This is a genomic window from Streptomyces sp. NBC_01433 (genome assembly GCF_026340105.1).
Taxonomy (GTDB): domain Bacteria; phylum Actinomycetota; class Actinomycetes; order Streptomycetales; family Streptomycetaceae; genus Streptomyces.
In genome coordinates this window covers 515845-613433 of record NZ_JAPEPM010000003.1, presented here as the reverse complement: position 1 = coordinate 613433, position 97589 = coordinate 515845, and the positions used below count along the sequence as shown (strand labels likewise).

Sequence of the window (97589 nt, the reverse complement as noted above, 5' to 3'; positions counted from 1 at the left end):
GACACGACGCGCCGTCGCTACGCGACGGAACCCAGCCGCGCTCCGCGCGGCTGGGTGGTCAACCCGTTGACCGGCGGTCAACTCCGTTGACCGCCAGCTCGGATCGCTCCGCGATCCGAGCTGACGGAATCCGCTTCGCGGATTCCTCAACGCGGCTGCTGGGTGGGGTGGTTGGGCTGCTGTCGGGTTTTGTTTTTCGGGGTGCTTATGTCGTCCGGGTGAAGGGGCTGTCTCCGGCCGCTGGGAGTCCGGGGTTTCTGCCCTGGCGGCTTCGGGTTGAACTGTGCACTCTATGGAAGCAAAAAACTATGGGATCTCCGGGACTTGGCCGGGCTCCTCTGTGGAGGGTTCATGGTCTGCCGTGATCCAATCGTCCTTGAGGATCTCCCTCATCAACTGGCTCTTCTCCTCGGACAGTTGGTGGAGATTTCGCCTGGTGCGCACCTTGCAGAGCCATGGGCCGATCATGACGCGCTCACCGTCGGCTTCCATCCACTCCCGGGCACGGGGCGGGCGTCCCCGGCGCTCCACGAACAGACGCAGGAGCTCGGCGGTCTGGTGGAAGGAACGGCGGGTCCGGGCCCTGGGCGTGGCGCTCGCGCTCTGCGCGGGAAACGGGACTTGACCGGAGGAATGCGTACGTCGGCAAAGCGTCCTCTCCTGCTTGTCGCGGGACAGCAGCGACGGCTTCCTGCGCACCAAACTCGCAGAATATCCCGAACTTCCCGCGGTCCTACTGGACTTCGACGCACCGACCAAAGACGATCTTCGCCCACGGGTACTGGCCGCTTCCACCGTGCCGGCCTGCTCCCCGAAGAGATCCGGCAGAAGGCGATCCCGCGCATGAGGGACCTGGCCATCACGGCACCCGACGCCTCATGGATCGAGGACGGGTGATGCTCGCAGGGTGTTTGAGGGGCTTGCCTGATGCTGGTTCCTGGCGGTTGTTCAGGTGATGACGTCGGCGAGTCTGGTGACCTCGTCGAGGTCGTCCGTGGCGGGAACGAAGATGATCTCGTCTATACCGAGTTCGGTGTACTCCGTGCTGGACTGTTCGATCGTCTCCCGGGTGGTACGGAGCACCGCGTTGAGGGCGATGTCCTTGGGGGCCAGCCGGTAGAAGTCCTGGATGTTCGCCCGTCCAGCCTCGGTGTCGCCCAGTGCGGAGTAGGCGAGTACGACGAGTTTCGGAGCGCCCTGGCGGCCGGCCTCCTGCCAGGCCCGTCTTGCCGCCTCGAATCTGGGCGCTGTCATGTCCGGCGGCAGCGAGCCACCGATGTAGCCCTCGCCCCAGCGCACCATGTGGTCCAGTGCACGAGCGGAGTATCCGCCGAAGAGCATGGGGACTTGTCGGGTTCCCGGCGGCACAGCCGGGTTCGGTCCGTTGCCGACCGGCTCCCCGTTCCAGATCTTGCGGTACGTCTCCAGGTCGGATTCCAATCGCGCGCCACGGCCGTGCAGTTCGTGCCCGGGTACGGTGAACTCGTCCTCGCGCGACCCGACGCCGACACCGAGCGTGAGACGGCCGTCGGCGATTCCGTCGATGCCTGCGATTTCCTTGGCCAGCAGGGCGCCGGGCCTGGCTCTCCGCACCACCGAAGGCCTCGACCCGGAAAGGCTCGACCTCGCACGCGAGACCCTCAGCGAACTGCAGCGCCGCCTTGAATCCGAACTGCCCTGACCCACCGGATGGCGCGACAGCACCTGGCTGACGGCTGAGAGCATCAGCTTCTGACAACCTGCCCGGCTCATGCCCTCAGTCGCTCCAGCGGTCGTGGATCTCACCCAGCGTCGCGAACCACACGTCGTCGTGCTGCCGTATGTGGCGGATGAACCGCTCCAGCATCATGATCGCGTGCGCCCGCCCGCTCACGCTATGCGAGCCGGGGCGGTTCACAATATCTTTCGCTGCCTTACGACAGTGCTTGGAGATCATTCCCCACCTGGCCTCGCCGTGCCGCTCGTTGAGCCCGCACTCAAGCCAGACGGAATTCAAAGCCAGACCACATTCAATCACCGCACCGTCGACGAGAAGCCACGCACGATACGCAAACCCGCCCACCAGTCAGTCGGAATGACGTCCTCGAACACCACAACACCGCGGCGATCCACTTGCCCGGTTCAGCGAGAGCACTTGAAAATCACACCTATCCGCCTGAAGGACCGGGCCAGGGATTCCCGCTCCCCGGATGCGCACAGGTGATCCCTGACGATTCACTGCAGGGAGGGATATTCATCAGCGCTCGACAGGAAAAGAAGGTTGGGTGATGGGGATTTCGCCACTGACGCTCACCCTGTCCTGTCGGTAAGGTCACAGAGATCGGTCGCCTGGGGCAACAGGCTCGGCTTCGGCGTCGCGGCCGACGTCGACTTCGGCCGCGACGCCGAAACCCATTTGCCGGTCGGTCTCAGAGGGTCAACCTCTGCGACGACCGTGGTAGATGAGCCGGTGGGGAGATAGCTCGTCGCCATAGCCTCGATCAATCCGCACTAGGTCGAAACCGGCCCGTTCCAGTGCGCCTTCCAGATCAAGCACGTGATGATAAACCCACCGCTCGCTCACCTGGGTGAGGATCTCGCTTCCGGAACGGAAAACCTTCTCGATCACCACGTGATCGAACATCAGGCAGTTGCGCTCCCACTCCTCCACCCTCACATCTCCGGTCTCCGCGCACAGCTCCGCGACGCAGAGGTGCCAGTCGCGCTCCGCCCGTGTCTCGAAGTTCTGACTGACATCGATATAGACGTGCCCACCCGGAGCAAGAACGCGGGCGGTCTCCTCAAGGGCCCGTTGGCGGTCCTCGGCCGACAGCAGCAGCTGTAGCGTCGAGTAGGGCATGACGGCGGCGTCGTGATGCCCGCGCAGGGGCAGACGACGCATGTCCCCGCAGACCGGGAAGAGCCCCGATGACCGGGGCATGCGTGCCAGTCGTTCCTCACTCAGGTCCACCGCGGTCACTTGACGTCGGGACCGGTTGGCAAGGGGCCCGGCCACCCGGCCGGTACCGGCGCCGAGGACCAGAACCCGCTCGTTCGGGCTGATGAGGTCGAGCCAGTACGAGACATCACGCCTCTGACGGTTCAGCCGGTGATCGTTGTGCCAGTCGTACAGCAGGGCTTCCCACTCGCCCGGTTTCACCGTGCAACCTCCCAGGGCCGGCAGAACCGAAATCGCAGACGGACAACCGGATCACCGGCCGCCGACGTCGGTGCGAAAGTCAATCCCATGTATGCGAGCGGGTCAACAACGGCACCAAGTGCCCCGTTCTCAACCGGCCATTCACCGGGCACCCGTTTACCCGGATGAAACGAGCGGTCGCGGCACTGGCTGACCGGTCCGCCAAGTACCGGCGTGAGACGTCGTCCCGTCAGCGTCAGTGCGGGTCGGTTCTCAGGGATGGCGTAAAAGTGTGCCTTCCGATCGCTGCTTGGCCCTGGGGCTCCGCACAGGCAGAACCACACCATCGCCGTAGCCTTTCTTCCGACGGCACAGGAAGGAGATGGATTACCCGGGGCTTAACTCCCGCCAGTAGGACAACTTTAAAACTCTATCCGCATACGCGCAGGCCCGATCCGTCGTTCGCTCCGAAGCACGTGGTGCCATCCACGCCCGGCCGACGTGCGGTCCGTGTGCCGTGGTCTGAACTCAGCCGTACATCACGTCACCGCAATTTTGTTGATACTGCCCGCCCCTTGAAGACGTTCTCGCATGTCGTCGCAGTTCGTCGAGCCGAAAGCCACGGTGGAACACCCGTCAAACCACCGTCCCCTCCCGCCCTCCCTTTCAGCCAAAGCCACGCGGTGGAGCATCCGCGTGACGCGACTGGAGATATGAAAGGGAGGGTGGCATCGGGATAGGGCGACGGAGGTGATGAGCGAATGGTCGAGACGTCCACGGACGTGCGTACACGATCCGAGATCTGGAAGGACTTCGAACCGTCAGAACGACGCGAGGTCACCACGGTCGTCGTGTCGACCTTGCAGAGCCAGAGCACCTCGGCACTGCTGCTCCTTCTGCTCTCCCTGCTCGCGCTCGACGTCACCGGGTCCCCTGCGAGCGTTCCGCTGGTCGTCGCGGCCGGCGCCCTGCCGGCACTGCTCCTCGTCCGGTGGGTTCGCAGCGTCAACCGGCTGCTGGACCACCGGTGGGTCATGCTGCTCGCGGACGTCGGCGCGTTCACGGTCGCGCTGGTGCTGTATCTGCTGGTGCGCGGCGGCGGACTCCAGGCTTGGCACATCTATGTGGGCATGTTCCTGTTTTCCTCGTTCGGAGCCTTCTACCTGCCGGCCATGCGGGGCTGGGTCGCCGACCAGGCGGTCGGGCTGGAACAACTGACCTGGCTCAACGCGATGCTCGCCGTCTCCTCCCAGGCGTCGGTCGTGGTCGGGTGGGCCCTCGGGGGCGCCTTGGCCTCGACGGTCGGAATCGCCGTGTCCCTCGCGATCTGTGCTCTTTCGTACGCATTCGGTATCGGGTTGCAGTTCTTGGTGTTCGTTCTGGTCAACCGGGCCCCCGTCCGCAAGGTCGCGAAGCACGGAGAGCCTTCCGGCGAGGCTGCGGAGACCGGCATCCGGGCCACCGCATCGCCGCAGGCGGTTTCCGGTGCCTGGCGCAACGTGTTCTCGCCGCGCCTCCTGGGTCTGTTCACCGCCTCACTGCTCCTGATGGAACTGACCCACACACTGGCGTTCAGTATGTTCGTTCCCCTCCTGACCGAAGGGTCACCGGACCGATCGTGGATCGCGGGCACGGCGAACGCCTGTTTCGCCCTCACGGCGATGGTCAGTGGTGTGCTGGTCTCCGGAGGAGCGGTCGGACGGTGGGCGCGTCGACGGGCACCGCACATCGTGCTCATGGGCTTCTGCGTCCAGGCGCTGTTCGGGCTCAGCGCCGGCCACGCGGTACTGACCATCGGCCTGTACGCGATGGTCGGTCTGCTCAGCGGCGGTGACGCCGCTCTGCAGAGCGAGGTCCAGGATCGTTGGCGACCGGTCGGCTCCGCCCAGGCGTTCGCCTTGTTCGGCGCGGTGCAGGGACCGGCTCAGCTGATCGGTTCACTCGTCGTGGCGTTTCTCCTGCTGCACCTGCCCGTCACGGCTGTCTACGTCGGCACGATCCTGACGCTCGGCGTGGGCGCGGGACTGCTTCTGCTCCTGGCCAGGGCGCGGGCTGCGAGCCCCGCTCCGGAAAGCTGACAACCCCTCGGACGACTGTACGAAACCGATGAAAGGAACGTCCCGTGTCGGACATAGCCTTGTACGGCCTCGGAGAAATGGGCGCGGACATCGCGCGGTGCCTGGTGGGGCGCGAAGCGGTACTCCACGCCTACGACCCGGTCGCCGAAGTGGATCTGAAGGCGCCGAACTTCCACCGGCACACGACGGCCGAGAAGGCCGCCCGCGCGGCGTCCGCGCATCTCGTGGTCGTGAAGCGGCTCCAGGACGTGGAGGCGCTGCTCTTCGCCGACAGCGGACTGTGCGCGTCCGCTCCCCCGCGCTCCCTCGTGGTGCTGCACACCACGCTCATCCCCGACACCGTGCGGGAGTTGCGCGAGCGCGTGAGCGGAACGTACGGCCACACTCTGCTCGACGCCGCGCTCAGTCGCCGCGGTGGCCCGGTCCGCGAGGGATCGCTGTCCCTGTTCGTCGGTGGCGAGGAGGCCGAGGTCGCAGCTGCGCGGCCGACTCTGGAGCTGTACGCCGACAACGTCGTGCACACCGGGCCGACCGGTGCCGGGATGACCGTGAAGCTCTGCAACAACTGGCTGCTCTACAGCAACCGGCATGCCGCGCTCCAGGCGATCAGAACCGCGCGGCAACTGGGCGTGGATCACGACGTACTGCTGCGGGCGCTGACGTCGTCGACCGGATCGAGCTGGGCACTGAACCACTACTCCGAGCTCGACGAGGCGATCGTCACCGGGCAGGGCGCACCGCCGGTAATGCGCGAGCGGACCACGTCCGAACTCCGGATGGCCCGGGACATGGCGTCGACGACGGGCAAGGTACCCACGAGCCTTCAGGAGGCGTTCGCGATGCTGGACGCGATGTAGACGACGCCATCGTCTCGGAGCCCATTGCCGGCCGGTGCCAACGCGTCAGCCGGTCCGCCCCGGAAAGGTGAAGATGCACAGCGATATCGTCTCTCGAGAAGAGCTGGCCGAGATCGTACGAACGCTCCCCGTCCATGTGTGGAACTCGCCTTCGGCGGCGGAGGTCTACGGACGCACGCTCAACATCGTGTGCCGCACCCGCCGCGGCAGCACGGCAGGCGTGTGGGTCTGCCCGCTGGACGAGGACGACGGCGGCCCCGCCGCGCGCCGGGCATATCGACTCCTGCCGTACGCCTCGCCGTGGACCGACCCTGCCCTGCACCCCGTCGACCGGCATCGCACGGTCGTCTCGATGGCCGCGGCAGTCATGGAGCGGGTGTACTCGATCGACCTGCCGATGGACCCGCGGTTCAGCGAGGTTGCCGCACTGGCCGAGCTGGGCGCCGAGGTGAGGTGCCGGCACACGCGCCTGCTTGCCCTGGACCGGGCCAAGGAGCCTCGGCAGTCGTACGTGCCCACGGCACGCAATCACGTACGCGCGGCGGCGCGGCGGCACAGCGTCGCCGGAGTGCCCCCGGAGGACTTCGACTTCTCCCGGGCCGTCGTCGGACAGTCGGACGCGGCCGTCGCCGAGCGGCGGCGGGCAGGCTTGAGGATCAGCCGCGACCATCCTTGTCTCTGCCTTGCGGCTCTCGATCAGGACGGTGTCTGCCGGGGTCAGGTGTTCGTCCTGGAGTGCGACGGCGCGGCGGTGCTGATGCACTCCTGGTTCGACCGCGAGGGAGCCCGCGGCGTGCCCAGCCTACTGGTGGACGCGGCCGTCGAAGCTGCGGTCAGGGATCCGGGGATCAGCACGTTCGACTTCGAAGGAAGCGTGATCCCCAGCATCGACCACTTCATGACCGGCTTCGGAGCCCGGGCCTGCGCTTATCCGCACCTGCGGTGGCGTCGGGCGGGCGGACGGCCCGACGTTGCGGAGGAGTTCGGATGACGACCGTCGGCCCGCCCCCCGAGCCCTTCCCCCGCATCGGCTCCTCGCAGCACCGAACCGTTCACGCGCGATCGTACGGGGAGGGTGGGCCGGGCACCTGGATCGGTGGGTGGGAGGAGCTGACCGACAACCAGCAGCTGCGCTGGGAGGAGAGGTACGAGCAGTTCGGCACCCGTATCCAGCAGTCTCCCGCTTACGCGCGGGCGCTGGCCGCCTCCGGCCGGAGCGTGATCGTGGTCCTGACGGACGGCGCGGTCGCGGCTTTCACCCGCGACGGAGCCGCGTGCACCGCCGTCTGCGACGACCAGCCGCTGCTGGCGGACACGGTCCGCCTGGACCTACTGGCCGACCTGGTGTCGGACGTCCACCGTTTCACAGGTCTCGCGGTGTACCTCCCGTTGGTGGACGCTTCCTGTGCCGGTGTCCGGGGCTACGACGGGTTCGCCGTTTGGGAACGCCCGCCGAACTCCCTGGTCGACTGGTCCCTCGACGGCGAGGACCTGTGGCAGCGCGCCCTGAGCCGTGGCACGTCTCAACTGACTCGCAAACGCCGCCTGGTCGAGCGCGACGGGCTGACCCTGTGCTTCGGGCGGTGGGGGGCACGGGCGGCCGAGGACGTTCTGGAGGTGGACGACCGCTCGTGGAAGGCCGAGCGGGGGCAGAGCATGCGCATGCGAGCGGGCCAGGACGAGCTCTACCGCCGGCTCGTCGAGACCGGCACGGTGACGGTGTCCTTCCTGAAGGATCATGACCGGCCGGTCGCTTTCCGGATGGACGCACGGGTCAAGGATCGGGTGATGTGCCTGAAGTGGTCCTACGACGAGTCCTACCGGCGCTACTCGCCCGGCCTGTACCTGCTGACCGAGGGATTGCGGAGAGAGTGGGCCGACCGCGGCATTTGCACGGTGGACCTGCACGGCAGCCCGGACGCGCTCAAGGACCTGCTCCACAGCGACCGTCCCGCGCGAGTGGACCTCTGGTACGGCGACCCGCAACTGGGCGCTCGCCGGGCCGAGGAGCGCTTGGCCTTCGACGCGGGCGTGACCCGGACGCATGACCAGGGTAGGGGGCTGAGACATGCTTTCGGCTGACCATGCCGCCGGTGCGGCAGTCGCGGAGCTGCTGCGTCGGCTCGGGCAACCAGCGGCCGAGTTCACCGCCTCCGGTTCGGCGGCACTCGAAGTCGCCCTCGGCGTGCTGGGAGCGGGCCCCGGCGACGAGGTGGTGGTACCCGACGTCGGTTGCCACTCGATCGCCGCCGCGGTCGTGCGTGTGGGTGCGGTGCCGGTGTTCGTGGGGGTGGGAGAGGAACTGACCCTCAGCTCCGGCGACGTGGCCGCGGCCTGCACGGACCGTACCCGCGCCGTCGTCGCAGCGCACCAGTACGGGCTGCCGTGCGACGTGCGGGGCATCGCGGACGCGGTGCCGCCGGACGTCACGGTGATCGAGGACGTGGCACAAACCTGGGGCTCTTCCGTGCGGGGGGTTCCGGCCGGCGCCACCGGGGCGTTCGCGGTCATCTCGTTCGGTCCGTCCAAACCCGTCTCGCTGGGCGCGGGTGGTGCTCTCCTGGGCCCGGCCGAGAGGGTGGGAGGCACGGTCTCGCGCGGCAACAACACCGACCGCCACCTGCCGCGTCCTCCGTCACCGGCGCGGTTCCCGGCCCCTCTGTTCGACCTGCTGCCGCAGGCCCTGGACCGTGCCGATCTGTGGCTGGCGCAGCGCATGGAGGCCGTCGCGCGCTTCACGAGCAGCTCTCTGTCCGCGCACTTCCGCCTGCCACCCCTGCCGGCCCACTCCACTGCGGGCTGGACCCGGATGCCGCTCTACCCGCGCCCCTCGGCCACGGGCGCCCACGTCGAACTGATCAAGGCGGCCTTCGGCCCCGTACAGCCGATGCACGCGCTGCCGCCGTCCTCGCTGCCCATGTTCCGGACGAGTGGCAAGCGCGTCGTGCGCGGCGGCCACAGGTCCACGGAACCCCTCCTGGTGAAGATTGGATGAGCCCGCTATGACGACTATCAACCCCCACCAGTTCTTCGACCTGTCGCGCGAGGATCCCGACTCCCTCACGCACTTCCGTTCCGTACTGAACGACGGTCAGCTCTTCCGCTACGTCGAGGGGGACCGCGAGTCGGCGAACACGCTCATCGAGCGCCATCTCGCCGCCTACCTGCACCAGGAAGCGGCGGTGGCGGTGGCCAACGGCACCGTGGGACTACGGTTGGCGCTCCGCGCGATCGGAGTCGAGCCGGGTGACCGGGTGCTGGTCAGCGCGTACTCCTTCATCGCCTGTGCCATGGCCATTGCCGCGGTCGGCGCCGTGCCCGTACCACTGGACATGGACACGGCCCTCACCGTTGACACAGCGGCCCTGGAGTCACCCGGCGGGCCCGTCGCAGCTGTGATGATCGTCCATGTGCAGGGTCACGCGGTGCCCGTGGGGCGGATACGCGCGCTCTGTGACCAACTGGGCGTGCCGTTGATCGAGGACGCCTGCCAGGGGCTGGGCGCCCGGTCCTCGGACGGCCTGGCGGGACAGCTCGCCGACGTCGCGGTGACCAGCTTCCAGCAGTCCAAGCAGATCGCGTCCGGTGAGGGCGGCCTGGTGGCCGGCAGCGCCGAGGTGGTCGAACGTGTCTATCGCATGGCCGATCTCGGTGCAGTACGGCACGGAGGCGGGCTCCCCGACTGGGACGACGAGCGCGCGATCGTCGGCGACAACCTGCGCATGACCGAGATGCAGGCGGCCCTCGTCATGGACCAGGCGGATGCGTTGGAGGACACCCTGGCGCGTCAACGCCGCCACCGTGTTCACCTGCGGGAGGCCATCGGCAGCGACGTACCCGTCCTCGACAGTGACATGCCGGAGGGGGACGCCGGTTCGCACATCCTGTTCGAGGCGTTGAGCGAGTCCGACGCCAAGGACTTCTGCGCCGCGCTCGCCTCCCGCAACGTGCTCGCACGGACCGTCTGGAAGAAGACGTACCTTGATTACGGTCTCTTCCGGCGTAACGAACCGAGTGGACTGTTCTCCGACGCCCGGCCCAAGAAGGCCATCGCGCTGGCGCCCAGGATCCTCAGCGTTCCCACCTCGAAGTACCTGACGGACTCCGCCGTCGCAGCGATGGCAGAGGCCATCGTGTTAAACCGTCACCACCTGGCAAGTGAAAGGTAATACGGCCATGAACCGCATCGCGCTGCTGCTGCGCGGTCTGCCCAACTCGGGCAAGACAACCACAGCCGCACTCCTGCGCAACCAGCTCACCCCCGCCGTCCGGATCTCCAACGACTCGGTCCGTTACATGGCGCAGCCCAGGGACTTCAGCGCCTTCACCATCGAGGCGTCCGAACTCGGCTGCCTGGACCTGGCGATCTCCTATCTCGACAGCGGGTTCACACCGGTGATCGACGGTGTGTTCGAGGACACCGACTTCCTGGACGCCCAGCACCTGCGCTTTCGCAGGAAGGGACTGCGCCTGGTGACGGTCACTCTGATGGGTGGTCTCGACGACCTCATGGACCGCAACTCCTCCCGTGACCCGCTGGCCCGCATGGACGAGGACAGGATGCGCGAGCTGCACGCGCAGTTCCGCCCGGGTGGCCTGCTGCTGGACATCGACGGCAAGCAGCCCGAAGAGGTGGCGGACGACGTTCTGGACCTCCTTGAACTGACGTCCCAGGGCGAGGAGGAGGAGGCCGCCGCCGCGATTGATGCGGATGTGCTGTTCCTGCGCCACGGTGCCCCGGACTACCCGCAGGACGTGTATCCCGATCCGTACGGAATGGGGCTGTCCGAGCGCGGACGGGACGAGGCCAGGGCGGCACGGCACGCCGTCGAACGGTTCGTGCCGCACGTGGTGTACACCTCGGACTTCCTGCGCGCCGAGGAGACCGCCACGCTCGCGGCCGGCCCGCTTGGTCTCGACATCCGCCGCGACGCAGCGCTGCGCGAGCGCGTTTTCCACACGCTCGCCGGAACCGGACTCGCCGAGGTACGGACCCTGCTCGGCGAGGAGGCGGAGCGGGTCTTGAACGGCAACAGCGATCTCTGCGAGCACGGGGACGAGGAAACCTACGAGCAGGCCCGGGAGCGTGTGCTCACCTTCTTCGGGAAGCTGGCCGCGCTGCACGCTGGGCAGCGGGTGCTCGTGGTGGGCCACGGCGGGCCCCACGCGTGGCTGGTGGAGAAGGCACTCGGCGCCCAGATGCGGGGAATCCGCCGTATGCGATGGGACACGGGCCACTTCTCCCGCTTCCGCGTCGGACCGGACACGGTCTCGGTGGACTTCATCAACCGCTCCCCGGAGGACATCGCTCGCAGCCCACGCCCCGTCAAGGAGGAGCCGTGACGTCACCGATCCGCCGTCGGCCCCCTTGCATAGCCGTCGTGGCGACGCCCTTCGGCTTCGGGCCGGCGTCGAAGGCGTACAGCATCGGTCAGGTCCTGGCCCAGGATCACGGCATGGACGTCCGGTACTACGGAGCGGACTCCGCGCTGGACTTCTTCCGCGCCCAGCGCGGCCTGTGCTCCGAGCACCTCGACTCCCGAACGCTGCGCGAGAACTCGTCGGTGCTGGAGGCGGCCGACGCCGTGGTCAACGTTCTCGCCCCGGAGCTGATCGCGTCACCCGCGCTGGCCGCCTCGACGTACTACGTGGACAGCCTCGGCTTCATGTGGCAGCGGGCCGACATTCCCGAGGACAGCCCGCTGCAGCGGGTGCGGGCCTACTTCGCGCAGGACCTCTTCGGCAGCGCGGCCAACCTCGCCGGGCTGGGCCTGCCCGGGGTCACTCCGGTCTCCGGAATCGTGGCGCCGACGGCCCCACCACCGTCCGCCGGTGCCCGGCCGGCGGGTCGGATGCGGGCCCTGGTCCAGCTCGGAGGCCTCAGCAACCCGGCCGGGCACGATTCGGCCCACGTGTACCTGGCGCTGGCGGAGCGTCTGCTCGCTGCGGTGCGGGACGACTCGTACGACGTCAGCGTCGCCATGAACAGCGCGAACGGTGCGTTCTCGCTGACCGCGGCCGGGCCGGTGCGGCACTTGTCCAGGGACGGGTTCCGGGCCGCTCTGGGCGTTTGCGACGTCGTGCTCAGCTCACCGGGCATGACCACCCTGATCGAGGTGTCCCAGGCGAACCTGCCCTACGTGCCGCTACCCCCGCAGAACTGGAGCCAGGTCCTCATCTCCCGGCACATGGCAGCGCGATCTGGACATGCCCTCTGGCCGTTCCTCACCGGCCCCTACGAAACGATCGACGCGCGGGCGCGCGAGGAGGAGAAGGCCGCGGCGGTACGGGAGGTGAACCGCCGACTCGCCGCCGACAGCGGATACATCGCGCACTTCGCACGACTGGCGCGACGCGCGGTGCATGACCCCGAGACGCCCGACGTGGGCGCCCCTTTCAAAGGTGCCTGGGAGGTGGCCGCCGCTGTGGCGGCCGATCTGGACCACAGAAGCGACACCTACGAGCTTTCCAGGAAAGAGAGCGAACGATGACCGAACACACCCAGGGCGCACTTCTCACCACGTTGCAGTCGATCGCACGTGAGGTGGAAGGCGCACGCACATGGAGCGAGACCTCGCGTGCGCTGGCGAAGGAGACGCGCGTAGCCACCGTGTTCGGCTCGGCACGGGCCGCACGTGGCCGGCCCGGCTACGAAATGGCCCGTGAGTTAGGTGTGGCGCTCACAGACCGCGGCTGGACGACGGTGACAGGCGGTGGTCCGGGGATCATGCAGGCAGTGCGTGACGGCAGTGGCGAGACCTCCTCGCGCGCGGTCCGCGTCGAGATCGCGGGCGAGGAGCCGGAAACTGTGCTCGACCCCGACCGGTCCATCACCGTCGGCACCTTCGCCCTGCGCAAACTGCTGATGACTCACGACATCGACGCGCTGTTCGTCTTCCCCGGAGGGGTCGGCACCTTCGACGAACTCTACGAGGTGCTGGTTCACCACGACACCGACCGGCTCAGCCGCTTCCCGATCGTCCTTATGCAGCCCCGGGACGACCGGTTGTGGGACGCCTGGCTGAACTTCATGGAGGAGCACCTGGTAAGTAGCGGTCTGGTCAGCCCCTCCGTCATGAAGGGACTGGTCGTGGCGCAGTCGGTCGAACAAGCTCTGGCGGCCGTGGAGGAGGGCCCGCCACCGGCGTCGGGCGAGCACGGACACGGCACGACACGTGCCGGCGCGGAACGGCGCTCCGCATGAGGCCCCTCACCGAGGCGCCGCGGCCCGGAGCGGACGCCGGGCGATCCGCGCGGATCAGCGTCCTCATTCCCGCCTACAACGCGCGTACCACGCTGCGTGCCTGCCTGCTGTCGCTGACCCACCAGACACAGCGAACGCCGTACACGTACGAGGTGATCGTCGTCGACGACGGCTCCTCGGACGGCACGAAGGACATGGTCGCGGGTTTCCCCGGCCGCCTTGACCTGCACTACGCCTACGAGCCGAGGTCCCCGGCCTCCGGGCGGGCCCGGGCACGCAACATCGCGCTGGCCACGGCGACCGGCGACCTCGTCGTCACGCTCGACGCGGACCAGGTAGTGGCGCCGGACTTCCTGGACGCGCATGTCCGGGCCCACGCCGCAGGTCCCGCTCTGCTGGTCGTCGGCAGCAGGCTCCAGCTGGACGAGGGCGAGATCGACCAAGAGGCTCTGGCAGAGAGGTTCGACCTCTCGTCGCTGCCCGAGGTGGTGCGCGGCGACGAGCGCGACCGAGTCTTCCGGGCCCTCGGTTGTGGGCTGGCGGACATGGAAACCGCATGGCACTACCCGTGGACCTGCAACGTCTCCGTGCGGCGCGACCGTCTGATCGCCGTGGGCGGCTTCGACGAGTCGTTCACGGGATGGGGCCTGGAGGACGCCGAGTTGGGCTACCGACTCGTGAAGGACGGCGTCCGGATGCACTACACGACAGGAGCCGCCGTCTACCACGAACACCGGCTTCCGGTCACCGCCGACCAGTACCGTCAATGGCGGCGGAACCTGGAATATTTCATCCGTAAACACCCGGATCCGGTCGTGCGGCTCCAGGAGATGTTCGCACCCGCCATCGACCCGGACACGCTCACCGAAGAGGACTGGGTCGACACCGCCGTTCGGTTCGAACACGCGGCCCGCGCGCTCACCGGTCCTGACCGGCCGCTGCCCGTCCACTGAGCCTGCCGCGGTTGCCACCCGCGGTGCGGATCCGCGGACCGGTCCGCGGATCCGCACCGCCCCCTGGTTGCTCCCGGCCGACTCGCTCCGAGAGGTTGCGACACACCACCATGCACACGCCTGCGAAACAGCCCGGCAACGGGTTCCTCGACACATGCGCCCCGCGACTCGTCTACATGCCCACCAACCGGCCCTTCGAGGAAGCCTTCCGCTCCCTGGCGGCCGAGGTGATCTCCCTGCCGGGCTGCGCCCACGAGAACGTCACGCTGCTGGTCGTGGACGACTGTCCGCCAGCGGTGTCCCGTGTGAACCGGCAGGTGACCGACGAGGTCGCCCGCGCCTCCGGCCTCCGGGTACACGTGCTGGACGCGGACGGCTGGAGGCGTCTGGCCGACGACATCGTGGCGACGTCCGGCCTGTCACCGAACGACAGCGCCGCCGCCCGGACCGCTCTGCTCCAACCGACCGGGTCGTACGGAGCGGGCCCCAACAAAGCCGCGCTCGTGGCCGCTCTGGTCGGCGCGGAGTCCCTGCATCGGCGCGACAGCGACCAGATCACCCCGGTGGACCCCGCCACCGGCTCCTCGCCTCTGCGCGTCGAGGCGGAGCTGCTGGACCGGGCGCGAACCGGAGGCGATGTCGATGCCTACTGCGTCGGCTCCTCGCTGACCGGCCGCCCCACCCGCGACCGCCGGGACCTGGAGCAGCACTCCGCGGAGTTCGTGCGGCGTGTCGACGCTCTGAGCCAACTCCCACGCGACATCTCTCGGGCTCCTCGCGCACCCCGGCCCGGGGCCGCGCCGCCCGGGCGGATCACCGTACACAACTCCGTATCGGCGCAACGGGACCACACCGGAGCCGTGGAGATGGGCGTCGCCGCCTTGCGCACGGTGCACACGTGGATCCCCGAGATGCCGGCCGTCGGCATTCTCGGCAGTGACTACTTCCAGAAGGGCCTCCTCTACCAGTTGGATCTGCCCGTCTACCACCACGACTTGAAGGCCCACCACGTCTACGAGCCGTGGCGGGCGGGGCAGAGCCGACCGGACCATCTCGGCTGGTACGCCCGTGCCGAGATGCGCTACGCCGTGCTCCGCCGGCACTGGAACCTCTTCAACGAGTCCCTGGTGGCCCAGCGAGACCGTCTCTTCACGTCAGAGGGCGAGTTCGACTCGGCGGCCTACGGTGAGCTGTTCCTGGACGCCCGGGAGCGGAGCGAGGAAGGCGCGGCAGGCATTCCTCCCGCCTTCCTCACGGCCTACCGCGAAGCGGCGGCCCTCGCCTCGGGTGAGACCGCACGACGGCTCGGCATCCGCATCGCGGCACTGGAGGCCGAGTCCCTCTCCGTAGCGGCATACGTCTCCCAGGCCATTGACGAGTTCGCCCGTCTCACCCGTGCCTGGCCCGACCTCGTGGCAGCGGCCGACCGGCTGGGGCGGAGCACGGACCTGAGTTCCTACACCTCGGCCCAGGTACCGGTTGCGGATCCGACCGCTTGCTCCACGAACCGCCACGAACCGAGCTGAAGAGCAGCACAGACGAGGAAGAGGTCATCACCATGTGCGGTATCGGCGGAATCCTGTTGAAGCGGCGCACATCGGCAGACCGCGACGGCATGATGCGGAGGCTGGCGCCGTCGCTGGCACACCGTGGAAGAAGCGAGGAGGGCTCGTACACCGACGAACGGGTCGCCCTGCACTGCTCCCGGCACGCCGTCATCGCGGTCGACGAGGCACGACAACCGCTGGTCGACTCGCGGGGCGAGTTGGTGATGGTGGGCAACGGCGAAGTGCTCAACCACCGGCAGCTCGCCCCCCGTCTTCCCTCCGACCGGCTGAGTCGACTACGGCCGGGGGACCTCCAGGTCGCCCTCGAACTGTACGCGGACCGCGGCGCCGCGGCCTTCGAGGACCTGCGGGGGCCATTCGCGCTGGCGGTGTGGAACTCCAGCGGCGGTGAACTGACGCTGGTACGCGACCGGCTCGGCGAGCGCCCGCTCTACTACTACGATTCACCGAACCTCTTCGTCTTCGCCTCGGAGATCCGCTGCATCACCGCGGCCCTGGCAACGCACCGCCTGCACCTCGACGAATCGAGCCTCCTGACGTTCCTCGGCCTGGGGCGCATCACGGACGACCGTACGCCGTACCGGGAGATCCGAGCCGTGACGGCGGGGGCCGTACTGCGTATCGGTGACGGCGACCCGGGATCCCGCAGGATTGCCTCGCTGACCCCCGTCTCGCAGCTGCGGACCGCTCCGGCGGACGAAGCGGAGGTGGATCACCTGCTCGACCAGGCGCAGCGGCGTGCGCTGGTGGCGGACCGCCCGGTGGCGGTCGGCTTCTCGGGGGGCATCGACTCTTCCGCAGTGCTCAAGGCCGCACTGGACGCCTCGGGAGCCGCCGCCGCCATCACCGTGTACTCCGACCGTGGACCGGAGCCCGACGAGAACCTGCGCCGGGCCCGCATGCTGGCTCGTGTCCTCGGCGTGGAACTGCTTGAAGTGCCCTTCCGCATTCCCTCGCTCGACGACACGGTGCACCTCCTCAACAGCACCCTCGACGGACCCGCCGCCGAACCCCTCGTCCTGCACAACGACGCCCTGCACTCCGTCGCACGAGATCACTCCGCCGTGCTCCTGGGCGGCCACGGTGCTGACGAGGTTTTCGGTGGGTACGCCCGGTACACCGCACTCCGCTCCGCCGCAGAGGGAACCACCACCCAGGAGTGGATGACCGCGTCGCTGTGGGAACGATGGAATCGGGCAGTCAACTGGCAGAACTTCGTCAGCGAACACGCCGGCCCGGAGCTCGCCCCGCACGCCGAGATCCACGGAGCACCGCTGGAACGCCCCTTCGCCTACTCGGACTTCGAGGACAGCGATCCGGTCCTCTTCGGCCAAGCCCTCGACCTCTTCCGGCTCATGACCTATGACAACTTCCGCGCCACGGACGAGAACGGCATCGCCCGGGGGGTGGAGGTGAGGTCCCCCTTCTTCGACCTCGACCTCATCGCGGGTGTCTTCAGCCTCCCTGTGGACCGGCGCCTGAGGCCGGGTTCCCCGAAGCATCTCCTTCGGCGGGTGTTCCGGGGAACAGCCCTCAAGGGCGCCTTCACCGAACGCAAAGTCGGGTTCGACGACCACTTCTCCTACGCGGACTGGATGACGGACAACTGGCCGGCATTCTCCGGAGCCATCACCGACGGCCCCCTGCCAGGAACGGGCGTACTACGCAACAGCGTCTTCGACGACCTGGAGAAACTGGATTGGCGGCAGCTGTGGCGCCTGTTCAGCCTGTCGACCTGGCTGGACCGCGCGGCACTCTGAGATGGCGGCTGCCGTCCATCCGGCACCGGACGGCAGGACCACGACGACCGCGCGGCTCTCCCTCCGTATCCGGAGCTTGGGCTGGCCAACGGCCCGGGATACGGGCGGAGAGCCGGCCACGGTGGGCGAGGACACGGCCGACGTGGCGCACAGCAGTCGGTTCCGGTTCGCAGACGAACACCCGCCCCCACGGCCCTTCCGTTCTAGGGGGGTGTCTTCAGGAGTGTCTTCAAAGGGTCATATCCACATCAGGAGTGATGCGATGGTGATGGCTGCTTCGTAGGATTCGCGGGTTTGTCGTAGCGGGTGGCGATGGCCCGGTACTGCTTCAGTGCGTTGAAGCAGCGCTCGACCACGTTGCGTTGCTTGTACCGGGCCTTGTCGAATGTGGGTGGCCTGCCGCCGTTGCTGCCGCGCCGGCGTCGGTCGGCCTGCTGGTCCGCGCGCTCGGGGATCGTGTGCGGGATACCACGTTTTCGCAGGTAGTTGCGTATGTGCCGGGAGCTGTATCCCTTGTCGCCCAGCAGGTGATCGGGCCGGCTGCGCGGCCGACCCGGACCCGGGCGGCGGACCTTTATCTGCGCGAGGACCTGCTCGAGCTGGGTGCAGTCGTTGACATTGCCGCCCGTGACGACGAAACCGAGCGGTCGGCCCAGGCCGTCACAGGCGAGGTGGACCTTGGTGGTCAGTCCGCCACGGGATCGTCCGAGGGCGTGAGCGTGTGCCGATTCTGCCGGAGCTGCCCCTTTTTACGGCCCCCGCCGCATGCTGATGAGCGCGTGTGATCGTGGAGTCCACGGACACGAGCCAGTCGATGTCCCCGGCCCCATCCCTGCGGGCCCGAACCGTCTCCAGCATTCGCCTGAACGTCCCGTCCAGCGCCCACCTGCGAAAACGCGTGTACAACGTCCGCCAGGACCCGTACCTCTCCGGCACATCACGCCAGGCCGAACCGGTCCGCAACTTCCACACGATCCCGTTCAGCACCACCCGATCGTCCCGCCGGGGCCGCCCCGCCACCGTCCTCGGAAGCAGCCCCGACAGCACGTCCCACTCTTCGTCTGAGAGCTCATGCCGCCGCACCATGCCAACCATGACGCCCCATCAACTCCCTTTTGAAGACAGGCCCTAGCCGACGAGTTCCTTGGATGCGGCCCACAGCCGTGCTGCGTTCTCCCTGTCCTGGGCGTACGGCGCCACACCGGCGACAGCGCCGGCTCGCGCGGTGACCGGCTTGGCCTGCGCACAGTCCTCGAAGTAGCGGCCGGTGACGCCCTCCACCGTCGGCGAGGCGGCCAGCAGCACCGAGGTTGCGGCGCCCTGCTGCACGGTCTTGCCCGGCGGCAGTGCGAGTTCTCCCGAGGCGATGAAGACGGCCACCTGCTCCATGTCCACGTGCCGGCTCAGGTTTGTCTCGCCGACATTGCCCGGCATTACGGCGTTGACGGTGATGCCCTCGTCGGCCCAGCGTTCGGCGGCGCCGACGGCGAACAGGGCATTGGCGGTCTTGGACTGCCCGTAGGAGGTCCAGGGGTCGTAGGGGCGGAAGCGGTAGTCCAGGTCGTCGAACACGACCGGTGAGAAGAGGTGGCCGATGGAGCTCAGCGAGACGACGCGTGCGCCGTTCGCCGACGCGAGCGCCGGGTGCAGGCCGGTGGCAAGGGCGAAGTGGCCCAGATGGTTGACGGCGAACTGCATTTCCCGGCCGTCCGGCGTGCGGGTGAGGGTCGGTGTGGCCATGACCCCGGCATTGTTGACCAGGATGTCCAGCGGGCCCTGCCAGGCGGCCACGAATGCCACGACCGTCGACCGGTCGGCCAGGTCGAGATGCCCCACGGTCAACTTCCCGGATCCGGAAGGAAGTTCCTCCTCCAGGAGAGCGGCCACGCGGGCGCCCGCGTCGATGTTCCGTACGGCCAGGGTGACGTCGGAGCCCGCCGCGGCGAGCGCCCGGGCCGTCTCCACTCCGATTCCGGAACTGGCTCCGGTCACCACGGCCCGGCGGCCGTGCAGGTCGACGCCGTCGATGGCCTCGGCGGCGGTGGTGCTTGCCCCGAACGTACGGGGCGCCTGAGGTGCGGACATGAGATGAGGCTCCTGACGCGAGTGAGGTGAGCGGGAGGGAAGAGGTCAGCCCTGTGCGACCCGGGAGACGTGCTCCCAGTCGGCCCAGGTCTGAAGGCGCTGGGCGTATACGGGCTCGATGATCTCGATGGGTTCCGTACCGAACAGCACCCGCAGGGGAGGGTTCTCGGCATCGACGATCTGCAGCAGGGCGCTGGCCGCGTCGGCGGGGTCCGCGCGGCGGGCGTCGCCGAAGCGGGCCGCGATGGCCTCGCGGACCTGGTCGTACGCGGGGTTCGGCTCGGTCAGTGCGGCGGAGGAGCCGGCCCAGTCCGTACTGAAGCCGCCCGGTTCCACGACAGTGACCATGATCCCCTGGCCGGCGACTTCCTGGGCAAGGGACTCGCTGAAGCCCTCGAGCGCCCACTTGGACGCGTGGTACGCACTCAGTGACGGGAACGCGGTGATACCGCCGACGGACGAGACCTGCACGATGTGGCCGCTGCCCTGCGCGCGAAGGATCGGCAGCACGGCCTGGGTGACCCAGAACGCGCCGAAGAGGTTCGTCTCCATCTGATCGCGCAACTGCTGCTCGGTGATCTCCTCGACCATGCCGAACAGCCCGTAGCCGGCGTTGTTGACCACGACGTCGAGACGGCCGAACTTCTCGTGCGCGGCGCCCACCGCAGCGGTGACGGCGGCCTTGTCAGTGACGTCCAGCGCCAGCGGCAGCACCGCGCCGTCGCCGTACCTGGTGACCAGATCGTCCACGGCGGACACGTTTCTGGCGGTCGCGGCGACCTTGTCGCCGCGCTCCAGCGCGGCCTCGGCGAACGCGCGGCCCAGGCCGCGGGACGTACCGGTGATGAACCAGACCTTGCTCATGATTTCTCCTCTGAGGTCGACTCCACCGTAACCCAGAAAGTTAGACGCGTCTAAAAATGTACCCGTCCAGGAATCTAAACGTATGATGGATCCCGAGGGAGGAACGATGAAACTGCGGGAGCGCAAGAAGCTGGCGACCTGGCGCGCCATCCGGTCCGCCGCGCTGCGACTCTTCGACGAGGAGGGCTACGAGGTCACCACCGTCGAGCAGATAGCGGCCGCGGCCAACATCTCGCGCGCCACCTTCTTCAACTACTTCGCCAGCAAAGAGGCCGTCGTCTTCGACCAGGACCCCGAGGAGCGGCACAACTGGCAGGCTCTGATGAACGACCGTCCCGCAGACGAGTCGCTCTGGGACTCGCTGAGCGCGATCCTGACGGGATTCTGCGAGAGCCTGCGCGAGCGCCTGCCGGTGCAGCGCATCCTGAAGGCACAGTCACCCGCGCTCGCCCAGTCCGGCCAGAGCTTCGGCGAGCAGTTCTTCACCGACCTGCGGAACTGGGTGGCTGAACGTACCGCCGGGTCCGACGAGTTGACTGCGACCCTGCGGCTGAACCTCGCCGTGGCCGCCACCCTCACCGCGTATCAGACCTGGCTCACGGACGAGTCCTTCGACGGGTTCCTACGACGCCTCGAACGCTGCCTCCGCCAGGCGGGCCCCGGCGCATCCACCGACTGACCCGCTGCCCCGGGGACACGGAAAAGCCCCCTCGCTCCCTTGAGTTCTAGTGGTCGCAGGAGCGCCGCCAGGGACTCGAACCCCGGATCCGCTGATCAGGAGGCGGCCTGGATTGAGAACGTGTTCTGTCCATGGAGGCTAGGGACGGTGGCCGGTCCGGGAGCAGAGTCGGTTCGCTACGCACTGAGGATGTCGGCGAGTTGGGCCAGTTTCTGTGCGGATGGGCTGCCGGGATCGGCGTGGAGTACGACGAGGAGTTGGCCATCGGTACCGGCGAGCAGGAGTCGTTCGTAGCGCAGCTCCAGCCGCCCTACCTGCGGGTGGTCCAGCTGTGAGGCACCGGCGCCCCGCGGGCTGACGTCGTGGCGGGCCCACAGCCGGCGGAAGGTCTCGCTGCCTGCAGATTCGTTCACCAGTTCGATGATGTGTGGATCACTGCCATCCGAGCCGATGAGGGCGCGCAGGCTGGCGACGGCGCGGATGGCCATCTCGTCCCAGTTGCGGTAGAGCTGGCGCATGCGCGGGTCGAGAAATGCGGACCTTACGGTATCGGCGACCGCGTCATTGAGGAGTTGGCTCATGCCACTTCATCAGCTGCCCGCCGAGCGTGTGACACCGAGGGGATGATTGCCCCTGCTCGCTCGGCACGGGCCCGGCGCAGTCCGGCAACCTCGGTTGACGCGGCCTGCCGGGGTCGACAGGCCCCGCTCCGTCATCGCGCACTCGTCCAGGGCGAACCACTCGGTGGGGCGCGCGAAGGCCTCGGTGCCGATCCGGACCCGGCGTGCGGTGCCCTCGCTGTCGAGACGGATGCGGTGGACGTACCAGCGGCAAATCAGCGTGTCCTGGTCCACCGGCACCGATACCCCGAGCACCGGTTCGTGGCCCTCCGCGTCCCAGACCGGCGCCGCCGCCTGGTCCAGGTGTACACGCAGCCCGCCGTGCTGGAACCGGATATCGACCACCGAGCCGATCGACGCACCGTCCGGCCGGGCAAAGTCGGAGTCGGCCCGGTCATCGCGGGCATGGAGCCAGGCTGTGGCCGCGGACATCACAAACAAGTGGTCGGCACTGTTCACCTCCCGGGCACGGCTGCCGCACATCTGCGGCAGCCCGTCCGGCCCCGGGTAGTGCGCGAGGTGGCAGACACGATCGGTGTAGAGCTTCGCCGTCAGCCGGCCACCGCAGCCACCGAGGAGCGACCCGCACCAGAACGTGTCGTGCTCGTGCTGGCAGCGGAAGGCGTCCAGCTCGATCGTCTCCAGCGGCAGCATCAACGGCTCCTCCGAGTCGTCACCGCCCAGGACCGCCGTCTGAATCCGCCGCCTGTCACCCCCGCACGAACCCCCGCTTTTCGACCCAACTCATCCTGTCATTTAGGCTGCTGGCCCCGAAGGTCAATCACAGATTCGTATTGGGGTCAGGGGTTCTTGGCAGGCGGCTGCCGGGGGATGCCCCGAGGAAGGTCGGCGATCGACGCCGGAGAAGGCATCTGGCCGGTCCTGGGCCTGCCACTCACCGACTTTGTCGCCGGAGCCGTGGCGAGCTGCGCACCGTCGAGGAGGCGCGGCCTCGCTGTCTTACGCTTCGCCTCGTCCTTGGCCCGCTGTTCTTCCGTGTGGCCTTGACCTGCTGGGCGTACCCAACCAGGCACTCGTCACTACGGCCTGCGTGAAGTAGGTGCGGGCGAAGGTCTCGATGTCCTCCAGCGGGAGCCGGGAGAGGACCAAGTCCCGGATCACCTTGTCGAACCCGGAGAGGCCCCACAGTACGAATCCCATCATGGCGAGGATGGGCAGTTTCCGCACGGGCCAGATGTCCCGCGTGATCACGTGCAGCGTAAGGAACGCGGTGACGGGCATCGCGACGACCGCCAGCACAGCGAAGCGGACGAGGCTGGGCCAGCCGCCGAGGGCCGATAACCCCGTCCTCCCGGCAACAGTGCGCCGCGCGTGCGGAGCGGCGGTGAGCCCATACACGAACGCCATCAGACGGTTCATGCCGGCACCCCCCGGGTGGCGCCGCAGACCTCGTCCCCATCTGTCCCCCGCCTGGTCGCATCTGGCCACCGGCGAACCCACCGTGCCCGGACACGCTTCGACACCCTCCTCCCGGCCCGCCTGCTCCAAGGCGCCTGCTACATCCTGATCACCTACCTGTCCGGGATGCGCGACAGCGAAATCAAGCACCTGCGCCCGGGCAGCACCCATACTCTGCTCGACAGCTCCGGCCGCCCCTACCGCTGGACGATCACCAGCCTCGCATTCAAGGGCGAAAACGACCCCGCCAGCACCGTCGCCACCTGGATCATCGGCGCCCCGGCCGCCCTCGCCGTCGCCGTCCTCGAACGCCTCCAGCCGCCCGGCTCAAGCCCGGCGCGATGACACTGCGCTCCAGCAACGAGCTGATCAACCTCGTGATCACCTGGATCAACGCCTACTGCCACCACCACGGCCTCGCCAACGCGATCCCCGACGTCAACGGCAAACCCTGGAACCTGACCGCCCGCCAGTTCCGCCGGACCCTGGCCTGGTACATCGCCCGCCGCCCCGGCGACGTCATCGCCGGAGCCGTCCAGTACCGCCACCTCGGCATCCAGATGCTCGAGGGCTACGCCGGCACCAGTGACTCCGGCTTCCGCGCCGAAGTCCAAGCCGAACAGGCCATGCAGCGCGGCGAGCACCTCCTCGCCCCGACCACCGACCACCCGCACGACCTGCGCGGCCCGGGCGCCGCCGAGGCCAACGCCCGCCTCACCGACTTCCACCAGCGCACGCGGCTTCACCGGCTCCGTCGTCACTGACCCGGCCCGCCTTCGCCGCGTCTTGGCCCGCCACGACTCCGAGGTCTACCCAGGCACCTACGTCACCTGCGTCTTCAACCCGGACAAGGCACTGTGCCGACCCCGCCCCGCCCGCGGAGGCCGCACGGTTCCCGTCCCGCACGACTGCCAGCCGCTGGAGTGCCGCAACGTCGCGCTCACCGCCGCCAACACCACCGCACTTGCCGCCGAGGCCGACCGCCTCGACCTCCTACTCCGCGCCCGCCCCCCATCCCGCCCCTTCCGCAGGCCGACCTGGAGCGGCGACGCGACGCGATCCACGCGTCCCCCCACCGCCAATGGGACTGCCCACCGCCGCCCCATGCCGAGCCGCACCGACGTCCTCGCCGCCATCGACATCCTGACTGCCGAGACCGGTCGGCGCCCGAGCGTGCCGGCACTCGCCGCCCGACCCGACCTCGCCAACACCACCTTCCGCCGCAACTACCCGGGCATCTGTGCTGAGCTCTCCGCCATCCCCCGCGCACCAGGCGATATGACCGCAGCCGACGCCCACGCCAAGGTCAAGACCGACAACGCTCAACTGCGACGGGACAACCGCGACCTCGCCCACCAGCTCGACCTTGCCGTCGCCGCCATCCAACGCCTGAGCATCGACAACGACCTCCTGCAAGCCGCCCTTCACGATGCCCGCGCCGTCACCGCACTACCCCGCCACCGCTGACCCGCGGCAGGTGCACCCAGCGGATGCCGTCGGCGTCGATGCGGTCGACGAGCGCCCGGTATTGGCGCTGCCACGTCGGCTCCGCCGGCGGCCGCGGCCCTGGCCGCCGGCGAGTCACTTGCGGTCTCACCCGGTCAACGGCTCAGAAGCTCCACTCCGGCGCCACACAGGTTGGCGCTGCTCCGGTAGGTCTTGATGGTGGGGGTGGTCCACCCGCCGAAGGGGGTGAAGTCGGAGAAGTCCTCTTCGCCGTAGTTGCTGTACCAGAGGGGGTATTCGCTCCCACCGGTGTACTTACCGGCCGATGGCGTCCCAGTCGAGGGAAGTGGTGGTGATACCGAAGGGTACGTCCCTCTCTCGAATCGTCGAAATGTAGTCGGCGATGAAGGCGGTATTGGCGTCGACTGACGAGCCCCAGTAGGTTCCTGGTCCCTCAACCGCGAGCCAGAGGCGGCCGTATTTGACCCCGTTGCTCTCCGAGTGGTCGATGAGCGTCCTGGCCTGCCCGGCACCGTTGCCGCAGGAGTAGCAGGGAAAGGCGTAGACGTCGACTTCTTCCATTCCGGCGGCCGAGGCGTTGGCGACGCTGCCCGCCAGATTCGGGTCGACCCTTCCCACGCTCTGGTAACCGCGCATGACAGCGAAGTTGTAACCGTTGCTGCGCAGGCATCCGAACGAGGACGTGCTGACGAGAGCGGAGACTGACACGCCTCGGCGGGAGGGGGACGTAGTCATGCGGACTTCCTTGGTCTGTGAGAGGCAAGCCCTTCCCCGGGCCGCAGGCCGGGGGATTCCGTAGACGCCCGAGCATGGACCGGGAGGCGAATCATCGGGCGTTCGACGGCCTGCCGGGATACCTGCACAGTGCAACTCCCCTATTGTCCTATGTAGTTGCCCTAGGTGCCCGCCAGAGCCGAGGTGGTCTGCGCGTTAGATCCCGGCCTCGGTCAGCGGAACCGTGGCCGCCTGCCCCAGCACTCTCCGCACCGCCGCACCTGGGCGGGCCCTCAGCCCGTTCCAGCAGGCTTCCGCGATGCTCGGCGCCCCCGCCGCCGCCCCCGCCGCCGTCTGACCGACGGGCAGGCGTAACCGCCACCAAGCAACAGCGAGGGTCTTCAGCGCACAGCGGTTCGGTCAGTGATCTGGTGCCCGGGGTGCCTGCTGATCTTGTTCCTAACGACCTGTGGGAGCGGGTGGCTCCGCTGTTGCCACCCGCTCCCGAGCAGCGTCGCCGCAACCCCGGACGGCTGCGTGAACCGGAGAAGAGGACGGGCAAGGGCGGATCGGAGGAAAAGTGCACGCCCTTCCCGATCACCCGGGGCGGGAGTCCGGCAGCGGTCGAGGCCGAACAGGGATTCCACAGCGAGCCGCTGGAGTGACCGGTCACCGACAGCCGCCCAGTGCCTCTCGTGCCCCGTGCGACGGGGCGGCCGGATCAGCAGGCGGAGGCATCGGTCGGGGTCTGCAGGTCGTATCGGACGATGCCCGCGTTCTCCTTGAACGAGATTCCCACGTTCCCGAAAGCGCCGCTCCCCTCGTACTGCGACCAGCTGATGCTCTTGATGTCGCCGGGCCCCACCTTCTTGCCGAGCGACATGACCATCAGACGCCCGGTGCACGAGGAGGCAGAACTGCCGCCGCCAGAGGGCGGGTTCGCCTCGGCCAGCGCTGAGCCGTCGACGGTGTACTGCTGCCGGTCGACCGTCTTCACCGTGTAGCCCTGCTTCGGCTTCGCCCCGTCCATGACGGTGGTGAAGGAGACGTCGAAATAGCCGACGTGGACGGTCACGGGCGCACAGAGCTTCGACGGCCCACCGAACTCGATGGGCAGGTAACCGGTCACGCTGCGCCCACGCAGATTACTGTCCAGCCAGTCCTTGTCACCCCGGACACAGGAAGGCGTGGGGGACGGAGGCACCGCGGGAGTGGACACGGCGGAGGACGGAGGACTCCCCGACGTGGCCGAGGAAGCGCCCGGGGCGGCGGCGTCGCCGCTGTCACCACTGCCGCAGCCGCAGCCGCAGAGGCCGAGTGTTCCCGCCAGGACGGCGAACAGGGCGATGACCCGTAACGCTGATGGTCCTGCCTGGTCTGCCACCGAGCCATGCAGACCGAACGGCACAGGCCAGTCAACAGGGCCCACGCCCCCGCAAGACGCATTTGGGCGATCGCGCGAACGGTCGGGAACAGTGGCGGCTGACCAACCTACGAGGTTGGGCGTCGCGCGAGGCGCAGCATCCATTTCGCGGAGGCGCCCGCGCTGGTCAGCCATGCCTACCTGGAGGGCACGTACAGCGAGATCTACCCGGACGTCAGCCAGGACGAGGTCCGCTCCTGGCGGCCCCCTCCGCGATATCCGCTGCTTCACCACACGTATCACGGCCCTAGTTGAGGCTGTCCTCGCTGGCTTCGCCCTTGAGACAGCAGTCGCGCAGGATCGCGCCTCGATAGACGGGGATGGACGAAGTTCGAGGGGACCGCGGCGGCCTGTGCCGGGGCGGGTGGGGTTTCGGGTTGCTTGGTACGCCGAAGCCCGTCGTTGGCACCTCGATGGCTGCTTGATAAGCGGGCCTGCGGCGTTCAGGCACTCATTGTGGGCGGGCACGATGCAGAACTCACCGCTGTCCGTCCAGTGGCGGACATGATCGGTTCCGCTTGGCTGTTGGCACTCCAGTGACACTCGTACGAGGAGAACGGGAGTAGACCGGTGAGCGGGCGGCCGAACGGCTCGTCTGCAGCGAGGCCAGGGTGCTTGACCAGGTGTTTCAGCTCAGTCGGCTCTGTGGCTCCAGGGTGCCAGGAGGGGCGGGGTACGGCCGGTTGCCGAACGGACACCGGCGGCAGCAGGTGTTCCTCTTCGTGTGAGAGCCGTTTCGGTTCCTGCCTCGGTGGCTCCGGGGGACCGGTTAATTCCCTGCCGGATCCCAGTGGGCCCACCCTTCTCTCCCGACAGGGGTTTCCTCCATGAAGCTTCACCACATCGCTGCCGCCTCCCTCGCCGCCGCTGCCCTCGTGGCCGGTGGCGTGGCACAGGCTGACACCGGCACTCCCGTTACGGCTTCCGGACCGGCGGGTCGTGCCCTATCTGATCCCGTGGCCTGCGCGGCCTCCACCACCGCTGCCGCGGCGGCCGTAGCCAACGCGGCAGCTGCCGCCGACGTCGCCAAATCCGACGCGGCGACCGCAGCGGCGGCGGCCAAGGCGGTCGAGGAGTCCATCGCCGCCGGAGACCCTGCCGATGCCCTCGCGAAGGCTGCCGCCACCGCCACAGCCGCCACGGCAGCGGCGGTCACTTCCGCCGACGCGACCGTCGCGGCGACCACCACGGCAGCAGCAGCCACCGAAGCCGCCGTCACCGCATGCGCCGCATCCTGATATGCGACGCCGCACTGTTCCGGCCCTCGCTGTGGCCCTTGTACTCACCGGGGCCACAGCCGCGCTCGCACCCGCCACGGCCCAGGCAGCGGTCGCGTGCACGGAGACCGCGCTCGTCTCCGCGATCAACGCCGCCAACACCGCCGGCGGAGGCAACGTGGTCCTCGCGGCCAATTGCACCTACACCATCACCACGTCCCACAGCAGCGACAGCGACGGACCGAACGCCCTGCCGGTCATCACCACCGCCATCACCCTGACCGGCGACACCGACACCATCACCCGCTCAACGGCCCCCGGCACAGCGGCCTTCCGCATCGCCAAGGTCGCCGCCACAGGCAGCCTCACGCTCAAAGGCAACACCACCCTGAACAACGGCAACGCCGCCACGAACGGCGGCGGCATCCTCAACTACGGTGCCGTCACTCTCACCGCCAGCGCCCTGACCGGAAACAGCGCCCAAGGCAGAGGTGGTGCCCTCGCGAACGCGGACATCACGGCCCCTGCCACAGGCGCGTCGGCGACCTTCACTAACAGCACCGTTTCCGGCAACTCCGCCATGAACCAGGGCGGAGGCATCTACAACGGAACGCTCAGCTCGCTGACCACCACCAGCAGCGCCGTCAAGAACAACACCTCCACTGCCGCGGGCGGCGGCATCGCAGCCGTCAACTCCACGGCGACCACTCTGACCAGCACCCCGGTCTCCGCCAACCACGCCCAAACAGCCGGAGGCGTCTACCGCCAGAACGGCACCATCACTCTCACTACCTCCCCCATCAGTGGCAACACCCCCAACAACTGTGTGGGCAGCGTCCCTTCGGTACCGGGCTGCACCGCCTGAGCCCCGGCCAGGACTGGGAACTGCGTGCACCATCAGTCCTGGCTCAGCGTGAACGTACGCAAGATGGTCCGCCACAACTTCAGGGCCGAGGCCGGCGCCAACGGCTGGAGTGTCGCCGGGATCTCTGCGGGCGCCCACTGCGCAGCCCAGCTTGCCATCGAACACCCCGACCGCTACCACGCCAGGGTCGGGGTGAAGCGGTGCGGCGGACCGCATCCGCCCCGGGGCCGGAGCGTTGAGAGGGCGGACCTGTTGTCCCAGTCTCGACAATCAGGAGCCCCTATGACTTTCCGTCTCCGGCCTGCGACCGTGCTGTTCGGCGCGGCGGCCGCCATCCCCCCGAGCGCGGGTGCCGCCTCCGCTGCCGATGAAGATGATCCTGCGCGCGCTTCGATCGTCGAGGCGCAGCCCGATGAGGCGTTGTAGAAGGTGACCGAATATGCAGGCGTCTCCCCGGAGGAGTCCGCCAAGCTGCTTGCCCAGCCGCTACCGACCGGTGCGGACAAGGCCAGCCCTGGAGGGGAGATGCCCACGGGCAGCCTGGAAGACCTCATCAAGCAGCAGAACTTCTAGAACCTTCCCGCCGCCCTGACGGGGCGGCACACACGGGACGGCCCGTCAGGGCGCGGCGACCGGCCCGCATCATGCTATGCCCCCGCTGCCGCCCGGCCGCGTACGACCGTCCGGCGCTGTACGTCACCGTGTTGGCTACAGCGGCGACGGCCGTGCTGCCGGGACCTGTCCCGGCAGCACGGCCGGGTGGGGCGCCGCGGCCCGTCGGCTCACCCGTCGGGTGAGGTGGGCTATATGGCCTCAGGGGATCCTGATGCTGCCTCCGGCCTCTACGTCTCCCGAGCTGAACGCGTAGATGGTCGATCCGGAGCTCCGGGTGCACGACGCATCGAGGAAGACTTCCAGGTCTGCGGCAGTCTGGTTGTCGATCTCGGCGCCGGTCCTGCCGGGGGCGTAGCAGCCGGCGGCGGATTTTTCGTAGGCCACACCGTTGATGACCAACAGCCTTCCACGCTAGACGCTCAGCTGGGAACCCCAGCCGAGCGTCTCGTCAAGCTCCTGGCCACAGCCAGAACGCGGACTGGTGGGCTTCGGGATCTCCGTGTCCGTCCACCCTGACCACGATGTGACCGGCGGACGACACGACGTTCGCGCTCGCGGAACCGGCACCTGCCAGACTGGCGGCAACGGCCACCGACAGCCCCACGAGCACGCGACTAGAACGCATCGAACTCCTCAGATTTGGGTAAGTAGCCGTCCCGTCCAAGCCAGACTGATGATCGCTACACTGCACGGCACGCCAGACTCTGCTCCTCACCCTTCTGGTGTGCGAGGAAGTCCTCCAGCGGGTCTCGCCCCGGCGGGCGTAGCGGGCGTTCACGTCGCAGGGCGAGACGATGGCGACGGCCGAGGCGGCAGGCCGCCGTCTTCTGCTTCGCGCCACTTCGGGCGGTCCCGGGATCGGTGCAGTAGTTCTGCACGAAGATCTGAAGCAGACCTTGGACCTGCTCGCCGTCGCGGAGGGCAGGCAGGCAGGCAGCGGTGGACGTAGCGCAGCAGCACGTGGACGTCCTCGCCGGTCTCCTTGATCCGTGTCCTCGCCGAGTCGGGCGGCGCGGCCGTAGCGCTTGCCCCAGCCCTCGGTCAGCAGGCCGATCAACTGGTGCGACGCCCGGCGGGCAAGCTCTTCGAGGGCGGCGCACAGGGCCTCGGTGACCAGCTCCAGGCGGGTGAGGTCGCGGACCGCGGTGGGCGGTGTCGGCGCACTGCCGACCGCGTTCCCGGACCAGGCCGACAGCCCGGATCTTCTCCAGCGCGAGGTCGAGCAGCTTGTCGGCCCGGCCCTCCACGGCCAGACGCCCGCGGAAGTCGGTGCGAACGCCGTGGTGGAAGCCGGGGTACGCCAAGGCCCGCGCCGACGGCGACCGCACGGTGCGCACCAAGGCGTTCGACGCGATGGCGGCGAGGGAGTGGGAGCTCGCGCCCGTGGTGTGGCGGGAGACGGATCTGCTGCTGTGGAAGCCGTTTCGCCGGGATGCTCGGCCGGTCGCACCTGCGGGTAATCATCCGTGACGTTCTGTACTGCGCTCGGAGCCGGCTCTGGCCAGCGTTGTCGTGTATGGCGTGCACCGATGAACAGGGAGCTCGACGATGCCCTTACCACCGCGTTCGGCGAGAGGCGACACCGGCCGGCGCGTTGCAGCGCGTCGCTTGCAGCTCGGCCTGTACAGGCAGGAAGTGGCGCTGCGGTCTGGTGCCGCACCCGGCTACATCGAGTACGTGGAGGAGCAGTCGGCGACGCCTGGCATCGGGTTCCTGCTCCGGCTCGCCGAAGCGCTGGAGACAACGGTCCAGAAACTGGCCGGCGGGGCGGTGGATTTTCCGGCCGGGTTGGCCGGAGCGGCTCGGCAAGCCCGGATGGTGGAACTCGACATAGCAGAGTCCTGAGCACTACTGGGCGACCACGGTGTGGGGAGGGTGGCGCTGGCAAGCGGAGACGGGCCGGTCCTGCTCCCGCTGAACTATCAGGTACTGGACGGCGAGGTCATGTTCAGCACTGCGGAGCCCTCCCCGCTGGCCAGGGCCGCCGGAACGGAGATCGCGTTCGAGGCCGATCACATCGACGACGCCTTCAGCAGGGGCTGGAGCGTGATGGTCGTCGGACCCGTTCGTGCCGTGACAGACGCGGATGACGCCGGACGCCTCAGGGACGCGGCGTACTCCTCACCAATGGGCGGAGGAAGGGCGCCAGAACGTCATGGTGCTTACGCCCCACCGCATCTCCGGGCGCAGGATTTTCGTACCGGTGCCCCGAGTGACATCGGCTGAGTCTTCTCGGATGCCGCCGGGAGAGCGGTCGCCTGGGCGGTGCCCGCAGCCTTGACTGCGATCGGCCGTGCGAGTCCTTCGAGGATGCTCCGTGCGCCCTGGCAGTGCGTCGGCGACGGATGTCGCGGAGCGGACGGTTTCGGCGTTGATGCTCATCGTGTCCATCAGGTCACCCCGGTCTCTGGATCGTCGATGTCCGGTCCTGCCTGTCCGGGGCTTGTGCCCGGCCCGCGGCCCGTTAACCCGGTTTGCTCCCGCCTTCCATCTTCGTTCGAGGTCGATTGCCTTACCGCTGCACACACTGAAATCTATGGTGGCTGGAGTAGACATTGGGTGGTGTTGTGGTTATGGTTTCTCTCGTAGCCGAGATCGAGCAGGGCCCGGCAGAGATGAACTGCCGGGCAGCAGTACCCGTAGTGGCAGTGTGCAGGGCGGTGCGGTGGTGGAGTTCCGGAGCCAGGGTGGTTGCAGGACGGTGACGGGACTGACGGCCGGACCGGGTGGCCCGCAGTAGTCAGGGGCCGCCGTGAGCAGTACCGCAGTTCAGCAAGCGCATTACCCGCAAGTGCGGTTCGCGGTACCCAGCAGTGAAGCAAGTGAGGGGTTCCTCGGTGAAGGCGTCGGCTGCGGGCGTACGCACCGGGAGGTTCGGCAGTGGGGTTCCAAGCCGGAGAAGACGCATCACGGGCGACGGGGCTGGCTGCCGAAGAGTGGCGCTACCGCAGGCCACCGAGCAGTACGCAGGACAGCATCACCAGCAGTACGCAACAGAGCAGTACCAGCAGTAGGTAAGTGATTGGTCCCAGAGGGAAGAACGGAGGAGTTGACCGCCATCAGGATCGCCCGGGCGGACGTCTTGAGCCCGGGTACCGCAGGACATCGACAGTGAGGTGGTCTCCGGTCAAGCAACCGCGATCCCCGCACACGCTCTCATCCCCCGTGAGCCGGTGCGGAACAAGAAGGCCGGCGCGACTGCGGGGCCGGCAGATGGTGTAGCAGTTCCTTCGGGGCCCGGGTGCCACATGGCACCCGGGCCCCTCCAGCGTGTTCCATGAGAGGTGCAAGTGACAGCAGACGACTCGTTCGGCCGTCTCGACGACGACGACTACCCCGCCTACACCATGGGCCGGGCCGCCGAAATACTCGGCACCACCCAGGGCTTCCTCCGCGCCATCGGCGAAGCCCGCCTCATCACCCCACTCCGCTCCGCGGGCGGCCACCGCCGCTACTCCCGCTACCAGCTGCGCATCGCCGCCCGCGCCCGGGAACTCGTCGACCAGGGCACCCCGATCGAATCCGCCTGCCGCATCGTCATCCTCGAGGACCAGCTCGAAGAAGCCCAGCGGATCAACGCCGAATACCGCCGCGGTACCTCGAAGCCGTAGCCACCGGCAGCGGCCCGCCCGCAGCCCCCGCAGCCCCCGCAGCCCCGGCTCCACCGGCACACCCGGGCGTACCCCGGGCATTTCCGCCCGGGCGGCCTTTGCGGCGGGGCTGCGGGCAGATTTTCCCATCGCGCCCGGAGGCCCCGCCCGGCGGGCAGAGAACCGCGTCGTGCCGCATCGCGCGGGGCGGCCTGTTCGACGAACGGGTGCGGGTGCCGGGACCCCCCGGGGCGGGCGGCATGACGGCCTCGTCCCGGGAGCCTCCCGGGCCGACGCCAAACAGGGACTGAAACCCGGACGCAGCCCACCCCTCCTCCTGGCCCCCGGCGCGGGGTCGGGCAGTGACGCGCGGAGGGACGGAAAGGGCTTCAGATGAGGGGCCGTGGGTGCTGCCTCGGCCAAGCCGTCCGAGCGGATGGCGGCTGTACACCGGCACGACGAGGGCCCGGTGTACAGGGGTGGCGGTCGCATGCTGTTGCCCCGCCACCGTTGTGGACCCGTGAACGTGCAGACGCGCCCCAGATGCGATGGAATGGGATGGTTCGTGCAAAGCGGGGCGGCCACCGGCTCTCCCCCGTAGGAGTGGCAGCCGCTCCGTTCTCCTGGCGCTTCGTGGCCCCAGGGTCATGTCGCCCGGAGAGTGCCGCCTACCAGGAGACAGCCATGACCACGCAACGCACTCCCGTGGTGTTCATCCACGGCTTGTGGCTCCACTCGACGAGCTGGCAGGGGTGGGCGGACGCGTTCCGCGACGCCGGGTACGAGCCGATCATGCCCGAGTGGCCCGGCGTCCCGGCGACCGTCACCGAGGCCCGACTCCGCCCCGCGGACCAGGCCGGCGTCGGGCTCGCGGAGATCTCCGACGCACACGCCCAGATCATCCGGACCCTCGACACCCCGCCCGTGCTCGTCGGACACTCCGTCGGCGGCTTCATCGCCCAGCACCTGCTCGGCCAGGGCCTGGGCGCGGCAGCCGTCGCGATCTCCCCCGGCCAGATCAAGGGCGTCAAAGCCATCGGGCCGGCCCAAGCGAAATCGACCTTCGCATTCCTGCGCAACCCCGGCAACATCAAGCGCGCCGTCTCCCTGAACCAGGCACAGTTCCGGTACGCCTTCGCCAACGCCGTACCCGAGGAAGAGTCGAACGAACTGTTCGAACGGTGGACCATCCCCAGCCCCGCCCGCCCGCTGTTCCAGCTGGCACTCGGCAACTTCACCCCGAACTCCGCGGCGAAGGTCAACACCGGGAACGAGTCCCGGGGACCGCTGCTCCTCCTGTCCGGCAAGCTCGACCACACCGTCCCCGATGTGCTGACCCGCTCCACCTTCAAGCAGTACCGGCATTCCAGCGCCGTCACCGAGTACCAGTGTCTCGATGACCGGGGCCACTCCCTGACCGTCGACCACGGCTGGCCCGAACTTGCCCGCACATCCCTCACCTGGCTCCGCGAAGCGGCACCCACGGCTGCGGCAGGCTGACGCTTCGCATTCGCAGGGATGAGTAGTTCCGGGAGGCCGCGGCCCCCCACCGACCGCGCGCTTGGTGAGAGCGGTATCAGAAGTGTGCGGTTTCAAAGCCGGTCAACGACGTGGACACCTCTTCCCCACGGGGGGGAGGAGGTTGTTTCCTCCTCCTGGCGGGCGGGGCCGATGCGCGTGCGACCGTGTGCCGCATGGCCGAGCCGCTGTCACTTGCCGACCGTCTCCATGCCACGAGCGGGGAGCAGGCCCCGTGTGCGGACCGCTGTGGAGCGGGGTCGCGGCGGTAGTCGAGGGCCTGGGGGCTACGGAGCGGGGCCGGGCAGCCGTTCTGCTCGCGGCGCTGCTGGAGAGGCCGCCGGTGTCCCAGCTCAGCAGAAGGATCTTGCCGACCTCGATCGACGCTACCGCTCACAGGCACTCGCCAGGGCTGAGAGCGCGACAAAGGGCCTCCGAAGGAGCGGCAACATAGCGCGGGATCGCCGGTTGGCCAAACCGGCGATCCCGCGCATCATTGGTGTTCCACCACCACGACCTGACCGCACGCCGAAAGGCACCGTCCGGACGGCCACAGGCCAAACCCGAAACGTGCGTGGCCGCGGTCGGCGTTCACACTGCCGCGTAGCTCGCGCGGAACAACTCCTGGGCACGCTCCACGTCCCTCGGGGTACGAAGCTGCACCTCCAGGTCGCCCGTCCCGTGGTGTCTGAGCCCCGTCACGTCCAGGTGAACTCGGGGACGAGGTCGACACGAGCCGGGTTCACCTTCAGGTAGACGAGGACCTTGCTCCGCTGAGGCCTGCAGACGCAGGCGAAGTTCCGCAGACGCCGATAGGCCCATTAGTGCTTGCGCTGAACGCGGTTCACACCGTCCCCGAGCCCCAGCAACGCCTCGTCGACCGCGTGCGCCAGCTCGACCACCGACGCGCCCGGGTCGCCGATTGCCGGCCGCCCGGACAACTTCCGGCTCGCCCGCCGGACGGCCGATGTCCCGCCGCTGACAGACGCCACGGTCTCAAGGCCAAACAGTTCGTCGCCGAAGAACCGGTAGCGAAACAGGTCGATACTGTGCCGATGCTCACGCACCGCGTGCACGTCATAGCGTGTGAAGTCCTCGGCGATGCAGATCAGCCGCGGGCCGCTCCACAGCACTTCTGACGCAGCCGTTGCTCCGAGCCGGTCGCGGACCAGTTGCTCGCCCTCAGCCCGGTGGTCCATCAACCATGACAGGTAGTACAGCCCTGGTTGATCACACCGGCATCCGTGCCACGCTTGTACTCGACGACGACCGGCGACCCGTTCTCGTCGAGACCGAGCGAGTCGATCCGACCACCGTGGACCGGCCCGCTGCCATCCTCGCTCGCCAGGAAACGGACGCCCAGCAGCATCTCCATCCGCGCCTCGACGAGGCACTGCACATCTGCCTCGACATCGGCGGGACGCGGCGCAGCCTCAGTCACGCCGCCTTTCGCGTTGAACAGCTTCAAGCCCGACCCTCCTCGAGGCGGAACTTGCTCACCGGAACGGGGGCGAAGGGACAACGGGCACCTCGACAGCTTCGTCGGTCGGCGGAACTACCCGAGCATGCCCGTTGACCATGCTGTCGCACCGGGAATCTCCAAGATCCCCGACGGAGTCAAGCCAGGACTCGTCGGCCGCAACGAAGCGACCGTTCTCGTGGCGGCCATCAACGAGTGGCTGTGACCAGCACCTTCACCCACAGCCCCGGGAAGATCGTCAGCGGTGGCCCAGCACGTTGACCACCCGGCCGTTGGGGTCACGGACAAAGAACCGGCGTACTCCCCACTCCTCGTCCTGCAAGGGGTGCACGATCTCCGCACCGCTCTCCCGCATGACCGCATAGGCCGCGTCCACATCGTCCACCTCGACGCTCATGTCGGGTGTGACCGGAGCGGTCTTGTCGCTGGCCATGAAGCTGACCTGCGCCGCCGGACTCGACGAGGAAGCGAGCGTCATGATCCAGCCGTGATTCATGACCTCCTCGAAGCCGAGCAGACCGTAGAACTCCCGGCTCTCCTCCACAGTCTCCGACTGAACATTGGGTACGACACGACGGACAGCCATCGGCAACTCCAAGCGAGAGACGTGTCTTGCGGCTCTCCAGAACTACTACGCCACACCGGCCGCCGCACGCACTTCGGTATACGCCCTGGCCTCGATCTTTCGTGACGGCCCGTCGGTTTCCGGCGGGGCCGTTTCGGTGTCGTGGCTGGTTGCGGGTGCGGTGAGGGCCCGGCTGTCGCGTCGAGTAGGCGCTGGGTTCCACGATTCGCCCGGCGGGGTGATCAGGCTTGTTGGGGCGGGTAACGCTGCTGGTCAGCCGGGGTTCGGGAGAGCCGCGAGTCGCTGGACCGCGTTGGTGATCACGTTGGCCCAGGGCCATTGACGGCCGAACCTAAGGTGCCGGCGGCGGGCGGTGGTGACAACCTGGGCGGCAGCGGAGAGCAGTCGCAGCCGCAAGCGGCGGGGCTCCCGTGAGGCGGGGCTTGCCGGTCAGGCCGAGCATCGGAAGCCGGGCCGGCAGGTCGAGGGCGAGCTGGACGATCTCCAGCCAGATCTGGTTCCGCGCGGTGTCGGGCAGGGGCAGGTTCCGCAGACCGGTGGCCCGTGCGGCCCGGATGCGATCCTCGGCCCTCGCGCGCTGACGGTGCCGCAGCTCAAGGTCGGGTGATCCTCCCGTCTGCCGTGTTCGTGGCCATGAGTCCCGTGCTGGCGACGGGCGCGAACACCGCGATCCGTGACGCCGCCGAGCTGACGCGGACCCTGGCCGCGGCTGCGGCCTCCGCCATGCCGCTCGTGGACGGTGTACGCGCATACGAGCTCGGGATGCGTGAATACGCCCTGCCCTTCGTAGCCGCCTCCCGGCGAACCGGCCGACAGCGGGTCGGGCAGAAGTGGACGTTCAGGGGCAGATGGGGCATTGTGCCGGAGGGTAATCACTTCCGTACCAGTGACGGTGGCGGCAGGTCAGAAGCCGTAGTGATGCCAGGCCGGGTGACCACTCGCCCCCGTCAGGTCTTCCAGTGCTCTGGCGTATTCGGGAAGCTGGTGATCTCGCGAGAGGACCAACTGCGCGTCTGTGGGGGTGCCAGGTACCAGGCCGTATACGAGTGACGACGGAGCCCGCTCTGCTCACACCGTCCTCTTCACCGACGGAGGGGACGGTCTCGATGGCGCGATGGGGACGGTGGGCGGGGCAGGAGGAGCCGGATCTCCGCCAGGACGGTGTCGACAGCGCCGCGCCGGCGGACGATGGAGGCGGCTTGTTCAAGCACGGTGGCAACGGTCTCGCGGTATGCGGTGTTGAGCCGTTCCGGCTCCGTCCGGCCACACGGAGCCGGGCCGGAGAAACCTCGGGGTCGCACGACGCCAGGGCCTCGGAGGCTGAGCCGCCGATGGCTGATGGCGGATGCTTGTCGGTCGATGCGATGCGATGGGTCACCGAGACATTTCACCGTCGCTGTCGGGCTCTCCCACTCGGCCGTGTTCCTGACGGCGAAGCATGCCGGAGAGATGGAATCGTGGCTGGGAGTGCCGTTGGGGCGGCAACGGTGGTGGGACGGGGGCCAGGTGATGCTGGAGCCGGGTGTGGCGGAATTGGTAGAACGCTCCGTTTCGGCGCAGTACGCCACGTCGGTGGGCGTCCTCCAGGAAGGCGCTCACGGCCCATGGCAGTCGTCCGGTCAGCGGCAGCCAGCCACGCGCCAGGATTACCCAGCGGCCCCAGGCGGTCAGCGCGAGCGCGGCCACGAGCGCGCTCCCGAGCCCGGACAGAATCCCGGATCGCAGCCCCACGGCGGGGGTCCACACTACGGTGGTTCCCCACATGTGCCGGGGCAGCAGACCCGCCATGACCCAGCTCCCGAGCAGGATGAGAAGCCCGAACACCACTCCGAGTACCAGCGCCTGGCGGAGCACCGTCGCGCGGTTGGTGTTCAGCAGAGCGGTGGGACTGGTGGCCTCCTGCGTGTCGATGGGCTCCTCGAACCAGGCCGTGGAGCCGAGGACGAGCGCGGCCCCGACCCCGATTGGCAAACCCCAAAACCCCGCGTTCAGCACCCTTGCCAGCAGCCAGAACGGCTCCTGGTAGGCCGCCACGTTCACCACTCCGGCGAGCAGATTGCCGGTGACCTGGGCAATCGGCCCTACCGCGAGCCCTGCCATGAACCGGGGCAGGACCCTCGGGCGAGCCCGCCCGGTCTGCCGGCCGCGAAGGCTCAGCCGTACGCGTGACGGCTGGAAGGCCCCGTCGATGAACTTGGCCGCAATCCCGTGCGCGAGTCCGAAGGACAGCCCGGTCATGGACCCGTTGAGCAGCCCGCTCACCAAGATGTCCATGAGCCCGAACCCGCCCAGCCCGTGCACCAGGCAGGACAGGAGTCCGTACACCACTCCGGTGGCGATGCCGACCAGCACCATGCGCGCCGCCAGGGGCACGGTGGTGCCGAGCTGCCACCAGGCCAGATCGGGCGTACGGAACCTGCCGAGATGCCGGGCGAGGAAGCTCAGCCAGCGGTGGGCCTCCTCGCCGCTCCACCTCAGGGTGTCCTCCCCGGGAAGGTCTCGGGAGTACACGGCCGGGACGAGGCGTTCCACGAGGTGCTCCTCCACTGCCGCCCGGGTGGCGAACCGGCGGACCCCTTCCTTTTCGGCGAGCAGTTCCGCCGGCTCGGCCGGCGAGGTGTCCATGTAGGCGGTACGGGCAAGCCAGGCCATCAAGGGAGTGGACAGTGCCTGGGCCACCGGCCCGCCGGGGGCGCTTTCCACCTCGGCGAACAGGGGATCCCAGCAGCCGGTCCGGGCGGGGGCCGTGCTCACCCGCAGATAGGTCTGCAGGTCGGCCGGGGCCAACGGGCACAGCTCGACCACTGCGGCGGCGGTGAGCACCGAACTCTCCACCGTCAGCTCGTACTCCTCGGCCCGGCAGGTCAGCACCAGCGGTTCGCCCCGTCCCAGTTGCCGGCTCAGGGCCACCAGCGCTCCCGACCGCGCCTTCGGGGGCATCTCGTCCAGCCCGTCCAGCACCGGCAGCACCCGTCCGGAGGCAATCAGCTCCTGGCCGAGAGTTACTCCTGACCTAGACCTGGTGCGCAGCGCCGGGTCGTCCTCCGCAAGCCGACGGGCCATCCAGGAGCGCAGAGTCTCCTGGTCGGGATCCCAGGAGCCCATGGAGAGGAGAACGGGCACCCGCTCCCCCTCCTGGCGCCGGTCGAGCAGATGCAGCACCAGATTCAGGGCGAGGACCGTCTTGCCCGCGCCCGGCGCACCGAGGATCACGAGCCGCCGTGACGCCACCCGGTGGAACGCTCCGACGATGCCGTCGTCGTCCGCCCGGCCATCCCCGTCCAGCCGTCCGGACAGATCCACCGGTTCGCCCAGGTTCTGGGCGTCGTTGATCGCCTCCCAATGGTCTGCCACCGGCCGCGCAGTGTTCTTCCACCGCAGCGGTATCGGCCATGGCGCCTGCAACTGGAGGGCCGTCTCCTCCCTGCGCCACTGCTCGGCCACCGCGGTGGCCAGTGTCTCGGCGAGGTCGGCCACCGGCTGTGGCTCGTTCGGTGGTCTGGCCATGGAGCCCAGTACGGCGAGGGCTGTGGCTGCCATGAAGAGGACGACCGCGAAGGTGGTGTGCTGTTCCATCCAGGCGATGAAGGGCGGCGGGTTCTCCTTCATCCACTCACTGAGGGGGCCGAAGTAGATCGGCAGCCACATGCCCAGCACCGCCGCCGCCATGAGCAGTAACCGTCGGCGTCGCTCGGGGGGAGGGCCTGAGTGGTTCCTACGCACCCGTCCCTCCGACAGCCGCTCCGTCACTGGCCTGGCCGCCGCCCGGCTGCGGTAGTACGGCGGCCCGGGCCCGTGTCCCTGCCCGTGGTGTTCGTGCCACGGCCCGCGTTCTGGCAGGTGTCCCGGGCCGTGGCCGTCCCGGGTGTTGAGGATCCTTCCGCTCGCCGGAGCCGTCGGCGTCCCACACAGTCAACCGTGCCCCCATATTTCCGCCTCGGGCGGTGGCACCGGCCTGTCGGCTTCCCCACCGGACATCTTCATTCTGTCTGACCTCCGGTGCCGGAGGGACGGGAACGCCCGGTTCCCCCACCGGAGGCCGGACGGTGACGGCGGGGAAGAACCGGTTCCAGTCGACGACGACCAGGCGGTGGGGCTGCACCAGGCGCTTGAGAAGCACCTGTCGGGGCGTCGCCAAAAGAGTCGGCGGTGATCCGCATGTGCCTGGAGTCGGCGCTGCCGCTCATTGACTGCTGGGTCATCAGTGGCACGGGGCCATTTCGACAGCACGCAGGAGATCGTCAAGGAGGTGCAGTCGTCGGGGTGGCGCAGTCCGTACCGGGCCATCAAGGAGTACGCCACGGCGATGCTCACGACGAGCGTCAGGTCGAAGCTGATCCACGCGGGTGTGAATGCCCTCGCCGAACAGGGCCGCGACGATTGAGGAGGCTCCAGTACCAGCGCCGGCCTCATCCCGTCGGCCTGCCAACTCAGCTACATAGGTGTTGACTTCGGCCTCCAGCGCGGCGGCCGGCATGCACCGTGCACCTCCACGGAAGATCTCGTAAATCAAGGAACCTCTTCAGGGTGATGCCATCGGCGTTGACTACGCTGCGCACAGGCGCGCCTTCTCGACCGACGTTCGCAACGTCGGCCCACTCGGTGACCTTCAATCGATCACTCGGGAAGGTACGCCCTTTGCGTGCCACCCCGAGGTCAATCCACAGGTCTTGAGCATTGCTCGGGGGCCTACTCATGGAACTCATGGAACACAATTTTGAGCGGGAGAGATCGCGCCGCTGGAGCCGAACTCGGTGTTGCTCCACGCGGCCCGGTCGGCGTACTCCTGGTCGCCGCCCACGGCAGGCCGTCGATGAGGTCGTCGTGCTTCTTGCCGACGAACTCCCCCATCCTGACCCTGATGAACGCCTTGCCCTAGCCGGTGGAGCCACGGACGTCGACCTGCAGCACCGCGCCGCCGCGGTTGGCAAGGATCTGCGCGGCCGTTTTGTCGCCCCAGCTGCCCCAGGTCCAGGGACCGCCGTGGACGAACAGCACCAGCGGGAGCCCGGACGGCTCGATGCTGACCGGCAGCGTCAGGTGCGAGGCCCCGGCGCCGTCCGGCGCGGGCAGTGGAGAGGGACAGCGACGCGGCGGCAACTCTTCGCATGCCGCGTCGCCGCCCCTCGCGTCAGTTCCGGCCCGGGTTCCCGCGGACCTCTGCGAGCAGTTCGTCCACATCCGCGAAGTTCAGTGGCACGATCGGCAGCTTGGCGAGCTGGCTGAGCCTCATGTTCGCGATCATCCGGTAACGGTGGCTGCCCTCCTTCGGGTACGCGTCGCGCATGGTTTCCCGTACGCGCTCAAGGAGACGATCGACGGCGGGGCCGCCGACCGGGTGCGCGCGCCACTCGCCGATAGTCGAGTCGGCGTCCAGGAGGGCGGCGTACGGGTCTCCCTCGACCGTGACCGTCGTGGTCAGGCGGATGTCGCGGCTGGAGGCACCTACGTCGACGCGGTATTCGAGCCCTTCGACGAGCCAGGCGTCGACGCCGATGTCGAAGTACGCGAGGTCCGTGCGGGCTATGCGAAGGGTGACGTCGCGGGTGTCCCCCGGGGCGAGGAGCACCGCAGCGAAAGCCTTCAACTCCCGTACTGGGCGGCGTACTTGCGAGCCCAGTGCACCCACGTACACCTGCACCACCTCGTGCCCGGCGCGCGGACCGGTGTTCGTGACCGTCACGGTGACGTCGAGCCCGGTGGCGTCCTGGGCCACCCGTAGATCGGTCTGCTCGAAGGTCGTGTACGACAGGCCGTGCCCGAAGGGATACGAGACCTCCATCTCGCGGGCGTCGTAGTGACGGTATCCGACGAACAGCCCCTCGCTGTACCGCGCGTGGCTCCGTTCTCCCGGCCAGTCGAGGTGGGCAGGGGTATCGGCGAGGCGCAGCGGGACGGTTTCGGTGAGGCGGCCGGACGGGTTGGCGCGGCCGAAGAGCAGGTCCGCCGTGGCGAGGCCACCGGCCTGGCCGGCCAGCCAGCCCTCCAGGACGGCCGGTACGTCGTCGATCCAGCCGGAGAGGCGGACGACGCTGCCGTTGGCGAGGACCACGACCGTGTTCGGATTAGCCGCCGTCACTGCGGCGAGCAACTCTGTCTGCTCGGAAGGGAGTTCGATGTGGTCGCGGTCGTACCCCTCGGACTCGAAGCTCGGCGGGAGACCGAGGAAGAGGATGGCCACGTCGGCTTCGCGGGCAGCGCGTACGGCCTCCTCGCGCAGACCGGCCACGTCGCCGTCCGGGTTGTCGACGGGGAAGCCGGGCGCGAAGTCGATACGCGCGTCCGGCGCGGCGGTGGTGAGCGCGCTGAGCGCATCGTCCAGCCGGGTCGGGGTGACGCGCGAGCTGCCCGCACCCTGGTAGCGGGGCGTACGGGCGAACTCGCCGAGCACCGCGATGCGTGCGCCGGTGGCCGGGTCGAGAGGGAGCAGCCCGCCCTCGTTCTTCAGGAGTACGGCACCGCGGACGGCGGCCTCGCGGGCGAGGGCGTGGTGGGCGTCCTGGTCGTAGGAGGCGTCCGGGTCGGCATGCAGGACCGCCCTGCGGGCGAGTGCGACGACGCGTGCGGCGCTGACGTCGAGGGCCTTCTCGTCGATTTCGCCGGAGGTCACCGCGGCGACCAGCCGGGCGGGACCGAATCCCGAGGACGAGGGCATTTCGAGGTCGAGTCCGGCGGCGAGGGAACGGGCCCGGTCGACGACGGCGCCCCAGTCCGAGACGACGACGCCTTCGTAGCCCCATTCGTCGCGCAGCAGCTCGGTGAGGAGCCAGTGGTTCTCCGAGGAGTGCACGCCGTTGAGGCGGTTGTAGGCGCACATGACGGTCCACGGTTTCGCCTCGGTGACCACGCGGCGGAAGGCGGGGAGGTAGATCTCGCGCAGGGTGCGGGCGTCGATGTCGGAGCTGACCGTCATGCGGTCGTTCTCCTGGTTGTTGGCGGCGAAGTGCTTGAGGGAGGTGCCGACGCCCTGCGACTGGACGCCGTTCACCCAGGCGGTACCGAGGGCGCCGCTGAGCAGCGGGTCCTCGGAGAAGTACTCGAAGTTGCGCCCGCACAGGGGGCTGCGCTTGATGTTGACGCCGGGGCCGAGGAGTACGTGCACGCCGTGGGAGAGCGACTCGCGGCCCAGCGCCCGGCCGACGCGTTCGGCGAGAGCGGTGTCCCAACTGCTCGCGAGGGTGACGGCGGGCGGGAAGCAGGTGGCCGGGGCGCTGTCGATGATGCCGAGTTGGTCGACCCGGTCGTCTTTCTGCCGGCGCAGTCCGTGCGGTCCGTCGGCGAGGCGGAACTCCGGGACCTCCGCGTGCGGGAAACTCTCGGTGATCCACCAGCTCGCCCCGGTCGTCAGGGTGGCCTTCTCTTCGAGGCTCAGCCGGGCCACCGCTTCTTCGGGGGTGGTGGCTGCCGTGGGGTCGGTCACTGTGTGCTCCTTGCCTGTTCTGATTGCGTGTTCTGATTGCGTGTTCTGAAGGGAAGTCGGGAGTTCTCAAGGAAAGTCGGGGGCTGTCAGCGCACGCTGCGGACCCGCAGGACGGCGATCGCGCCGAGTACCCCGAAGATCGCCGCTGCGGGGAACAGGGCCTCGTAGCCGAGCCCGAGGACGACGGCCGCGGCAACGGCCGGTGCGAGCGCCTGTGGCAGGGCGGCGGCGATGTTGATGAGGCCGAGGTCGCCGGCGAACGACTTGTGGGAAGGCAGAACTTGGGAGATGAGGGCCGTGTCCACGCCCTGGAAGCAGCCGAAGCCGACGCCCACCAGGAACGCCATCACGAGCATCCCGGTCATGGTGGGCGCGGCCAGCGGAACGAGCATGGCGCAGCCGATGAGGGCGGCCGAGGTGACGACGAAGGGTTTGCGTCTGCCGAGCCGGTCCGAGAGCGGGCCGCAGATCAGCGTGGCCGGGAGTATTCCGGCGACTCCGGCGACGGCGAGGGCGGGCACCTTGCCGATGGCCCCGTCCCCGAGGCCGATGTAGTCCTGGAGGATGTAGAGCTTGTATCCGATGACCAGGAAGTACGACTGGAAGGTGCAGAGCCGGCCGATGAAGACCCAGAAGAAGTCGGGGTGCTGACGCGGATTGGGCAGCAGGCCCCGCAGGAACTCGGACGCACGGAACGGCTCTTGCGGCAAGTCCCGGCTCGACCGGTCCGGGTTGAGGGTGACGAACACGGTCACCGCGACGACCGAGAAGGCTGCCAGCAGTACGTACGCCAGGGTGATGCAGGCCTCCAGTACGGAACCCAGGATCTGCCCGAACAGTGATCCGCACATCGAACTGAGCCCGAGCACCGCCGAGTACTGGCCACGTCTGGCGACCGGCACCCGGTCGGGCATCGCGGCGGACAGCGGGGCCATCGCGAAGTTGTAGCCGAGTTGCACGAAGCACCAGGCGGCCTGGATCCCAGGCACGGAGCTCATGAACGCCATGGCGACCAGCGCTGTGCCGCCGGTCAGTGCACCGGCCACGATCCAGGGTGTGCGCCGGCCGAACCGCGTTCGGGTCCGGTCGGAGACCGCACCGGCGATGGGCTGCGCCGCCATGGCGACGATCGCACCGACAGTGGTGACCAGCGCCAGGGAACCGACCTTGTCCTCCGCGCCGACGGTGCGCTGGATCTGGAGGGCCAGCAGGATGCCGGGCACGGCGCCCCAAACGAGGGCGATGCCCAGGGTGGCGGGCCCCGCACAGGCCATCATGCGCCGCAGCGGCCGTCCGCTCACGGTCGGGCCGGTGCCCGGAGCGTCGGGCGGGGCTGCGGATCTCTCAACGGGTCCTTGCACGGGCGGACCTTCTCTCGTCCGGACACAACGGTGTGCACCGGCTGCGGATTGTGCGGGATCATGCGGATGCTGCGAAACAGTACGGCGTACTGTTTTTGAGGACAAGGGTCGACCGGCCTCGAATTCGCTGCGGCACATAGGCTGACCTCGTGAAAGCCAAGAGCTCGTACGCCAAGGGCGTCGCCAAGAGGGAGGAGATCCTCCAGGTCACCCTGAAGATCTTCGGCCGGGTGGGCGAGCGGAACACGACGCTGCGTGCGGTCGCCACGGACAGCGGCATCAGCCTCACCGGCCTGATGCACTACTTCGACTCCAAGGACCATCTCCTCACCGAGGTCCTGCGGGCGAGTGACCGCGCTGCCGAGAGCCGGTACCGGGCCCCGCACGCGGTCCGTGACCCCGGTGAATTCCTGGCCCTGGCGCTGACGGCGAACACCACCGATACCGCCCGCGCTCGGCTGTACATCACCCTGGTGGCCGCCTCGACGGACCCCGCCCACCCGGCGCACGCCTATTTCCGGGAACGGTTCACCCTGCTGCGCGCCACTATCGCCGAGCACCTCGCGGCCGAGGAGGCCGCGGGCCGGATCGCCCCCGGGCTCGACCCGGACTTCACGGCCTCGGCGATCGTCGCCGCGTCCGACGGCATCATGGTCCAGTGGCTGAGTGATCCCACGATCGACATGGCCGAGCACGTGCGCCGGGTGTGGCGCGCGCTCACCGCTCCCCAGGATGTCGGCTGACCGTCCGGAACCCGCAGTTCCCGCTGCTGGAGCCGGGGATATTGCCCGAACGTGCCGCCACCCGGTAGCGGTGACAGTAGGAGCGGTGGCACAGGTACGAGCCGCCGCGCATCACCCGCCGGTCCCCGCTCTCCGGACCCCGGGGGTCCGCGGCGGGCGAGTGCGCGTAGTAGTCCGGCGCGAACCGGTCCGAGCACCACTCCCACACATTCCCGGCCACCTCGTACAGGCCGAAGCCGTTGGGCGGGTAGCTGCGGACGGGCGCGGTCGCGAGGTGGCCGTCGCCGCCCGTGTTCTCGTACGGGAAGCGGCCCTGCCAGATGTTGCACGGCCACCGGCCGCCGGGGAGCAGTTCGTCACCCCAGGCGAAGCGCCGACCTTCAAGGCCGCCCCGGGCCGCGTACTCCCACTCGGCCTCGGTCGGCAGCCGACGCTCCGCCCACGCACAATAGGCGACGGCGTCGTCCCAGGCCACGTGCACGACGGGGTGGTCGGGCTCGGCGGTGGAGAGCGGACCGTGCGGGTGCCGCCAGTCCGCGCCCCGCACCTCCAGCCACCACGGGACAGCCGGGTCGGACCGTACGACGTCGGCCCGACCGGCGGCGACCGCGAGGTGGAACACGGCCGAACTCCCCTCCCGCTCGGCCACGGTGACGTACCCGCTCTCCTCGGCGAAGGCACGGAACATCGCCACGGTGACGGTGGTGACGTCGATGCCGAACGGCGCGACACGCACCGTGTGCACAGGACGTTCACCGTCCCCCGTATACCCCTCATCGAAAGCGTCACCCATCAAGAACTTCCCTCCCTTCAGGGCTACTTGGTCGTGCACGGGAGGCTCTGCAGCCGGCGCGGGGAGCGGTCCGGGGGCGCCGGGCCGGGGAACGGATGCGCAGCATTCCATTGACGTCTCCATGGCCCGAGTATATGAATACGCACATAGGTGAGAACGCACATAGGGAGTCGCCGCGGTGAAATTCGAGTACGTGCTGCTGGGCCTGCTGGCCCGCCGCCCCTACAGCGGCTACGACCTGCGCAAGTGGCTGGAGACCGAGGGTCAGTTCGTGTGGGCGAAGGCGCATCACAGTCAGATCTACCGAAAACTCGCCCAACTGGAGGCCGCGGGCTGGGTTCGGCACGAGATCGACGCACGCGAAGGACGCCCGGACGCGAAGATCTACCGGCTGACCGAGAGCGGGCACGATGCGCTGATGGACTGGGTGCGCACGCCGTACGAGCCCTCGACCCGCCTCCAGGACATCGACTTCACCGCCCGCTTCAGTGTGTCCGCCCCCCTGGACAGGGACACCGCGATCGGCCTGCTCCGCACTGAACTCGACTACCGCCGCGCGCAGATCGCCAAGAACCGCCACCGGGACCGCACCCTGCACTACGAGGACCCCCTGCCGGGCCTCGACCAGGGCCTCGACCGGGAGGTCCAGGAGTCGCTGCACCTGTTGGGCGCGAGGGCGATGGACACCTGGGTCGACTGGCTGGAGCAGACCCTGCGCCGGCTGACCGCGAACCGCACCGATGACCGCTCGACCGGCGAGGAGTCCGCCCGATGAAGGCCATCATGGTCATGTTCGACAGCCTCAACCGCCGCATGCTGCCCCCGTACGGCGGCGACTGGACGCACGCCCCGAACTTCGCCCGGCTCGCCGAACGCGCCGTCACCTTCGACAACGCGTACGCGGGCTCGATGCCCTGCATGCCGGCCCGGCGGGAGATCCACACCGGGCGGCACAACTTCCTGCACCGCAGCTGGGGCCCGCTGGAGCCGTTCGACGACTCCATGCCGGAACTGCTCAAGCGGAACGGCGTCTACACCCACCTCGTCAGCGACCACCCGCACTACTGGGAAGACGGCGGCGCGACCTACCACGGCCGCTACCACACATGGGAGTTCTTCCGCGGACAGGAGGGCGACCCGTGGAAGGGACAGGTGGCGGACCCGCCGATGCCCGAGGATCTCAAGCGGATGCGATTCGGCCCCGGCTACCGGCAGGACTGGATCAACCGGCAGCACACAGCCACCGAGGACCGGCACCCGCAGACCCGCACCTTCGACGCGGGCCTCGAATTCATCGCGGCGAACAAGGACGAGGACCGGTGGTTCGTCCAGATCGAGACCTTCGACCCGCACGAACCCTTCTTCAGCCCGCAACGCTACAAGGACCTCTACCCGCACGACTACGACGGCCCGCACTTCGACTGGCCCGACTACAAGCGCGTGGTGGAGACCGACGAACAGGTCCACCACGGGCGGATGGAGTACGGGGCTCTGCTGTCCATGTGCGACCACTCGTTGGGGCGGGTCCTGGACACCATGGACGAACTGGAGCTGTGGGACGACACCCTGCTGATCGTCAACACCGACCACGGACTGCTGCTCGGCGAGAAGGGCTGGTGGGGCAAGAGCGTTCAGCCCTGGTTCAACGAACTGGTCCACCTCCCCCTGTTCGCCTGGGACCCCCGCACGGCCGCCGCGGGCGCGCGGCGGGAGGCACTCGTGCAGACCGTCGACCTCGCCCCGACCTTCCTCGAATTCTTCGGCGTCGAGCGCCCCCGCGACATGCAGGGCGCACCGCTGCCGATGGCCGCCGACACGCCCGTGCGGGAGGCCGGTCTTTTCGGCATCCACGGCGGACACGTCAACGTCACGGACGGGCGACACGTGTACATGCGCGCGCCCGTCTCACCTGACAACTCCCCTTTGTACGAGCACACGTTGATGCCGACGCACATGCGGGGGCGGTTCTCGCCCGCCGAACTCGTCGGCCTGGAACTGGCCGAACCGTTCGGCTTCACGAAGAACGTCCGCACGGTGCGCGTGCCGGGCCGCACCCTGTTCAACCCATACCACCACGGCACCCTCCTCTTCGACCTGGAGACCGACCCCGAACAGAGCACCCCGCTCGTCGACGACACGGTCGAGCTGCGCATGGCGACCCTGATGATCGAGCTGATGCGAGCCAACGACGCACCGCCCAGCCAGTACGCACGTCTGGGTCTGCCCGAACACGGCCCGGTCACGGACGATCATCTGCTGATACGGACGCAGCGCACGCAGGCCGAACGTGCGACGCAGCCGCTGCCCCGCACGGCGGACTACCCGCAGGGCCGGCTCTCGCTGCGCACCCCGTTCCAGGCGCTCATCGCCGACCCGTTCGCCGTCGAGGTGCTGCGCACCCACCTGCCGGGCGTGGTGGACTCCGAACTGATCCAGATGGTCGGATCGACGCCGCTGATCGATCTCGCGGCGACAGCGGGAGCACTGTTCCCGTCCGGCGCGCTGCACCGCGTCGCCGAGGAGCTCGCCAAACTCTGAACCCGCGGGGGCGCCGTCCCGCGCATCTCTCCCACAGCCCCTCTCTCCGGCCCACTGCCCGCTGCCTCGCCGCACAGAATCGAGAAGGCACCATGACCGAGCTCAGCAGGGACGCTGCGCCCCCCGGCCCGGCTACCAGCTCAACTCCCGTACAGGTCACGGGCCGCAATCGGCAGCTCGCCCTGCTCGGCGGCACCATGCTGGTCGACAACACCGAGGCCAGCCTGGTCAGCAGCCTGTTCCCACTCATCAAGCAGTCCCTCGGCGTCTCACTCGGCGCCCTGGGCATCCTCACCGCGGCCAGCAAGCTCGTAGGCGTGTTCGCCGGCCCGTTCTGGGTGTGGGCGGCACAGCGCTCTTCGCGCAAGAGCGTGCTCGTCGTGGCCACCGGCCTGTGGGGCATCTGGGGCGTGGCCGCCGGCTTCTCCCAGAACTTCACCCAACTCCTCATCCTCTACACGATATTGGCGGCGGGCTACGCCGCCGCCGGCCCGATCATCACCGAGGTCATCGGCGACCTCTTCGGTGGCTCGTCCCGTGGCCGCGCCGTCGGCATCGTGTACGGGACGGTATCGCTGGTCAGCGCGGTGATCGGGCCGATCAAGGGACAGCTCGCGGGTGTGGACGAGGGCTGGCGCTGGGGTCTGTGGGGCATCGGCGCGTTCAACGTCCTGCTCGGTTTCGCCCTGCTGATCTGGTTCCGCGACCCGGGCCGGGGCGCCGCCGAGGAGCAGCTCGCCGACCTCGACCAGGCCACCCGTGAAGCCCATTCAAAGCTCACCTGGGCCAAGGCGTTCTCGCTCCTCAAGATCCGCAGCCTGGTGATCCTGATCGTCTCGCGCCTTTTGTCCGGGCACCTGCTGGTGGTCACATTCGGCGTGGTCTTCCTGGTGGACGTGCACGGTTTCAGCACCCAGAAGGCCACGCTCGTCACCCTGCCCTTCGGTGTCGGCTACTTCCTCGGAACCCTCCTGGGCGGGGCCGCCACCGACTGGGCTTCCCGGCGCAGTCCGCGTTTCGGACCGGTCGCGGTCCTCCAGGCGGCACAGTTCGCCTTCGCCGTCTTCGCCTTCTTCGGCAGCCAGTTCCACTACGACAGCATCCTCGTGTATGGCGTCTTCTTCGCGCTGCTCGGCGCGTCACAGGGCATCAACCCGAGCGTCAACCGGCCGATGGTCATGGCTATTACCCCGCCCGAACTCCGGGGAGCCGCCTTCGCGTTGTACGTGTCCATCGCCGAGGCGATCGCCTGGGCGGGCTACAGCCTGGGCGCGGGATTCCTCGCCGACGCCGTCGGGCTCCGCGTCGTCTTCCTGTGGGTCCTGGTCGTCCTGATGCTGGTGAACGGCCTCTTCCTCACACTGCTCTACCGCCCATACGCCGCTGACACGGCCCGCGTACAACGGGAACTGGACGCCCGGCGCAGGGCCGCCCTGACCGAACTCCGCTAACCGCGAACGACACCCGGAATCGAGAACAGCTCATGACACCCGCACGACGACTTCCCGACGGTTTCCTCTGGGGCGCCTCCACCTCCGCGCACCAGATCGAGGGCAATAACACCAACAGTGACTGGTGGCTCTTCGAGCACATGGAGAACCCCTACATCAAGGAGCCCAGCGGCGACGCCTGCGACAGCTACCACCGCTGGCCCGAAGACATGGACCTGCTGGCCGGACTGGGCTTCACCGACTACCGGTTCAGCATCGAGTGGGCGCGCATCGAGCCCGCTCCGGGCGAGTTCTCCCAGGCTGCGATCGCCCACTACCGGCGCATGGTCGAAGGTGCGCACGAACGCGGCCTGCGCCCCCTGGTGACGCTGCACCACTTCACCACTCCCCGGTGGTTCGCAGAGCGCGGCAGCTGGGCCACCGCCGGTTCGGACGAACTGTTCGCCCGGTTCCTTGCGGCAGCTGCCCCCATTTACGCCACCGGCGTCACACACGTGTGCACCATCAACGAGCCCAACATGCTCGCCTCGATGGCCACCCTCTACAAGGCCCATCTCGCCGGAAGCCAACTGCCCACGTTCGGGCCGACAACGCCGGACGGTGCCACCGCCGAGGCCCTCGTACGTGTCCACGGCCTGGCCGTCGAAACAATCAAGTCCCTTGCTCCACAAGTACTTTGCGGATGGTCCGTCGCAAACCAGGTGTACCAGCCGCTGCCGGGGGCGGAGGACGTCGCGGCGGCCGTCCGGCACCCGCGCGAGGACGTCTTCCTCGAAGCGGCCCGCGGCGACGACTGGCTCGGCGTGCAGTCGTACACCCGCACCCGCGTCGGGTCCGACGGCCCCCTGCCCGCACCGGCGGAGGCCGAACGCACTCTCATGGGATGGGAGTTCTACCCCCGGGCCCTGGGAGAGGCACTGCGACACAGTGCCGCCGTCGCCCCCGGCGTCCCACTGATCGTCACCGAGAACGGCATCGCCACCGCCGAAGACACCCGCCGCATCCACTACACCGCCGGCGCCCTCGACTCCCTCGCCCACGCCATGGACGACGGCATCGACGTCCGCGGCTACTTCCACTGGAGCGCGCTGGACAACTACGAATGGGGCCGCTACACACCCACCTTCGGGCTGATCGCCGTCGACCGCGAGACCTTCGTCCGCACCCCCAAGCCCTCCGCCGCATGGCTCGGCGCCACCGGACGTACCCGCACCCTGCCCCTGGCCCCCCTGTCGGAATAGACGAACTGGAACTTCTGGAGCCAGTGGATCAAGGCCGGTTCAGCCCCACTGCTGCAGTTGCCCCGTCAGCATGGGTAGGTCGTCGGAGCCGATTCAGATGTTCCTGTGGCCTCAGCTTCGCCCGCTCGCTACAGTCCGGACAGCCTCGACACGAGTCGCCGGCGCCATCCAGGTCCGCAAGAACGGCAACCATCCCTTCGGTGCCCTGCTGACCGACGCGGAAGGCCGCGTGCTCCACGAAGCGGAGAACACGGTCGTGACCGACTCCGACGTGACCGCACACGGCGAAACCAACCTGGCCCCCGATACATCACGCGCCCTTACGCCGCAAGAAATATGCCGGCCCCGACGCTGCAAGCCAGCACGGAACCCTGCGCGATGTGCGCGGGAGCCATCTCCTGGAGCGCTGCCCGTGCGGGGATCAGGCGGGCTGGAGGGGGTCGAGGCGGGTGGCGCACCGTCTGCTCATCCAGTCGGCGCCCCGGGGTGCAGGCGTTGGCGCGCGGATAGGCCACGGTCTGTGGACTGCTGTGGTCCCACAACGGCGGCTTCGCCGTGGTACCGGATCGTTCGTGCCCTCGCACCCGGTGCGAGCCGTCTGCTCGGCCGATTGGAGGGAACGGAATGCCCGCTTGGGCCCCGAACATCCCCATGCGCATGCCACGCGCAACGTGATCACCGGATCATTGTTGGCGGATGGCGTGATCGGCAATCGGCGGTGGCAGCCAGCTCGCGCACAATCGTGACTCGGTGATCTCGATGTCTTGGCTGTGAGCGGGCGGTGGACCTGTCCGATGCCGCTGTGAGCATCTGCCTTCCGGAAGGCAGAGCCTTCAAAGATGAGGCTTGGTCTGCCGCGTGGGTGCTGCTGCTCAGCGCCTCGTCTCGTACCTGGTCAGGACCACACCGCCGGGAAACGTCCGCGTCTCCACCAGGTTCAGGTTCACCCAGCTGTCCAGCGCGGTGAAGAACGGCGTGCCGCTGCCCACCAGGACCGGATGGGCGGCGATCAAATACTCGTCGATCAGCCCGGCACGCATGGCCGCCCCGGCGAGCGTTGCGCCGCCGATGTCCATTGGGCCGCCGTCCTCGGCCTTGAGCCGGGTGATCTCTGCGATCGCGTCGCCGGTGACCAGACGGGTGTTCCAGTCGACCTTGTCGATCGTCGAGGAGAACACCACCTTCGGCGTATCCCGCCAGTTCCGCGCGAACTCGATCTCCGCCGGGGTGGCGTTGGGCTGCTGGTCGCCGGTCGGCCAGTAGGAGCTCATCGTCTCCCACAGCTTGCGCCCATACAGCGACAGGCCACTCGCCTGCTCGTGGTCGAGCCACCACTGGAACAGCTCGTCGCTCGGCGGCCCGCTCCAGCCGATGTCGTCGCCGGCCGCGGCGATGTAGCCGTCCAGGGTCAGGTTCATGCCGTAGATCAGTTTCCGCATGGTCCAGCCTTCCGTCCATGAGTGTCCGGCGTATGGACCAGCGTGCTCGGTGCGCGATCTGGGCTCGCCGGTAGCCCTCGTGCTCGGGGCTCAGCGTGGTGTACTCGGCCGACTCGGACAAGCCGTCTGATCTCGACCTCGCCCTCGCGAGGAAATGCCGCGGATTTGAGACTGATCATGGGTGCCAAAGCCGTAAGACAGCCAAGAACCTCCAATTCACGCAAGATCGACATGTCACGAGCGGCGAGATCCAACACAGGGAAGCGGGCCGGAAACACCGGAAGGGAGAACCGGCCCAGAGAAGGCCTGCCGCCCGGCGCGGTCGGGCCGCTGCTCGTACTCCGATCCTCTCGCCGCAACCAGTCCACCGCATCCGGACCTTCCAGGCGCATCGCCTCGGACGGTCTGGAACGCGGGACGTGTCGCAATCCGATACCCCACACTCCGAGCCGCTGACGGGTGGCTGTACTCACCACTACCCGTCACCGCGGTCATCCTCCTCAGCCACGGCACCCGCGCACCGTGCTGGCCATCGCGTACGCGGTGAGGACCGGGGCGGCGGTGGGTGCGCGCTGCCGCTGCCCGGCATGGCCGTCCGGCTCGGCGTGGCCTGGCGCGGAGAGAGTTGGGGTGGACGAATCAGGCCGCTGGAGCGGGCCGGTCGTCCACCCCCAGGAGTCCGCGCTGGTCAGCCTTCGGACAGCCCTGGACGAGAAGGACTGTGTCAGACGCGGAGGCGATAGGGGGCTTGCCCCTCGACCCCTTCATTCACTGTGTCCGCAGGGCAGCCGGGGGCTTGGTTGTGCGGGTGCTGCTGGAGGAGTGCGGGGTTTCTCAGGGTGCGGAGGGTCAGGTAGCGCAGGGTCAGGTAGCGCAGTCGGCGGGCGGGCACGTCAGCTCTCCTCAGGTGTGTCGGACAGCTCCAGGGTGACGGGGCCGTGTTGGTCTTGGCTGCGCTGACGCGGGTGGTGTGCCGGGTGGGGCGCAGGCCCATGTCGGTGAGGTCGTCGAGGTCGTGGAGCGCGCACAGGAGCGCGGCCGCGGCCGTGAGTGGCGGGGGGGGCTGTGGCCGAGCAGGGCGGCGGTGTCGGGCTGGGTGCGGGCTGAGCGGCGGGCGTGGGCGAGGACCTGGCTGTGGTCGGTGACGGTGAGGTCGCCGACCTGGATGTGGTGGACGTGGACGCGCAGGTCGAGGGGGCGGGCCGGTGCCGGCCTCGGGGCGGCGATGGCGGGCAGCAGGCTCGGGTGGGTCAGGTACGGGTGCGTCATGAGGTGGGCTCCAGGGAACGGGGGCCGGGACGACGGTGAGCGGTCCGGCGGGGGTGGGGGTGGCGGGGGCGAGGACGGCCCAGGCGCGTGAGCGGTAGGGGTGGCCCGCGCATCGTCCCGTTTCCCCGCCCCGCTCTGCGCCCCTCCCCCGCTTCCCTCCTTCTTTCCCGGCTCCGGCTCCGGCTCCGGCTCCGGGAGGCCCAACGCCTTCCGGAGCCGGAGCCGTTCCCGTGCGCGGACTTCTCGAAGCTGACCTGCGGGGACGCGTCGTCCAGCGCGTGGGTTCTGTCACGGCTGTTGACAAAGCGGTGACCTGATAGAAACCTGACACCTCGACGACGCAAAAGATGAACTAAAAAGCTCAAGATGTCGGTAGGACGTCGTCATTCATTTGTCAGAGTCCTGCTGGTTTCCTGGCGAGAGCCGCTGTTGTTGTCCCCACCTGCAACCGGACGCCGTGCCCGTCGTCATCCTGTTGCGATACGGGCCGGCAACAGAACGCCGAGCCGTGGCCCAGCGCTTGGAGAGGCCCATATGAGAGGCAAAATCCTGAGCCTGCGGCTGACGGTCGGCATGCTGATGGCCGGACTGATCGCCGTCGGACTCCTTCCCGTCCACGCGTACGCGGCAGCCGCACCGCCACCGAACATCGCTCTCGGTAGAGCCGTGACAGCAGGCGGCGCCCATGGGGCGTACGTCGCCGGCAACGTCACCGACGGAAGCCAGCAGTCCTACTGGGAGGGCCCGGCCGGGGCGTTACCGCAGTGGGTGCAGTTCGACCTCGGTGCAGGAACCCGGGTCGACCGCGTCGTCCTGAAGCTCCCCACCACCTGGGAGGCGCGTTCCCAGACCGTCGGGGTGCTCGGCAGCGGCGACGGCAGCGACTTCACCACGCTCGCCGGGTCCCGGTCCCGCGCGTTCGACCCGTCCGAGGCGAACACCGTCAGCATCGACCTCGCCTCCGTGACAACCCGGTACCTCCGGATCCGGGTGACGGCGAACACCGGCTGGAACGCGGCCCAGCTCTCCGAGGTCGAGGTCTACGGCGAGAACGGTGCCGGACCGGTCGACCCGCCGCCCGCCGGTACCAACCTGGCGCGCAACAAGCCCATCGAGGCGACCTCGACGACGCAGAACTACGTCGCGGCCAACGCCAACGACGACAGCACCGCCACCTATTGGGAGTCCGCCGGATTCCCGTCCGGCCTGACGGTGAAGCTCGGCGCCAACGCCGACGTCACGGCCGTCGTCGTCAAGCTCAACCCCGACCAGGTGTGGGGCGCGAGGACGCAGGCGATCGAGGTACTCGGACGCGAGCAGGCCGCTTCCGGCTTCACCTCGCTCAAGGCACGGGCCGACTACGCGTTCAGCCCAGCCACCGGGCAGAACACCGTCACCATCCCGGTGACCGGACGCTTCGCCGACCTGCGGCTGACCTTCTCCTCCAACACCGGCGCCCCCGGTGCCCAGGTCGCCGAGTTCCAGGTCGTGGGCACGGCGGCCCCCGGCCCCGACCTCACCGTCACCGATCTGACCTGGGAGCCGTCCGCCCCCTCGGAGACGGACCGTGTGACCGTCAATGCCACGGTGCGCAACACTGGCACCGCCGCTGCCGCCGCCACCACGGTCGAGGTCAGCGTCGAGGGCGCCGTGGCCGGCTCCGGCCCGGTCGCCGCGCTCGCCGCCGGTGCCTCGGCGACCGTCCCGGTCCAGGTCGGCAAGCGGCCCATGGGCGAGTACACCGTGTCGGCGGTTGTCGACCCGACCGACACCGTCCCCGAGCTGGACAACGGCAACAACAGCCGTACGGCCTCCGCGAAACTGGTCGTCGGTCAGAGTCCCGGCCCCGACCTCCGGGTCACGGGCATCACCACCAACCCGGCGAGCCCCGCCGCCGGGTCCGCGGTCACCTTCACCGTCGCGGTCCACAACCGGGGGACCACCGGCGCCCCGGCCGGTACGGTCACCCGGCTGACCGCCGGAAGCAGCACCCTCAACGGCACCACGGGCACCGTCGCCGCGGGCCAGACGGTCAACGTGCCGATCTCCGGCAGCTGGACGGCCACCACCGGTGGGGCGACACTCACCGCGACCGCCGACGCCACCGGCACGCTCACCGAGACCGATGAGAGCAACAACGTCTTCGCCCGCTCCCTCGTCGTGGGCCGGGGCGCGGCCGTGCCGTACACCGAGTACGAGGCGGAGGACGCCCGCTACCAGGGCACCCTTCTCACCGCCGACCAGAAGCGGACCTTCGGCCACACCAACTTCGCCACCGAGTCCTCGGGCCGCAAGTCGGTCCGCCTCAACTCCACCGGGGAGTACGTGGAGTTCACCTCCACCAACCCGTCCAACTCCGTCGTCGTGCGCAACTCCGTCCCCGATGCCCCCGCCGGCGGGGGCGCCGAGGCCACCATCAGCCTCTACGCGAACGACGTCTTTGTCCGGAAGCTGGCTCTGTCGTCCAAACACAGCTGGCTGTACGGCAGCACCGACGACCCCGAAGGACTTACCAACCGGCCCGGCGGTGACGCCCGGCGCCTGTTCGACGAGTCCCACGCACTCCTCGCCCAGTCGTACCCGGCCGGCACGAGGTTCCGGCTCCAGCGCGATGCCGACGACCGGGCCTCCTTCTACATCGTCGACCTGATCGACCTGGAGCAGGTGGCGCCCCCGGCCACCAAGCCCGCGAACTGCGTCTCCATCACCGAGTACGGTGCCGTCCCCAACGACGGCATCGACGACACCGACGCGCTCCAGCGCGCGGTGACCGCCGACCAGAACGGGCAGATCCCCTGTGTGTGGATTCCCGCCGGTCAGTGGCGCCAGGAGCAGAAGATCCTCACCGATGACCCGCTCGACCGGGGCCAGTTCAATCAGGTGGGTATCCGGGACGTCACCATCCGCGGCGCGGGCATGTGGCACTCCCAGCTGTACACCCTCACCCCGCCGCAGGAAGCCGGCGGGATCAACCACCCGCACGAGGGGAACTTCGGCTTCGACATCGACGACAACACACAGATCTCCGACCTCGCCATCTTCGGTTCGGGCACGATCCGCGGCGGCGACGGCAACGCCGAGGGCGGCGTCGGCCTCAACGGGCGCTTCGGCGAGGACACCAAGATCAGCAACGTGTGGATCGAGCATGCCAACGTCGGCGTCTGGGCCGGCCGCGACTACTCCAACATCCCCGACCTGTGGGGACCCGGAAACGGCCTCGAATTCAACGGCATGCGGATCCGCAACACCTACGCCGACGGCATCAACTTCGCCAACGGCACCCGTAACTCGACCGTCTTCAACTCGTCCTTCCGCAACACCGGGGACGACGCCCTGGCCGTCTGGGCCAGCAAGTACGTCAAGGACACCTCGGTCGACGTCGGTCACGACAACCACTTCCGCAACAACACGATCCAACTGCCGTGGCGCGCCAACGGCATCGCGGTCTACGGCGGATACGGCAATACCATCGAGAACAACATCATCTCCGACACCATGAACTACCCCGGCATCATGCTGGCGACCGACCATGACCCGCTTCCCTTCTCCGGGCAGACCCTGATCGCCAACAACGCCCTGCACCGCACCGGGGGCGCGTTCTGGAACGAGGACCAGGAGTTCGGGGCCATCACACTCTTCGCCCAGGGCCAGGGCATCCCGGGCGTCACCATCCGGGACACCGAGATCCTCGACTCGACGTACGACGGAATCCAGTTCAAGACGGGTGGCGGCGAGATGCCGGACGTGAAGATCACCGACGTCCGCATCGACAAGTCGGTCAACGGCTCCGGAATCCTCGCGATGAGCGGCGCCCGCGGCAGCGCGACACTGGCCGGCGTGACCATCACCGGCTCGGCCGATGGCGACGTCCGTATCGAGCCCGGTTCGCAGTTCGTCGTCAACAGAACCGGCTGACGCCTGCCCCCTCCCCATCCCGGCACGGCGGCCCGCCCCTGCGGGCCGCCGTTGCCAGGAGGTGCCGTCCGACCCGTTGTCCCCTCCCGGCGCCCGCTCCGACCGCAGAACCACCCGCCTGACGGCGCCCGGACCCCGGGGGACAGCGGCACCCGGCCGTGCTGAACACCCTCGAAGACCGCGACCCTGCCCCCCGGCGAACAGCCGCGGCAGGGAGGCCATTGACCGGCAGCACCACGTAGCCGGCGGCGGCCGGGACGGACAATGGGCGGGCGGCGGGGCGGGCCGGGCATCGTCAACTCCGTTACACGCAACTGGCAACGCTCTTGGGCTGCGGTGGGCCGGGGCCGGCCGTCAGATGTGCGCGTACCTCCCCCAGCAGGCGCATTGCTCCGGCCGGTCAGGACTGCGTAGCAAGGCCGCGTCCGCACGTTCCGCGCAGGCACCGGCTGCCCTCAAAGGCCACACGTCCAGGATCAACTTCCGCATTTCCCGCAGCGCGTGGGACACCCACGGCCGCGACCTCAGCGAAGACGACCGCGCTTTGGTATCCGCACCACGGCGAGCACCGCCCCAGCCCGGGCGTCCTGGCCTGTGCTCGGGCTGTCCCTCCACGGCGGCAGGACTGCCGGCGGGGGGCGTGGCAGGTGCCGGGGGCCGGCACCTGAGGATCGCAACGACGCACGCGTGCCGTCGCACCTACCTGTCTCCGGGCGGTACGACAGCGGTCCGCCCACGCCAGGCATCAGGAGCACCCATGGCCTTCCTCGCCCTCGTCCTCGACACCCACGACTACGACGATCTGTCCGGCCTCCTGCGGGAGGCGGTGATCCGCCGACGGCGGGAGGACCCTCGGGTCGTGGAACCTGGACCTGCTCGCCCAGGAACACAAAGTGCCTGTCTCCGAAGTCCGTTCTGAAGATTCGTTTCACGACCTCGATCAACATCTCGGCCGGCTCGAAGTCATCGGCGGTGCGGTACCGGCCAAAGTGAAGTGCTCATCCTCGACGCCGAAGGTTGGTAGTTTCCTTCAGCATGAAGCGACCGTGGTGGCGCAGGCCGATCATCCTGCTGGTGTGCGTCGGTGCCATGGTCGCTGCCGGCCTCGGCGGCTGGACCCTATGGACCGACTGGCAGGACGAGCGGGTCGTCGACGAGGCGTGCGCCAGCCTCGTCCCCCCGGAGAAGCTGGGTGAACTCCCCTTGTCCGGCGGGCGGATCAGCAGCAATGGTGAATCCATCAATGTGGACAAGATCAGTGGTACCTGCATGCTGGCCAGCACTGAGGCCGGTGAGGTGCGCGGCCAGAGCCACCGTGCGTTTTTCTCCGCCGGGGTGAGCACTGCCTCACGAAGCGCACAGGCCGACGTCGACGATAGCCTCGATACTCTGATCGACGATCAGCGGCGCTACAACTACCCCGACAGCCCGGTGGGCGGGGGCATCGCGGGCCTGATCAGTGACAGCGGTGTCCAGGTCCGGCTCTCCTGCCCTGACGTCAGGGCCGGGAACGGCGAGCCGGTGGGCACCCTGGTGGCGTCCGCCGTTCAGTACGTCGACGGCTACGTTCCGTTGTTCAGCGGCCGTCAGATGGATCAGCGCACCCGCGACAACCTCGCCTCCATCGCTGTGGACGTCGCCAACGCCCTCGCCGCCAAGCTGGGCTGCGCCGAGCGTCTGCCCGACCCGCCTGGTCGACTGCCGGGAACCAACGGCAAGCTGAAGGAGGCGGCTGCGGCTCGGGGCAGTTGCTCCTGGTACGGCCGGGCCTATCGAGAGGACGCGGCCTGGCTGCCCGACGAGGTGCTGGAGACCCGTGCCGACCCACTGGCGTGGCAGGAGAAGTGCGGGTTGGCCGTCAGATCCGAGAAGGCCCTGGAACTGTACCGATCCCTTGACAAGAAGCCGGATCACCGCGCGGCGCTCCGCGAAAACTATCCGGACAAACGTGCCGAGTGGTGGGCCTCCACCCAGTCCTTCTTCGGCGAATTTCCGGATGGTGTCGGCCTGCCGATCGGTGGCGGCGACAGCACCCGGGCCGCGCCGGGCACCGCCGGCCGCGTGGAAGAGGGCACCGCCTGGTGGGCCACTTCGGTCTGCGACGGCAAGCCCGCCGTGCACACCCTCACCTTGGGATACGGCTATGGCAAGGTCGCGGCCCACCTTATGGAGCCGGTCTTCCGCGCCTATGTGAAGGACGTCGCCGAGCGCCGTGGGTGTATGAAACTGAAGTTCCCTCGGTCCGCAGACTTCACCGCCCGCTAGAAGACTCATGAAGATCTTGGGTTCTGGCCCTGCCGCGCGAGCAGCAGGGCCAGAACCGTCGTGTGGCAATGGGCGAGTAAATCGGCGAGAGCGTCGGGCCGGACGTGTGGGAGACGTGTCGGGATCTGAATCCGGCTGGGAGTGTGTTCGCGTTCTTGGCCAAGCATCGGGGTCGGCTGTTTCCGGCTGAGATGTTCGCGGACATGAATCCGTCGGCGAACGGGCGGCCCAGCATCCCGCCGCAGATCCTGGCAGCCGTAATCACGCTGCAGGCCCGGCACGGGCTGTCGGACTTCGAGACGGTCCAGGAACTGCGGTGCGACCTGCGGCGGAAGCCCGCGCGGACTGGGCCTGCACGACATGGCGTTCGATCCGTCGCTGCTGGCCTACTTCCGCCGCCGACTGGCCCGTTCGGCTCGGCTGGGACGGTAAACAGAACCTCCTCCTCCTGTGGCGGAGAAGGTGTCGGCGCCGGTCCGCCACTGACCACGGCACCTGACCAGTGCGGACACCCGCACCGTGGATCGGGGGCAAGCAACCTGATGCGCAACTGGACAAGCAACCTGATCAGTAACTTATTGGGCGACTGGATAAGCAACCCATACGCAACCCCGGTGCCCGGCTCCGCGCGATCTCGCGGTACGGGCCGGAGGCGAAGGCCACCACGGTGAATTTGGCCCGGCGGACGGCCGGCGCCGGTACGGCCCACCGCGCCCGAGGCGGACCTTCAACAGGGTGGCCATGAAGCCCCGGCCCTGCGGGAGACCGCCTGATCCCAGGATACCGAGCCGCGCCGACCACTGACCCGACCGGCACGACGCTGACCCGAATCCTGAGCCCGCACGATGGTGGAGTCGACCGAGATGTCCCAGTCGATCTGACCCGCCGTGTTGGCCTCGGCCTGAACCTGCTGGAGCAGACGTTCCCAGGTGCCGTCCGCCGACCACAACCGGTGCCGTTCATAGACCGTTTTCCACCGCCGAACCGTTCAGGCAGGTTCCGCCAGTGCACGCCGGTCCGCACCCGGCGCAGAATCCCGTACCGCACCAACTGATCGGCCATGCCACCCCTTTTTCTTCTGGTTCAGTGGTGGGGCGCCAGCCCCCCTCCTGTCAGTGCCCGGGGAGTGGCGGCGGGTCGAAGTGGTCGTCCACGCCGGTGCAGTGGCCCAGGGGCCCTTAACGGAGTGGTCAAGGCCATGCCAGTCGGCGCGTGATCCGTCCCCACAGGCAACTCAGCTGGTTCGCGCGTCATGCGGGTGTGCGGGCAGGAACCGGGGCAGGAAGGTGAATTCGTTGGAGCGGTGCCGGAGCGGGTCTTGGGTGAACTCGTCGGTGAAGGTCTCGGATATCTGCTGTGGGGTCAGCTTGCCGACGATGTCCAAGTCGAAGTAGAAGTTGCCGCGCAGCGCCGTGCCCCAGGGGTGTCGCGCCAGAGGTGGATGAGTCGGTTGCCGAGGATCTTGCCTTCCTCGTCGCGTTAGGGTTTGCGGAAGGGGCCTACACGGCCGCAGTCCGCGGCGGTGGCCCGGCCTTCACCGCGTGCCTGCCGACAGGCGGTGGGGGTGAAGAATTCCTCCGGGTCGCGGAACTGGATGGCGAGCGGCTGAGCGGGCAGGTCCCGTTCGCCGCCGAGTGCGAAGGCTGGGCAGGCCGCCCGGACACGTACAAGGACTTCAACGCGCTACTGCATGAATGGGGCAACGTGACCACAGAGGCCGCCCGCCACGGCTTGGGGCTGGTGGGCCTGCCCTAGCTCCGATGGTCAGGCCGTGGGATCCAAGCCTGGAGGCGTGGCTGTCCCACCATTAGGTGCGCGGGTAGAGCATGGGCCAGCCGTCCTCATACATCTCGACACGGACCACGACCGCGTCCCCGCCGCCGTAGTGCACGGTCCAAGTCGCCTCGGCGCGATGCCACCGGCCGCCGACCCGGATGTGCAACCGCGCCCTCCGCCCCGGTGCGCCGGGTCAGCGTGGGCAGCTGCTCCGGGTCCTTCCCGGGCGGCTGTGCCTACAGGGGTACGGCGTCGCCGGCAGCGGCCGGGCCTCGTCCGGGTGGGAACCCGGCGCGGTGAAGAGCATCGCCTCGGTGTCACCCCCAGAACCACGCGGTGCCAGCCGGAATCCTGGAGATGAAGCCCGTGGCTGCCCTCGATGACCGGCTTAGGGAGCACCGCGCGCCAGAACCGGGCCTGCGCTTCCGGATCACGGCACAAGAGGTGAACCGCCTCAGCTGTATTGCCATACGCCCGACGGTAGTTCCTGGACCGAGCGGCCAGGCACGTTACGCAGAAGGCTCGCCGCAGGCCGGGTCGGGCCGCCCTGGCACCCTCACCGTCGCCCGGACTCGTGGACGAGCACCGTGGTGAGCGCGTGGTGAGTTCTTGGGGGTCACTCACCACACGGTGCTGCGCAGGGGTCTACGGTGCGACTTCGTACTTCACGATTGTGTCTGCGCAGTCGGCGGCCGGGGCGTTGAGGGGCGGTGCGTTCCTTGTCGTCGGCGGTGATTGCCCAGCGGAGCTCGGTGGCGGTCCAGTCGGCGCCGTAGGTGCACTGCGCGGAGGCTGCCGGCGGGAGCCACTGGGCGACGGGTTCGGATCGTGCGAGCGTGCCCTGCTGACATCGCTCGGGCGCGCCGTCGACAGACGAGGGAGCCGGATGTGGCGTCCATGCCGTGTCGCCGTGCGATTCGGCCGTTGCCTGCGGCGGTCTACGGCCCCTTCGGGCGGTCCGGTTCCTGATTAACTTGCAAAACCGACTCGATGGTATTTATTATCTGTGCATGGGTAGGCCAGTGGATCAACTGACACCGAAGGGCGCGGCGACGCGCCGGGACATTCTGCGCGCCGCCGCCCGGGTCTTCGATGCCAAGGGGTACTCGCTGGCCCGGATGGACGATGTGGTGCTGGAGACCGGCCTTACCAAGGGGGCCGTGTACTTTCACTTCAAGAGCAAGGCCGACCTGGCCCGTGCGGTTGTCGACGATCAGAAGCAGGGGATGCTTGCGCATGTGCGCACGCAGCTCAAGGGGCTTGGAGGGCCGGCCGCACAGATGCGCGGACTCATCCCCGTCCTCGTGGACCTCGTCATCGCCGAACCTGCGGGCTGGTCCGTCGTACGGCTCGACCGTGAGCTCAGCACCGAGTCGCCGCAGGACCCCGCCCGGGCGTCCGTTCTCGCGGAGTGGGTCGGCATGGTCGAAGACCTCCTCCTCGCCGGTGCCCGCACGGGCGACCTGCATCTCTCGGCCGACGCCCACGCACTGGCGACCGTGTTCGTGGGCGCGTTCGACGGGCTGAAGGGCGTGCTTGAGGCCACGGGGCGCGCCGATCCGGAAGAGCTTCGCCGTGCGGCGGGCGTTCTCGCCGAAGTCGTCGAGTCCGCCATCAGGGCGCACTGAGCGCGAGGCAGGCCCGATTCAACGAACGTCGATCATCGCGGCCTTTTCATCGCCAAGAAAAAAACCTTCGAGTCGGTATGGAGACAGAAATGAACTATTCGGACACTCTCACTTCCCAGCTTGCCGTCGTCACCGGCGCTTCGTCGGGGATCGGCGCCGAGTTCGCCCGGCAGCTGGCCGCACGCGGTGTGGACCTGGTCCTCGTCGCCCGCTCGACAGAGAAGCTGGAGGATCTCGCCTCGACCCTGCGGTCCAGGCACGGCGTGACCGTCACATCCCTCACCCTCGACCTCGCCCGGCCCGACGCCTCCGAGACCCTCGCGCGCACACTCGACGAGCGGGGCGCCGTCGTGGACATCCTCATCAACAACGCCGGCTTCGCATCACACGGCGACCTCGCCGAGGCCGACCCCGGCCACATGGCGTCCCAGGTGCAGCTCAACGTCGGCACGCTCGTAGGCAACACCACCCGTCTCCTGCCCGGCATGGTCGAACGCGGACGCGGCACCGTCATCAACGTCGCCAGCACGGCCGGATTCCAGGCAGTGCCGCACATGGCCGTGTACTCCGCGACGAAGGCATTCGTCCTGTCCTTCACGCGTTCCCTCTGGGGCGAGACCCGCGGCACCGGCGTGACCGTCCTCGGAATCTGCCCGGGCGCCACCGACACCCCGTTCTTCGACGTGGCCGGCGACAACGCGTCCGTCGGCTCCCGGCGCACACCGCAACAGGTCGTCAACACAGCACTCGGCGCGCTCGGCGGCCGCAAGGCAACCGTCGTCGACGGCACCGGCAACGCCCTGGTGTCCCGCGTCATCAGCCGCCTGGCACCGGAACGCCCCCTGATCCGCACAGCCGAACGGAGCGTACGCCCGAGCGCGTGAACCTCGAAGAGCCCACGGACAAGCCGGTGTTGCATGCGGTTACCGTGGTCGCTCTTCACAGGGTGGGTGGCGACCGCCGGTAGCGGCAGCGAGATTCCGGTCGGAGCGTGCCCGTCACACAGCCGGGCACGCGAAGGCCAAGGGGTCTGAGGCGACACAACCGTTGACGTTGTAGTCCAGTACCAGGCGAACTTGGTAGCGATACCGCTGTCTCTTCGGGATCGACATCATCAACCGGATCTTGATCCGATCTGCGTCGCCCGGTGGAACCACGTGTGAAATGTCCTTCCCGATGCGGGGAGCCGTGGAAGGCTCCTCACGGGCGGGGCAGCGCCTCGGCTCCGGAAGCATGATGGCGTAAGTCCCGCTTGCCTCAAGCGCGGATTCAAGCCTCAGCCTCGGACCACTCCCTGAAGCATGCGCCTGTTCAACAACTACGTGAAACCGCTTGAGCACTACAACTCGGCCCCCGTTGTTACGCACTTTCACGTCCAGCACGACGGCGTAGATGTGTTCTTCGCAGTCCCCATCACGCCAGTCTGCGTACCTCGAACCGGTTCGTTGGTTGGAGACGATGGATACGTCCACCAGCTCCAGCCGTGCCTCGGGCGGGTGGCGTGCTCGCAGTGCGGCCCAGGAACCGATCACCGCCGCGAGGACGCCGCCAACCACTCCGACGATTGCTACAAGCATGCCGTGGCACCGCACTCGTGCCTGGCTGCCGCCAGTGTCCAGCTCGCCAACAGTTCTTCCGGCGACCACTCCTGTCGCACACCCGCCCCTTGTCGTCGGTCTCCCAGACATTCACCCGGACGGTCCAACGAGACATCCCACCACCGGGAAACGGGCCCAGAGCCTACGGGCGGGTTACCTGTTCCCAAGCGTCCGAAGAGCACAGGAACAACGCGACGCCCTCACCGAGCTCGGAATCGAAGGCATAGGGCGCTGGAACAGAACCGCTCGTTGAACCAGCCGGACACGTCACAGTGCACCACGAGGCCCCGGACGTAGCGCCCGGGGCCTCGTACTGCGTGGACGCCATCCCGCCTGGCTACGAACTCACGGACCTGAGACAGCATCATCTGTCACGCGATAAACCTCCAGGACAACGATCCCCACCCCAATCCCTCACGGCCAAGACAGTGGGTCCGCACCAAGAGACTTCCGCTGACCAGCGGCAACACACCACCATCAACTGTCTCTCACCACCACTGTCCCAAAACCGAGAGATCGCATTCACGGCTTCAGCTTGTCGGCCTCCCGGACTTCGTGGAGGTGGATGAGGACGTCGAAGGACTTGGCGATCGCTATATCGCGCGGTTCTGAGGGGAACTGGGTGCCGAGGTTGAGCGTGGGCCGGGCAATGTTCAGCCAGGCACGCGCGCGGGCCGGGGCATGGCGGACGTCGAGGTAGAAGTCCCGGTGGCGGACCTGGTCGAGGGTGTGCTCGTTCCTGCCGGGGCCGGCGGCCCCCACGGTGAACTTCTTCCAGTCGCCGCCGAGGGCGGTGTCCTTCGACAAGAAGGAGCCCTGGTTGAAGGTGAAGCCGATGGGGAGGTAGTTCTTGCCCATTGTGTCGCGCAGGAATGAGCCCTGTGTCTTGGGATACATCGTGGGGTCGCCGGCGTTGTAGCCGACATGGTCATTGTGTGCCGACAGGAGCACCTTGCCGCCGGTTTGCCGCTGCCACCAGGTGACGTTCTGGGCCATCACCTCGTCGCGGAAGCGCTGCGAGGCAGCCACCGAGTCCGGGTCACTGACGTCCATCGTGAGGAATTTGGCGGTCTGTGCGATAGACCGGGCGTTCTGCTCAGCCCACACGAACGCCTCCTCGCCGGAGCTCCTTTGGCTGCTGACCAGTTCCAGGGCCTGCTGTGCCTTGGCGGCGAGCCGCTGTCGTTCCGCGAGCGGCTTGCCCAGGTAGGCGAAGACGTCGTCGATCGGGCGCAGGCCGGTGTAGAGCTCGTTGAGCCGTGGCAGCGCCGCCGGGTGGTTGCGCTGCACGTAACCGGTCACCCGGCCGAAGAACTCGTCGCTCAGTGTGGGAGCGCCGAGGTCGTTGCCCATGAAATGGACGGTGCGGCCGGGGTGACTGCGGTTGTGATCTCGCATCCACTCAAGGAGGCTCACGAACTCCTCTCGTTCCCAAGGGGAGTTGCCCAGCGTCTCCTTGGCTATCTTGCGGGCATCGCCCTTGCCGGTCTGGAGATAGTCGTCGATCTGGAGCCCGGCGGACCAGCTCATCTCCAGGGAGAAAGTGGTGAAACCCTTCTTCTCCACGAGGTGGCGGAAGACCCGCTCCTTCATGGTGAAGAACTCATGGGAGCCGTGAGTGGCCTCGCCGAGGCCGACCACTTTGGCGTCGCCGATCATCGTGGCCAGGGCTCGCAGGTCGGCCGTATCTCCCCCGGGCTCCGTCGAGCGCAGCGGATGGGCCGCCCGCTCCAGCGCGCGGACCGCGTTCTGCTTCTCCTCAGCCATGTCGGCCGGTGCTGCTTGGACCGCCACAGGAACGAGGGCCGCTCCCATGGCCACCATCGCGGTGGCCAGCAGTCCCCGTCGGCTGATGCACTTCCGGCGCCCATCCATGTTGTATTGCCCCTCAACTTGTGCTCTGCAACTTGAGAGAATCGTCGCCTCCATTCCATGGCCACGAAAGGGAGCCTGCTTCCGAAACGTTACGGGGGTTAGCCCCCTCTCGGAGGTGCAGCGGACAGCGTGGACGGACGCCGTCGCCTGGACTGGCCGTCGCCACGACCGGCCCGAACTGTCGAATGGATGAGCGCGAATGAAGTGCTCAGCCATGCAGGACCGATACGTCCTGCAGCTTCGTACCGCTCCCCCGTCCTCGGGCTGCCGATGGACCTCCGCCTCCTTTCTGGTCGTCGGCTGACGACGCGCCTTCCCTGCCGGCCCACTTGGCGGAAGGGCTGGAAACTCGCCGCGCCGCTGGCCGTGATCGATGAAGACTGGGAGTGTTCGTGGCTCGGCGTCCTCTTCTGGGGCGATGAGCTGAGAAAGTGGCTCGCGAAGCAGCGGAAGCCTCACGCCTGGGCGCAGCTGAGCGACGTACAGCAGGAACGGCTCGGCGGGCTCGGTGTGACACCCGCCGAGCCGGCACCGTTCCGGCGAGGGGTTGCGGCGCTCGCCCGCTACCCACGCGAGCGCACGCTCGCGATGCCGAGGATGCGGTGGGGCGGGCGGCTGAACAGGATGCGGCAGAACGGAGCCGGGGTCGTCATCACGGAAAGCACGGTGACGACGCGGAGGCGGCCTCCGCGGCTTTCAGTCGATGAGACCGGATCAGCGACGAACGAAATCCGCACACCTGAGTGTTGCTGAGAGACTGTCCCGGACATGGACCTGCGGGCCATGGGACGCCAGGGGTCACCCTCACGCCGGTGACCGCGCCGCCGCCCGTGGCGATCGTGTGTCGGCGGCGATCGCCGAGGAAAGAGAAGGTGGACGAATGGTCCGGAAGAACATGCTGCGCGTCGCGGTGGTCGGCTCGGGCGTACTGGGAGCGGCGGTGGCGGACGAGCTCGTGCGCCGCGGCCTGTCCGTCGTGGTCTGCACGGCGGAAAAGTCACTGCCGCCGGTGACGGATGTGGCGTTCGGCTGGCTCAACTCGCACGGGTCGGCGGCGGAGCCGCCGTCGGGCGCGCGCGACCGGGACGAGTTCGCCCGGTCGCTCGGCGTGCTGCGCAGCGTCACGGCGACGCCACCGTTGCGCGGCATCATCACCTGGAACGGCGCCGTGAGCTGGGCATCGACCGCAACCGCGACGGCTCGGTTCGCCGAGCAGTCGGGTCCCGACGTCGCGACCGTCGAGGCGGGGGCTCTGCGGCAGATCCTTCCCGGCCTGCGGGTGCCGCCGCCGGTCGTCGCGCACGCGAGCGACGAGGGCATGGTCGAGCCGGACGACCTGCGCCGCGCGTTCCTCGCCCGCGCGCGGGCCGGCGGGGCCACCGTCGTCGCCGCTCGGGTGGATCGCATCCGTGCACGGCGGGCAGGCGGCTACGAGCTGCAGGGCACCGGAGTGGCACTCACCGTCGATCGGATCGTCCTCGCCTGCGGGACGGGCCTGCCCGCCCTCGCGGAGCAGCTCGGCGAACACATCGAAGTGCCCGGTGTCCCGGCCGCGCGCTTCACCTTCTCCGCGCCGGAGCTTCGCCTGGACCGCGTGGTGTCCACGCCGGCTTTCGAGATCCGGCCGTCGGCCCGGCACGGCTTCGTCGGAGCCGAGGACGTCGTCCCGGGCGAGACGGAGACGGCTACGCGGGCGCGGGTGCATGAGTCGCTGAGTGCCGTGAGGGAGGCGTTCGGACTGCCGCAGGAACCGTCCCTGAGGGACGTGACCGTAGGGGTCCGCCCGATACCGGCCGGCAACGGCATGCTCTGCGCACCGCTGGCGAGTGCTCCGGGAGTCGTCGCACTGGCCGCGCACCCCGGGGTGACGCTCGCGGCCTCGTTGGCGCTGCGGGCGGCGGAACAACTCGAAAATCCCGATCCTCGATGAAAATGGCTCGCGCAGCAGCGGAAGCCGCATACCTGGGCGCAGCTGAGCGACGTACAGCAGGAACGGCTCGGCGGACTGGGAGTGACACCCGAGGAGCCGTTCCCGAAGAAGCATGAAGAGCCGGCCGCCGTGGACGGCCAGGAGCATGTGGTGAAGCTCGGCGTGTTCATCAGTAACACCGAAAGCCGACGCGAACAGTCGCTGAATCGACGGAACGGCACCGCGCAGAGAGACCCCGGGCACCCTCGCCCGGGGTCTCGTGCTGTCGGCGTGGTGGGCCGATCGGTGACATGACGCGTAGTCAGAAGTACTCACGTCCACCCTCGTGGAGGTGCCCGGGCACAGGTGGACGGTCGAGGACGCCTTCCCACCAGGTCGGACGCTGTACGTTCCGGCACCGCTGGGTCACCCTCGCGATGCCCGCCACGCCTCCCTCTCCGCGACCACCGCTGACGAACGCGCTCAGCAGCAGGCCCCGGACGGCCTGATCCCGCTGACCTGCGACGAAATCCAGCACCTGTTCACCACACTCGTCACTCGGACCGCCCACACAGTCATGCACAGACTCCGCTGGTCCACGTGGCGACGACGTCAGCAATCCCGGTCCCGGGCTTGCCACTGCCACCGCCGGGCCTGTCACCGGCCGGTCGGCCGCCTCGCGCGCCCCCCTCGGCGAAGCGCGAGGTCGGACCTCCGCCCGGTGGCTCCTCAGGGCCGTCGTGCCCGGCGGAAGGCGGTCAGCGCGTAGCAGGCGAGCAGGACGACGGTGAAGGCGAGGCCGATGCCCGCCGCCTGCCGCATGTCCGGGACCTCGACGGCGGTGGCGGCGACGGCCAGCACCCCGAGCCCGGCCACGAACGCGAGCTTGCTGCCTCCCGGGATGCTGAAGCCCGTGAATTCCGCAGGGTGCGCGTCGCGGTGGCGGCGGAAGGCGACGTACGAGGCGAGGATCAGCAGCCAGACGAGCAACACCGCGAAGAGGGCGATCGACATCAGGATGCTGAAGATGCCGCCGACATCGTAGAAGGCGAGCAGCGCTGCGGCCGCGATACCGAGAGTGGAGGCGGCCAGGGCGGTGGCCGGGACGCCGCGGGAGGTGAGGCGGGCCAGCGGGGCCGGGGCCAGGCCGTCGTCGCCGAGGGAGTGCAGGAGGCGGGAGGCGCCGTACAGGTGGGCATTGGCGGCGGAGACGGCCGCGATGAGCACGACGAGGTTGGTGAGGGTTGCCGCGGCGGGCACGCCGACGTCGGAGAAGACCCGCACGAACGGGCTCTCCTCGACGCTGCCGTCACCTGCGGCCAGCCGCCGCCACGGGATCAGCGCCACGACCAGGGTGATCGCCAGGACGTAGAAGAGGCTGAGCCGCCAGGCGAGCTGCCGCATCGCGGTGCGGATGCTGCGCTGCGGGTCGGTGGCCTCGGCCGAAGCGATGGCGACGACCTCGAATCCGGCGTACGCGAACATCACGACGGACATGGCGATCCAGACGGACTTCGCACCGTGCGGCACGAATCCGCCGTCGTCACTGAGATGCGCGAAGCCGGTGGCCTCGGTGTCCGGGAGGCCGAAGAAGACGAGGAGCGCCGCGCACAGGATGAACGCGCACAGCGCGGTCACCTTGATCGTGGAGAGCCAGAACTCCGTGGTGCCGAAGGACTTCACGTTGATGATGTTCACCGCGAGCACCACCACCGCGATCGCGAGGATGGCCGCCGACATCGGCACGCCGGGCCACCACCAGCGGATGTAGAGGGCGGAGGCGACGACCTCCGTACCGATGACCACGACGGCGCTGAACCAGTACATCCAGCGGGTGACGAAACCGGCCCACGGGCCGAGGTACTTGTGCGCGATGGCGCCGAACGAGCCCTGCACCGGATGCGCGGCGGACATCTCGCCGAGCAGGACGGCGATGATCGCGACCAGTACGGCTCCGATCGCGTACGAGATGATCACTGCGGGGCCCGCAGCGGATATCGCCGACCCGGAGCCGAGGAACAGGCCGGTGCCGAGCGCGGAGCCCAGACCGATCATGGTGGTCTGACGGTGGGTGAGTGAGCGGACGAGACCTGGGCCCTTCGCCGGTTCACCGGTCGTGGCGGGAGGGGAGACGGGAGCCTGGGCGGGTCTTTCCGGAGCGGCCATGGCAGGTGTCCTTCTTGTACGTGTGGGTGTGGGAGTGGCGGAGGAGGGGGCGACGGAGGGGCGGCGGCTCGTTCCGCCGCCCCCCTGGGCCGGCTCGGAGCTCTCGGCTCGGAAGTCTCCGGCTCGGAAGTCTCCGGCTCGGAGGTCTCGGGCTCAGAGGTCTCCGGCTCAGAACTCGCTGTTGCGGAAGGGCTTTTCGGGCCGGTTGAGGTCGGGCCTGCCCAGTACCTTCGGTGAGGACAGCGCGTAGATGCCGTGGTTGGTCAGCACCCAGGCGATGTTGCGGTCCCACTCCACGTACACGCCGTGGGTCTGGTTGCCGTACGCGTAGTCGGGGGTCTCGGTGCCGTACGCCTTCGGGACGAAGTAGGCGTCGATCTTCGGCACGGCGGGGTCGGAGACGTCGAAGAACTGCACACCCGCGTTGTAGAAGCCGTAGCCGAGCACGCCCGGGGTGTGCCGGCCCGGGTTGGTGTAGGAGCCGGTGCGCTTGGGGCCGAAGCTGCCGCGGCGCTGGCAGAAGTCCGTGATTCCGGCGGACGGAGGCGGGGTGGGGCGGGGCAGGGCGCCGACGACGCGGGGGTTCTTCGGGTCCTTGGCGTCGATCTGGTAGACGTCCTTGTACGGCTCGTAACAGTCCTCGGTGAGCGGGTAGCCGGAGTAGTAGATGATCCCTGTCCGCTCGTACTGCGAGACGTCGATGTTGTCGCCTTCGGTGCCCGAGACGGACGGCGGCAGGTCCAGGTGGCTGACCGTCCTCAGGTCGGCCGGGTTCGAGATGTCGAGGACCGTCAGGCCGTAGCCGCCCATGGCGGCGAAGGCGTAACGCCCGCCCTTCTCCACGGGCTTGGGGATGAACAGCGGCATGCGCGCGCCCATCCAGCTGGTGCGGTTGCCGCAGCGCGGGTTCTTGCTGTACGCCGCGTCCTCACCGGTGCGCTGGCCCGGCAGGTGCCAGGTGTCGAGGAGTTTCGGGTGGGCCGGGTCGGCCATGTCCCACGACTGGTAGCCGGCCGAGTGGAGGTTGGTGGGGTACTCGGTGCGGGAGTAGGTGTCGTCGGGCGCCGTCGCGATGAACATGTACCGTTCGCCGGTCCAGTACGGCGTGTCGAGGGAACCGGAGCCCTGCTGCGCCGTGTTCGGGTCGCTCTTGAGGCGGTCCTTCTGGGTGGCGTCGGTGGAGACGGTCGAAAGGAGCTTCCAGTCCCTCTTGCGGGGGCCGTCCAGGCGGAAGACCTTGAAGCCCTTGAGCCCGGGCTTCTCGCGCAGCTTCCTGACCCCCTCCGGGTTGCTGTACTTGTCGTTCGCCGGGTCATCGGTGAGCTCCGAGATCTGCCGCTTGTCCTCGAAGCTCTGGACCATGACGTACGCGTCGAGCTTCTTGTTCCACTGGATGGTGGAGGCACCCCAGTAGTCGTTGGCCGCCCAGGTGCCGTTGGCCTTCCTCTCGTCGCCGTCCACGTCCTGGCGGCTCATCCTCTCGACGACCTTCACCTTCTTCACGTCGGTGATGTCGTAGACGCGGCCCTCGGAGCGGTCGTACTGGAACATGTAGCGGCGAGGGCCGAAGTCGACGATGTTCTGCCAGGTGTGGAAGGGGTCGGGAGTGAAGTCCGCTCCCCCGTACGCGGCTTCGACCTTCATGTTCTTGATGTACGAGCGGGTGTCGTACTCCTTGTTGCGGCCCGGGAAGGAGTGCTCGTGCTCCTCGTCGACCGGCGTGAGCGCGGGGTGGCGGAACGTGCCGTCCAGCTGCATGCCGTACGCGCCGGGGTCGGCCGGTCCGGGGCGACGGTCGGCGCAGACCTCGGGGATGTCCGGGTCGGTGGCGGCGGTGGCGGTGGCGCCGGAGCTGCCCGGCACGAGGAGGGTCGCGGCGGTGGCGGCGGCGACTGCCGTGGCCAGGCCCGCTCTTGTGCGGAGGGATCGCATGGAAGTCCTAGGGGTCTCGGCGGAGAGAGTGGACGTGCGAAGGGGTCCGGTCCGGCCCGGGAGTCTTTCCGGAGCACCGGTCCGGGAGTGGTGCGGGGCCGGCCCGCGGGCCGGGCGCGGGGGTGGTGCGGTACCGGTCCGCCGGGAGACGGACCGGTACGGTCCCGGGCGCGCGGAGGTCGGGCGGATGCCGTGACCTCGGGGATCGCGCGAGCCGGGCGTTCGCGCGACCGGTCAGGTGACCGTCGGGCGCTGCTGGTAGGCGGTGGCCCGGTGGGCGCCCGTGGACGTGATGTCCCGCAACTCCCGCACGGCGTGCAGCACGTCCGCGTACGTGAGGTACAGGGCGTTGAAGCCGAAGCGCAGCAGGTCCGGGGCGCGCATGTCGCCGATGACGCCACGTGCGGTGAGCGCGGCGACCAGCGGGTACGCCTCCGGGTGGCGCAGCGCGACCTGGCTGCCGCGGCGCGCGGCCTCGCGCGGGGTGGCCATGGTGAAGCCCAGACCGTCGAGGAGGGAGTCGGCGCACTCCTGGAAGAAGCCCGTCAGTGCGAGGCTCTTGGCCCGTACGGACTCCATGTCCACACCGTCGTACGCCGTCAGCGCGGCTTCCAGGGCGACCAGCGAGAGGAGGGGCGGAGTACCGACGCGGGCCCGGGTGATGCCCGGGGCGGGAGCGTACGTACCGGACATGGCGAACGGCTCCGCGTGCCCGTGCCAGCCGGTCACGGGGTGGTCGAAGCCCTGCTGGTGGCGGCGCGCGACGTAGGCGAACGCCGGGGCACCCGGACCGCCCGAGAGGTACTTGTAGCCGCAGCCGACGGCGAAGTCGGCCTTGATGGCGTCGAGCCCGATGGGCATCGCGCCTGCGGCGTGGCACAGGTCCCAGTGCGTCAGGGCCCCCGCGGTGTGCGCGGCGGCGGTGAGCGCGGCCGTGTCGTACAGCTCGCCGGTGCGGTAGTCCACCGGGGCGTAGGCGGCGACCGCGACGTCCGCCCCTTCGGCGGCCAGCACAGCGGCGGCGTCGCGCGCTGGCACCCTGCGGACCTCCAGGCCCAGCAGTCGTCCCACCGAGTCGGCGATGTACTGGTCGGTGGGGAAGTGGTCGGGGTCGGTCAGCAGCAGTCGGCGGCCGGGGCGCAGCCGGGCGGCGGCGAGCAGCGTGTTGAACAGCTGGACGCTGGTGGAGTCGCCTGCCACCACTTGGCCCGGCGCCGCGCCGATCAGGCGGCCGATGGCGTCGCCCGTCCGTATCGGCGCCTCCCACCAGCCGTTGTTGTTCCAGGAGCGGATCAGGTCGGTGCCCCACTGGCGGTGCACCGCGTCCTCGACCGCCGGGGGAACGGCCGCGGGAAGGGCGCCGAGGGAGTTGCCGTCGAGATAGACGACCCCCTCGGGGAGGAGGAAGCGGTCCCGGACGTGCGCGAGCGGGTCGGCGGCGTCCAGCGCGGCGGCGCGGTCGATGAGCGTTGCGGTCAGCTTCTCGGTCGTCGATTCGGTCAGCACGAGGTCACTCCGTCGTTGCGTGTGGGGCGGTGGGCAGGGAATCGGCGGACGCGGAGGCCGCCGGCACGGGGGCGTCGCCACCGCGGTCGTTCACGAGGTCGAGCGCGATGTCCGCGAGCAGGTCCTCCTGTCCGCCGACGAGTCGCCGCCGCCCCGCCTCGACCAGCAGGTCCCGCGTGTCCAGACCGTGGCGCAGGGCGGTGGCCTCCGCGTGCCGCAGGAAGCTGGAGTACACCCCGGCGTAGCCCAGGGTCAGCGTCTCCCGGTCCACCCGGACGGGCCGGTCCTGCGTGGGCCGTACGAGCTCCTCCGCCGCGTCCATCAGCGGGAACAGCGCGCAGCCGTGCTCCCAGCCCATCAGGTCGAACACCGCCACCGTCGGCTCCAGCGGCGCGTTGCCCGCTCCGGCGCCCTGGCCCGCGAGCGAGGCGTCCACGCGGTAGGCGCCCGCCTCCACCGCAGTGACGCTGTTGGCCACGCCCAGGCCGAGGTTGTGGTGGGCGTGGATGCCGATCTCGGTGGCGGGGTCGAGGACGTCGCGGTAGGCGCGGACCCGCTCCCGTACGCCGTCCATGGTCAGCCGGCCACCGGAGTCCGTGACGTAGACGCAGTGCGCGCCGTACGACTCCATGAGTCGGGCCTGGGCGGCCAGTTCGGCGGGCGGGGCCATGTGGGACATCATGAGGAAGCCCGCCACGTCCATCCCCAGTTCCCGGGCCAGGCCGATGTGCTGGGCGGCGATGTCCGCCTCCGTGCAGTGGGTGGCGACGCGCACGGACGTGACACCGAGCGCGTGCGCACGGCGCAGGTCCTGCGCCGTGCCGACCCCGGGCAGCAGCAGGGTGGTCAGCCTGGCCCTGTCGAGGACCTCGGCCGCCGCCTCCAGCCACTCCCAGTCGGTGAACGCGCCGGGGCCGTAGGTCACGGAGGAGCCGGAGAGGCCGTCGCCGTGGGCGACCTCGACGGCGTCGACGCCCGCGGCATCGAGGGCGGCGGCGATGGCCCGCACCTGGTCGAGGGTGTAGCGGTGGGAGACGGCGTGCATGCCGTCGCGAAGGGTGACGTCCTGGACGTAGACCGAGGTCATCGGGCCGGACTCCGTTCGGCCAGGCGCTCGGCGGTGCGCAGCGCGGCGGAGGTCATGATGTCGAGGTTTCCGGCGTAGGCCGGGAGGTAGTGGGCGGCGCCCTCCACCTCCAGATACACGGAGACGAGCAGTCGGCCGCCCCCGGCGAGCCGCGTCAGCGGGTCGTCGTCGGCCAGCAAGCGGAACTGCGGTTCCTGCTTGAGTCGGTAGCCGGGCACGTATGCGGCGACGGACTCGGCCATCGCGCGCACGGAGTCGGCCACCCGTTGCGTGTCGCAGTCGTCGACGACGCAGTGCACGGTGTCGCGCATCAGCAGCGCCGGCTCCGCCGGGTTGAGGACGATGATCGCCTTGCCCCGGGCGGCGCCGCCCACCCGCTCAAGGGCGCGGGCGGTGGTGTCGGTGAACTCGTCGATGTTCGCCCGGGTGCCCGGGCCCGCGGACCGCGAGGCGATCGAGGCGACGATCTCCGCGTAGTGCACCGGTGCCACCGCCGAGACGGCGGCGACGATCGGGACGGTGGCCTGGCCGCCGCAGGTGACCATGTTGAGGTTCGGGGCGTCGAGGTGCTCGTCGAGGTTGACGGGAGGGACGACGTAGGGGCCGATGGCCGCCGGGGTCAGGTCGATGATCCGCTTGCCGTACGGCGCGAGCGCGGCAGCGTTGCGGTGGTGGGCGCTCGCGGAGGTGGCGTCGAAGACGATGCCGATGTCGTCGAAGTCGTCGAGGGCGAGCAGCCCCGCCACTCCCTCCGCGCTGGTCCGCACCCCGAGCCGACGGGCCCGTGCGAGCCCCTCGGACTCCGGGTCGATGCCGATCATCGCGGCGGCGGTGACGTTCCCGGAACCGCGGACGATCTTGATGAGGAGATCGGTGCCGATGTTGCCCGATCCGATCACGGCTGCCCTCATCGGACGGCCTCCTTCAGCAGCGGGGTCAGACCGAAGAACCGGACGGCGTTGCCGCCGAGGACGGCCTCTCGTTCCTCCGGGGTGAGGGCGCTCTCCCGTACCAGCCTGCCGATGTCCTCCTCGCCGAGCGGGAAGGGATGGTCGGAGCCGAGCAGCACCCGTTCCGCGCCCATCACGTCCACCAGCAGGCGCAGCGCACCGGGGTCGAAGACCGCGGAGTCGACCGAGAAGCGGTCGGTGTAGTGCGAGGGCGGGTGCGGGGTGTCGGCGCGGACGAGGTCGCGGCGGTGCCAGGCGTTGTCGGCCCGGCCCAGGAGGTAGGGGAAGCTGCCGCCGCCGTGGGCGAACATCAGCCGCAGTGATGCCGGCAGGCGTTCGAAGGCGCCGGAGAGGATCAGCGACAGGATGGTCAGGTGGGTCTCGGCGGCCATGCCCGCCAGCCAGGCCAGCATGTACCGGGAGAAGCGGGGGCCCGCCGGCAGGTCCCAGGGGTGGACCAGGACGGCGGCGTTCTGCTCGGCGCAGTGCGTGAGGAACTCCAGGAGTGCCCCGTGGTCCAGGTCGCGGTCGCCGAGGTGGTTGCCGATGTGAACGCCGTGGAATCCCTGGCGCATCGCCTCGCTGAGCGTGGCGCAGGCCGCCTCGGTGTCCTGCAACGGCACCTGGCACAGCGGGGCCAGTCGGTGAGGGGCGTACGAGCCGTATTCGAGGAGGCGGGAGTTGACCGTACGGCACCAGTCGGCGGCGCGCCCGGACTCCAGGCCGTAGCCGAAGAGCAGCGGTGTGCTGGACAGCACCTGGATGTCCACGCCGAGCCGGTCCAGGTCGGCGACGCGCTCCGCGGGGTCCCACAGGGTGCGGCGCACCGGCCGGTACTCGGCGGCGCCGGCCATCATCATCCCGGCGTCCGGGCCGTCGGTGGTCCGCAGCCAGGGGCCGTCGTCGGAGCCGGTGAGCCGCCGGGACTCGGCGCGGCCGATCTCGGGGAAGACGTGCGCGTGGATGTCGACGACGGTCATGCGCCGTCCGCCTCGTCGCGGCGGGTGCGCGGACGCAGTTCCTGCGGCCAGTCCTTGCCCGGGTGCACCGTCCCGCAGTTCCCGCAGGTACGGGCGGCCTCGTCGCCGTAGAACGCGGCGAACACCGGTGGCAGGTCGTCGACGATCGAGCTGAGCTGTACCTCGCTGCGGTGGACCAGGTGATGGCAGCGCGTGCAGTACCACTCGAAGGCGTCCCGCTGTCCCTGCGGCCGGGCGAACTCGACGACCAGGCCGACGCTGTCCTTCTCCGGTCGCTGAGGAGAGTGCCGTACGTGCGGCGGGAGGAGGAAGACGTCGCCCTCGCGGATGTGGATGTCGCGCGGCGGCCGTCCCTCCTCGTCCATGACTCGCAGCACCATGTCGCCCTTGAGCTGGTAGAAGAACTCCTCGATCGGGTCGTCGTGGAAGTCGGTGCGGCGGTTGGGGCCGCCCACGATCGTCACCATCAGATCGGCGTCCTGCCAGATCTGGACGTTGCCGACCGGCGGCTTGAGCAGATGGCGGTGTTCCTCGATCCAGGCCTGGAGGTTGAACGGCTGCATGGTCATCGGCGCGGTTCCTTGTTCGGGGGGATGTGGGCGACGGCGCTGATCTCGATCAGCAGATGCGGGTGGGGAAGCTGGTGGACGGCGACGGTGGTGCGGGCCGGTCCGCTCTCGTCGAAGTACTCGGCGTAGACCTCGTTGTAGCCGCCGAAGTCGTTCATGCTCACCAGGTACGTGGTCACGGAGACCAGGTCGTCCAGGCCCCCGCCGACGGCGGCCAGCAACTGCCCGACGGTGTCGAGCACGGCACGGGTCTGGGCACGGATGTCGAGGTCCGTCACCCCCATCGCGTCGGCGCTCGCGCCGACGAAGGTGCCGTCGGGACGACGCGAGCTCGTACCGGACACGAAGACCAGGTCGCCCGCGCGCCGGAGATGGGGGAAACGGCCGCGGGGCGGGGCGGCTCCGGGCACGATCACGCCTCGTCCTCCGTGGTGAACCGGACGGTGCCGAGGCCCGCGACGGTGGCCCGTACGTGTGTCCCGGGCGGCAGCGGTACGGCGGCCGTCGCCGCGCCGGCGAGGATGACCGTGCCGGGTTCCAGTGAACCTGCGAGCCGGGCCGCGGCGGCGAGGGCGCGCACCGGGTGTCCGAGGATCGCCGCGGTGGAGCCTGTCTCGGCCAAACACCCGTCGAGCTCCAGGAGGACGCCGAGGTTGCCGAGGTCGCCCGGGGCGTGCCACGGGCCGACGGCGTAGCCCGCCGCGGACGTGTTGTCGGCGATCACCTCGGGCAGGGAGAACCGGAAGCCGTCGTAGCGGGAGTCGATGACCTCCAGCGCCGGGGCGACGGCCGCGACCGCCGCCATGGGGTCGGTGCCGGGGCGCAGCGTGGCGCCGAGGAGGAAGGCCACCTCGGGCTCCACCCGGGGGTGGATCAGCCCGGAGACGTCCAGACGTCCCCCGTCGGCGATCTCCATCCGGTCCGTCAGTCGGCCGTGGATCAGGTCGGCCACACCCATCTGCCGCATCTTGGCCAGGCTCGTGAAGCCCAGCTTGAAGCCGGTGAGCCTCTCACCGCGGGCCAGTCGCCGCCCGACCAGGGCCTCCTGGACGGCGTACGCCTCCTCGGTGTCCTTCAGGCCGCTCCCGCCGCCCGGCAGCGGACGGCGGTCCCGTGCCGCGGTGTCCAAGGTCTCGGCCAGTGCCGTGACGTTCATCGGGTGCTCCCCTCCTGTGCGGTGCGCCCGAAGGCGGCACGTACCGAACCGAGTCCGTCGATGCGCGCTTCGAGCACGTCACCGGGCTCGACGGTCGTCATGGGACCCAGCGCGCCGGTCAGCACGGTGTCCCCGGCCCGCAGTGGGCGGCCGAGCCGCACGAGCGTGTCCGCCAGCCAGACGGCGGCGTGCAGCGGATTGCCCAGACAGGCCGCGCCCGCGCCGGTGGAGACGGGCTCACCGCGGCGCTCCAGCACCATGCCGGCGGTCCGCAGGTCGAGTTCCCGCAGCGGTACGGGGCGGGTGCCCAGGACGTACGCGCCGCTGGAGGCGTTGTCGGCGATGGTGTCGACGGCCGAGATGTCCCAGTCGCGGATCCGGCTGCCCACCACCTCGATGGCGGGCAGCGCGAACGCGGTCGCCCGGATCACATCGGCCACGGTGTGCCGCTCGTGGATGAGGTCCTGTTCCAGGACCAGGGCGACCTCGGCCTCGGCCCGCGGCTGGAGCACCGTTCCCCAGGGGATCTCGGCACCGTCCGGCACCGCGGTGTCGTCCATCAGCGGACCGAAGTCCGGTGTGTCGACGCCGAGCTGGGCCTGCACCGCCACCGAGGTCAGACCGATCTTCCAGCCGGCGACGCGGCGCCCCTCGGCGAGGCGGCGGTCGCTGAGGACGGCCTGGACGGCGTAGGCGGCCGTGAGGTCCCCGTCGGGGAGGAGGTCGCGGACGGGGGCGCACGGGACACCTGTCCGGCGCGCCGTGTCGAGTCGTTCGGCGGCCCTCGCCACCGCTTCGTCCACCGCGGTCACAGCTTCACGCACACATTCATCGGCTCGGAGAAGAAGTCGAGGGAGTGGTCGCCGCCCTCGCGGCCTATCCCGGATGCCTTCGCCCCTCCGAAGGGAGTACGGAGGTCGCGCAGGTTCCAGGTGTTGACCCAGGCGATCCCTACGTCGAGGGCGGGAGCGACGCGGTGCGCCCGGCTCACGTCACCCGTCCACACCGTCGCGGCCAGCCCGTACGGACCGGTGTTGGCGAGCGCCAGCGCCTCCTCCTCGGTGTCGAACGGCGCCAGATGAACGACGGGCCCGAAGATCTCCTCCCGTACCGCCGGATGGTCTTCCGGCAGCCCCGCCAGCACGGTCGGCTCCACCCAGAAGCCGCCGTCCCGGTCGTCGGAGAAGCACGGCACCCCGCCGCCCGCGAGCACGTCGCCGTCGGCCGCCGCCTTGCCGAGGTACCCCAGCACCTTGTCGCGGTGTGCCTCAGAGATCATCGGGCCGTACCCGCTCAGCGCCCGCGCACCGTTGGCCAGAGCCTCGGCGAACGCGTCGAAGACCGGCCGCTCCACGTACACCCGCTCGGTGCACAGGCACACCTGCCCGCTGTGGGTGAAGGACGAGCGGAGGGTGCCCGCCACGGCCTCCTCCAGATCCGCGTCGGCGAAGACGAGACCGGCGTTCTTGCCGCCCAGCTCGAACGAGACGGGGGCCAGGCGCGCCGCGGCGGCCCGCATGATCGTCACGCCGGTGCGCGATTCCCCGGTGAAGGCGATCGCGTCCACCCCCGGGTGCTCGGTGAGCCACTGCCCGGCGGCGTCCGCACCGTGGCCGTGGACGAGGTTGAAGACTCCCGCCGGTACGTCCGCCTCGGCCATCACCTCCGCGAGCAGACAGGCCGTGCCCGGAGTGAGCTCGGAGGGCTTGGCGACCACCGTGTTGCCCGTGGCGAGGGCGGGGGCGACCTTCCAGGTGAGCAGGAGCAGCGGCAGGTTCCACGGCGAGATCACCGCGACCACGCCGAGCGGCTTGTGCACCGTGTAGTTCAGCGCGCCACGGCCGTCCGGGGTGGCCGTGTGCCAGGACCGCTCGCCGCGCCCGGCCAAGAGGTCGGCGTACGAGCGGAAGTTGGCGATCGCGCGTGGGATGTCGACCGTCGAGGCGAGCTCGCGGGGCTTTCCGGTGTCGGCGCACTCGGCGGCGACGAACTCCTCGAAGCGCCGCTCGATGCCGTCGGCGATCCGGTGCAGCATCCGCGCACGGTCCGCCGGGCTCCAGGAGGCCCACGGCCCGCGCAGGGCCGCCCGCGCCGCGTCCACCGCGCGGTCGACCAACTCCCGCGAGGCGGAGGGCGCTTCGCCGACGGTGTGCCCGCGGGCCGGATCGATGAGCGGGAACGGGACGCCCGACGCGTCGAACCCGCCCCCTACGTAATGCCGCACAGGTGAGCGCACCTTGCAGACCTCCGTTGCCAGGCCGGGGATTCGGATCTGGACCCGGCGTGTGCGGGTAGCATGCGCCCACCGAGCTATGCCGAACAAATGCCAAAAGGCGTGATCCTCATACCGAATCGGGTATGTCGAAGTTCGGCCCGCCACCCCGCTCCCGGAAGGAGCCCCGGCGATGGACCTCCTGGACGGCCGGCTGAAGTTCCGGCACCTGACGCTGCTTGTCGCGATCGTCGACCACGGCAGCGTGGTGCGGGCCGCCGAGACCCTGCACCTCACCCAGCCCGCCGCGACCCGGAGCCTCCGCGAGCTGGAGGGCATCGCCGATCTGCCGCTCTTCGTCCGGGAGCCCCGCGGCATGCGGGCGACGCTCTACGGGGAAGCACTGACGGAGCACGCCCGTGCCGTGCTCGCCGAGATGCGGAGGGCGGAGGAACGCCTCACCGGGCTGCGGCAGGGCCGGGAGGGCACGGTGACCGTGGGCGCGCTCCTCGCCGGGACCAACGTGCTGCTTCCCCGGGCGGTCGCCCAGCTCAAGCGGGAACGGCCCGGCCTCACGGTCGTCGTACGGGAAGGGACCCCGGACGTCCTCCATCCCGCGCTGCTGTCGGGCGAACTGGACGTCGTCGTCGGCCGGGTGGGACCGGCGCCCAAGGAGGGGGACGGACTGCGCCAGACGAGGCTGTACCGGGAACGCATCCGTCTCGCCGTCCGCGCCGGCCACCCCCTGCTGGAGACCGCCGACGCCACGCTCACGGACACCCTCGGCTTCCCGTGGATCCTCCCGGTCGAACAGACCGCCCTGCGCCAGGAGCTCGGCGCCCTCTTCGTGGACCGGGGCCTCCCGCTGCCCTCGGACCGGGTCGAGTGCACGTCGTTCCTCACCATGCGGGCGCTGCTCGTGCAGACGGACATGGTGGCGCTGCTGCCCGAGCTGGTCCTGCGCGCCGACGAGCACCTCGCCGCCCTGCCGGTCGAACTGCCCTCGGTGGGCCGCACGGTGGGCACCACCGAGGCGGCCCACCGCACGCGCACCCCCGCTCTGCAGGCGCTGCTGCACCACCTGGACCACGAGGCGGCCCTCCTGCGCGAGACGCTCCACGGGCCACCGGCGAAGGGCTGAGGGGTGTCCCGCGACGCACGGGAGCACGGCCGGGGCGCGGTCGCCGTGGCCCGGCCGTCGCGAGGGGCCTCTCTCAGTCGGCGGCGGAGTCCGGATCGTCGAGTTCGTGCAGCCCCGCCGGGTCCTCGTCGGTCAGTACCTCTCCGGCCGCGGTGACGAAGCGCTGTGCGTGGCCCCGGTGGACGCACAGGAGTTGGTCGTGGGTGCCGGCCGGGTCCCGGTGCACGGCCAGCGCCGTACCGTACTTGCTGCTGTGCCCCGGCATCTCGGTGTCCGTGCTCCATCCGGCGCCGTCGAAGGCGGACCACCACAGCTGCTGGCGCGCGGGGTCGCGGTGGACGCACATCAGCTTGCCGTCGAAGACTCCGAGGCCGATGTTGCTCCGAGTGCGGTGCCCCGGCAGCGCGCCCTCGGAGGTCCAGCCGGTGCCGCGCAGCCGGCTCCAGTGGATGGCCCCGTCCTTGGGGTTGCCGTGCAGCAGGTGGAGGGCGCCGTCGTACACGGCGAGCGCCGGGGACCTCGTGGTGGCGCAGCCGGGGACGGGTTCGGGGGCGGTCCAGCCGCGGCCGTCCCGGCTGGTGGTGACCATGATTCGCTGGGCGGCGTCGGCGTAGGCGAGGTGGAGGGCGTCGCGGAAGACGGCCAGCGCCGGGCCGTAGACGCTCTCGGCGTGCGGGACCGGTCGGTCCGGAGTCCAGGTACCGCTGTCGTAGGAGGTCAGCGCGATACCCCAGTCGCCCGAGCCACCGCGGTGCGCGCAGTACAGCCGGTCCCGGAACACGGCCAGGGCCGGGCTGCCCAGGGTGTGGTGGGCGGGAAACGGCTGGTCCTCGGACCAGCTGCCGTCCGCGCGGTGCGCGGTCCACCACAGGTCGGGGTTGTCGCCCCGGCCCTGGTAGACGCAATACAGGTCATCGCCGAATACGGTCAGGGCAGGGGTTTCGGAGGCGTAGTGGGCCGTGAACTGCGCGTCGGTTCCCCAGCCCGTGCCCGGCTCGAACACGCTGAACCACAGGCCGGTCTCGCGCGGCGGCGCCTCAAGGGTCATGGGGGCGAGGAGGGTGGGCGCGGACCACGGCGAAAGCAGCTCGCACCCGGCGCCCCGGGCGGCCGACCGGATCGGTCCGGCGCGGCCCGTCAGCGCCGCGCCGACGGCTCCGGCGATATCTGCGGGCAGGGACCCGGCGAGCACCTCCGACACCAGGTCGCGGAAGCCGTCGACGGGCCCGGTGCTGTCGAGGTCCGCGAGGCGGTCGGCGGCCCGTTGGTCGAGGCGGAGGGCGAAGCCCCACTCCAGCAGGCGGACGGAGACGGCCGTCCCCGCCGCGGCGAGCTCCTTGGCCGCCCCTTCCGCGCGCTCCACGGCCTTGACCGAGGGGGCGTCCGCGCCGAATTCCGTTGCTGTGCCGCTTTTCCGCCCGGGGGCGGCGCCTTCGATCGCCATGCTGTCTTCCTGTCTGCAGGGCCACGGCCGGGCGGTTCGCCCCGCGCGCGGTGCGCGGGCGAATCGTCCGGATCCACGGGCATGGGTGCTTACGGTCTGTTCCTGGCCAGATGTGGGCCCGTTTGCGGGCTTCCCCACGATTCACCGGGCGTCCCGGTGCGGACGAATCGGGCGGTGTCCGGGCAGGTTCGGGCGGCCATCCGCGCGGCGCGGCTCAGGGAAGGGGGGCGGGAACGTTCGGCAGCGGCCGCGCGTCGTGCGGCAGCGGGAGGATCAGGTCGCCCACCCGGATCGTCCCGCCGCGGATCACCTCGGCCCGCAGCCCGCCGCGGTGCAGCAGGCCGCGGATCAGGCCGGGGCGCACCAGTTGCTCAAGGCGGGCGCAGGGTTCGCTGAGTTTGAGACCGCGCAGGATCACCGCGCCGATCCGGAACTCATGGTCCACCAGCGGGTTGAGCCGGATGTCGCGGCAGACGAGGTTGCGGCGGCATTCGGCGGGGGTGAGCGTGATGCCGTGTTCGCGGGCCAGGGCGTCGAGGGCCTCGGCCTCGATGAGGGTGACGTCGCAGACCCCGGACGCCCGGCCAGCTCCCCGGCGCCGGGGCCGGAGGCCCTCGCCCGCCCAGTAGTTGCGGTCCCCTGCCAGCCCGTGGCCCGTCACCGCGCGGGCGTGTGCGACTCGGAAGGTGGGCTCGCCTGTGCGTGCGGCAAGGTGCAGGGAGGTGACACGGCCGGGTCCGGGCGGCGGGTCCTGTGCCATGGGCGGTTCACCCTTCCAGGAAGTGGTCCCTGAGGGAACCAAGAGTGCGGAACTGGTCCACGTCGATCTGGTCGAGCTGCAGTTCCCGCCCGATCAGGTCCTCCAGCAGCAGGATGAACTCCATGAAGCCGAGCGAGTCGATCAGCCGGTTCTCGATCAGGTCGAGGTCCTCCGGGATCTCTTCGACGGTGGGGTTGCGTTCGCGCAGCCAGTCCACGACCGGCTTGATCACGTCGTCCATCGTTACCTCTCGGGGATCCGGTTCGGCTTGTGGGAACCGCTCGTGAGCGCGGTGGTGGCGTTCGCGGGGCCGGGGGAAGCGGCGTGGGGCCGACGGACGCTCTCGTACTCCCGGCCGAGCCGGGCGACGGTGACGGCGGCCGGGTGCCGGGCGGTGACGTGGGAGCAGGACCGGCCGCAGTACATGGCCATCTCCTCGACGCGGCCGGTGGTGCCGTCACCCGGAGCCGCCGCGCTGTAGCGCGGTACCGGGAGCTCCCGCCCGTCCACCCGAGTCGTGGCTATGAAGGTGGCCGGGGCGCGTCTCCCGGTGGCGGTGAGGGAATTGCGCAGGACGCGATGCGGGCGGTGCGGCCAGCCGATGTCGAACAGGGAGGTGATGAGGGTGTCGTCGGCCACGGCCTCGACCACCCGCCGTTTGAACTCCGGGTGCGCGGTGGATTCCATGGCCGGGACGAACAGGGTTCCGGCCATGGCCCCGTCCGCGCCTCGGGCCACGGCGTCCGCGAGGTCCCGTCCGGTGGCGATCCCGCCCGCGACGGCCAGTACCGCGTGCGGGTAGCGGGCACGGACTGCGGCCAGCAGGAGGTCCACGGGCGACGAGCCGAGCAGGTGGCCGCCGGCTTCGGTGCCCTGGAGGACCAGGACGGCAGCACCCTGTCCGAGGGCGGTGCCGGCGTCCGCGAGGGTGCCGACCTGGACCACCAGCGGGTGCCCGGCGGCCTGGACGGCCTGGGCCGCGTCGGCGTCGGGCAGCCCGAAGGAGGTGACGAAGGCGCCCGGAGGCAGTTCGGGCAGGACGGCCCGGAGCTGGTCCAGGCAGGCGGCCGGTCCGGTGACCTCGGGGACCACGTTCACCCCGAACGGGCGGCCGGTGGCAGCCGCCACCTCACGGACCAGCCGGGCGGCCCGCGCGGGTGGTTCCTTGTACAGCGCGAGGGTGCCGCCCGCTCCGGCCCGGGACACCGCGGCGCACAGCGCGGGCCCGGCGACGGCGCCCATCCCGGCTTGCAGCAGCGGCAGTCCGAGTCCGAGCCGGGCGGCCAGCCGGGTCACGAACGCTCCCCCGTCCGCCGTACCGCGCGGTGCGCGGCGGCCAGGTCCCCTTCGAAAAGGTCACCCAGGGCGTGCACCCACCGCTCCAGGCCGAAGGCGACGCAGCCGGTGAAGGCCGGACGGCCCGCATGGCGGATGGCACGGCGCTCGCCGAAGAAGTTGCGGTGGTTGTTGGTGGAGGCCACGGCGGTGCCGTCGGTGTGCAGATACTCGTCCTTGACCGGGGCGAGCATCTGCATGACGGTGCGGGAGCCGTCCTTCTCGAAGAACGGGTCGGTGGCGGGCTGCCGGTCCAGGGTGAGGCCGAGGGCCGTGCCGAAGGCGGCGATCCGCTCCTGGTGCCGGTCGAGGTGGGCCCGTACGGCTTCGGCGGAGCCGACGCACACGATCTCCCGCATGGTGAACCCCCAGAGCCGGCGCAGCCCGTCGTGGTGGTCCTCGTTGCGGAAGCACTGCGCGACGGTGGTGATCAGGACGGGGGTGTCGGCGCTGGTGCCGGAGAGGTGCAGGAAGCAGCCGTAGCAGGCCGCGGAGGGCAGCAGGTGGGTGGCTTCGGCGAGGTCGGCCGCGGGCAGCGCGGTGGCTCCGGGCGGGGCCGCGGCGCGGGCGGCCAGCCGGTCGCGGCGGATGCGGGTGACCGGGTTGCCCAGGTGCGGGAAGTTACGGAAGTAGTCGAGGGACCGCAGCTCTTCGGCCCGTAGCAGCGGTGGGTAGCTCTGCTGCCGGGCTCCGGCCTCGGTGCCCCAGCGGGTGAACACCGCGTCGAGTGCGTCCTTCAGCAGGACGGCGGGTTCGTCGAGGGTGGCCAGTCCGTCCCGGACCGACCAGGTGGTCGCGGTCTCCCCCGTGGCCGCGGGGTCAGTGACGGGCATCGAACACCCCGATCCGGTTGAGGAAGCCGGTCGTCTTGTGCAGGACCTTGGCATGGGCGGCCTGCCGGGCGGGGTGGGCGAGCAGCCGCCGGCGCAGCGCGAAGCCGTCCGGGAGTCCCGCGTCGCGGTAGACGGCCGGGTTGTAGAAGGACTCGATGCTGGTGGTGAGGTAACGGCCGAGATAGCCGCGCAGTTCGTGCCGGGCCGCCTCGTCCAGGCCGCGGTCGAGGAGCCGCTCCCACAGCAGGTGCACCAGGCGGCGGCCGAAGGCTATGTGGCGGGATTCGTCCTGGTGGTGCAGCCGGTTGATGTGCCGGACGGTCGGGTGCAGGCGGCGGTCGGCGGCCAGCTGAACGTTGTAGTGGTCCACGATCTGCTCGAAGACCAGGATCCGGGCGAAGACCAGGAAGTTCTCGATGTCCGGGTCGCGTGGGGTCTCGGGCAGCTTGACCGACTTGTCGGGGTAGATCTTGCCGGCGTACTTGAGGCAGAAGGTGGCGAAGAACCACATGTGGTCGTTCTCCTCACCGATGAAGTGGTGGAAGAACTCCGAGGGAAGCTCGAAGCCGGGCGTGTGGACGCGCCGGGTGACCTCGATGAGCAGTTCGCGGATGCCGTGCACATTGAGGCTGTAGAAGTTGACGCTCTCCCACCGGCTCAGGGCCTGGAGCTGGGCGTGGCTCAGTTCGTCCATGAGCTCGGTGCCGTGGGCGGAGAGCAGTTCGGGGGACATCCAGAGTTCGTCGGTGGGGATCGCGGTCGGCCATTCGAAGGTGGTGAAGGGGTTGTAGTAGTCCGCGGTGGCCTTGTCGGAGAGCCGGTCGAGCAGGGTCCGGAACTCGGTGTCGTCCGCTGTCGTGGTGCTGACCGCTGGGGCGGGCGGGGTGTTCGGGGGGCGCATGGGCGTCACTCCTTCCATCGGATGGCCGACAGCAGAGCCCGGTGGAGTTCGGGGGTGGACGCGGCCACGCAGGACCGCTGGTTGGTGATGCTCAGGTCGGTCAGGTCGGTGTCGCCGAGCGGTTGTCCGTAGCCGTCCGTGATGACCGCCCCGGCCCGCTCGGCGAGGAAGACGGCCGCCGCGATGTCGTACGGGAACAGGTGCAGGACCCGGCCGTTGCCGACGCGTTCGAACTCGGGCAGCAGCGCCGGATCGTCGCGCAGCAGCCGGTTGCCGATGTCCACGTAGGCGTCGAGCTGGCCTGTGAGCAGCCGGGAGATGGACCAGGTTGCGCTGTTGAAGACGAAGACCCCGCCGGTGTTGGCCGAGAGGTCGATGAGGTGGCCGTACGCCTCGGTCATCAGCTGGGCCGGGTGGCCGTTGAACTCCAGCGACCAGAACATCCGCGCGGGGTCGGTGGTGCGGGTCAGCGCCGGGACGGGATGGTCGTAGCCGTGCGCGGTGATGCCGGGTGTCGCCCGGTCCCCGTAGAGGTAGGCGCCCGTGCTCAGTTCCATCAGCATCGCGTGCTCGACATCGGCGATGCGCGGGCGCTGCGACATGCGGGCGACGGCGACCGAGACGGTGGCCGACTCCAGGCGGGCGACGGCGGGCCGGGTGCCGTCGATGGGGTCGACGACCAGCAGGTGGGCCGGGTCCGTGCCGTGGTACTGCAGGCCGCGGTCCTCGGAGTAGACGGCGACGGGCAGGTCGTGGCCGGCGACGTACTTCCAGGTGGCCGCCTCCGCGACCTCGTCGAGTCCGAACTGGGCGTCCCCGCCCGGCGAGTGGCCCCGGACCAGGCGGCTGCCCGCCTGGTGCTGGGCGGCCAGCACCGCGTCACGGACGGCTCCGGCGAGGCCGGTCACATACTGCCGCATGGCCGCGGGCCCATGGGGACCGTCGTACTCGGGGCCGGTCATGCGGCGGCCTCGGCGGCGAAGAGGGCTTCGATCCGGTCGCAGAGCAGATCGGCCTCGGTACGGGTGAGGATCAGCGGCGGGCGGATTTTGATCACGTTGCCCCGGCCGTAGCGGGAGGTACGCAGGATGAGGCCGTGGTCCATGCCGCGCCGGGCCAGGGTCTGGGCCCGTTCGCTGTGCGGGCGTCCCCGGTCATCGCCGATCTCGATCCCGATCATCAGGCCGAGGCCGCGTACGTCCACGACGGCGGGGTGGCGGGCGGCCAGCGCGCGCAGCCGTTCCATGACGTGGGCGCCGACCTCCCGGACGTTCTCCAGAAAGCCGGGGCGGCCGATCACGTCGAGGGTGGTGGACGCGGCGGCGGCGGCGAGGACGTTGCCGCCGTAGGTGAAGGAGTGGTGGTCGCTGCTGAGCCCGGACATCCGCTCGTCGGCGACGATGGCCGCGATCTGGGCGCCGGAGCCGCCGAGGCCCTTGGCGGTGGTCAGGATGTCGGGCTGGACCCCGTAATGCTCGGCGGCGAACATCCGGCCGACCCGGCCTATGCCGGTCTGGATCTCGTCGAAGACGAGGACGATGCCCCGTTCGTCGCACAGGGCACGCAGTGCGGGCAGGTAGCCGTCGGGGGGCACGATGTTGCCGCCGCTGCCGGAAACCGGTTCGACGACCACGCAGGCGACGCTGCCGGAACTGGCGTGGTCGAGGAAGTCGTTGATGCGCTCGACACAGAGCATGCCGCAGCTGTCGGGGCCCGCCTGGCGGTAGAAGCAGCGCAGGCAGTAGGGGTCGGGGACCTGGAGCACGCCGGGCATCAGGTGCGGGAAAGGGGCCTTGCGGAAGGACTCGCCCGACATGGTGGTCGTCATCATGGTCTGGCCGTGGTGGCTGCGGAACAGAGTGATGACGTCGCGGCGGCCGGTGGCGAGCTGTGCCATCTTGACCGCGCCCTCGTTGGCGGTGGAGCCGCCCGACACCTTGAGGTGCACCTTGGTCAGGTTCGGCGGGGTGACCTCGACCAACCGCCGGACGAGCTCGTTGACGGGGGCGGTCTGGAAGGTCGAGGTGGTGTGCACCAGCCGCTCGGCCTGGTCACGCATGGCCTTGACCACCTCGGGGTGCCCGTAGCCGAGGCTCAGGTTGAAGGTGCCGGAAGCGCAGTCGAGGTACTCGTTGCCGTCGGTGTCATACAGATGGACGCCCTCACCGTGGTCCATCTCGTACGCGCTGACCGGGTAGTACAGGTGGTTCTGCGCGTAGTTCAGGGCATCGCCGCGGACGTCGTTCCGGGCACCGCTCTGCGCGCGCATGAAGTCGGCCATGTGACTCCTGTCGGCTTCCGTCCGTGGACACGAAGGACGGCGAATATCGATATCTCCGGGCAGTGGAATAAAAGATTCCCGTCAGTATGGCGGGGGCGGGATCTTATACGTTCAGGACAAAGGTGAAAGCGGCGTTCCAGCCCTCGGGTGTCTCCCGCACGTCCATCAGACATTCTGGCCGGAAATACTTGTCGAGGTGGTTTCGGCGTTCGCCGGGGAAATACAGCATCGTGGTCAGTACGGCTCCGCCGGGCGGCTGCACCTTCACGTGCACGTGCCGCGTTCGCCCCGGGTACATGGCGGGCAGCACCGTCTCCAGCCGCCACAGCCCCTCGGCGTCCGCGAACTGGTGGCCGCGCAGCCGGAAACCGTTGCCGTCGTAGACTCCGGCCTCCCCGACCTGCCAGAAGTCGAGCAGGGTGCCGCCGATCGGTTCCCCGTCGGGAGTGCGCACGGCACCATGCAGCAGCATCGGGGCTCCCCCGTCCACATCGCCGCGGAAGCTGCTCCTGAGGGGGGTGTCGGGCTTGTAGTACGGCCCTTCGCGCAGGGCGGGCGTGGGCGGCGTGCCGTTGCAGCGAACGGTCGGCGTGAGCGTCTTCAGGACATCTTCCGGGCTTCCGTTCTCCATGGCGGAATTCTCCCTCGGTCAAAGATCTTTCGCTTCGGGCCCAGGCAGAGTAACCGGAATTCTCGATGCTGAGAAGAAGGCCATGTGTCGCCTCTCAGCCATTCCTTGACGTTTATTGCCAGGACTTCCGTGATCCGCACGGACAGCATTTGCCTCCCGGGAATGGAGCGGACGTACGGGCCGGATGGAAACGGGACATCTGGTGATCCCTGCGGTCGGTACCGGTCGTTACGTGTCGGCGGCGGACCGGCGTAGTACGGTGCGCGCGCGGGCGAAGTAGGCCGGGTCGGGCGGAGCTGTGAGGATGTCCGCGAGCGCGAAGAGGTCCAGCGTCCGGCTGAGCCGCCGCCAGTCCGCGGGCAGGCGGCCGTTCCCGCCCCGGAAGCCGTCGACGAAGCCCGTGGTGAAGGCAGGCGGGTACTCGTGGGCGAAGCGCAGCATGTTCCCGACGTCGAAGAGCGGGGAGCCGCTGAAGGAGAGCTCCCAGTCGAGCACGGCGGCCACCGCCCACTGCCCGGCGCGCCGTTGAACCAGGACGTTCTTCGGGTTGAAGTCGCCGTGCACCAGGCTCCGTTCACCGGCCAGGGCGGCAAGTGCCGGTGGCCCATGGCGGGCCAGGGCGCGCAGTACGGCCGAGTCCGTCCCGCTCAGCGGCCCGTCCGGGGCCGTTGTGACCAGACAGTGGTCGACAAAACCGGGCAGGTCGCCCAGCGGGGCTGCGCCGTCCGGGGCCGGTACCAGCGAAGAGTCGCCGAAGACGCCCGGGCGGGGCAGCCTGACCCGGCCGATCCGTGCCAGCACCGCGCCGACGGCCCGGCCCAGGTCCCGCGCTTCGCCGCTCGCCGGGCCGTCCGCGAGCACCTGGCTGAGCGGGGTCCCGTCCACGAACCGGTAGAGCAGGGTGGGACGGCCGGTGGCGTGGCCCTGCGGATCGGCCGCGACCACCGCGGTCACCGGTACGGCACGGGCCGCCGCCCGGCCGAGGACGGCGATCTCCACCGCACAGGTGTTGCGCGGGACCCGGCTGCCGTTGGGCCGGTAACGGCGCAGCACGTAGCGCTCGGCGCCCGCCGAGTCGGGGTGCTGGGCGGTGAGCAGGGCCATGTCGTTGGTGAATCCGCCGGGCAGCGGGTCCACCTCGTGCAGCAGGGCCCCGGGCAGTGCGTGCCGGGTCAGCCAGGCGTGTGTGGCCGGGTGCAGGAGACCCGCCGGATGGGGGCGCGTCACACCGGCCGGCCTGCCCGGCCCGGGGCCGCCCTCGTGCGCCCGTTCCCCTCCCACGGCCCAGCGCCGGGCGACGGCCGTGCGGCGGCGGCCGCCCCGGCCGCCAGGACCAGTCCGCCCGCCGGTCCGGCGAGCCGGCCGAGCCGTGCCGGGACCACGAAGTCCTCGGCCGCATGCTCGGGCAGCCCCGGGTATCCGGCCAGGGCCACGGTCAGTTCGGCACGGAGCAGCGGGAAGAGCCCCGGGAACTCCGCCACGCCGCCGCCGATCACGATCCGCTGGGGTGCGGTCGTGTAGACGATGTTGCGCAGCCCCGCGGCCAGGTAGGCCGCTTCCAGCCGCAGCGCCTCACCCAGTGCGTCCCCGGTCAGTTCTTCGGCCGGGGTCCCCCAGCGGGCGCCCATCGCCTCGCCGCCCGCCAGCCCCTCCCAGCAGTCGCCGTGGAAGGGACAGGAGCCGGGGAAGGTGTCGCCCGCGATCCGGGGCACCGTGAGGTGGCCCATCTCGGTGTGGACCAGGCCACGGACCACCTTGCCGCCGATCACCGCGCCGCCGCCAATCCCGGTGCCGACGGTGAGGTAGACGTAGGTGTCCAAACCCCGCGCAGCGCCCCAGCGGCCCTCGCCGAGGGCCGCGCCGTTGACGTCGGTGTCGATGCCCACCGGCACTCCGAGCGCGGCGGCGAACGGACCGGCGACGTCCACCCCGGACCAGCCGGGTTTGGGGGTGGCGGCGAGGTGGCCGAATTTGGCATGTCCCGGGCGAAGTTCGAGGGGCCCGAAGGACGCGATGCCGATCGCGTCCAGCGGTCCGGTCTCGGCGGCCGTCTCCCGGAAGAAGGCGATGGCCCGGGTCAGCGTGGAGCCCGGTTGGCCGGTCGGGAACCGGGTCTCGGCCTCGATCCGGTCGGGGGCCGAGCCGACCAGACAGACGAACTTGGACCCGCCGGACTCGATCGAGCCGAACCGCGGCGCGCTCACGCGTCCACCGGCCAGCCGTCGGCGCCGACCGGGCCGGAGTGCGAGCGGATGACGACCTTGAGCGCGTCGTAGCGCGGTGGCCGTTCGGTGCCGCCGTCCCCGTCGCCCCCGGCGAGGCCGCCGAGTGCGGTGAATGCCTCTGAGTACCGCTCAAGCGGGAACTCGTGCGTCACCAGCCGCTCCAGGACCGGTCCGCTGCCGGATCGCTGCGGGTCGCTGAGTTCGGCGGCCAGGTCGACGGCGACCGGGAAGACGTCGGCCCGGTAGTCCCCGGCGCCGATCAGCTGGATGCCCCGGTTGGTGAGCTGGAGCGGGCGCAGCGGCACGGTGTAGGTGTCGTCGAAGCCCATCACCACCACCCGGCCGCCGTCGTCGATCAACCGTAACGCCGCGTCGAGGCCGGTGCCCGTCGTGTCGAAGACAACGGAGGGACGCTCGCCGCCCGATGCCTTCACCACGGCTTCGGCCGGGTCCGTTCCGGCCACGTCCACCACGTGCGCGAACTGTTCGCCGGCCCGCTCCAGCCGGTAGCCGTCCGGTTCGGCGACGGTGACCCGGCGCGCGTGGCGGGCGGCGATCAGTGCGGTCAGCGTCCCGATCGGGCCCGCGCCGAGCACCACCACGGTGTCGTCGAAGGTGACGGACGCGGCACGGACGTTGCTCAGGACGCAGGCGAGCGGCTCGATCAGGACCGCGCCGCGGAAGGACAGCCCGGCGGGAACCCGTTCGACGAAACGTTCCGGCAGGGTCACGGTCTCCGCGTACGTGCCGTCCCGGTCGACGCCGACCTCGGTCCCGGCCTTGTGTCGGCAGAAGTTGGTCGCTCCCCGGCGGCACGGGACGCACCAGCCGCAGAACAGCGTCGGGTTGACCACCACCCGGTCCCCCACCCCGACCGAACGCACCTGGGCTCCGGTCTCCCGCACCACACCCACCGCCTCGTGTCCGAGCACGACTCCCGGCCGGGCCGGGAACCGCCCGAGCAGAATCTTGCGGTCCGTCCCGCAGACTCCCGTGCCAACGATCTCCACCACGACGTCATCGCCGTTCACGAGCTGTGCGTCGGGCCGGTCCTGAAGTTCGGCGGAGCCTGGACCCAGATAGACGAGAGCGCGCACGAGACCTCCCCATCGGTGTTGGAAGGCGACGCTAGCGCAGCCGAACGCGGCCGGACACGACGCCTCTGAGCCATTTCGCGGCTGCTGCGGCGGTCCGTCCCCGCCCCGGTCGCCGCCGGGGGCGGGGGCGAAGGCCGGGGCAAGGGCCGGTGACTCTGGTCATCGGCCCTTGCCCCGCCGGGTATGCGTGGCCGCTACGATCGCGGGCCCGCCCGCCCGCGTGACGTACGCGGGTGAGTGGCCGACCCGACAGCGCCAGGCACTCAGGCACTCAGGCACTCAGGTGCCGGACATCAACTCTCTCCTGGTAACCCGCGGGTCCGTATCCAGTACGAGCGGGCTGCGGCGGTCAGCGCGAGCCCGTAGCCGGCGAATGCGGCCATGCCGATCCAGGCGACCAGGAGTGCGTCGCCCGAGGAGTGGAAGTCGCCCTGGCGCATGGTGACCACGCCCGCCGTGGCCAGGGCCGAGTAGCCGATCCCGAACACGCCGTACGGAGCGAGGGTAGCGGCGCCGAGCAGGGCCGGGGCCAGCGGAAGCCAGCGCGGGACACGGCGACCGCGCAGGGGCAACGTCCAGCGGGGGAAGACCTGCCCCCAGGGACGGACCAGCCCCCAGAGCAGGAAGACGCCGAGCGCGGCCAGCAGCATGGTGGCGTCCAGCCCCCAGGAATCCAGGGTGAGCCAGATGCCCGAGGCTCCGTTGCGCCGGGACACCGCCCGCATCTCCGCGCCGGATATCCCGGCGAAAGTCCCCCCGGATGCCCAGATCAGTTTCATCCCGGCGTAGGGCAGGAAGGCCGCCGTCCCGGCCCAGGCCGCGAGCTGAACCGGCCCGGACGCGGCCGATGGTTCCTGCACGCGGGCGCCATCGGCCGGACGGTGCTCGGGCCGGGCGGCAGCCGCGAGCAACAGCACTCCCATCGCGGCCAGTGCGTGGTTCGCCGCCGCTGCCCAACTGTCCACCCCCTGGCCGAACATCAACGTGATCACGTCCATCAACAGGCTGAAGGCAAAGATCCCGGCCAGCGCGCTGAGCAGCCGGAGCAGCCGGAGCAGCCCGCGGAGTACCGGCAGCGGCCCGTACCGCAGGATCGCCCCGCAGGACAGCGCCGCTGAAACTCCCACCGTCACGGCTGCCCATCCCAGCGAGGGCGGTCCCGGGTCACCACCGTGGTGGAACAGCGGGATCCCGCTCAGCACACAGGTCAGGCCGAAGCCGGAGTAAACCACCCCCCACAACACTGCCAACCAGCGTGCCCAGCGCGGCTGCCACCGCGGTCGCATGAGCCATGACGTCCTCGATCCCCGTACAGCAACGGTCATGGTCCGAAGATCACATCCACGACGTCAGCCCGGCGTCGGTCCCATGAACTATCCACCTCCCTCTGCGTGATGAGTTCCTCTCAGTCTCAGGTATGGATCACGGCGAGTGACGTCCCGGTCGGCCGCCGATGAGCGAAGTGGCTCGACCGCCGTCCAGCTCCGGCCCCCGGCTTCGGAGTTCGTGTGGCGGACCCGGCACAGGGCGTACCGCAGGCTGCCCGACAGGTCCGGAGCGGCGGGTCGGCACACGGCGACGGGAGGGCCCGGGGCGGCTCATGTGGGGACCGCCCGGAATCGGCCGATGTTGGCCCTGCCCGGCGCCGGGTGCAGCGGGTGCTCCGATCGGCCCGGCCCGGTACGTCGTAGGGGTGGTGCGAGGGCGGACCCGCGGTGGCGTCCGAGCCTGTGAACGGTGGTGCTCGTATGCGGATGTTCCTTCCCTGCCGTGGGGGTGCGGGGACCGGCCGGTCCGGGAGGGCTTCCCCGTGCCCGGCCCCGCATCCCGCGCATGGGAGTCGGGCGGATGGCGGCCGGATCGCGACGATCGTCCTTGCGGGCATTTCGGGCCTGTGTGAGCATGCGGCTGCGTAAATATGATCTTGCAACCGGCCGCGGAGTCACTGTCCGGCCCGCGCCGATCTGTCGACGAGAGGTACGGAAGTGAATCCGTCTGCCGACTCCGACCACCAGCCGCCGCCTAACCCGCCCGTTCGGGGCGATCGCAACGCCGTCGATCCCGTCGTCGAGCGTTTCCACTTCCTGGTGAACGCGCCGGCGCTCTTCAACGCCGTCGTCACCGCCCTCGAATGGGACCTCTTCGGGATGCTCGCCAAACACCCCGGAGCGTCCTTCGAGGAGCTGCGCCGGGCCACCGGTGTGCCCGCCCACTCGCTGCGCGTCCTGCTGCACGCCGTGTGCACCACCGGCCTGCTGGAGCGGCAGGCGGACGGCGCCTACCACAACGCCCCGGCCGCCGATGAGCTCCTGGTCCCCGACGGGCCCGACAGCTGGCGCCACATCCTCACCGGCTGGAAGGAGATCTACTACCCGGCCTTCACGCGGATGAGCGAGGCCCTCGCCGCCGGTACCAACACGGCGCTGGCGGCACACCCCGGCGACGAGCCGACCCTCTACCGCAGGCTTTCGCACAATCCGGA

At 69.5% G+C, this 97589-nt stretch carries 90 protein-coding genes and 6 pseudogenes (1 of these 96 running past the window's edge); 42 read left to right on the top strand and 54 right to left on the bottom strand.

Annotated elements, in window-relative coordinates; genetic code table 11:
• Positions 1-306: 306 nt before the first annotated feature.
• From OG413_RS39555 to OG413_RS39540, 4 genes are all read right to left on the bottom strand, one after another.
• Positions 307-702 carry a hypothetical protein gene (locus OG413_RS39555; RefSeq protein WP_266814233.1) on the bottom strand — a complete coding sequence of 132 codons (396 nt, stop codon included), beginning with the start codon at positions 700-702 and terminating at the stop codon, positions 307-309.
• A gap of 246 nt (positions 703-948) precedes the next feature.
• Positions 949-1593, bottom strand: coding sequence for an LLM class flavin-dependent oxidoreductase (locus OG413_RS39550; protein WP_266814231.1), 645 nt, complete (start codon positions 1591-1593; stop codon positions 949-951).
• A gap of 163 nt (positions 1594-1756) precedes the next feature.
• Positions 1757-1936, bottom strand: a complete 180-nt coding sequence (locus tag OG413_RS39545) for a hypothetical protein (protein ID WP_266814229.1) — start codon at positions 1934-1936, stop codon at positions 1757-1759.
• A gap of 480 nt (positions 1937-2416) precedes the next feature.
• Positions 2417-3139 (bottom strand): class I SAM-dependent methyltransferase, encoded by a 723-nt coding sequence (locus OG413_RS39540; RefSeq protein ID WP_266814227.1) that lies wholly within the window; start codon positions 3137-3139, stop codon positions 2417-2419.
• A 740-nt stretch (positions 3140-3879) separates the two neighbouring features.
• Here OG413_RS39540 and OG413_RS39535 point away from each other — a divergent pair.
• The 12 genes from OG413_RS39535 to OG413_RS39480 all read left to right on the top strand — a co-directional run bounded on the left by OG413_RS39535 (position 3880) and on the right by OG413_RS39480 (position 17538).
• Complete coding sequence (locus tag OG413_RS39535; protein ID WP_266814225.1) at positions 3880-5196, top strand: MFS transporter; 1317 nt, start codon at positions 3880-3882, stop codon at positions 5194-5196.
• Positions 5197-5240: 44 nt separating this feature from the next.
• A complete protein-coding gene (locus tag OG413_RS39530) occupies positions 5241-6053 on the top strand; it encodes an NAD(P)-dependent oxidoreductase (protein WP_266814223.1) in 813 nt (270 codons plus the stop codon).
• A 73-nt stretch (positions 6054-6126) separates the two neighbouring features.
• A complete protein-coding gene (locus tag OG413_RS39525; protein ID WP_266814221.1) occupies positions 6127-7044 on the top strand; it encodes a hypothetical protein in 918 nt (305 codons plus the stop codon).
• On the top strand, positions 7041-8135 hold the full coding sequence (locus OG413_RS39520) for a GNAT family N-acetyltransferase (protein WP_266814219.1): 1095 nt from the start codon (positions 7041-7043) through the stop codon (positions 8133-8135). The genes OG413_RS39525 and OG413_RS39520 overlap by 4 nt, the downstream gene beginning before the upstream one ends.
• A complete protein-coding gene (locus OG413_RS39515) occupies positions 8122-9048 on the top strand; it encodes a DegT/DnrJ/EryC1/StrS family aminotransferase (protein ID WP_266814218.1) in 927 nt (308 codons plus the stop codon). The genes OG413_RS39520 and OG413_RS39515 overlap by 14 nt, the downstream gene beginning before the upstream one ends.
• Positions 9049-9055: 7 nt before the next feature.
• Complete coding sequence (locus OG413_RS39510; RefSeq protein WP_266814217.1) at positions 9056-10222, top strand: aminotransferase class I/II-fold pyridoxal phosphate-dependent enzyme; 1167 nt, start codon at positions 9056-9058, stop codon at positions 10220-10222.
• A 7-nt stretch (positions 10223-10229) separates the two neighbouring features.
• Complete coding sequence (locus OG413_RS39505) at positions 10230-11396, top strand: histidine phosphatase family protein (RefSeq protein WP_266814215.1); 1167 nt, start codon at positions 10230-10232, stop codon at positions 11394-11396.
• A complete protein-coding gene (locus OG413_RS39500) occupies positions 11393-12544 on the top strand; it encodes a hypothetical protein (RefSeq protein WP_266814213.1) in 1152 nt (383 codons plus the stop codon). The genes OG413_RS39505 and OG413_RS39500 overlap by 4 nt, the downstream gene beginning before the upstream one ends.
• Positions 12541-13257, top strand: a complete 717-nt coding sequence (locus tag OG413_RS39495; protein WP_266814211.1) for a TIGR00730 family Rossman fold protein — start codon at positions 12541-12543, stop codon at positions 13255-13257. The genes OG413_RS39500 and OG413_RS39495 overlap by 4 nt, the downstream gene beginning before the upstream one ends.
• Positions 13254-14210 carry a glycosyltransferase family 2 protein gene (locus OG413_RS39490; RefSeq protein ID WP_266814209.1) on the top strand — a complete coding sequence of 319 codons (957 nt, stop codon included), beginning with the start codon at positions 13254-13256 and terminating at the stop codon, positions 14208-14210. Before OG413_RS39495 ends, OG413_RS39490 begins: the two co-directional genes overlap by 4 nt.
• Before the next feature lie 110 nt (positions 14211-14320).
• On the top strand, positions 14321-15736 hold the full coding sequence (locus OG413_RS39485; RefSeq protein ID WP_266814207.1) for a DUF6271 family protein: 1416 nt from the start codon (positions 14321-14323) through the stop codon (positions 15734-15736).
• On the top strand, positions 15706-17538 hold the full coding sequence (locus OG413_RS39480; RefSeq protein WP_266814205.1) for an asparagine synthetase B: 1833 nt from the start codon (positions 15706-15708) through the stop codon (positions 17536-17538). Before OG413_RS39485 ends, OG413_RS39480 begins: the two co-directional genes overlap by 31 nt.
• A gap of 237 nt (positions 17539-17775) precedes the next feature.
• Here the strand turns inward: OG413_RS39480 and OG413_RS39475 are convergent.
• The 3 genes and pseudogenes from OG413_RS39475 to OG413_RS39465 form a co-directional block, all read right to left on the bottom strand.
• Positions 17776-18624: pseudogene (locus OG413_RS39475) on the bottom strand (IS5 family transposase).
• Between the two features lie 42 nt (positions 18625-18666).
• Entirely contained in the window at positions 18667-19623 is a 957-nt protein-coding gene (locus OG413_RS39470) for an SDR family NAD(P)-dependent oxidoreductase (protein WP_266814203.1), read from the bottom strand.
• 45 nt (positions 19624-19668) lie between these two features.
• Positions 19669-20487, bottom strand: a complete 819-nt coding sequence (locus tag OG413_RS39465) for an SDR family NAD(P)-dependent oxidoreductase (RefSeq protein WP_266814201.1) — start codon at positions 20485-20487, stop codon at positions 19669-19671.
• Positions 20488-20593: 106 nt separating this feature from the next.
• Here OG413_RS39465 and OG413_RS39460 point away from each other — a divergent pair, with 106 nt between their 5' ends.
• Entirely contained in the window at positions 20594-21166 is a 573-nt protein-coding gene (locus OG413_RS39460; protein ID WP_266814199.1) for a TetR/AcrR family transcriptional regulator, read from the top strand.
• Positions 21167-21342: 176 nt separating this feature from the next.
• On the opposite strand, the gene OG413_RS39455 is transcribed toward OG413_RS39460, so the two are convergent.
• The 3 genes from OG413_RS39455 to OG413_RS39445 all read right to left on the bottom strand — a co-directional run bounded on the left by OG413_RS39455 (position 21343) and on the right by OG413_RS39445 (position 23166).
• Positions 21343-21747, bottom strand: a complete 405-nt coding sequence (locus tag OG413_RS39455; protein ID WP_266814197.1) for a hypothetical protein — start codon at positions 21745-21747, stop codon at positions 21343-21345.
• 9 nt (positions 21748-21756) lie between these two features.
• On the bottom strand, positions 21757-22440 hold the full coding sequence (locus tag OG413_RS39450) for a hypothetical protein (RefSeq protein WP_266814195.1): 684 nt from the start codon (positions 22438-22440) through the stop codon (positions 21757-21759).
• 306 nt (positions 22441-22746) lie between these two features.
• Positions 22747-23166: a hypothetical protein gene (locus OG413_RS39445; RefSeq protein WP_266814193.1), complete on the bottom strand. Its 420-nt coding sequence runs from the start codon at positions 23164-23166 to the stop codon at positions 22747-22749.
• 165 nt (positions 23167-23331) lie between these two features.
• On the opposite strand from OG413_RS39445, the gene OG413_RS39440 reads away from it, so the two are divergent.
• Genes OG413_RS39440 through OG413_RS39430 form a run of 3 tightly spaced genes read left to right on the top strand, consistent with a single transcriptional unit; the run spans position 23332 to position 24672 of the window.
• Positions 23332-23550, top strand: a complete 219-nt coding sequence (locus OG413_RS39440; RefSeq protein ID WP_266814191.1) for a hypothetical protein — start codon at positions 23332-23334, stop codon at positions 23548-23550.
• Positions 23547-23969 carry a hypothetical protein gene (locus OG413_RS39435; protein WP_266814189.1) on the top strand — a complete coding sequence of 141 codons (423 nt, stop codon included), beginning with the start codon at positions 23547-23549 and terminating at the stop codon, positions 23967-23969. Before OG413_RS39440 ends, OG413_RS39435 begins: the two co-directional genes overlap by 4 nt.
• A 22-nt stretch (positions 23970-23991) precedes the next feature.
• Positions 23992-24672, top strand: coding sequence for a hypothetical protein (locus OG413_RS39430; protein WP_266814188.1), 681 nt, complete (start codon positions 23992-23994; stop codon positions 24670-24672).
• Between the two features lie 294 nt (positions 24673-24966).
• Here the strand turns inward: OG413_RS39430 and OG413_RS39425 are convergent, their stop codons facing one another.
• The gene (locus tag OG413_RS39425) at positions 24967-25407 is read right to left on the bottom strand and encodes a hypothetical protein (RefSeq protein ID WP_266814186.1); all 441 of its coding nucleotides are present in this window, start codon (positions 25405-25407) and stop codon (positions 24967-24969) included.
• Between the two features lie 407 nt (positions 25408-25814).
• On the opposite strand from OG413_RS39425, the pseudogene OG413_RS39420 reads away from it, so the two are divergent.
• Positions 25815-25934: pseudogene (locus tag OG413_RS39420) on the top strand (IS5/IS1182 family transposase); the annotation flags it as partial.
• A gap of 173 nt (positions 25935-26107) precedes the next feature.
• Here the strand turns inward: OG413_RS39420 and OG413_RS39415 are convergent.
• On the bottom strand, positions 26108-26770 hold the full coding sequence (locus tag OG413_RS39415; protein WP_266814184.1) for a hypothetical protein: 663 nt from the start codon (positions 26768-26770) through the stop codon (positions 26108-26110).
• An 866-nt stretch (positions 26771-27636) separates the two neighbouring features.
• On the opposite strand from OG413_RS39415, the gene OG413_RS39410 reads away from it, so the two are divergent.
• From OG413_RS39410 to OG413_RS39390, 4 genes are all read left to right on the top strand, one after another.
• Entirely contained in the window at positions 27637-28047 is a 411-nt protein-coding gene (locus tag OG413_RS39410) for a hypothetical protein (RefSeq protein ID WP_266814182.1), read from the top strand.
• Between the two features lie 31 nt (positions 28048-28078).
• Positions 28079-28891, top strand: a complete 813-nt coding sequence (locus tag OG413_RS39405; protein WP_266814180.1) for a right-handed parallel beta-helix repeat-containing protein — start codon at positions 28079-28081, stop codon at positions 28889-28891.
• 282 nt (positions 28892-29173) lie between these two features.
• Positions 29174-29317 (top strand): hypothetical protein, encoded by a 144-nt coding sequence (locus OG413_RS39395; RefSeq protein WP_266814309.1) that lies wholly within the window; start codon positions 29174-29176, stop codon positions 29315-29317.
• Positions 29318-29320: 3 nt separating this feature from the next.
• Positions 29321-29464 carry a hypothetical protein gene (locus OG413_RS39390; protein WP_266814178.1) on the top strand — a complete coding sequence of 48 codons (144 nt, stop codon included), beginning with the start codon at positions 29321-29323 and terminating at the stop codon, positions 29462-29464.
• A gap of 240 nt (positions 29465-29704) precedes the next feature.
• Here OG413_RS39390 and OG413_RS39385 read toward each other — a convergent pair whose 3' ends face one another.
• On the bottom strand, positions 29705-29905 hold the full coding sequence (locus OG413_RS39385; RefSeq protein WP_266814176.1) for a hypothetical protein: 201 nt from the start codon (positions 29903-29905) through the stop codon (positions 29705-29707).
• A gap of 870 nt (positions 29906-30775) precedes the next feature.
• Between OG413_RS39385 and OG413_RS39380 the strand changes: the two genes are divergently transcribed.
• The 5 genes from OG413_RS39380 to OG413_RS39365 all read left to right on the top strand — a co-directional run bounded on the left by OG413_RS39380 (position 30776) and on the right by OG413_RS39365 (position 34596).
• On the top strand, positions 30776-30976 hold the full coding sequence (locus OG413_RS39380; RefSeq protein ID WP_266814174.1) for a hypothetical protein: 201 nt from the start codon (positions 30776-30778) through the stop codon (positions 30974-30976).
• Positions 30977-31141: 165 nt separating this feature from the next.
• Positions 31142-31351: a hypothetical protein gene (locus OG413_RS47055; RefSeq protein WP_323138015.1), complete on the top strand. Its 210-nt coding sequence runs from the start codon at positions 31142-31144 to the stop codon at positions 31349-31351.
• A gap of 21 nt (positions 31352-31372) precedes the next feature.
• The gene (locus OG413_RS47050) at positions 31373-31732 is read left to right on the top strand and encodes a pyridoxamine 5'-phosphate oxidase family protein (RefSeq protein ID WP_323138013.1); all 360 of its coding nucleotides are present in this window, start codon (positions 31373-31375) and stop codon (positions 31730-31732) included.
• Between the two features lie 1064 nt (positions 31733-32796).
• The gene (locus tag OG413_RS39370) at positions 32797-33117 is read left to right on the top strand and encodes a MerR family transcriptional regulator (protein ID WP_266814172.1); all 321 of its coding nucleotides are present in this window, start codon (positions 32797-32799) and stop codon (positions 33115-33117) included.
• Between the two features lie 663 nt (positions 33118-33780).
• Positions 33781-34596, top strand: coding sequence for an alpha/beta hydrolase (locus tag OG413_RS39365; protein WP_266814170.1), 816 nt, complete (start codon positions 33781-33783; stop codon positions 34594-34596).
• Between the two features lie 609 nt (positions 34597-35205).
• On the opposite strand, the pseudogene OG413_RS39360 reads toward OG413_RS39365, so the two are convergent.
• The 4 genes and pseudogenes from OG413_RS39360 to OG413_RS39345 all read right to left on the bottom strand — a co-directional run bounded on the left by OG413_RS39360 (position 35206) and on the right by OG413_RS39345 (position 40349).
• Positions 35206-35983, bottom strand: a pseudogene (locus OG413_RS39360) (DUF5655 domain-containing protein).
• Positions 35984-36332: 349 nt separating this feature from the next.
• A complete protein-coding gene (locus OG413_RS39355) occupies positions 36333-36680 on the bottom strand; it encodes a VOC family protein (RefSeq protein WP_266814168.1) in 348 nt (115 codons plus the stop codon).
• Between the two features lie 252 nt (positions 36681-36932).
• A pseudogene (locus OG413_RS39350) lies at positions 36933-37281 on the bottom strand (transposase); the annotation flags it as partial.
• Between the two features lie 773 nt (positions 37282-38054).
• Positions 38055-40349, bottom strand: coding sequence for an NACHT domain-containing NTPase (locus tag OG413_RS39345; protein ID WP_266814166.1), 2295 nt, complete (start codon positions 40347-40349; stop codon positions 38055-38057).
• 535 nt (positions 40350-40884) lie between these two features.
• Between OG413_RS39345 and OG413_RS39340 the strand changes: the two genes are divergently transcribed.
• A complete protein-coding gene (locus OG413_RS39340; protein WP_266814307.1) occupies positions 40885-41064 on the top strand; it encodes a hypothetical protein in 180 nt (59 codons plus the stop codon).
• Positions 41065-41082: 18 nt separating this feature from the next.
• Here OG413_RS39340 and OG413_RS47045 read toward each other — a convergent pair.
• The 4 genes and pseudogenes from OG413_RS47045 to OG413_RS39325 form a co-directional block, all read right to left on the bottom strand.
• A pseudogene (locus OG413_RS47045) lies at positions 41083-41239 on the bottom strand (IS256 family transposase); the annotation flags it as partial.
• Between the two features lie 316 nt (positions 41240-41555).
• Positions 41556-41780 carry a S9 family peptidase gene (locus tag OG413_RS39335; RefSeq protein ID WP_266814164.1) on the bottom strand — a complete coding sequence of 75 codons (225 nt, stop codon included), beginning with the start codon at positions 41778-41780 and terminating at the stop codon, positions 41556-41558.
• Between the two features lie 31 nt (positions 41781-41811).
• Positions 41812-44100, bottom strand: a complete 2289-nt coding sequence (locus OG413_RS39330) for a glycoside hydrolase family 3 C-terminal domain-containing protein (RefSeq protein ID WP_266814162.1) — start codon at positions 44098-44100, stop codon at positions 41812-41814.
• 86 nt (positions 44101-44186) lie between these two features.
• Entirely contained in the window at positions 44187-45401 is a 1215-nt protein-coding gene (locus OG413_RS39325) for an MFS transporter (RefSeq protein ID WP_266814160.1), read from the bottom strand.
• A 209-nt stretch (positions 45402-45610) separates the two neighbouring features.
• Between OG413_RS39325 and OG413_RS39320 the strand changes: the two genes are divergently transcribed.
• Complete coding sequence (locus OG413_RS39320) at positions 45611-46204, top strand: TetR/AcrR family transcriptional regulator (protein WP_266814135.1); 594 nt, start codon at positions 45611-45613, stop codon at positions 46202-46204.
• Here the strand turns inward: OG413_RS39320 and OG413_RS39315 are convergent.
• Complete coding sequence (locus OG413_RS39315; protein ID WP_266814133.1) at positions 46179-47120, bottom strand: formylglycine-generating enzyme family protein; 942 nt, start codon at positions 47118-47120, stop codon at positions 46179-46181. The genes OG413_RS39320 and OG413_RS39315 overlap by 26 nt on opposite strands.
• A gap of 55 nt (positions 47121-47175) precedes the next feature.
• Between OG413_RS39315 and OG413_RS39310 the strand changes: the two genes are divergently transcribed.
• From OG413_RS39310 to OG413_RS39295, 4 genes are all read left to right on the top strand, one after another.
• Complete coding sequence (locus tag OG413_RS39310) at positions 47176-47772, top strand: PadR family transcriptional regulator (RefSeq protein ID WP_266814131.1); 597 nt, start codon at positions 47176-47178, stop codon at positions 47770-47772.
• Entirely contained in the window at positions 47769-49535 is a 1767-nt protein-coding gene (locus OG413_RS39305; protein ID WP_266814129.1) for a sulfatase, read from the top strand. Before OG413_RS39310 ends, OG413_RS39305 begins: the two co-directional genes overlap by 4 nt.
• A gap of 92 nt (positions 49536-49627) precedes the next feature.
• The gene (locus OG413_RS39300; RefSeq protein ID WP_266814127.1) at positions 49628-50986 is read left to right on the top strand and encodes an MFS transporter; all 1359 of its coding nucleotides are present in this window, start codon (positions 49628-49630) and stop codon (positions 50984-50986) included.
• Between the two features lie 32 nt (positions 50987-51018).
• Positions 51019-52227 (top strand): glycoside hydrolase family 1 protein, encoded by a 1209-nt coding sequence (locus OG413_RS39295; protein WP_266814125.1) that lies wholly within the window; start codon positions 51019-51021, stop codon positions 52225-52227.
• Between the two features lie 872 nt (positions 52228-53099).
• Here the strand turns inward: OG413_RS39295 and OG413_RS39290 are convergent.
• The 3 genes from OG413_RS39290 to OG413_RS39280 form a co-directional block, all read right to left on the bottom strand.
• Complete coding sequence (locus OG413_RS39290; RefSeq protein WP_266814123.1) at positions 53100-53666, bottom strand: dihydrofolate reductase family protein; 567 nt, start codon at positions 53664-53666, stop codon at positions 53100-53102.
• Between the two features lie 724 nt (positions 53667-54390).
• The gene (locus tag OG413_RS39285; protein ID WP_266814121.1) at positions 54391-54558 is read right to left on the bottom strand and encodes a hypothetical protein; all 168 of its coding nucleotides are present in this window, start codon (positions 54556-54558) and stop codon (positions 54391-54393) included.
• Between the two features lie 11 nt (positions 54559-54569).
• Positions 54570-54935, bottom strand: coding sequence for a hypothetical protein (locus tag OG413_RS39280; RefSeq protein WP_323138012.1), 366 nt, complete (start codon positions 54933-54935; stop codon positions 54570-54572).
• A 534-nt stretch (positions 54936-55469) separates the two neighbouring features.
• On the opposite strand from OG413_RS39280, the gene OG413_RS39275 reads away from it, so the two are divergent.
• The 3 genes from OG413_RS39275 (at position 55470) to OG413_RS47040 (ending at position 61786) form a co-directional block, all read left to right on the top strand.
• Positions 55470-58850, top strand: coding sequence for a CARDB domain-containing protein (locus OG413_RS39275; RefSeq protein WP_266814119.1), 3381 nt, complete (start codon positions 55470-55472; stop codon positions 58848-58850).
• Between the two features lie 1035 nt (positions 58851-59885).
• Entirely contained in the window at positions 59886-61115 is a 1230-nt protein-coding gene (locus OG413_RS39270; RefSeq protein WP_266814118.1) for a hypothetical protein, read from the top strand.
• 191 nt (positions 61116-61306) lie between these two features.
• The gene (locus tag OG413_RS47040) at positions 61307-61786 is read left to right on the top strand and encodes a transposase (protein ID WP_323138020.1); all 480 of its coding nucleotides are present in this window, start codon (positions 61307-61309) and stop codon (positions 61784-61786) included.
• Positions 61787-61950: 164 nt separating this feature from the next.
• Here OG413_RS47040 and OG413_RS39265 read toward each other — a convergent pair.
• Positions 61951-62153, bottom strand: a pseudogene (locus OG413_RS39265) (transposase); the annotation flags it as partial.
• A gap of 196 nt (positions 62154-62349) precedes the next feature.
• Positions 62350-62499, bottom strand: coding sequence for a hypothetical protein (locus OG413_RS39260; RefSeq protein WP_266814116.1), 150 nt, complete (start codon positions 62497-62499; stop codon positions 62350-62352).
• 53 nt (positions 62500-62552) lie between these two features.
• Here OG413_RS39260 and OG413_RS39255 point away from each other — a divergent pair, with 53 nt between their 5' ends.
• On the top strand, positions 62553-62870 hold the full coding sequence (locus tag OG413_RS39255; protein WP_266814114.1) for a hypothetical protein: 318 nt from the start codon (positions 62553-62555) through the stop codon (positions 62868-62870).
• Between the two features lie 52 nt (positions 62871-62922).
• Here OG413_RS39255 and OG413_RS39250 read toward each other — a convergent pair whose 3' ends face one another.
• A complete protein-coding gene (locus tag OG413_RS39250; protein ID WP_266814112.1) occupies positions 62923-63057 on the bottom strand; it encodes a hypothetical protein in 135 nt (44 codons plus the stop codon).
• An 844-nt stretch (positions 63058-63901) separates the two neighbouring features.
• Here OG413_RS39250 and OG413_RS39240 point away from each other — a divergent pair.
• Together OG413_RS39240 and OG413_RS39235 are read left to right on the top strand one after the other, a co-directional pair.
• Positions 63902-64519, top strand: a complete 618-nt coding sequence (locus tag OG413_RS39240) for a TetR/AcrR family transcriptional regulator (protein WP_266814110.1) — start codon at positions 63902-63904, stop codon at positions 64517-64519.
• Between the two features lie 89 nt (positions 64520-64608).
• A complete protein-coding gene (locus OG413_RS39235) occupies positions 64609-65403 on the top strand; it encodes an SDR family oxidoreductase (RefSeq protein WP_266814108.1) in 795 nt (264 codons plus the stop codon).
• A gap of 114 nt (positions 65404-65517) precedes the next feature.
• Here OG413_RS39235 and OG413_RS39230 read toward each other — a convergent pair whose 3' ends face one another.
• Positions 65518-66096 (bottom strand): hypothetical protein, encoded by a 579-nt coding sequence (locus tag OG413_RS39230; protein ID WP_266814106.1) that lies wholly within the window; start codon positions 66094-66096, stop codon positions 65518-65520.
• 543 nt (positions 66097-66639) lie between these two features.
• Complete coding sequence (locus OG413_RS39225; protein WP_266814103.1) at positions 66640-67992, bottom strand: erythromycin esterase family protein; 1353 nt, start codon at positions 67990-67992, stop codon at positions 66640-66642.
• 189 nt (positions 67993-68181) lie between these two features.
• Here OG413_RS39225 and OG413_RS39220 point away from each other — a divergent pair, with 189 nt between their 5' ends.
• A complete protein-coding gene (locus OG413_RS39220) occupies positions 68182-68745 on the top strand; it encodes a helicase associated domain-containing protein (protein ID WP_266814102.1) in 564 nt (187 codons plus the stop codon).
• Between the two features lie 127 nt (positions 68746-68872).
• Positions 68873-69922 (top strand): FAD-binding oxidoreductase, encoded by a 1050-nt coding sequence (locus tag OG413_RS39215; RefSeq protein WP_266814100.1) that lies wholly within the window; start codon positions 68873-68875, stop codon positions 69920-69922.
• A 708-nt stretch (positions 69923-70630) separates the two neighbouring features.
• Here OG413_RS39215 and OG413_RS39210 read toward each other — a convergent pair.
• The 11 genes from OG413_RS39210 to OG413_RS39160 form a co-directional block, all read right to left on the bottom strand.
• Complete coding sequence (locus OG413_RS39210) at positions 70631-72067, bottom strand: amino acid permease (RefSeq protein ID WP_266814098.1); 1437 nt, start codon at positions 72065-72067, stop codon at positions 70631-70633.
• Between the two features lie 168 nt (positions 72068-72235).
• On the bottom strand, positions 72236-73999 hold the full coding sequence (locus tag OG413_RS39205) for a hypothetical protein (RefSeq protein ID WP_266814096.1): 1764 nt from the start codon (positions 73997-73999) through the stop codon (positions 72236-72238).
• A 234-nt stretch (positions 74000-74233) separates the two neighbouring features.
• A complete protein-coding gene (gene kynU / locus OG413_RS39200; protein ID WP_266814306.1) occupies positions 74234-75502 on the bottom strand; it encodes a kynureninase in 1269 nt (422 codons plus the stop codon).
• 7 nt (positions 75503-75509) lie between these two features.
• Positions 75510-76592, bottom strand: a complete 1083-nt coding sequence (dmpG, locus tag OG413_RS39195; RefSeq protein ID WP_266814095.1) for a 4-hydroxy-2-oxovalerate aldolase — start codon at positions 76590-76592, stop codon at positions 75510-75512.
• A complete protein-coding gene (locus OG413_RS39190; protein WP_266814093.1) occupies positions 76589-77503 on the bottom strand; it encodes an acetaldehyde dehydrogenase (acetylating) in 915 nt (304 codons plus the stop codon). The genes dmpG and OG413_RS39190 overlap by 4 nt, the downstream gene beginning before the upstream one ends.
• Complete coding sequence (locus tag OG413_RS39185; RefSeq protein WP_266814091.1) at positions 77500-78522, bottom strand: amidohydrolase family protein; 1023 nt, start codon at positions 78520-78522, stop codon at positions 77500-77502. The genes OG413_RS39190 and OG413_RS39185 overlap by 4 nt, the downstream gene beginning before the upstream one ends.
• A complete protein-coding gene (locus tag OG413_RS39180; RefSeq protein ID WP_266814089.1) occupies positions 78519-79091 on the bottom strand; it encodes a 3-hydroxyanthranilate 3,4-dioxygenase in 573 nt (190 codons plus the stop codon). The genes OG413_RS39185 and OG413_RS39180 overlap by 4 nt, the downstream gene beginning before the upstream one ends.
• Positions 79088-79507, bottom strand: a complete 420-nt coding sequence (locus OG413_RS39175) for a RidA family protein (protein WP_266814087.1) — start codon at positions 79505-79507, stop codon at positions 79088-79090. Before OG413_RS39175 ends, OG413_RS39180 begins: the two co-directional genes overlap by 4 nt.
• A complete protein-coding gene (locus OG413_RS39170; protein ID WP_266814085.1) occupies positions 79504-80247 on the bottom strand; it encodes a 2-keto-4-pentenoate hydratase in 744 nt (247 codons plus the stop codon). The genes OG413_RS39175 and OG413_RS39170 overlap by 4 nt, the downstream gene beginning before the upstream one ends.
• On the bottom strand, positions 80244-81071 hold the full coding sequence (locus OG413_RS39165) for a 2-keto-4-pentenoate hydratase (RefSeq protein WP_266814084.1): 828 nt from the start codon (positions 81069-81071) through the stop codon (positions 80244-80246). The genes OG413_RS39170 and OG413_RS39165 overlap by 4 nt, the downstream gene beginning before the upstream one ends.
• Positions 81056-82417: a 2-hydroxymuconic semialdehyde dehydrogenase gene (locus tag OG413_RS39160; RefSeq protein ID WP_266814304.1), complete on the bottom strand. Its 1362-nt coding sequence runs from the start codon at positions 82415-82417 to the stop codon at positions 81056-81058. The genes OG413_RS39165 and OG413_RS39160 overlap by 16 nt, the downstream gene beginning before the upstream one ends.
• 235 nt (positions 82418-82652) lie before the next feature.
• Here OG413_RS39160 and OG413_RS39155 point away from each other — a divergent pair, with 235 nt between their 5' ends.
• Entirely contained in the window at positions 82653-83600 is a 948-nt protein-coding gene (locus OG413_RS39155; RefSeq protein ID WP_266814082.1) for a LysR substrate-binding domain-containing protein, read from the top strand.
• 73 nt (positions 83601-83673) lie between these two features.
• Here the strand turns inward: OG413_RS39155 and OG413_RS39150 are convergent, their stop codons facing one another.
• From OG413_RS39150 to OG413_RS39090, 13 genes are all read right to left on the bottom strand, one after another.
• A complete protein-coding gene (locus OG413_RS39150; protein WP_266814080.1) occupies positions 83674-85044 on the bottom strand; it encodes a hypothetical protein in 1371 nt (456 codons plus the stop codon).
• Between the two features lie 214 nt (positions 85045-85258).
• A complete protein-coding gene (locus tag OG413_RS39145; RefSeq protein WP_266814078.1) occupies positions 85259-85804 on the bottom strand; it encodes an MOSC domain-containing protein in 546 nt (181 codons plus the stop codon).
• Between the two features lie 7 nt (positions 85805-85811).
• On the bottom strand, positions 85812-86045 hold the full coding sequence (locus OG413_RS39140; protein ID WP_266814076.1) for an acyl carrier protein: 234 nt from the start codon (positions 86043-86045) through the stop codon (positions 85812-85814).
• Between the two features lie 2 nt (positions 86046-86047).
• Positions 86048-87100 carry a nitronate monooxygenase family protein gene (locus OG413_RS39135; RefSeq protein WP_266814074.1) on the bottom strand — a complete coding sequence of 351 codons (1053 nt, stop codon included), beginning with the start codon at positions 87098-87100 and terminating at the stop codon, positions 86048-86050.
• The gene (locus tag OG413_RS39130; RefSeq protein WP_266814072.1) at positions 87097-87972 is read right to left on the bottom strand and encodes a hypothetical protein; all 876 of its coding nucleotides are present in this window, start codon (positions 87970-87972) and stop codon (positions 87097-87099) included. The genes OG413_RS39135 and OG413_RS39130 overlap by 4 nt, the downstream gene beginning before the upstream one ends.
• Complete coding sequence (locus tag OG413_RS39125) at positions 87959-88873, bottom strand: diiron oxygenase (RefSeq protein ID WP_266814070.1); 915 nt, start codon at positions 88871-88873, stop codon at positions 87959-87961. The genes OG413_RS39130 and OG413_RS39125 overlap by 14 nt, the downstream gene beginning before the upstream one ends.
• Positions 88874-88878: 5 nt before the next feature.
• The gene (locus tag OG413_RS39120; protein WP_266814068.1) at positions 88879-89835 is read right to left on the bottom strand and encodes an inositol monophosphatase family protein; all 957 of its coding nucleotides are present in this window, start codon (positions 89833-89835) and stop codon (positions 88879-88881) included.
• On the bottom strand, positions 89832-91154 hold the full coding sequence (locus OG413_RS39115; protein WP_266814066.1) for an aspartate aminotransferase family protein: 1323 nt from the start codon (positions 91152-91154) through the stop codon (positions 89832-89834). The genes OG413_RS39120 and OG413_RS39115 overlap by 4 nt, the downstream gene beginning before the upstream one ends.
• Positions 91155-91257: 103 nt before the next feature.
• Positions 91258-91785, bottom strand: a complete 528-nt coding sequence (locus tag OG413_RS39110) for a dioxygenase (RefSeq protein ID WP_266814064.1) — start codon at positions 91783-91785, stop codon at positions 91258-91260.
• Between the two features lie 228 nt (positions 91786-92013).
• Entirely contained in the window at positions 92014-93012 is a 999-nt protein-coding gene (locus OG413_RS39105; protein WP_266814062.1) for a phosphotransferase, read from the bottom strand.
• Positions 93009-93989 carry an ROK family protein gene (locus OG413_RS39100; protein ID WP_266814060.1) on the bottom strand — a complete coding sequence of 327 codons (981 nt, stop codon included), beginning with the start codon at positions 93987-93989 and terminating at the stop codon, positions 93009-93011. Before OG413_RS39100 ends, OG413_RS39105 begins: the two co-directional genes overlap by 4 nt.
• Positions 93986-95107, bottom strand: a complete 1122-nt coding sequence (locus tag OG413_RS39095; RefSeq protein ID WP_266814058.1) for a zinc-binding dehydrogenase — start codon at positions 95105-95107, stop codon at positions 93986-93988. The genes OG413_RS39100 and OG413_RS39095 overlap by 4 nt, the downstream gene beginning before the upstream one ends.
• 293 nt (positions 95108-95400) lie before the next feature.
• A complete protein-coding gene (locus OG413_RS39090; RefSeq protein ID WP_266814056.1) occupies positions 95401-96339 on the bottom strand; it encodes a hypothetical protein in 939 nt (312 codons plus the stop codon).
• Positions 96340-97092: 753 nt separating this feature from the next.
• On the opposite strand from OG413_RS39090, the gene OG413_RS39085 reads away from it, so the two are divergent.
• Positions 97093-97589, top strand: partial view of a methyltransferase gene (locus OG413_RS39085; protein ID WP_266814055.1) — the 5' end (the start) only. The gene runs 607 nt beyond the window's last position; the window shows 497 of its 1104 coding nt (coding positions 1-497); it begins with the start codon at positions 97093-97095; the stop codon falls past the right edge of the window.

What these genes read in the sequence shown, in the direction of transcription:
- OG413_RS39545 (WP_266814229.1), bottom strand. Translation starts at nt 1,936, where the DNA reads ATGATCTCCAAGCACTGTCGTAAGGCAGCGAAAGATATTGTGAACCGC.
- OG413_RS39535 (WP_266814225.1), top strand. Translation starts at nt 3,880, where the DNA reads ATGGTCGAGACGTCCACGGACGTGCGTACACGATCCGAGATCTGGAAG.
- OG413_RS39525 (WP_266814221.1), top strand. Translation starts at nt 6,127, where the DNA reads ATGCACAGCGATATCGTCTCTCGAGAAGAGCTGGCCGAGATCGTACGA.
- OG413_RS39520 (WP_266814219.1), top strand. Translation starts at nt 7,041, where the DNA reads ATGACGACCGTCGGCCCGCCCCCCGAGCCCTTCCCCCGCATCGGCTCC.
- OG413_RS39515 (WP_266814218.1), top strand. Translation starts at nt 8,122, where the DNA reads ATGCTTTCGGCTGACCATGCCGCCGGTGCGGCAGTCGCGGAGCTGCTG.
- OG413_RS39510 (WP_266814217.1), top strand. Translation starts at nt 9,056, where the DNA reads ATGACGACTATCAACCCCCACCAGTTCTTCGACCTGTCGCGCGAGGAT.
- OG413_RS39505 (WP_266814215.1), top strand. Translation starts at nt 10,230, where the DNA reads ATGAACCGCATCGCGCTGCTGCTGCGCGGTCTGCCCAACTCGGGCAAG.
- OG413_RS39495 (WP_266814211.1), top strand. Translation starts at nt 12,541, where the DNA reads ATGACCGAACACACCCAGGGCGCACTTCTCACCACGTTGCAGTCGATC.
- OG413_RS39490 (WP_266814209.1), top strand. Translation starts at nt 13,254, where the DNA reads ATGAGGCCCCTCACCGAGGCGCCGCGGCCCGGAGCGGACGCCGGGCGA.
- OG413_RS39485 (WP_266814207.1), top strand. Translation starts at nt 14,321, where the DNA reads ATGCACACGCCTGCGAAACAGCCCGGCAACGGGTTCCTCGACACATGC.
- OG413_RS39470 (WP_266814203.1), bottom strand. Translation starts at nt 19,623, where the DNA reads ATGTCCGCACCTCAGGCGCCCCGTACGTTCGGGGCAAGCACCACCGCC.
- OG413_RS39465 (WP_266814201.1), bottom strand. Translation starts at nt 20,487, where the DNA reads ATGAGCAAGGTCTGGTTCATCACCGGTACGTCCCGCGGCCTGGGCCGC.
- OG413_RS39460 (WP_266814199.1), top strand. Translation starts at nt 20,594, where the DNA reads ATGAAACTGCGGGAGCGCAAGAAGCTGGCGACCTGGCGCGCCATCCGG.
- OG413_RS39455 (WP_266814197.1), bottom strand. Translation starts at nt 21,747, where the DNA reads ATGAGCCAACTCCTCAATGACGCGGTCGCCGATACCGTAAGGTCCGCA.
- OG413_RS39450 (WP_266814195.1), bottom strand. Translation starts at nt 22,440, where the DNA reads ATGCTGCCGCTGGAGACGATCGAGCTGGACGCCTTCCGCTGCCAGCAC.
- OG413_RS39445 (WP_266814193.1), bottom strand. Translation starts at nt 23,166, where the DNA reads ATGAACCGTCTGATGGCGTTCGTGTATGGGCTCACCGCCGCTCCGCAC.
- OG413_RS39440 (WP_266814191.1), top strand. Translation starts at nt 23,332, where the DNA reads ATGCGCGACAGCGAAATCAAGCACCTGCGCCCGGGCAGCACCCATACT.
- OG413_RS39435 (WP_266814189.1), top strand. Translation starts at nt 23,547, where the DNA reads ATGACACTGCGCTCCAGCAACGAGCTGATCAACCTCGTGATCACCTGG.
- OG413_RS39425 (WP_266814186.1), bottom strand. Translation starts at nt 25,407, where the DNA reads ATGACTACGTCCCCCTCCCGCCGAGGCGTGTCAGTCTCCGCTCTCGTC.
- OG413_RS39410 (WP_266814182.1), top strand. Translation starts at nt 27,637, where the DNA reads ATGAAGCTTCACCACATCGCTGCCGCCTCCCTCGCCGCCGCTGCCCTC.
- OG413_RS39395 (WP_266814309.1), top strand. Translation starts at nt 29,174, where the DNA reads ATGACTTTCCGTCTCCGGCCTGCGACCGTGCTGTTCGGCGCGGCGGCC.
- OG413_RS39365 (WP_266814170.1), top strand. Translation starts at nt 33,781, where the DNA reads ATGACCACGCAACGCACTCCCGTGGTGTTCATCCACGGCTTGTGGCTC.
- OG413_RS39355 (WP_266814168.1), bottom strand. Translation starts at nt 36,680, where the DNA reads ATGGCTGTCCGTCGTGTCGTACCCAATGTTCAGTCGGAGACTGTGGAG.
- OG413_RS39345 (WP_266814166.1), bottom strand. Translation starts at nt 40,349, where the DNA reads ATGGCGGCGGCGGTGCTGGGCATGTGGCTGCCGATCTACTTCGGCCCC.
- OG413_RS39315 (WP_266814133.1), bottom strand. Translation starts at nt 47,120, where the DNA reads ATGGAGACGTCAATGGAATGCTGCGCATCCGTTCCCCGGCCCGGCGCC.
- OG413_RS39305 (WP_266814129.1), top strand. Translation starts at nt 47,769, where the DNA reads ATGAAGGCCATCATGGTCATGTTCGACAGCCTCAACCGCCGCATGCTG.
- OG413_RS39300 (WP_266814127.1), top strand. Translation starts at nt 49,628, where the DNA reads ATGACCGAGCTCAGCAGGGACGCTGCGCCCCCCGGCCCGGCTACCAGC.
- OG413_RS39295 (WP_266814125.1), top strand. Translation starts at nt 51,019, where the DNA reads ATGACACCCGCACGACGACTTCCCGACGGTTTCCTCTGGGGCGCCTCC.
- OG413_RS39290 (WP_266814123.1), bottom strand. Translation starts at nt 53,666, where the DNA reads ATGCGGAAACTGATCTACGGCATGAACCTGACCCTGGACGGCTACATC.
- OG413_RS39280 (WP_323138012.1), bottom strand. Translation starts at nt 54,935, where the DNA reads ATGACGCACCCGTACCTGACCCACCCGAGCCTGCTGCCCGCCATCGCC.
- OG413_RS39275 (WP_266814119.1), top strand. Translation starts at nt 55,470, where the DNA reads ATGAGAGGCAAAATCCTGAGCCTGCGGCTGACGGTCGGCATGCTGATG.
- OG413_RS39270 (WP_266814118.1), top strand. Translation starts at nt 59,886, where the DNA reads ATGAAGCGACCGTGGTGGCGCAGGCCGATCATCCTGCTGGTGTGCGTC.
- OG413_RS47040 (WP_323138020.1), top strand. Translation starts at nt 61,307, where the DNA reads ATGTTCGCGGACATGAATCCGTCGGCGAACGGGCGGCCCAGCATCCCG.
- OG413_RS39240 (WP_266814110.1), top strand. Translation starts at nt 63,902, where the DNA reads ATGGGTAGGCCAGTGGATCAACTGACACCGAAGGGCGCGGCGACGCGC.
- OG413_RS39235 (WP_266814108.1), top strand. Translation starts at nt 64,609, where the DNA reads ATGAACTATTCGGACACTCTCACTTCCCAGCTTGCCGTCGTCACCGGC.
- OG413_RS39230 (WP_266814106.1), bottom strand. Translation starts at nt 66,096, where the DNA reads ATGCTTGTAGCAATCGTCGGAGTGGTTGGCGGCGTCCTCGCGGCGGTG.
- OG413_RS39225 (WP_266814103.1), bottom strand. Translation starts at nt 67,992, where the DNA reads ATGGATGGGCGCCGGAAGTGCATCAGCCGACGGGGACTGCTGGCCACC.
- OG413_RS39220 (WP_266814102.1), top strand. Translation starts at nt 68,182, where the DNA reads ATGAGCGCGAATGAAGTGCTCAGCCATGCAGGACCGATACGTCCTGCA.
- OG413_RS39215 (WP_266814100.1), top strand. Translation starts at nt 68,873, where the DNA reads ATGGTCCGGAAGAACATGCTGCGCGTCGCGGTGGTCGGCTCGGGCGTA.
- OG413_RS39210 (WP_266814098.1), bottom strand. Translation starts at nt 72,067, where the DNA reads ATGGCCGCTCCGGAAAGACCCGCCCAGGCTCCCGTCTCCCCTCCCGCC.
- OG413_RS39205 (WP_266814096.1), bottom strand. Translation starts at nt 73,999, where the DNA reads ATGCGATCCCTCCGCACAAGAGCGGGCCTGGCCACGGCAGTCGCCGCC.
- dmpG (WP_266814095.1), bottom strand. Translation starts at nt 76,592, where the DNA reads ATGACCTCGGTCTACGTCCAGGACGTCACCCTTCGCGACGGCATGCAC.
- OG413_RS39190 (WP_266814093.1), bottom strand. Translation starts at nt 77,503, where the DNA reads ATGAGGGCAGCCGTGATCGGATCGGGCAACATCGGCACCGATCTCCTC.
- OG413_RS39185 (WP_266814091.1), bottom strand. Translation starts at nt 78,522, where the DNA reads ATGACCGTCGTCGACATCCACGCGCACGTCTTCCCCGAGATCGGCCGC.
- OG413_RS39180 (WP_266814089.1), bottom strand. Translation starts at nt 79,091, where the DNA reads ATGACCATGCAGCCGTTCAACCTCCAGGCCTGGATCGAGGAACACCGC.
- OG413_RS39170 (WP_266814085.1), bottom strand. Translation starts at nt 80,247, where the DNA reads ATGAACGTCACGGCACTGGCCGAGACCTTGGACACCGCGGCACGGGAC.
- OG413_RS39155 (WP_266814082.1), top strand. Translation starts at nt 82,653, where the DNA reads ATGGACCTCCTGGACGGCCGGCTGAAGTTCCGGCACCTGACGCTGCTT.
- OG413_RS39150 (WP_266814080.1), bottom strand. Translation starts at nt 85,044, where the DNA reads ATGGCGATCGAAGGCGCCGCCCCCGGGCGGAAAAGCGGCACAGCAACG.
- OG413_RS39145 (WP_266814078.1), bottom strand. Translation starts at nt 85,804, where the DNA reads ATGGCACAGGACCCGCCGCCCGGACCCGGCCGTGTCACCTCCCTGCAC.
- OG413_RS39140 (WP_266814076.1), bottom strand. Translation starts at nt 86,045, where the DNA reads ATGGACGACGTGATCAAGCCGGTCGTGGACTGGCTGCGCGAACGCAAC.
- OG413_RS39130 (WP_266814072.1), bottom strand. Translation starts at nt 87,972, where the DNA reads ATGCCCGTCACTGACCCCGCGGCCACGGGGGAGACCGCGACCACCTGG.
- OG413_RS39125 (WP_266814070.1), bottom strand. Translation starts at nt 88,873, where the DNA reads ATGCGCCCCCCGAACACCCCGCCCGCCCCAGCGGTCAGCACCACGACA.
- OG413_RS39120 (WP_266814068.1), bottom strand. Translation starts at nt 89,835, where the DNA reads ATGACCGGCCCCGAGTACGACGGTCCCCATGGGCCCGCGGCCATGCGG.
- OG413_RS39115 (WP_266814066.1), bottom strand. Translation starts at nt 91,154, where the DNA reads ATGGCCGACTTCATGCGCGCGCAGAGCGGTGCCCGGAACGACGTCCGC.
- OG413_RS39110 (WP_266814064.1), bottom strand. Translation starts at nt 91,785, where the DNA reads ATGGAGAACGGAAGCCCGGAAGATGTCCTGAAGACGCTCACGCCGACC.